Annotated in this window: 104 protein-coding genes (2 of these 104 only partly in view); 49 read left to right on the top strand and 55 right to left on the bottom strand. The window is 65.4% G+C overall.

Annotated elements, in window-relative coordinates; all coding sequences use genetic code 11:
* From L593_RS02435 to L593_RS02425, 3 genes are all read left to right on the top strand, one after another.
* Positions 1 to 1,435, top strand: the 3' portion of a protein-coding gene (locus L593_RS02435) for an aldehyde dehydrogenase (protein ID WP_020445331.1). It extends 17 nt beyond the left edge of the window; 1,435 of the gene's 1,452 nt are visible here — the last part of the coding sequence; its start codon lies beyond the left edge, outside the window; the stop codon is at positions 1,433 to 1,435.
* Positions 1,436 to 1,627: 192 nt separating this feature from the next.
* Positions 1,628 to 2,017, top strand: a complete 390-nt coding sequence (locus L593_RS02430; protein ID WP_020445330.1) for a helix-turn-helix domain-containing protein — start codon at positions 1,628 to 1,630, stop codon at positions 2,015 to 2,017.
* The gene (locus tag L593_RS02425; protein ID WP_020445329.1) at positions 2,014 to 2,733 is read left to right on the top strand and encodes a DICT sensory domain-containing protein; all 720 of its coding nucleotides are present in this window, start codon (positions 2,014 to 2,016) and stop codon (positions 2,731 to 2,733) included. The genes L593_RS02430 and L593_RS02425 overlap by 4 nt, the downstream gene beginning before the upstream one ends.
* A 171-nt stretch (positions 2,734 to 2,904) precedes the next feature.
* Here L593_RS02425 and paaE read toward each other — a convergent pair whose 3' ends face one another.
* The 5 genes from paaE to paaA all read right to left on the bottom strand — a co-directional run bounded on the left by paaE (position 2,905) and on the right by paaA (position 5,788).
* Entirely contained in the window at positions 2,905 to 3,072 is a 168-nt protein-coding gene (gene paaE, locus L593_RS15830; RefSeq protein WP_187292633.1) for a 1,2-phenylacetyl-CoA epoxidase subunit PaaE, read from the bottom strand.
* A gap of 66 nt (positions 3,073 to 3,138) precedes the next feature.
* Positions 3,139 to 3,648: a 1,2-phenylacetyl-CoA epoxidase subunit PaaD gene (gene paaD, locus L593_RS02420; RefSeq protein ID WP_020445327.1), complete on the bottom strand. Its 510-nt coding sequence runs from the start codon at positions 3,646 to 3,648 to the stop codon at positions 3,139 to 3,141.
* On the bottom strand, positions 3,638 to 4,471 hold the full coding sequence (gene paaC, locus L593_RS02415) for a 1,2-phenylacetyl-CoA epoxidase subunit PaaC (protein ID WP_020445326.1): 834 nt from the start codon (positions 4,469 to 4,471) through the stop codon (positions 3,638 to 3,640). The genes paaD and paaC overlap by 11 nt, the downstream gene beginning before the upstream one ends.
* Entirely contained in the window at positions 4,471 to 4,785 is a 315-nt protein-coding gene (paaB, locus tag L593_RS02410; protein WP_020445325.1) for a 1,2-phenylacetyl-CoA epoxidase subunit PaaB, read from the bottom strand. The genes paaC and paaB overlap by 1 nt, the downstream gene beginning before the upstream one ends.
* Positions 4,786 to 4,843: 58 nt before the next feature.
* The gene (paaA, locus tag L593_RS02405; RefSeq protein WP_020445324.1) at positions 4,844 to 5,788 is read right to left on the bottom strand and encodes a 1,2-phenylacetyl-CoA epoxidase subunit PaaA; all 945 of its coding nucleotides are present in this window, start codon (positions 5,786 to 5,788) and stop codon (positions 4,844 to 4,846) included.
* A gap of 84 nt (positions 5,789 to 5,872) precedes the next feature.
* On the opposite strand from paaA, the gene L593_RS02400 reads away from it, so the two are divergent.
* Together L593_RS02400 and L593_RS02395 are read left to right on the top strand one after the other, a co-directional pair.
* Complete coding sequence (locus L593_RS02400; protein WP_020445323.1) at positions 5,873 to 6,538, top strand: helix-turn-helix domain-containing protein; 666 nt, start codon at positions 5,873 to 5,875, stop codon at positions 6,536 to 6,538.
* A 97-nt stretch (positions 6,539 to 6,635) separates the two neighbouring features.
* Entirely contained in the window at positions 6,636 to 7,397 is a 762-nt protein-coding gene (locus L593_RS02395; protein ID WP_020445322.1) for an enoyl-CoA hydratase/isomerase family protein, read from the top strand.
* An 82-nt stretch (positions 7,398 to 7,479) separates the two neighbouring features.
* Here L593_RS02395 and L593_RS02390 read toward each other — a convergent pair whose 3' ends face one another.
* From L593_RS02390 to L593_RS02370, 5 genes are all read right to left on the bottom strand, one after another.
* Positions 7,480 to 8,358, bottom strand: coding sequence for an amidohydrolase family protein (locus L593_RS02390; RefSeq protein ID WP_020445321.1), 879 nt, complete (start codon positions 8,356 to 8,358; stop codon positions 7,480 to 7,482).
* A 64-nt stretch (positions 8,359 to 8,422) separates the two neighbouring features.
* Positions 8,423 to 11,599 carry a PKD domain-containing protein gene (locus L593_RS02385; RefSeq protein WP_020445320.1) on the bottom strand — a complete coding sequence of 1,059 codons (3,177 nt, stop codon included), beginning with the start codon at positions 11,597 to 11,599 and terminating at the stop codon, positions 8,423 to 8,425.
* Between the two features lie 319 nt (positions 11,600 to 11,918).
* Positions 11,919 to 13,202 carry a Glu-tRNA(Gln) amidotransferase subunit GatD gene (gatD, locus tag L593_RS02380; RefSeq protein WP_020445319.1) on the bottom strand — a complete coding sequence of 428 codons (1,284 nt, stop codon included), beginning with the start codon at positions 13,200 to 13,202 and terminating at the stop codon, positions 11,919 to 11,921.
* 82 nt (positions 13,203 to 13,284) lie between these two features.
* Positions 13,285 to 13,950: a metalloregulator ArsR/SmtB family transcription factor gene (locus L593_RS02375; RefSeq protein ID WP_020445318.1), complete on the bottom strand. Its 666-nt coding sequence runs from the start codon at positions 13,948 to 13,950 to the stop codon at positions 13,285 to 13,287.
* A gap of 209 nt (positions 13,951 to 14,159) precedes the next feature.
* Entirely contained in the window at positions 14,160 to 14,945 is a 786-nt protein-coding gene (locus L593_RS02370) for a hypothetical protein (protein WP_049893792.1), read from the bottom strand.
* Between the two features lie 393 nt (positions 14,946 to 15,338).
* Here L593_RS02370 and L593_RS02365 point away from each other — a divergent pair, with 393 nt between their 5' ends.
* A complete protein-coding gene (locus tag L593_RS02365) occupies positions 15,339 to 15,698 on the top strand; it encodes a DUF5802 family protein (protein ID WP_020445316.1) in 360 nt (119 codons plus the stop codon).
* A gap of 113 nt (positions 15,699 to 15,811) precedes the next feature.
* Positions 15,812 to 16,696 (top strand): CheF family chemotaxis protein, encoded by an 885-nt coding sequence (locus tag L593_RS02360; RefSeq protein WP_020445315.1) that lies wholly within the window; start codon positions 15,812 to 15,814, stop codon positions 16,694 to 16,696.
* A gap of 230 nt (positions 16,697 to 16,926) precedes the next feature.
* On the opposite strand, the gene L593_RS02355 is transcribed toward L593_RS02360, so the two are convergent.
* On the bottom strand, positions 16,927 to 17,817 hold the full coding sequence (locus tag L593_RS02355; RefSeq protein ID WP_020445314.1) for a CheF family chemotaxis protein: 891 nt from the start codon (positions 17,815 to 17,817) through the stop codon (positions 16,927 to 16,929).
* 374 nt (positions 17,818 to 18,191) lie between these two features.
* Between L593_RS02355 and L593_RS02350 the strand changes: the two genes are divergently transcribed.
* From L593_RS02350 to L593_RS02325, 6 genes are all read left to right on the top strand, one after another.
* Positions 18,192 to 19,751 (top strand): FlaD/FlaE family flagellar protein, encoded by a 1,560-nt coding sequence (locus L593_RS02350; RefSeq protein ID WP_020445313.1) that lies wholly within the window; start codon positions 18,192 to 18,194, stop codon positions 19,749 to 19,751.
* Between the two features lie 211 nt (positions 19,752 to 19,962).
* Positions 19,963 to 20,325 (top strand): chemotaxis protein CheY, encoded by a 363-nt coding sequence (gene cheY / locus L593_RS02345; RefSeq protein ID WP_020445312.1) that lies wholly within the window; start codon positions 19,963 to 19,965, stop codon positions 20,323 to 20,325.
* A 2-nt stretch (positions 20,326 to 20,327) separates the two neighbouring features.
* Positions 20,328 to 21,611 (top strand): chemotaxis protein CheC, encoded by a 1,284-nt coding sequence (locus L593_RS02340; RefSeq protein ID WP_020445311.1) that lies wholly within the window; start codon positions 20,328 to 20,330, stop codon positions 21,609 to 21,611.
* A 205-nt stretch (positions 21,612 to 21,816) separates the two neighbouring features.
* A complete protein-coding gene (locus L593_RS02335) occupies positions 21,817 to 22,155 on the top strand; it encodes a cupin domain-containing protein (RefSeq protein WP_020445310.1) in 339 nt (112 codons plus the stop codon).
* A 166-nt stretch (positions 22,156 to 22,321) separates the two neighbouring features.
* The gene (gene pdhA, locus L593_RS02330; protein WP_020445309.1) at positions 22,322 to 23,458 is read left to right on the top strand and encodes a pyruvate dehydrogenase (acetyl-transferring) E1 component subunit alpha; all 1,137 of its coding nucleotides are present in this window, start codon (positions 22,322 to 22,324) and stop codon (positions 23,456 to 23,458) included.
* 103 nt (positions 23,459 to 23,561) lie between these two features.
* Positions 23,562 to 24,089 carry an acyltransferase gene (locus tag L593_RS02325; protein WP_020445308.1) on the top strand — a complete coding sequence of 176 codons (528 nt, stop codon included), beginning with the start codon at positions 23,562 to 23,564 and terminating at the stop codon, positions 24,087 to 24,089.
* Between the two features lie 81 nt (positions 24,090 to 24,170).
* Here L593_RS02325 and L593_RS02320 read toward each other — a convergent pair whose 3' ends face one another.
* The 5 genes from L593_RS02320 to L593_RS02300 form a co-directional block, all read right to left on the bottom strand.
* Positions 24,171 to 24,968, bottom strand: coding sequence for a mechanosensitive ion channel domain-containing protein (locus tag L593_RS02320; RefSeq protein ID WP_020445307.1), 798 nt, complete (start codon positions 24,966 to 24,968; stop codon positions 24,171 to 24,173).
* Entirely contained in the window at positions 24,969 to 25,778 is an 810-nt protein-coding gene (gene dacZ, locus L593_RS02315) for a diadenylate cyclase DacZ (RefSeq protein WP_020445306.1), read from the bottom strand.
* Between the two features lie 233 nt (positions 25,779 to 26,011).
* Positions 26,012 to 26,938: a DUF106 domain-containing protein gene (locus tag L593_RS02310; protein ID WP_020445305.1), complete on the bottom strand. Its 927-nt coding sequence runs from the start codon at positions 26,936 to 26,938 to the stop codon at positions 26,012 to 26,014.
* Positions 26,939 to 27,102: 164 nt separating this feature from the next.
* The gene (locus L593_RS02305) at positions 27,103 to 27,735 is read right to left on the bottom strand and encodes an adenylate kinase (RefSeq protein ID WP_020445304.1); all 633 of its coding nucleotides are present in this window, start codon (positions 27,733 to 27,735) and stop codon (positions 27,103 to 27,105) included.
* 106 nt (positions 27,736 to 27,841) lie between these two features.
* On the bottom strand, positions 27,842 to 28,732 hold the full coding sequence (locus L593_RS02300) for a hypothetical protein (protein WP_020445303.1): 891 nt from the start codon (positions 28,730 to 28,732) through the stop codon (positions 27,842 to 27,844).
* A gap of 158 nt (positions 28,733 to 28,890) precedes the next feature.
* On the opposite strand from L593_RS02300, the gene L593_RS02295 reads away from it, so the two are divergent.
* Positions 28,891 to 29,421: a hypothetical protein gene (locus tag L593_RS02295; protein WP_020445302.1), complete on the top strand. Its 531-nt coding sequence runs from the start codon at positions 28,891 to 28,893 to the stop codon at positions 29,419 to 29,421.
* A gap of 164 nt (positions 29,422 to 29,585) precedes the next feature.
* Here L593_RS02295 and trpB read toward each other — a convergent pair whose 3' ends face one another.
* The 4 genes from trpB to gyrB form a co-directional block, all read right to left on the bottom strand.
* Entirely contained in the window at positions 29,586 to 30,746 is a 1,161-nt protein-coding gene (trpB, locus tag L593_RS02290; RefSeq protein WP_020445301.1) for a tryptophan synthase subunit beta, read from the bottom strand.
* A gap of 113 nt (positions 30,747 to 30,859) precedes the next feature.
* Positions 30,860 to 32,269 (bottom strand): GTPase HflX, encoded by a 1,410-nt coding sequence (locus L593_RS02285; RefSeq protein ID WP_020445300.1) that lies wholly within the window; start codon positions 32,267 to 32,269, stop codon positions 30,860 to 30,862.
* A 367-nt stretch (positions 32,270 to 32,636) separates the two neighbouring features.
* On the bottom strand, positions 32,637 to 35,228 hold the full coding sequence (gene gyrA, locus L593_RS02280; protein ID WP_020445299.1) for a DNA gyrase subunit A: 2,592 nt from the start codon (positions 35,226 to 35,228) through the stop codon (positions 32,637 to 32,639).
* A gap of 92 nt (positions 35,229 to 35,320) precedes the next feature.
* Positions 35,321 to 37,297, bottom strand: coding sequence for a DNA topoisomerase (ATP-hydrolyzing) subunit B (gene gyrB / locus L593_RS02275; protein ID WP_020445298.1), 1,977 nt, complete (start codon positions 37,295 to 37,297; stop codon positions 35,321 to 35,323).
* A 288-nt stretch (positions 37,298 to 37,585) separates the two neighbouring features.
* On the opposite strand from gyrB, the gene L593_RS02270 reads away from it, so the two are divergent.
* The 9 genes from L593_RS02270 to rad50 all read left to right on the top strand — a co-directional run bounded on the left by L593_RS02270 (position 37,586) and on the right by rad50 (position 52,676).
* The gene (locus L593_RS02270; protein WP_020445297.1) at positions 37,586 to 40,051 is read left to right on the top strand and encodes a DNA topoisomerase VI subunit B; all 2,466 of its coding nucleotides are present in this window, start codon (positions 37,586 to 37,588) and stop codon (positions 40,049 to 40,051) included.
* Positions 40,052 to 40,083: 32 nt separating this feature from the next.
* Positions 40,084 to 41,184 carry a DNA topoisomerase IV subunit A gene (locus L593_RS02265; RefSeq protein WP_020445296.1) on the top strand — a complete coding sequence of 367 codons (1,101 nt, stop codon included), beginning with the start codon at positions 40,084 to 40,086 and terminating at the stop codon, positions 41,182 to 41,184.
* Between the two features lie 237 nt (positions 41,185 to 41,421).
* Positions 41,422 to 41,850, top strand: a complete 429-nt coding sequence (locus L593_RS02260) for a type IV pilin (RefSeq protein ID WP_020445295.1) — start codon at positions 41,422 to 41,424, stop codon at positions 41,848 to 41,850.
* A gap of 111 nt (positions 41,851 to 41,961) precedes the next feature.
* Positions 41,962 to 42,270 (top strand): hypothetical protein, encoded by a 309-nt coding sequence (locus L593_RS02255; protein WP_020445294.1) that lies wholly within the window; start codon positions 41,962 to 41,964, stop codon positions 42,268 to 42,270.
* Positions 42,271 to 42,299: 29 nt separating this feature from the next.
* A complete protein-coding gene (smc, locus tag L593_RS02250; RefSeq protein ID WP_020445293.1) occupies positions 42,300 to 45,872 on the top strand; it encodes a chromosome segregation protein SMC in 3,573 nt (1,190 codons plus the stop codon).
* On the top strand, positions 45,865 to 46,959 hold the full coding sequence (locus L593_RS02245; protein ID WP_020445292.1) for a ScpA family protein: 1,095 nt from the start codon (positions 45,865 to 45,867) through the stop codon (positions 46,957 to 46,959). Before smc ends, L593_RS02245 begins: the two co-directional genes overlap by 8 nt.
* 88 nt (positions 46,960 to 47,047) lie before the next feature.
* Complete coding sequence (locus L593_RS02240) at positions 47,048 to 48,421, top strand: phosphomannomutase (protein WP_020445291.1); 1,374 nt, start codon at positions 47,048 to 47,050, stop codon at positions 48,419 to 48,421.
* A 93-nt stretch (positions 48,422 to 48,514) separates the two neighbouring features.
* On the top strand, positions 48,515 to 49,990 hold the full coding sequence (gene mre11, locus L593_RS02235) for a DNA double-strand break repair protein Mre11 (RefSeq protein ID WP_020445290.1): 1,476 nt from the start codon (positions 48,515 to 48,517) through the stop codon (positions 49,988 to 49,990).
* Between the two features lie 16 nt (positions 49,991 to 50,006).
* On the top strand, positions 50,007 to 52,676 hold the full coding sequence (gene rad50 / locus L593_RS02230; RefSeq protein ID WP_020445289.1) for a DNA double-strand break repair ATPase Rad50: 2,670 nt from the start codon (positions 50,007 to 50,009) through the stop codon (positions 52,674 to 52,676).
* A gap of 81 nt (positions 52,677 to 52,757) precedes the next feature.
* On the opposite strand, the gene L593_RS02225 is transcribed toward rad50, so the two are convergent.
* The 4 genes from L593_RS02225 to L593_RS02210 all read right to left on the bottom strand — a co-directional run bounded on the left by L593_RS02225 (position 52,758) and on the right by L593_RS02210 (position 55,090).
* Positions 52,758 to 53,186 carry a hypothetical protein gene (locus L593_RS02225; RefSeq protein WP_020445288.1) on the bottom strand — a complete coding sequence of 143 codons (429 nt, stop codon included), beginning with the start codon at positions 53,184 to 53,186 and terminating at the stop codon, positions 52,758 to 52,760.
* A gap of 49 nt (positions 53,187 to 53,235) precedes the next feature.
* Positions 53,236 to 53,583, bottom strand: coding sequence for a hypothetical protein (locus L593_RS02220; protein WP_020445287.1), 348 nt, complete (start codon positions 53,581 to 53,583; stop codon positions 53,236 to 53,238).
* 118 nt (positions 53,584 to 53,701) lie between these two features.
* Positions 53,702 to 53,881, bottom strand: a complete 180-nt coding sequence (locus L593_RS02215) for a hypothetical protein (protein WP_201764643.1) — start codon at positions 53,879 to 53,881, stop codon at positions 53,702 to 53,704.
* Between the two features lie 246 nt (positions 53,882 to 54,127).
* Complete coding sequence (locus L593_RS02210) at positions 54,128 to 55,090, bottom strand: NADPH:quinone reductase (protein ID WP_020445285.1); 963 nt, start codon at positions 55,088 to 55,090, stop codon at positions 54,128 to 54,130.
* Between the two features lie 161 nt (positions 55,091 to 55,251).
* Here L593_RS02210 and L593_RS02205 point away from each other — a divergent pair, with 161 nt between their 5' ends.
* From L593_RS02205 to sufD, 9 genes are all read left to right on the top strand, one after another.
* Positions 55,252 to 58,035, top strand: a complete 2,784-nt coding sequence (locus L593_RS02205) for a DNA-directed DNA polymerase (protein WP_020445284.1) — start codon at positions 55,252 to 55,254, stop codon at positions 58,033 to 58,035.
* Positions 58,036 to 58,214: 179 nt separating this feature from the next.
* Entirely contained in the window at positions 58,215 to 59,672 is a 1,458-nt protein-coding gene (locus tag L593_RS15210) for a DNA methyltransferase (protein WP_187292632.1), read from the top strand.
* 93 nt (positions 59,673 to 59,765) lie between these two features.
* Positions 59,766 to 61,901: a helicase HerA domain-containing protein gene (locus L593_RS02195; RefSeq protein WP_049893784.1), complete on the top strand. Its 2,136-nt coding sequence runs from the start codon at positions 59,766 to 59,768 to the stop codon at positions 61,899 to 61,901.
* 2 nt (positions 61,902 to 61,903) lie between these two features.
* A complete protein-coding gene (locus L593_RS15205) occupies positions 61,904 to 63,271 on the top strand; it encodes a hypothetical protein (RefSeq protein WP_081638625.1) in 1,368 nt (455 codons plus the stop codon).
* Positions 63,272 to 63,368: 97 nt separating this feature from the next.
* Positions 63,369 to 64,520: a hypothetical protein gene (locus tag L593_RS15480; RefSeq protein WP_144060683.1), complete on the top strand. Its 1,152-nt coding sequence runs from the start codon at positions 63,369 to 63,371 to the stop codon at positions 64,518 to 64,520.
* On the top strand, positions 64,513 to 65,262 hold the full coding sequence (locus tag L593_RS15475) for a hypothetical protein (RefSeq protein WP_144060682.1): 750 nt from the start codon (positions 64,513 to 64,515) through the stop codon (positions 65,260 to 65,262). Before L593_RS15480 ends, L593_RS15475 begins: the two co-directional genes overlap by 8 nt.
* A gap of 268 nt (positions 65,263 to 65,530) precedes the next feature.
* Entirely contained in the window at positions 65,531 to 66,454 is a 924-nt protein-coding gene (locus tag L593_RS02185) for an ABC transporter ATP-binding protein (RefSeq protein WP_020445280.1), read from the top strand.
* 68 nt (positions 66,455 to 66,522) lie between these two features.
* A complete protein-coding gene (gene sufB, locus L593_RS02180) occupies positions 66,523 to 67,953 on the top strand; it encodes a Fe-S cluster assembly protein SufB (protein WP_020445279.1) in 1,431 nt (476 codons plus the stop codon).
* A 10-nt stretch (positions 67,954 to 67,963) separates the two neighbouring features.
* Positions 67,964 to 69,178, top strand: coding sequence for a Fe-S cluster assembly protein SufD (gene sufD / locus L593_RS02175; protein ID WP_020445278.1), 1,215 nt, complete (start codon positions 67,964 to 67,966; stop codon positions 69,176 to 69,178).
* Positions 69,179 to 69,274: 96 nt separating this feature from the next.
* Here sufD and L593_RS02170 read toward each other — a convergent pair whose 3' ends face one another.
* From L593_RS02170 to gap, 3 genes are all read right to left on the bottom strand, one after another.
* On the bottom strand, positions 69,275 to 71,272 hold the full coding sequence (locus tag L593_RS02170) for a S9 family peptidase (protein WP_020445277.1): 1,998 nt from the start codon (positions 71,270 to 71,272) through the stop codon (positions 69,275 to 69,277).
* 17 nt (positions 71,273 to 71,289) lie between these two features.
* Positions 71,290 to 72,579, bottom strand: coding sequence for a phosphoglycerate kinase (locus L593_RS02165; protein ID WP_020445276.1), 1,290 nt, complete (start codon positions 72,577 to 72,579; stop codon positions 71,290 to 71,292).
* A 97-nt stretch (positions 72,580 to 72,676) separates the two neighbouring features.
* A complete protein-coding gene (gene gap, locus L593_RS02160) occupies positions 72,677 to 73,711 on the bottom strand; it encodes a type I glyceraldehyde-3-phosphate dehydrogenase (RefSeq protein WP_020445275.1) in 1,035 nt (344 codons plus the stop codon).
* A gap of 213 nt (positions 73,712 to 73,924) precedes the next feature.
* Here gap and L593_RS02155 point away from each other — a divergent pair, with 213 nt between their 5' ends.
* The 3 genes from L593_RS02155 (at position 73,925) to L593_RS02145 (ending at position 76,511) form a co-directional block, all read left to right on the top strand.
* On the top strand, positions 73,925 to 74,998 hold the full coding sequence (locus tag L593_RS02155; protein WP_020445274.1) for a type II glyceraldehyde-3-phosphate dehydrogenase: 1,074 nt from the start codon (positions 73,925 to 73,927) through the stop codon (positions 74,996 to 74,998).
* A gap of 205 nt (positions 74,999 to 75,203) precedes the next feature.
* A complete protein-coding gene (locus L593_RS02150; protein WP_020445273.1) occupies positions 75,204 to 76,043 on the top strand; it encodes a HalX domain-containing protein in 840 nt (279 codons plus the stop codon).
* A gap of 90 nt (positions 76,044 to 76,133) precedes the next feature.
* Positions 76,134 to 76,511, top strand: a complete 378-nt coding sequence (locus L593_RS02145; protein ID WP_020445272.1) for an Hsp20/alpha crystallin family protein — start codon at positions 76,134 to 76,136, stop codon at positions 76,509 to 76,511.
* 220 nt (positions 76,512 to 76,731) lie between these two features.
* Here L593_RS02145 and L593_RS02140 read toward each other — a convergent pair whose 3' ends face one another.
* Positions 76,732 to 77,601, bottom strand: coding sequence for a RimK family alpha-L-glutamate ligase (locus tag L593_RS02140; protein ID WP_020445271.1), 870 nt, complete (start codon positions 77,599 to 77,601; stop codon positions 76,732 to 76,734).
* Positions 77,602 to 77,932: 331 nt separating this feature from the next.
* Here L593_RS02140 and L593_RS02135 point away from each other — a divergent pair, with 331 nt between their 5' ends.
* Positions 77,933 to 78,430, top strand: coding sequence for a halocyanin domain-containing protein (locus L593_RS02135; protein ID WP_049893780.1), 498 nt, complete (start codon positions 77,933 to 77,935; stop codon positions 78,428 to 78,430).
* A 102-nt stretch (positions 78,431 to 78,532) separates the two neighbouring features.
* Entirely contained in the window at positions 78,533 to 79,465 is a 933-nt protein-coding gene (locus L593_RS02130; protein ID WP_020445269.1) for a thiamine-phosphate synthase family protein, read from the top strand.
* A gap of 27 nt (positions 79,466 to 79,492) precedes the next feature.
* Here L593_RS02130 and L593_RS16365 read toward each other — a convergent pair whose 3' ends face one another.
* The 4 genes from L593_RS16365 to L593_RS02110 form a co-directional block, all read right to left on the bottom strand.
* A complete protein-coding gene (locus L593_RS16365) occupies positions 79,493 to 79,624 on the bottom strand; it encodes a hypothetical protein (RefSeq protein WP_255347057.1) in 132 nt (43 codons plus the stop codon).
* Between the two features lie 307 nt (positions 79,625 to 79,931).
* Positions 79,932 to 80,594, bottom strand: a complete 663-nt coding sequence (locus L593_RS02120) for a hypothetical protein (protein ID WP_049893779.1) — start codon at positions 80,592 to 80,594, stop codon at positions 79,932 to 79,934.
* Positions 80,587 to 81,234: a hypothetical protein gene (locus tag L593_RS02115; RefSeq protein WP_020445266.1), complete on the bottom strand. Its 648-nt coding sequence runs from the start codon at positions 81,232 to 81,234 to the stop codon at positions 80,587 to 80,589. The genes L593_RS02120 and L593_RS02115 overlap by 8 nt, the downstream gene beginning before the upstream one ends.
* 114 nt (positions 81,235 to 81,348) lie before the next feature.
* A complete protein-coding gene (locus L593_RS02110; protein ID WP_020445265.1) occupies positions 81,349 to 82,392 on the bottom strand; it encodes a metal-dependent hydrolase in 1,044 nt (347 codons plus the stop codon).
* A 494-nt stretch (positions 82,393 to 82,886) separates the two neighbouring features.
* On the opposite strand from L593_RS02110, the gene L593_RS02105 reads away from it, so the two are divergent.
* Complete coding sequence (locus tag L593_RS02105; protein WP_020445264.1) at positions 82,887 to 83,735, top strand: fructosamine kinase family protein; 849 nt, start codon at positions 82,887 to 82,889, stop codon at positions 83,733 to 83,735.
* A gap of 229 nt (positions 83,736 to 83,964) precedes the next feature.
* On the opposite strand, the gene L593_RS02100 is transcribed toward L593_RS02105, so the two are convergent.
* Positions 83,965 to 84,801, bottom strand: coding sequence for a bacteriorhodopsin (locus tag L593_RS02100; RefSeq protein WP_020445263.1), 837 nt, complete (start codon positions 84,799 to 84,801; stop codon positions 83,965 to 83,967).
* Positions 84,802 to 85,213: 412 nt separating this feature from the next.
* Here L593_RS02100 and L593_RS02095 point away from each other — a divergent pair, with 412 nt between their 5' ends.
* Together L593_RS02095 and L593_RS02090 are read left to right on the top strand one after the other, a co-directional pair.
* On the top strand, positions 85,214 to 86,749 hold the full coding sequence (locus L593_RS02095) for a cryptochrome/photolyase family protein (RefSeq protein ID WP_020445262.1): 1,536 nt from the start codon (positions 85,214 to 85,216) through the stop codon (positions 86,747 to 86,749).
* Positions 86,750 to 87,100: 351 nt separating this feature from the next.
* Positions 87,101 to 87,586, top strand: coding sequence for a DUF456 domain-containing protein (locus L593_RS02090; RefSeq protein ID WP_020445260.1), 486 nt, complete (start codon positions 87,101 to 87,103; stop codon positions 87,584 to 87,586).
* A gap of 78 nt (positions 87,587 to 87,664) precedes the next feature.
* Here the strand turns inward: L593_RS02090 and L593_RS02085 are convergent, their stop codons facing one another.
* The 5 genes from L593_RS02085 to L593_RS02065 form a co-directional block, all read right to left on the bottom strand.
* Positions 87,665 to 88,888: an FAD-dependent oxidoreductase gene (locus L593_RS02085; protein ID WP_020445259.1), complete on the bottom strand. Its 1,224-nt coding sequence runs from the start codon at positions 88,886 to 88,888 to the stop codon at positions 87,665 to 87,667.
* A gap of 109 nt (positions 88,889 to 88,997) precedes the next feature.
* Complete coding sequence (locus L593_RS02080) at positions 88,998 to 89,375, bottom strand: hypothetical protein (RefSeq protein WP_020445258.1); 378 nt, start codon at positions 89,373 to 89,375, stop codon at positions 88,998 to 89,000.
* A complete protein-coding gene (locus L593_RS02075; RefSeq protein ID WP_020445257.1) occupies positions 89,368 to 89,589 on the bottom strand; it encodes a hypothetical protein in 222 nt (73 codons plus the stop codon). Before L593_RS02075 ends, L593_RS02080 begins: the two co-directional genes overlap by 8 nt.
* Before the next feature lie 210 nt (positions 89,590 to 89,799).
* The gene (gene heR / locus L593_RS02070; RefSeq protein WP_187292631.1) at positions 89,800 to 90,642 is read right to left on the bottom strand and encodes a heliorhodopsin HeR; all 843 of its coding nucleotides are present in this window, start codon (positions 90,640 to 90,642) and stop codon (positions 89,800 to 89,802) included.
* 113 nt (positions 90,643 to 90,755) lie between these two features.
* Positions 90,756 to 91,943 (bottom strand): redox-regulated ATPase YchF, encoded by a 1,188-nt coding sequence (locus tag L593_RS02065; RefSeq protein WP_020445255.1) that lies wholly within the window; start codon positions 91,941 to 91,943, stop codon positions 90,756 to 90,758.
* A 165-nt stretch (positions 91,944 to 92,108) separates the two neighbouring features.
* On the opposite strand from L593_RS02065, the gene L593_RS02060 reads away from it, so the two are divergent.
* Entirely contained in the window at positions 92,109 to 93,215 is a 1,107-nt protein-coding gene (locus L593_RS02060) for a hypothetical protein (RefSeq protein WP_049893774.1), read from the top strand.
* A gap of 148 nt (positions 93,216 to 93,363) precedes the next feature.
* Here L593_RS02060 and L593_RS02055 read toward each other — a convergent pair whose 3' ends face one another.
* Together L593_RS02055 and L593_RS02050 are read right to left on the bottom strand one after the other, a co-directional pair.
* Positions 93,364 to 94,134, bottom strand: a complete 771-nt coding sequence (locus L593_RS02055) for an SDR family NAD(P)-dependent oxidoreductase (protein WP_020445253.1) — start codon at positions 94,132 to 94,134, stop codon at positions 93,364 to 93,366.
* Positions 94,135 to 94,252: 118 nt separating this feature from the next.
* Positions 94,253 to 95,008: an aldo/keto reductase gene (locus L593_RS02050; protein WP_020445252.1), complete on the bottom strand. Its 756-nt coding sequence runs from the start codon at positions 95,006 to 95,008 to the stop codon at positions 94,253 to 94,255.
* A 119-nt stretch (positions 95,009 to 95,127) separates the two neighbouring features.
* Between L593_RS02050 and L593_RS02045 the strand changes: the two genes are divergently transcribed.
* Positions 95,128 to 96,075, top strand: a complete 948-nt coding sequence (locus L593_RS02045) for a hypothetical protein (RefSeq protein WP_020445251.1) — start codon at positions 95,128 to 95,130, stop codon at positions 96,073 to 96,075.
* Positions 96,076 to 96,374: 299 nt separating this feature from the next.
* Here the strand turns inward: L593_RS02045 and L593_RS02040 are convergent, their stop codons facing one another.
* On the bottom strand, positions 96,375 to 97,040 hold the full coding sequence (locus L593_RS02040) for a helix-turn-helix domain-containing protein (protein WP_020445250.1): 666 nt from the start codon (positions 97,038 to 97,040) through the stop codon (positions 96,375 to 96,377).
* A gap of 57 nt (positions 97,041 to 97,097) precedes the next feature.
* Entirely contained in the window at positions 97,098 to 97,544 is a 447-nt protein-coding gene (locus tag L593_RS02035) for a DUF4112 domain-containing protein (RefSeq protein WP_020445249.1), read from the bottom strand.
* 320 nt (positions 97,545 to 97,864) lie between these two features.
* On the opposite strand from L593_RS02035, the gene L593_RS02030 reads away from it, so the two are divergent.
* On the top strand, positions 97,865 to 98,059 hold the full coding sequence (locus L593_RS02030) for a cold-shock protein (protein ID WP_020445248.1): 195 nt from the start codon (positions 97,865 to 97,867) through the stop codon (positions 98,057 to 98,059).
* 456 nt (positions 98,060 to 98,515) lie between these two features.
* A complete protein-coding gene (locus L593_RS02025) occupies positions 98,516 to 99,244 on the top strand; it encodes a flavodoxin domain-containing protein (RefSeq protein WP_020445247.1) in 729 nt (242 codons plus the stop codon).
* 68 nt (positions 99,245 to 99,312) lie between these two features.
* Here the strand turns inward: L593_RS02025 and L593_RS02020 are convergent, their stop codons facing one another.
* From L593_RS02020 to L593_RS01990, 7 genes are all read right to left on the bottom strand, one after another.
* Positions 99,313 to 99,975: a class I SAM-dependent methyltransferase gene (locus L593_RS02020; RefSeq protein WP_020445246.1), complete on the bottom strand. Its 663-nt coding sequence runs from the start codon at positions 99,973 to 99,975 to the stop codon at positions 99,313 to 99,315.
* A 129-nt stretch (positions 99,976 to 100,104) separates the two neighbouring features.
* A complete protein-coding gene (locus L593_RS02015; protein ID WP_020445245.1) occupies positions 100,105 to 101,181 on the bottom strand; it encodes an SDR family oxidoreductase in 1,077 nt (358 codons plus the stop codon).
* A 51-nt stretch (positions 101,182 to 101,232) separates the two neighbouring features.
* Positions 101,233 to 102,813, bottom strand: coding sequence for a succinic semialdehyde dehydrogenase (locus L593_RS02010; protein WP_020445244.1), 1,581 nt, complete (start codon positions 102,811 to 102,813; stop codon positions 101,233 to 101,235).
* A gap of 48 nt (positions 102,814 to 102,861) precedes the next feature.
* Entirely contained in the window at positions 102,862 to 103,272 is a 411-nt protein-coding gene (locus L593_RS02005; protein WP_020445243.1) for a hypothetical protein, read from the bottom strand.
* Between the two features lie 322 nt (positions 103,273 to 103,594).
* Positions 103,595 to 104,491 carry an ABC transporter permease gene (locus L593_RS02000; protein ID WP_020445242.1) on the bottom strand — a complete coding sequence of 299 codons (897 nt, stop codon included), beginning with the start codon at positions 104,489 to 104,491 and terminating at the stop codon, positions 103,595 to 103,597.
* Positions 104,488 to 105,558, bottom strand: coding sequence for a daunorubicin resistance protein DrrA family ABC transporter ATP-binding protein (locus L593_RS01995; protein ID WP_020445241.1), 1,071 nt, complete (start codon positions 105,556 to 105,558; stop codon positions 104,488 to 104,490). Before L593_RS01995 ends, L593_RS02000 begins: the two co-directional genes overlap by 4 nt.
* A 180-nt stretch (positions 105,559 to 105,738) precedes the next feature.
* On the bottom strand, positions 105,739 to 106,590 hold the full coding sequence (locus L593_RS01990) for a ZIP family metal transporter (protein WP_020445240.1): 852 nt from the start codon (positions 106,588 to 106,590) through the stop codon (positions 105,739 to 105,741).
* A gap of 201 nt (positions 106,591 to 106,791) precedes the next feature.
* On the opposite strand from L593_RS01990, the gene L593_RS01985 reads away from it, so the two are divergent.
* Positions 106,792 to 108,168 carry a family 16 glycosylhydrolase gene (locus tag L593_RS01985; RefSeq protein WP_020445239.1) on the top strand — a complete coding sequence of 459 codons (1,377 nt, stop codon included), beginning with the start codon at positions 106,792 to 106,794 and terminating at the stop codon, positions 108,166 to 108,168.
* Between the two features lie 75 nt (positions 108,169 to 108,243).
* On the opposite strand, the gene eif1A is transcribed toward L593_RS01985, so the two are convergent.
* The 3 genes from eif1A to L593_RS15200 all read right to left on the bottom strand — a co-directional run bounded on the left by eif1A (position 108,244) and on the right by L593_RS15200 (position 109,979).
* Positions 108,244 to 108,528, bottom strand: a complete 285-nt coding sequence (eif1A, locus tag L593_RS01980; RefSeq protein ID WP_020445238.1) for a translation initiation factor eIF-1A — start codon at positions 108,526 to 108,528, stop codon at positions 108,244 to 108,246.
* Between the two features lie 118 nt (positions 108,529 to 108,646).
* Positions 108,647 to 109,201, bottom strand: a complete 555-nt coding sequence (locus L593_RS01975) for a hypothetical protein (protein WP_020445237.1) — start codon at positions 109,199 to 109,201, stop codon at positions 108,647 to 108,649.
* Between the two features lie 508 nt (positions 109,202 to 109,709).
* Positions 109,710 to 109,979 carry a hypothetical protein gene (locus L593_RS15200; protein WP_081638624.1) on the bottom strand — a complete coding sequence of 90 codons (270 nt, stop codon included), beginning with the start codon at positions 109,977 to 109,979 and terminating at the stop codon, positions 109,710 to 109,712.
* Between the two features lie 135 nt (positions 109,980 to 110,114).
* On the opposite strand from L593_RS15200, the gene L593_RS01965 reads away from it, so the two are divergent.
* Positions 110,115 to 110,948, top strand: coding sequence for an MBL fold metallo-hydrolase (locus L593_RS01965; RefSeq protein ID WP_020445235.1), 834 nt, complete (start codon positions 110,115 to 110,117; stop codon positions 110,946 to 110,948).
* Here L593_RS01965 and L593_RS01960 read toward each other — a convergent pair.
* A complete protein-coding gene (locus tag L593_RS01960) occupies positions 110,851 to 111,717 on the bottom strand; it encodes a division plane positioning ATPase MipZ (RefSeq protein ID WP_020445234.1) in 867 nt (288 codons plus the stop codon). The genes L593_RS01965 and L593_RS01960 overlap by 98 nt on opposite strands.
* 306 nt (positions 111,718 to 112,023) lie before the next feature.
* On the opposite strand from L593_RS01960, the gene pyrB reads away from it, so the two are divergent.
* From pyrB to tpiA, 3 genes are all read left to right on the top strand, one after another.
* Entirely contained in the window at positions 112,024 to 112,965 is a 942-nt protein-coding gene (gene pyrB / locus L593_RS01955) for an aspartate carbamoyltransferase (protein ID WP_020445233.1), read from the top strand.
* Positions 112,962 to 113,420, top strand: a complete 459-nt coding sequence (gene pyrI / locus L593_RS01950) for an aspartate carbamoyltransferase regulatory subunit (protein ID WP_020445232.1) — start codon at positions 112,962 to 112,964, stop codon at positions 113,418 to 113,420. Before pyrB ends, pyrI begins: the two co-directional genes overlap by 4 nt.
* 81 nt (positions 113,421 to 113,501) lie before the next feature.
* Positions 113,502 to 114,146 carry a triose-phosphate isomerase gene (tpiA, locus tag L593_RS01945; RefSeq protein WP_020445231.1) on the top strand — a complete coding sequence of 215 codons (645 nt, stop codon included), beginning with the start codon at positions 113,502 to 113,504 and terminating at the stop codon, positions 114,144 to 114,146.
* A gap of 25 nt (positions 114,147 to 114,171) precedes the next feature.
* Here the strand turns inward: tpiA and L593_RS01940 are convergent, their stop codons facing one another.
* Positions 114,172 to 114,561, bottom strand: coding sequence for a 5-deoxy-glucuronate isomerase (locus L593_RS01940; protein ID WP_020445230.1), 390 nt, complete (start codon positions 114,559 to 114,561; stop codon positions 114,172 to 114,174).
* A 58-nt stretch (positions 114,562 to 114,619) separates the two neighbouring features.
* Positions 114,620 to 115,343, bottom strand: the 3' portion of a protein-coding gene (gene idsA3 / locus L593_RS01935) for a geranylfarnesyl diphosphate synthase (RefSeq protein ID WP_020445229.1). It continues 332 nt past the right edge of the window; 724 of the gene's 1,056 nt are visible here — the last part of the coding sequence; its start codon lies beyond the right edge, outside the window; it ends in the stop codon at positions 114,620 to 114,622.

The raw sequence follows: 115,343 nt of genomic DNA, 5'->3' as shown, positions 1-115,343 counted from the left end.
GACCGAGTGTTACGTCGGCGGCGAGTGGACGACGTCGAGCGACGGCGAGACGATCGAGACGGAGGATCCGGCGACCGAGGAGCCGTACGCGACGGTACAGCGAGCGGGTCCCGACGACGTGGACGCGGCGGTCGAGGCAGCGCGGTCCGCCGTCGAGCGGGGCTCGGCCTGGCGGACGATGGCGCCCGAGGAACGCCGCGAGCGACTCCACGCGATGGCGGACGCCATCGAGGACTTCGAGGACGAACTCACGATGGTCGAGTCCCACGACAACGGCAAGACGCCGTTCGAGGCCGGGATGGAGATCGGGATGGTCGTGGACACCTTCCGGTACTACGCCGGCTGGACGGACAAGCTTGAGGGCAGCGAGATTCCCGTCGAGGCCGGCCGGCTGAACTACACCCGTCGGGAGCCAGTCGGCGTCACGGCGCACGTCTCGCCCTGGAACTATCCGTTCCAGCTCGCCGGCCGCTCGATCGCGCCGGCGCTCGCCTGCGGGAACAGCGTGGTACTCAAGCCCTCGGAACTGACGCCGCTGTCTGCCCTGTACTACGCAAAGGCGGCCGAGGCAGCGGACCTCCCCGACGGCGTCCTGAACGTGATTCCCGGCTACGGCCACGACGCCGGCAGCGCGCTCACAAGCCACGAGGACGTCGACCACGTCACCTTCACCGGCGGCACCGACACCGGCCGGTCGATCCAGCGCGACGCCGCCGAGCACGTCACCGACGTCACCCTCGAACTCGGCGGCAAGGGCCCCGCGCTCGTCTTCCCCGACGCCGATCTCGACGCGGCGACGACCGGCATCCAGTACGGCATCTTCATGAACGCCGGCCAGATGTGCTGGGCGAACTCCCGCGTGCTCGCCCACGAGGACGTCTACGAGGAAGTCGTCGAGCGGATGGTCGGCATCGCCGAGAGCATCCCCATCGGCGGCGGCATCGACGACGACGGGCGGATGGGTCCGCTCGTCAGCGAGCAGCGCCAGTCCGCGGTCCTCGAGTACGTCGAGGAGGCGCAAGCGGAGGGCGCGACGGTCGCCGCGGGCGGTGGCGTCCCCGAGTCCAAGGACGCGGGCCACTACGTCGAACCGACGGTCCTCACGGACGTGACCAACGACATGACCGTCGCTCGCGAGGAGGTGTTCGGCCCCGTCCTCTCCGTCATCGAGGTGGCCGACGAGGACGAGGCCCTCGCGGTTGCGAACGACTCGCCGTACGGTCTGACCGCCTGCCTCTGGACGAACGACCTGACCAGGGCCCACACGCTCGCCGATAGGCTCGACTACGGCATGGTCATGGTCAACGAGACGCCGAACACGTGGCCCCAGACGCCCTTCGGCGGCACCAAGCAGAGCGGCCACGGCCGCCAGCAAGGTCGGGAGGCGATCGACGCCTACACCGAGGTGAAGAACGTCCACGTCAAACTGGAGTAGCCCGATCCGGCGTGAGCGGTTTGCTGGGAGTTCTGCGGTGTAAGCGTCGCGCAGTCAGCACCGTCCGACATCGTTCGATCGGCCTCCGTCCCGGGCCCCGACAATTCCGCCGCTTCTGTCTCGCTACGACGTACGTCCCAGATGGGGCTGGCCAACGGAACGTTTATTGAGCCGTGTTGTTAATTATAGATCATGCGGGACGACGAACGAGCGTCAGCACTCGGCGACCTGGAGATGGGGTCGTCCAGTTCGTCGCGAATCTCGGACGACCGCATCTTTCGCGCCCTCGCTTCGAAGCAACGACGCCGCCTTCTTTCGTATCTCCTCGACGGGGAAGTCCGGACTGTCGAGGAACTCGCTACTGCACTTACTGGGTGGCAAGCGTCCGAAAGTGGCTCGATGCAAACGGCGGCGGACCGTGAGCAGGTCCGCATCGAACTTTTCCACTCCCACCTGCCCCTCCTCGACGAGGTCGGATTGATCGCCTACGACAGGGATCGTGACGTCGTTCGCATCGAATCCCTCGATCCGGTGGTCGAGGAGTTACTAGCCGGGAGATTCAGCACTGAATCGCCACAGTGACGACACTCGATTCGTTGCTGGAGCGGGTTCGAGACCGACACCACCACTTCACCGTGTATCGCGGGGACGAAGAGACAGACCTCCCGGACCGGTTCGCCACCCACGCAGTCAACGTCGACGTCGAACGACTCCCCTCGGGTGGTCCGGGTCCGTTCGTCGTCATCGAGGCCGACGGTGAGTTCGTCGGGGCGATCGGGGAGCGAGAACTGGACTGGTTGCTCGAGCCACCGATCGCGCGACCCGGTGAGTCACCTGGCGTATCGGAGGGGTATCGCGTGCTGTTCGACGTCCTCGACGAGACCGTCTTTCGGGCGCTATCGCGGCGACAGTTGCTCGCCGTCAGTCGGGAGATCGAAGACCGTGCGTATCGCGTCGGGATCGGCACGCTCGCTGTGGGGTTTCAAACGCTCTCGAACTTCGAATCACAGGCCGACCTGTACCGCGAACTCGCGACCGCGACGGCCCTCGACGTCCACGTCTTCGGTGCTCCTGACTGGGCGCCTCCCGACATCCCGGGGATAACGTACCATCGGAACAGCGGGCAAGCCCAGGAGCGCCACTGGGTGCTCGGGTTCGAAGGCGGCCTCGACCAGCTACAAGCCTGTGGACTCGTCGCTCAAGAACAGACGGACTACTACGAAGGGTTCTGGACCGACGACGAGGGGCTGGTCGACGAGATCCTGACCGCCCTCGGCGTTCACGGAACGCCGACGTGACGGTCTGTCAGGATCTCGGCAGGTGGACCCTCGTCCTTCGCTCGAGATTCACTGTTGCTTCGTCTGTCCTTTGCTCGAGTTCACTATTCCGCCGCGCACTTCGCTCGGCTTCCTGCTATGTGTCGCTCGCCGTTCGACCCAATCCGATCGGACGTCGAGTGAGAACGATCGTTACGAAAACCGCTCGAACGGCTGCTCACAGTCGTGACAGAAGTGCATCGAGCGACACAGCGAGGGGCCCTTCGGGTGCTCGCGTTCGGTGTCCCTGGAGCCACAGTAGGGACACGTCGCGGCTTCCTCGTCCTCGGTCGTGTCCACGCTGGGGTCTAGATCGCGCACCGTCAGCGCACCTCGGTTCCAGGCAGGTTATTCGGCATGGTCAGTTGTTCGATCTCCCCGGCACGATCAGATGCTCAATCCGAACTCCCGGAGGGCGTCCTTCCCCTGCTCGGTCACCAGTTCGACCTCCCACGGTGGCGACCAGACGAGTTCCACGGTTGCGTCCTCGATGCCGTCGACGGATGCGACGGCCCGTTCGACGTCGTCGAGGAGCATGTCCCGCGCCGGGCAGCCGGTGTAGGTGAGCGTCATTCGAGCCGCCGCCGTTCCTGCTTCCTCGTCGACCTCGAGGTCGTACACGAGCCCGAGGTCGACGATGCTGATCGGCATCTCGGGATCTTCGACGCCGTAGAGGGCGTCCCAGACCCGTCGTTCGAGCCCATCAGCGCCGTGGCCGGTGGCCGGCACCTCGCCGTCGACGGACTCTCTGTGGACGCGCTCGCCGTCCGCCGCGTCGGGACGGGCACGGTCGCCAGCGGTGTCGTAGTCGGTGTGGTGGCAGGCGGTCGCGTCGGCGTCCGCTTCCGGGCGGTCGAACCCCGGATCGTCGTCCCCGCGCTCGGTGTCACTGTGCATCGTCGGGCTCCATGATCGTGGTCGCCGAGTCGCGTCCGAGGTCGTGGTAGGTCTCGACCATCTCCGCGTGGAGGGGTTCCCAGTGCTCGGTGTGCTCGCCGTCCCGACCAGCCGGATCGGCTGGCTCGGCCGCGGGAACCTCGATGCCGAGGCCCTCCAGCGTCCCGCCGACGCGGGTGAGCCACTCCTCGCGCATCTCGTCGAGCGAGCGATCCCGGATGCCGAGTTCGTCGATCGCCGTCTCGACGTCGCCGACCGGCTCGAAGAGCGTCAACGCGTGCGGAAAGAGGCGATCGACGGCCGCCTGCAGCCGCCCGTGGCCGTCCTCGACGCCTGCAAGCCGTTCGAGCCAGCTGTGGGCGTGGTCGAGGTGGTAGTCCTCTTCCTGGAGGACCTTCTCGACGCGGTCGCGGATCGCCGGGACCGACGACTCCTGGATCGCGTGGAGTCGCACGTCCTCCGCGACGTCGTACAGGAAGCTCCGGACGATCGCGTCCGCCCAGTCGCCCTCGGGGAAGGGTAGCTCCGCGAGCGTGCTGTGCCGGAAGTCGCCGGCGTCGCGCTCGTAGATCAGGTCTGGCTCGTCGTACTCGAAACGCTGGAGGAGCTGGTACCAGAGCCGTGCGTGCCCCAGTTCGTCCTGTGCGATGTTCGCCAGCGCGATGTCGGATTCGAGCGTGGGCGAGCGGACCTGCCACTCGGTGTAGCGCTCGGCGAGCACGAGTTCGTCGTCGGCGAGCCGGAAGAGGAGTGCCTCGACCGCCTCGCGCTCGCGATCGGCGAGGTCGTCGAGGTGCAGTTGTGGGGATGCGGCTTCGGCCATCAGAGCCCACCCCGCTGTCGTTCGGCCTCGGTCTGTTCGCGCTCGGAGTCCGCGACCTCCTCGGCCGCCGGTTCGACGTTGTAGCTCTGGGCGAACCGGTAGGCCTTGTCGGTGGATCCGCCGAACACGGCGTCGTCGGTGTCGACCTCGGCGATCTCTGGCTTCGGCACGACCCAGAGGCTGTTCGTCGGCTTGCGACGGCCGTGCTGGATCTCGGCGAACAACAGTGCCATCTCGCGATCCGGCGCGTGGACGTTGCCGCAGTGGGTGTGGTAGTCGCCGGCGGCCTGCTGGCGGAAGACCTCCCAGATCATCGGTGGTCACCCTCGATTCGGTTCGCCGCGGACCGTGCTGTAGTTGCTCGGATCATGATCAGTCGGCCGCTGCGGGCGCCCCGTCGGCCATCGCTGCTCGTTCGGTCTCCTCGAGGGCACCACGGACCCACTCGACGGCTTCCTGGGTGTCGTGGCGCTTCCCGATCTGTACCTCGCTCCCGCCGTACTGGTTCTTCGAGACCTCGAAGAACTCGTCCCAGTCGAGGTCGTCCTCCGTGACCTCGAACGTCCCGTCGTCGCGCTCGCGGATCCGCGGCTCGTCGGGAATCTCGAGGCCGTACTTGCGGGCCTTCGGGAGGTAGGCGTTCAGGAAGGCGTTGCGGAGGTCGTCGTTGGACTGGAACTTGAGGCCGACCTCCGAGGCGAAGTCGTGGTGGGTCGACTTCTCGTCCGTCGGCCCGAAGAACTGCAGGATGCGCGGCCACCACTCCTCGAAGGCCTCCTGCGTGCGCCGTTGCTCCGCGCGCGAACCGTTCATCAGTTCGGCGAGGATCGACTCGCCGTGCTTGACGTGGAACCCCTCCTCGAAGCAGACCTTGTCCATGGCGTGGGCGTAGGGCTCCCAGCTAGATCGCTTGAGTGTCGCCTGCCGGCGCATCGCGGCGCCGTCGACGAAGAAGGCGATCATCGGCGTCTCGACCCAGTCGGTCATCGGGTAGTGGAAGCAGTTGAGGAACTTGCCCTCGCCGTTGGCGAGTTCCTCGAGCATCTCCTCGCGGGTCTTGACGCCGAGGGATTCGGCGGCGCGGTAGAGCAACTGGCCGTGGCCGATCTCGTCTTGGACCTTCGCGCTGAAGGCCATCTTGCGCTCGAGACTCGGCGCCTTGCGGATGAACGGCCGCTCGAGGTAGGCGCCCATGATCTCGCTGTTCGCGTGGAACTGGAGCATCCGGGTGGCCGCCTTCCGGTACTCCTCGGGCATGTCGTCGGATGGCCCGAACGCTCGGGGGCCTGCCCGCTCTTTCACGGTCTCGATATCCATACGGATTATTAGTGCACAATCGGCCTTACTGGTTCGCCAGTCTATAGGCTGCATTTAAATACTCTGGGAACCATCGTTCGTTCCATGATCGACGAGTGTCTCGGCGTGGAAGTCCGCATCGAGGGCGACGGCTGCCCGCTCGCCGACGCGACCCGCGCGACGGGCGCGTCCGTCGATGCTCGCCCGCCACTGCTCAGGGCGGACGGGAACGCGCTCTTGCGGTTCAGCGGGCCCGCCCGCGACGACCTCGCGGACGCCCTCGACGCCGACGATCGCATTCGCTACCTCTACCGCTCCAGAACCGACGACCGCCACACCTTCCGCTGTCTCTCGACGCGACCCTGCGTCGTCCACGACCTGATCAGCGCTGGCTTCCTCGTCGACTCCCTCGCGTACGGCCCCGAGCGCACGGCCGTCACTGGCGCCGTCGTCGGCCAGGACGTCCTCCAGGGCGTCATGGAGACCGCCGGGGAGACCGTCGGCGTCGAACTCGAACGCGTCTACCCACTGGGCCCCGAGGACGACGCTCCCGTCGCGCGCCGGTGGGATCTCACGCCCGCACAGGCGGAGAGTCTCCGCACCGCGACGGCGATGGGCTACTTCACCGTCCCTCGGCGAACGACGGCGAGCGAGGTCGCCGACGCGATGGGGATCAGCAAGACCGCCTTCCTGGAGCGACTTCACCGGGCCCAGCACGCGCTCTGCTCGCAGGCGTTCGACGTCGACGCACCACCAGCATCTGGCGACTGACCAGTGGACCGCGTCTCGTTCCGGACTCCCATCGCTCGTCGACGGCGGATCCGAGTCCCGGCGTGGAACTAAGAGGCCACGGGTTCCCCAGTCGCACATGCAAATCGAGGACGGTGCGGTCCGACGACTGACGTTCGATCGACCAGACGTCCGCAACGCGATGACGCCCGAAGTGGCGACGGACCTCGCGGACGCGCTCGAAGACGTCGACCCGAGCGAGCACGACGCGGTCGTCCTCACCGGCGAGGGCGAGGCGTTCTGTGCCGGCGGCGACATCCAGGCGATGGCCGAGCGCGAGGAGTCCGCGGGCGAGGCGTTCGAGGTCATCCAGGAGACGTTCGGCCGCGCCGCGGAGGCGATTCTCGACGCGCCCGTCCCGGTGATCGCGAAGGTCAACGGCGACGCCGTCGGCGCTGGCACCACGCTCGCCGCGCTCGCGGACTTCGCGTACGCCGCCGAGTCCGCCAGATTCGGCGCGAGCTTCGTCAACGTCGGGCTCGTCCCCGACACGGGCGCGACCGTCGTCCTGCCGCGGATCGTGGGGCTTCGAACGGCGAAGGAACTCGCGTTCACCGGCAAACTGCTCCCCGCCGAGGAGGCAGCCGACCTCGACCTCGTCTCCCAAGCCGTGCCGGACGAGGACCTCGACGACGAGGTGGCGGGGCTCGTCTCGACGCTGCAGGACCAGCCCACGGAGACGATAGCGCTCACGAAGCGGGCGATTCACGACAACCTCGGGCGCTCCTGGGAAGACGGCCTCGACCGCGAGGCCCACTTGCAGGTGCTCGCGTACGACTCGGACGCGCACGCCGAGGGCGTCGCGGCGTTCCTGGAGGGCCGGAACCCGAACTTCGACTGATTCGATCGAACTCGACTTCGACTGACTCGACCGAATCCGACGATCGAGTAGTGCAGAGAGGGGTCGATCGGTCCGCAGCCCCTCAGTTGAGTCCCAGGAACTCCTCGGCGTTCTCGAAGAGGAGCTTTCGCTGGGTTTCCTCGTCGTACTCGGTGTCCTCGGCGAACGATTCCAGCCAGTCCTCGGGACGGAGCATCGGGTAGTCGGTGCCGAACATCACCTTTTCGGAGAGGAGCGAGCCGGCGTACTGCAGCACCTGCTCGTCGACGTAGCGCGGGAGCCACCCCGAGAGGTCCATGTAGACGTTCCCCTTCTGCTGGCAGATCGCGAGTTGCTCTTTCTCCCACGGGAACGCCGGATGGGCGATCAGGATCTGGAGGTCGGGGTGCTCGGCGGCGACCTCGTCGATCAGCATCGGGTTCGCGTGCCGGATCTTCAGCCCGCGACCGCCGGGGCTGCCCGCGCCCAGCGTGGAGTTACCGCCGTGGAAGACGACCGGCACGCCGAGGTCCTCGATCGTACTCCAGAGTTCGTCGTGCGCGTCGTCGCTGGGGTCGAACCCCTGGGCGATCTGCTGGAACTTGAAGCCCGAGAGGTCGAGGTCATCGACGCAGCGGATCGCCTCCTCGACGCAGTCGTCCTTCAGCGGATCGACGCTCCCGAAGCCGACGAAGAAGTCAGGGTACTCGTCTCTGACCTCCGCGACGTAGTCGTTGGGAACCGGCGGGTTGCCGGTATTGGTCTCGGCGTCCCAGCCGAGGAGGACGGCCCGACCGATGCCGGCCTCGCGGTACTCCTCGCGCATCGTCTCGTAGTCCCACGTCTCGAGGTTCGTGCCGAACTTCGACGCCGCGTCTTCCATCATCTGGCCGCCCGCGTCGTGGAGAAACTCGCTGGTGGGCTGGTGGGCGTGCGTGTCGATCAGTCGCTCCTCGTCGACGCCGGGGAGATCCTGCGGCATGCCTCGACGTGCACTGCGCGACGGCAAAAAGATGGGTCCGCAGACACCCTCGGTGGCGTGGATGTCAGTTCCCGTACCGATTCCGGGCGTCGATCGCGTCGACGAGTTCGGTGTTCGTATCGATGCTAGACATCTCCTCGCGGAACTCGACGTGGCAGGTATCGAGCATCACGTCGACCAGGTCCTGGAGCGGCCAGTCGTACTGACCGGGCCCGGTGACGTTGTGATACGTCATTGCGAATTTCTGATTCGGATACAGCGTCCGGTACTGATAGGGGTTGTCGTGGTGTGCAACCCTGATACCGTACGCCGAGAGCGGTGCATCGGTGCCCTCGAAGGGCCCGGGTTTCTTCGCGTTCGGCAGCGACACCTCGATGACGTCACGCTGGGGGTGCCCGACGGAGTAGTTCTTGCGCTCCCTGTTGTCGTAGGAGAACTGATCGAGCCCCGCCGCGCCCTTCTCCGGTCCGACCCACCACATGATCGCGCCGTCGATCAGCACCGGCACGTCCGTGGTGTTTTTGAAGATCATCGACATGTCGAAGATCCAGCCGTCGTCGTGGAGTTCGGCGGTGGCCTCTAGCGGCGCGTTCGAGGTGAAGCCCGAACCCAGCGTCTCGCCCGTGACGGGATGGACCTTGTCCTTCACCGCGTCGATGATCGGGTTGTCGGTGTTGGTGTACTGGCTGTCGCTGACGCTACTACTCCAGTCGACTCGCTGGGGCTGGAGGTAGACGTCGTCGAACTGCTCGCCACGTGGCCAGGTGTCCTGTACGAGCACCGACGGATCGTTCGTTGCCGACACTGGTCCGGCGTCGGCGGTCAGGCCGCCGTCTCGACCCTCGCCGTCGTTGAACGGGACCGGTTCCGTCTGCGTGGGTAGCCCCGTCAGCCACGCCATGAGCCGACCGGTCGTTTCGCGTGGGACTCCATCGGCGTCGAAGCGCTTGACCAACTCGAGTCCCCGGTCGCCCAGCGAGCCGAGTTCCATCGAACCGTCGCCGGCGTTGTTCGAGATCGCATCGACGTCGGCACCGAACTCACTCGCATCGGGATTCAACTCGTTTTTCAGCAGTCCGGAAACGCCGCCCTCGGTGTACTCGTGGTTGAAGTCCTCGTCGTACGCAGAGTAGAACTCCGAGAGCGTCGTGCTGGCCGACACGTCCCCGCCGATCCCGAGGGTCGACGTCGTCGAGTCCGTGGCTCCGGCGTCGTCCGTGACCGTCAGCGTCACCTCGTAGGAGCCGCCATCGGCGTAGGTGTGCGTTGCCGTCTCGCCGGTGGCCGTCGTGCCGTCACCGAAGTCCCACTCGTAGCTGCTGATTGTTCCGTCTGAGTCCGAGGACCCGGAGGCGTCGAACGAGACCGACTGCCCTGGGTCGGGCGAGGACGGGCTCGTCGTGAACGACGCAGTCGGGCCCTGGTTGGGGTCGCCGACGGTGATCGTCGAACTCGCGATCGCAGCTGCACCGCCGTCGTCCGTGACGGTCACCTGAACCGTGTATTCGCCCGCGTCACTGTAGGTGTGTGAAGCGCTCTGGCCGGTGCCAGTGGCACCGTCGCCGAACGTCCACTCGTAGCTGCTGATCGTGCCGTCGGAGTCCGTGGAGCCCGACGCGTCGAACGAGACCGACTGACCGGGGCTCGGGTTCGTCGGATCGACCGACAGGGTTGCGGTGGGTGGCTGGTTCCCGTCGATCGCGAGATCCCCGACCATCGCTTGCGGGTGGATCGAACAGATGTACTCGACCATCTCCTCGGTCGGCGTGAACTCCAGCGTTCGACTCTGCCCTGCTTCGCCGACGGTCTCCGTCTGCAGCAAGGCGTCTCCTGCTGCGTTCCGGATCGTGAGGTTGTGGGGCACGCCGTCGACGTTGTTCCACGTGAACGCGTAGGGTTCCCCGGAGACGAGATCGATCGCCGGATTCGTCTGGCCGTCGATCTCCGAGGGCGTGACACCGACCCAGCCGTCGACGCTGCTGTCGATGGTGATCTGGGTGGCCTGCTCGCTGACAGAGACGATCGTCGACGCACTGTCGGTCGCACCTGCATCGTCGGTGACGGTCAGGGTGACCGTGTAATCGCCCGACGACGAGTAGCTATGGGTGGCCGTCTGCCCGGTTGCAGACGAGCCGTCGCCGAAGTCCCAGCTGTACGAGGCGATCGAGCCGTCGGAGTCGCTCGATCCCGACGCGTCGAAGCCGACTTGCTGGCCGGGCTCGGGCGTGCTCACGTCGGTCGTGAACGACGCCGTCGGCGTCTCGTTGCCGCCACTGCAATCGCCCTCGAGCGTCCAGACGTTCTCGCTCTCGGCCGGTTCGGTCCCCTGCGTCCACCACTCGGCCGTCCAGAGGGCTCCGTCGTGGGTGACCTGGTCACCGCCGGTGTAGGTCGCGGCCGAGTCCCAGGCTGGAACCCCCTCGCACTGGCCACCGCTGCCACTATCGGAGACGGTCACTGTTGTGGTGTTCGAATCGGTCGCACCGTCGTCGTCGGTGACCGTCAGCGAAATCGAGTAGTCGCCAGTCGACGAGTAGCTGTGACTGGCGGTCTGTCCACTCGCCGTCGTGCCGTCACCGAAGTCCCACTCGTAGCTCGCGATGGTCCCGTCCGAGTCCGAGGAGTCTGCCGCGTCGACGGTTACGGTTTCGCCCGTTCCGGGATCTGCCGGAGTGACGGTAAAGGACGCGTTGGGCGACTGGTTCGTGGAGCCATCAGTGACGGAGACGGTCTTCGTGGACGTGTCGGAAGCGCCGTCGTCGTCGGTGACGGTGAGGATGACGTCGTAATCACCGGTCGACGAGTAGCTGTGGGTGGCCGTCTGTCCCGTTGCCGACGAACCGTCGCCGAAGTCCCAGCTGTACGAGGCGATCGAGCCGTCGGAGTCGCCCGATCCCGACGCGTCGAAGGAGACGTCCTGGCCGGGCTCGGGCGTGCTCACGTCGGTCGTGAACGAGGCGGTCGGCGCGGTGTTGGTGTCGCCGCTACAGTCGCCGACGTAGTTCCAGTAGGAACTCGATCGGGACGGTTCGGCGTTCCGGGAGTCCAGTTCGGCTTTCCAGAGCACGTCGATCCCGTCGCCGTCGGGGTGCTGGACCTGGTCGCCGGACGAGTAGAGGACCGTCTCGTCCCACGCGGGGGCCGAGCTACAGTCCGCTGCCGATGCTGTTGCACTCGCGCCGACCGCCAGCGCGGAGAGTACTGATACTGATCGTAGGATTCCGCGTCGAGTTCGTTCCATGCGTAGGGTTCGGAGCACGGAACGATCACACCGAAGATTCCACAACGCCTACAGTTGATTCTGTTCCGTTGCTCCGTATTCGAATGGCTGTAACCACACATTTATTCATTGCCATCACAAAATATCAGTACAGGCGGTGTAAATTGCTACCACACTGCGATGATTCTGGCAGAAACCGCCGTCAGGGACGGCATTCGACGAGTCTGGGCCACCCCCGCCCTCCGTGCATAGATATCACTCTGTAGTACTTATCGAGTGACAGCTGGTAGCGGGGTGCCGACTGTTCGTCCAACTGAACACCGGCAGCCGTTGTGTGCCGCTACAGCCAGGGCGTCGATCGTTCCTGGATTTCGCCAGCGATCGGCGTTCGCATCGTCTCCGCGACGCTGTCCGGTCGATTCGCGAGCGTCCACATCAGTTTCACCGTCGCGGTGCCCGGGAGCATGTCTTCGCCCTCGACCACGCCTGCGTCCAGCAGGTCACGTCCGGTGTCGTAGACGCGATCGCAGACCCGGCCCTCGATGCACTGGCTCGTCATCACGACCGGCGTGCCCGCGTCGATCGCGTTCTCGAGGATCGGGACCAGATCCGTGTTGACGTGGCCGAGGCCGGTTCCCTCGATCACGAGGCCGGCGGCGTCCTCGGCAGCGATCTCGACGATCCGCTCGTTCATGCCGGGCGCGAACTTCACGAGGTCGACGTTCGGTTCGAGGGCGTCGTGGAGGGCGAGGTCGACCTCGCCACGCTCGGCGTACTCGCGCCGGAAACTGACGCCCGCCGCGGTCTTCGGATCGTCAGTTTCGCTCGCCGCGTCGTAGTCGACTTCTCCGAGTGGCTTCGCGCCGATCGTCTCGAACGCGTCCCGGCGGGAGGTGTGATTCTTCCGGACGCGGGTGCCGCGGTGGAGCGCGCAGACGTCGTCGGATTCGGCGGCGTGCATACAGACGAGGACCTCAGAACTGTCAGACTTCGCGGCCTCGACGGCACAGACCGCGTTCATCACGTTGTCCGAGGAGGGGCGATCCGCCGATCGCTGGCTGCCGGTGAATACGATCGGCACCGGCGAATCGAGCATGAACGACATCGCCGCGGCGGAGTACTGCATCGTGTCCGTGCCGTGCATGACGACGACCCCGTCCGCGCCGTCTTCGACTTCCTCGTGAATCGCCTGTGCGAGGTCCGTCCACACGTCGGGCGTCATGTTCTCCGAGAGGATGTTCGCGACGACGCGCCCGCGGTAGTTCGCCCGCCCCGCGAGGTCCGGCACCGCCCGGAGCACGTCCTCGGCGTCGAAGCGGGCCGTCACGGCGCCCGTTCGGTAATCGACGGTCGAGGCAATGGTGCCGCCGGTCGAGATGAGCGCGATCGTCGGAAGATCGGCGTCGAAGGAGACCTCCGTCCGCCCGTCGGCGTCGGTCTGCGCGTCTTCGATCTGGTGGACGTCCGTCTCGAGCACCTCGACGTCGGCGTCCTCGCGGTCGATGCCGACGTTGTAGCCACCGTCGAGTTTCACCACCAGGTGCTCGCGCGTCGAGGAAGGCAGCACCACACCCTCGTACGTCTGGTCCGCGCGGTCGACGCGAACCCGGTCGCCTGCGTTCATGGACGCTGGTTCCGTCCGGCGGCTCTTGAACCCTCCCGTTCGAGCGGACGCGTACCGACGACGAATCCCGCTCCAGTCTCCCCTACTCCTCGCGCAGATACCAGCCGTCCTCGTCGCGGTCCACGATCCCCTGCTCGGCGAGCGCGACGAGGCTCTCCTCGACGACCGTCGGCGGTGCATCCACTGCCTCCGACAGTTCCGTGGTGTCCTGCTTGCCGTCGGCGAGTGTGACGAGCACGTCGGCGTGCAGTCGTCCGTCGCCGTCGGCGTCGCCGTCGACGGCGTCGGTGAGGTCCTCGACGGTCTCGGTGATCCGGCCCTGGACCCAGCGCTGTGCCATCGAGAGTTCGTTCTCGAGGTCGTGGAGCTCTTTGAGTTCGCTGGCCAGCTCGCCCGGATCGTGGCCGTTCTCCTCCAGCGAGACGTCGACGGTGAGGTGCCGCCAGGCCGTGATGTCGAAGCTCCGGCTCGCCGGATAGGCGCTCTTGGCGCCGAACTCGTAGGGCGACACGTTGACCTCGAGCCGGAGGTTTCGCGAGATGTGGAAGTACTTGCGACGCCGCTCGTCCATGTGGCTCTCGACGAGTCCCGCGTCCTCGAGCTTCCGAAGGTGGTCGATCACCGCCTTCGGACTCACGCCGAGGTACTCGCTGATCTCCGTCACGTAGCAGGGTTTGCGGGCGAGTAACCGGAGGATCCGGCGCCGGTTCTCGTTGCCCAGCAGGTCCAGTAGCGCGGCGGAGTCCATCTGGCGTGTTGATTTCGTCCCTGGCGGCAAAAGGGTGTCTGCACGGAGCCGTCGGGTGGTCGATCGGGTCCCTGTTCGTAGACCGCGCTTACCCTGTGGGCAATCCCCCGTGGTGTCGATAGCGAGGCTGGAGGAAGCAGGCCACCGGACAGGATCCCGCCTGCAACCGTTCCTTTTCGTTCAGTCCCGCTGTTCTGGTTCCCCGTGCTCTAGTTTCCAGTGCCCTGGTCGCTTCCAGTGCCCTGGTCGCTTCCAGTACCCTGGTCGCTCCCGGTCCCTCGATCGCTTCCCGTACCGGTCCCCTGACCGGAACCGGCGTCAGTCCCGTTTCCCTGTCCACCGGTTCCGGCGCCAGGGCCGTCAGGCTGACCGGTTTCGTTTCCCGACGCACCGGGCGTGCCGTTCGGTGCTCCCGGATCGTCGACCTGGCCCGGATCGTGCGAGCGACCCTGTCCAGGGGCGTCCGGGGTAACGCCAGCGAGACTCCGTGCGATCGCTGCGACCTCCTGGCCGGCGAGTTCGCTCGCACGAGTCCGGAGGGTTTCCAGACGCGTCGCGTTCACGCCGGCCGCGGCAGCGTCCTCACCGGTCGCGTTCGCGCTGGACTCGAGCCCACGGAGCTGGGCGGCTGCGGCGCTCATCCGGGCGCGGTAGGCGGTGGGATTCAGGTCGTCGCGCTGTGCCTGGAGTCGCTCGATCCGGTCCTCGACGTTCGAGAAGCGCGTTTCGAGGCTGTCCGATCGTTCCTCGACGAGTGCGGCCCGTTCGCTCGCGTTGGCCATCTCGTACTCTGCCTCGTAGACCCCCTGGTCGACGTCGCTCTCGGCACTCGCCTCCGTCGACTGCATGAAGCCGGAGATCGACTGGCCGACGGTGACGTTGTCCACGCTGTCGTTCGTGGTGCTCGCGCTGCCGTCCTGTGCAACGGCAGGAATGGAGACCGCGACGACGCCGACGAGCAGGAGCCCGAGGACGAGGGCGAGGCGCGTTCGCATGTAACTGTCGCCAAGCATCCCGTCAGCAAAAAAGGGCACATTCGTTCTGACCGTTCACGCGGTGGCGAAACGTTCGTTTGCTCGGTCGAGAGCGTTTATCGCCGGTGGAGCGCCGACCATTTCGATACTGCTGACCGACGGTTTCGTGAGTAGCACCGAGCTACTACAGCCGGTGAACGGACTCCGATCCGGCGGGAGAGAATCTGTCACGTTCCCGGGGCGGCCCACGTGTGCGACATCGTCCAAAGCAACTAATCCGGCGTCGATGAAACACGGTCGTGACCTCGAGGGCGCCACCAATACCGGTGCCGGCCTATCCGTCGGTTTGAGATACGATATAAATCTTGGCAAACACGTTCATGTCTGTGTGGCTCATTCACACGTTTGGGCCACATGTTCGAGGAGTTCTCGAGCGGCTACTACCTCGGCCGGCTGTACGTGCAGCCGACCGACGGCGACGCAGCGGTGATCGATCGCGACCAGCACGAGCACGTCAATCGTGAACTCTACGCCACTGGCGAGGGGCTCGAACGGCTCGACGCCCCGCTCGTGATGAAGGTCCACGAGCGCCACGTGCCCGTACACGGGGAGGACGGGGTACCACGGGACACGCTGTTCCTTCCAGAGTCCGTGGTGGACGCGACGAGGATTCAGAATCCGCCGACGCTGACCGAAGTGTTGCTCGCGAAGGCGGACCGCGCGAAGCAGCTGCTGCGGATCACCGGGCGGGGCCAGGACCGCCCCACGACGTGAGGAGCTCAACTTACTTCGAAGTCGCCGGTAGCCGACGACCGGCGATCGAATCGACGCCGACTGCCGCAAGCGCTATTATCGCAGTGTGACAACCCTCCGAGCGAGCGGCCTGCATGAGTCGAACTGAGCGGATCCTCCTGGACGGCGCGGGTCGATTCCTCCAGGTCGTCAAAGACGGACGAACCCTCGACGACGTCGGGTGGATCGAGGGCAGGGTGCTACTCTCCAGCGAGCGGCTCGTGCTCGCGGGCAACGAAGGGACGCGGACGATCCCGCTGGAGTCCGTCGACGAGTTCGGCGGTCGCTACGACGTGAACCAGTCGATCGCGCGGGTGTCACACTACACCAGCGTTCGGGTCGGCGAACAGGTCCTCCTCGTCACGACCGCCGCGAACCCCGAGGAACTCGAAGAGAACCTCTACAGCGCCCTGCTCGACCACGAGCGCGTCTTCGCTCGACACCCCGCCGTCGAGGGCGGCGTGCTTCAGGGGACCGAGTGGCACCCCGCCCAGCTCAAGACCGAGCCGGATCTGCTCAACGTGGCACTCACGAACGGCACGCTCGCCGAGATCGAACTCGACGACATCTCCGAACTGACCACCGGCGAGCAAACGCTCTCGGTCGGCGACCTCGACGCGGAAGAGCGACGCGTCTTGAAGGTCGAGCACTCCAAACCCAGCGGCACCAGCGTCCAGACCTACCTCTCTGGCGACGAACGGCAGATCCGCTTCCTCGAGTCCCTGCTCAAGGAGGGCGAGGCTCGGTCCGCGATCGGCGTCGATCTCAACGTCGACGAGAAGCAGGTGCTGATGGCGCTACACTCCGGCGTCTCCCCCTTCGAGATTCCCGACTTCGTCGGCATGGAAGTCGACCGCGTCGAGGAGATCTACGAACGACTCGTCGAACTCGACGCGCTCAACGAGGTTCGCATGCGCCGCGAAGTCGAACTGACGGCGCGCGGCCGGAAGATCGCCGGCGGTGCGATGGACGACGAGTAGCGCGCCGATCTGGTTGCCGATCACGGGACGATGGGTACGACTCGACCAGACTCGGCGCCACGCCTCTCCTCTCAACGCGCCGCAAGCATTTCTTCCACCGCGCCGCCACGCATTTCTTCCACCGCGCCGCCACGCATTTCCACACAACGTGACTCCACACTTCCTTCAAACGCGTTGGCCCAATCCCTCTCGACAGGACGACGGCGGACACAGCCAGGCCGGCAAACGCGTCAGTCCTCGACCTCGTCGATCCGGTGGATCGCCACGAGCGCGCCGTCGTGCGTGAGGGTCCCGTCGTCGGTCACCAGTTCCCGATCGACGAGTCCGGCGAGCACCGACTCGGGGTCGACGGGTTGCCGTGACGACTCGCCAAGGCCGCCCGACCGTCCGTCGTCACCGTCATCGGTGTCCAGCACGGCTCCGAGTGCGTCGGGGGCCACGCCAGCGTAGAGAGCGACGAGCGCTCGCTGCTCTACCCGTTCGAGGTCCAGTTCCTGGAGCACCTCGTCTGCTCTGTAGTACTCGGATCGGAGGTGTCGAGTCAGGACGTTCAGGCGATTCGCGTCGTCCTGGACGATCTCGGAGGTCACGACGTCGTCGCCGTCGCGGTGCCGGACCACGAGCGTCGGACGGTCGCCGCCGTTCCCCTGCCTGTAGTCGATCTCGACGACATCGTCGAGTGCCACGTTGAGGTCCGTCTCCTGGCTCCGGAATCGCACGGCGTCCTCGCCGGGAAGCACTGCCACCGTCTGCGGAGCGGGATCGCGGACGCGACCGCCTTCGCGGATCGGATGCCGAAGTTCGGCCGGTTCGGACCGGAGGATCGCCTTGTGGAGGAACAGCGAGAATCGGTCGATCCGTTCGTGATCGCCGCGGATGACCGCAGTCCGTCGCTCGCCGTCCGCGGCGTAGGCGACCAGCACGGACTGGTCGAGGAAGCTGCCGAGGTCGTCGGGAATCTTGCTGACGACGACGTCGAACACGTCGTCGAGGTCGATGCTGGTCCGGCCGCCGTCGCCGGCGAGTACCAGTTGGTCCTCCGAGAGGAGCACTCTGGCCTGGGTCGGCTCGTCGCCCTCGACGCCAGCGTAGATGGCTTCGGCGACGAAATCCGCGACCACGGATCCGGACATCGACGTTCGTGGCCGATTCGACACGGCGTCACATATCAGTTCCGGCACCTTCTCCACCGCCCTCGCTTGCTTCGACCAGGCGACCGGGAACGGGCTGGCAATTCCCTCGATCGAGCTGGAACGATGAACCTGAAATTATCGTGTGAGATAACCACGGCACCTTCGGTCCGACGGTCGCCCCTCGAAATGATTGGATTTGGCCTTGCCGTTATCGGCCAGAAATAGCGGGGAAAAGGTGTCTATACGGCGATCTCCGAGATCTTGCACGATAGCAAATTTCCGGAACAGACGGTTAGTAATGTACGGTATGTCGGTCAAACAGCCGAAATCTTGAAGTGATAATCGGCCCGCGTTACAGTACAATGGTGGCGCTCGATCCCGCCCCGCTCGCCGACGCTGCCGTCGCCGTCGCGAGCCCGGCCGCCGTCGCCGGCTCCCTGGCGGCACTCGGCGTGCTCGGCGTCACGGACTGGATACTCGGTGACGACGATCCGCCCGAGGGCGCCGACGAATCCGGCGGCGACGCTGGAAGCGGGATGTTCGACGAGCCCGAGACCGCTGGCGACGGTGGCATCGCCGGTATGGGCGACGACGACGGCGGCGACGAGTTCGCGTTCGACGATGACGAGGGTGGTGGCGACGCCTTCGACGAGTTCGACGTCGGCGGGATGGACGATGCTGGTGGCGGCGGGTCCGCGCAGGTTCGCGAACTCGAGGGGCGCGTCGACGAGATCGAGGACGAACTCTCGAGCATCTCGTCGACTGTATCGACCGTCCGAACGGAGAACGAGCAGATCTCGGAGTCCGTCGACGACATCGAGGAGAACGTCAGGAAACTCCTGGACATCTACAAGATGGTCACCAAGGGGGTCAACCCCTTCGTGGACGAGGACGGAGCCAACGGGTTCGCCGGGGGCGAGGGTGCGTCGCTGGGTCTGTTCGACCAGGGACAAGACGACGAGGAGCAGCCCGGCCAACTCGACGAGGACGTGACGGATGCGAATGCGGAGGAGTTCTTTGACGACGACTTCGAAGAGGACGAGGTGCCGGAAGAGGACGAGGCGCCGGAGGTGGAAGAGGAGGAGGAGGAGGACGCCGACGACACAGAGGAATCCATGGCACAGAGTGACGACGCCCCGACGGACGAGGAGGGTGGTGCAAAGAGCTTCGACGAACTCCGTGAGGAGTACGAGGACGGCGCGGATTGGAGCGAGGAGGATGCAGCGGCCGACGAGGAGCCGGAGGCCGAGGTCGGACAGGAGACCGAGGTGGAATCGGAGACCGAGGAGGAAGTCGAACCCAACCCTGTCGAAGAACCGGCCAAAATCGAAGACGAGCAAGATACGCACGCAACCGAGGGAGGCGTGGACGACGAGGGCGCCGCCGACGAGCGCGTCGATGCACTATTCGAGGAGGACGACGAACTCCAGGCCGAGGAACCGGAACCGGAACCGGAACCGGAGCCCGCCCACGAGACGGGCGCACACCAGCCTCCCGCTCAGCCGGCGTCACAGCCTGCACCACAGCCGCCGCGTACCGGAGCCCGTCAGCCGGCGATGGGCGGCGCTGGCGGAGAGAAGCCGTATCTCCGCGAACTCCCCTCGGGCTACGTATCGGACCTGCTCGTGATGGAGTGGATCGAGTTCCTCGTTACCGAGAGCAGCCCGTCAGGTGCCCATCGGGCGATCACGTACTACGAGAACGTGGGCTGGATCGGCCACCGGGCCGCCGACCAGCTCCGCGAGTTCGTCGACGGGCACCCGGAAGCGTCCGTCGACGAGGACGAGCCGGCCGGGACCGGCGCGTTGACCATGGATCACCACACCACGAGTCTCCGTTACGTCGCTCGCATCACCGGCGACGTCCAGGAGAACGTGCTCGACTCCTGGGACGAGGGCGACAACCGCTGGCTCCACCGCTGATCGCCAGTCTCGGCAGGACGGATTTTAGCAGCGCTCGTTGCGGACGAACTCTATCGACGTTCGCAGGGTCGCTCGCTTCAGCTATCGATACGAGGTGTGAGCAGCCGTAACGACGTGTGAAGCATACCCCGAATCTGTCCAGCTAATTTTCCCACGTGATAACAGGGGGAACACCCTTTTGGTACGGTCTGTGGAACGACTGGTAGCTCGTATGCCAGAGAACGTGATGATCGTCGACGACTCGGACTTTATGCGAAATCTCCTCCGGGAGATCCTCGACGAGGAACACCACATCGTGGGCGAGGCGGAAAACGGGGTCGAGGCGGTGGAGCTCTACCGGGAGGCGGAGCCCAACGTCGTGATGATGGATATCGCGATGCCGATCCGTGACGGCATCGAGGCGACCGCAGCGATCAAGGACGAATCGCCGGGCGCCAGCGTCATCATGTGTACCTCCGTCGAACAGGAAGAGATGATGAAGGAGGCGATCAAGGCGGGCGCTGACGGGTACATCACGAAGCCGTTCCAGAAGCCGAACGTCCTCGAAGCAATCGACGACGCAGTCGCCCACTGACCATGCGCGTCGACGTGAAAACGCTGGGCACGTTCAACGAACTCGCGAACCGTGGCGCGAGCAGCGCGGCCAGTTCGCTCGCACAGCTCAGCGACACCGAGACGTCCGTCGAGGTCACGAGCGCCGACCTCGTTCCGGCCGGCGACATCGCTGACCGGTTCGACGACGACGCGACGTTCGTCGGCGTCGAGATCGGCTTCGAGGGCGGCATGGAGGGCTCGATCGTGCTCGTCTTCGACCGCGAGAGCGCCGGCCGACTCCTCGAACGCATCGTCCCGGAGCACTGGGACGACGTCGACGCGACCCTCGACCGCAGCACCGTCAGCGAGGTTGCCAACATCATGACCGGCGGGTTCGTCGACGCCTGGGCCAACCACTTCGACACCCGGCTCCAGCTCGGGCCGCCGACGTACATCTCTGGCGCGGCTGGCGACGTGATTCCCGGGAGCGTCCCGACGTGGGACGATCGACGCACGGCGCTCACCTTCACGAGCCAGCTCCAGGCGCCCCGAGACGCGTCCGGAGACGATCCAGCGTCACCCGACGCCGGTATCGACTTCCACATATACATGTTCCCCGAGCGGAGCTCGTTCGCAGCGGTCGTCGGCGAGGCCGTCCCCGAGCAGGAGTTCCCGATCTCCATCGAGAAGCTCTCCGCGTTCACGGAGATGACCAAGCGCGGTGCGGGCCGGGCCGCCGACAAGCTCAGTGGTATGACGGGAATCCAGATCGACGTCGAAGTCGGCCGGACGACGTTCGTTCCGATCCCGGAGGTCTCCCGCCACGCGCCGTCGGCCCAGCGGATCGGCTCCGTCGCGGAGCTTCAGGCCGCGCCCGGTGGCTTCATCGTCATCCTCTTCGACGAGCACTCTGCGATCAACGTCGGCGACGCCCTGCTCCCGATCGAGACGTCGGAGCCGGGCCTGACCGACCAGCACCGCTCGGCGATCGAGGAGATCGGCAACATCATGACCAGCGGCTTCATCGACGGCTGGGCCAACACGCTCGACCGGAAGATCCAGCACAATCCCCCGGAGATCGTCGAGGACACCGCCTCGGCCACGCTCGGCTCGCTGGTCGATCGACTCGGCCCGAGCCAGGAGTACGCATTCCTCCTCGATGCGACCGTCCGCGCCGCGGGCCGGGAGATCAACTGCGACCTCTACGCGATCCCGGAGGAGCACTCGTTCCGCCAGGTGCTCGGCGAGATGTCGATGCCGGAAGCGAGGACAGCGGCCTCGGACCCGGACGCGCTCGAACCCGCCGCGTACGACGATCTGAAGTGACGGCGCTGGCGTTCGATAATCGCCGACGCTATCGACGCTTCCGTTCGGTGTTCGCCCACACTACCGACGCTCCGTTCCGTCTTCTTCGACTCTACACACGCTTCCGGTCGATCGTCATCGACTGTATCCGCGCTGGTGGTCGGTCTTCGTCGACTCGCTTGCCCCGCCACCTACGTTTATTCTGGCGGGCCACGTTGCCCGGACCATGGAAGTCGAACACTTCGACGAAGACGACGCGACCGAGGCCGTCGACGGCGTCCACCTCTCGCTGCTCGCCGGCGAAGAGCGGATGAACGTCCAGGGGTTCGCGATCGAACCCGGCGCCGTCGTCCCGGAACACAGCCACGACAACGAGCAGACCGGCGTCGTCTACGAGGGCGAATTGACTTTCCTCCTCGACGACGAGGAGCTCGTCGTCGGTCCCGGCGACACCTACGCGATTCCCGCCGACGAGCCCCACGGCGCGGAGAACCGTGGCGAGACGACCGTTCGTGGCATCGACGTGTTCAGTCCGCCACGGACGAATCCGAGTTGGCAGGAGTAGCACTGTCGGGGGAGCGGCGCCCGGCCGCGACCGACCTCGTCACTCGATGCCAACCTCCGACACGTATCGGATCGATAACCACCGACACGTATCGGATCGATAACCACCGACACGTATCGGAGCACCAACCCCGACACATATTGTGCCCCGCGCCTTCGAGCCACGCATGGACGCCGCGGACCTCCTGGATCGCCCGCACGACGATCCGCTCACGCTGCTCTCCGCCGACGGCGAACTCGCCGCGGGGTACGAGCCAGACCTCACGGACGACGAACTCGTCGCGCTCTACGCCGACATGCGCCTCTACCGGCGCTTCGACGAGCGGTGCGTGAGCCTCCAGCGCCAGGGTCGGATGGGGACCTACGCACCGCTGGCTGGCCAGGAAGCCGCCCAGGTCGGAACGACCTACGCCTTCGCGCCCGAGGACTGGATGGTCTACCAGTACCGCGAACACGGAATTCCACTCTCCCGGGGCGTCGTCGGTGGCTACCTCCAGTACTGGATGGGTCACGAGGCGGGCAACGCCACGCTCGCGGACGCCACCGTGTTGCCGCTCAACATCTCGATCGGTTCGCAGGTCCCCCACGCCGCTGGCCTCGGGATGGCGATCGACTACGAGGACGACGACGCCGTCGTCTGCTGTCAGTTCGGCGACGGCGCGACGAGCGAGGGCGACGTTCACGAGGGGCTGAACTTCGCGAGCGTCTTCGACGCGCCGGTGGTCTTCGTCTGTAACAACAACCAGTGGGCCATCTCGGTCCCGAGGGAGGACCAGACCGCGAGCGCGACGATCGCCCAGAAAGCCCAGGCGTACGGCTTCCGCGGTATCCAGGTCGACGGGATGGATCCCCTCGCCGTCTACGAGACGACGAGGGCCGCGGCCGAGCAAGCCCGTGATCCGGACCCCGCTCTCGTGGACGAGGCGGTCGGCCGCGCGAGCAAACCGATCCTGATCGAGACGCTAACCTACCGCTACGGTGCGCACACCACGGCCGACGACCCGAGCGCGTACCGGGACGAGGCCGAGGTCGAGCGCTGGAAGGAACTGGACCCGATCGACCGGATGGAGACGTTCCTCCGGCGGACGGGGCGTCTCGACGGGGATCGCATCGATGGGATCGAGTCGCGTATCGAGGAGACGGTGGCCGAGGCGATCGACGCGGCGGAGGCGGTCGAGGCCGACCCGCTCTCGATGTTCGAGCACGTCTACGAGGAGCAGCCTGCACGGCTCGGCGAACAGCACCGGGAGTTGGCTACACTCCGCGAGCGACACGGCGACGACGCACTCACCAGAGACGAGTGATCCGTTTCCAGGCGCCTGCTCCCCGACGCTCGACGGCCTGCGACGACCCGGAATCGCCATCCACAGGGAAACCCACTATACCCTCCCCCGCAAACGGGCTGGCGTGAGCGACGACGAGGCCGAGCGCCGCCACCACGGACTCTCGCGCCATCCGACGACGGGGCCGCGCAACTCCCTGTACCACTGGCCGGACGCGAAGCATCCGTTGCGGGTGATGCTCAACTACGCCGTGATCGTCCTGTGTCGGATCTCACCGAGCCTCAGGCTCAAGAACTGGCTGCTCCGCCGGATCGGCGTCGGCGTCGGCGAGGGCGTCGCCTGGGGGCTCGAGTCCACGCCGGACGTGTTCTGGCCGGAACTGATCACCGTCGAGAAGCACGCGATCGTCGGGTACGATGCGACGATCCTCTGTCACGAGTTCCTCCAGGAGGAGTACCGGACCGGGGAGGTCGTCGTCGGCGAACGCGCGATGATCGGAGCGGGGGCGATCGTGCTCCCTGGCGTCGAAATCGGGCCAGGTGCCCAGGTGGCAGCGAATTCGCTCGTGGCGGAGGACGTTCCAGCGGACGCGACGGTTGCAGGCGTCCCCGCCGAACCGATCGCTACCGACGAAGCGCAGGACCTGGACTGAGCACGTTTGTTCCTGTACGGTGCTACTGCCACAGACGACTCGCTGCCCAGTCCGGGGGCCATCAGCAGGGCAACGCCTCGGTCAGTTCCGCAGGCGACGGACGCCGTGCTCGAAGACCTTGTCGTTGGGAACGACGTACTCGGCATCCTCGTCTTCCAGGTGCGTGACGAGCACGCCGACTTCCTGCACCACGCCCTCGCGTTCCCCGATGGTGACGCGATCGCCGATGCCGTAGGGCTCTCGCAAGAGGAGATAGATCCCCGCCGCGCCGGCGGAGAGGATGTCCTTCGTCGCGACGGCACCGAGGAGGACGACGCCGAGGACGTAGATCCCGAGCAGCACGAGCAGGGCCCCCGTCGCCACGCCGATCTGGCCCAGTGCGACGAGGAAAGCGACGTAGAGGACGCTGTACTTGACGATCTTGGGCAGCACGGAGACCTCGGGAAGCTTGACGCCGCGGAGGCGCTCGCTGACCAGCAACTCGGCCTTGTCGGCGACGACGAACCCGAGCACGACGACCAGCAACGCGATGAACACCTGGGGGATGAACGCGACGATCCGCTGCCAGAGCCAGTTCGTATCGGTCGGCTGGAACGCGAAGATGGCGGCGAGGAGCGTCACGCCGTAGACGAACCAGGAGAGCAGCCGCGAGACGATCGACACCGTCGACGTGCCGAGGCTCTGTGCCGTCCGTTCGAACGCCGTCCCTTCGACGGACTCCGGGATACCAGCGGCCTCGAGGACGCTTCGACTCACCCGGCCCAGCAGGAACCCGGCGAGCACGCCGACGAGCACGATCAGCGACACCAGCACGATCGGCCAGTCCAGTAGCCACTCGGGGATCTGCTCCGTCTCCGGAAGCTGGACCGTGGGTGCCATCTAGTACTCCTCCGGATCCAGTTCGAGGACGAGCGAACCACCTTTGAACGCCCTCACCATCCCGTCGCTCTCGGAGAGGACGATCGCCGTCGCGTTGGTGTCCCGGGTGATCGCTCCCGCTGCCATATGCCGGGTCCCCAGCCCCTTCGGGATGTCCACGCCCTCCGCGGAGGGCTCGAGGTAGCGATACGCCGAGACGATCTTCCCGGCGTCCGAGATGACGAACGCGCCGTCCAGCCGCGAGAACTCCTTGAGCATCACCTTCACGATCGGGTCGCCGACGTGGACGTGGCTCTTCTCGAAGGGGTTGTAGGACAGCGGCCGGGACTTGTTCATCACCTTGCCTGCGTCCCCGACGACGAACAGCGCCCCGACGGGCTGGCCCTTCTGTCCCTTCTTGCCGAGTTCGATGACCAGTTCGAGGACCGACCGAAGCACGTCCGGCTCCGCCCGGGTGTTCGCGAAGAGGTCGTAGACCCCCGACGTCGAGTCCGCGTCGACCCGGACCCGCGAGACGGTGTCGAGTTCCTCGTCGAAGACGGAGGAGACGCAGGCGACGACGTCGCCGTCCGCGAGCAGGTCCTGTTCGAGCGCGCCCTCGATCCCGAAGCGAACCCGATCGTAGACGTCCTTGAAGGCGACGGGGAGTTCGACGAACTCGTCGGCGTCGATGTCGTTCTCGCTCGCGACCACGACGACGTCGATCTCCGCGTCGACGAACCGCTCGTAGTAGGACGCCGTCGGCGCGAACAACAGTACGCCGTCGACCTCCCGGACGACCTCCTCGAGCAGCTCGTTCGGTTCGACCATTGGACGCACGGTCACAGGGAGAGGGAAAAAGTGTTGTGACCACGAGGCGCGCCGGCGGACGGTCGCAAGGCGATTTTGACCGAACTACTCGGCCTCCTGTCACCGTCCCGGTCGGCACCTGGGTCCCGTGGAAGTCGCGACGGGACGAGTGCGGAATCGATCGCTATCGCTCGTCGACGTCGTGCAGTTAGAACGAACCGGGGACCGAAGGGTTCGGAGGTCAGTACGCCCGATCAGCTCGGGGAGGACCGGATGTTCAGCGTCTTTCGGAGGATCTGCCCGAACCCGAACGAGCAGCCGATGTACCAGACGATCCACGCGCGCATCGGGCCGATGATCCCCTCGTTCCAGTTCACGCCGCCGGCGAGTGGCATGATCATGTCTGGCTTGCCCTCGGTGCCGACGTTGCCCTGCCCGATGGTCCACCAGAGCCAGAGGAAGACGGGGATGGTCAGCAGCATGACCCAGACCATCGGACGGAACTGCGACTTCATCATCCCGAGCTGATCGCCCATCATCTCCATCTGCTTCTCCTGGATCTGCTCGACCGCCTCGTCGTCGCCGCGCTCCTTGGCCTCCTTGCGCTTGTCCTGGATGGCGCTCATCCGGTCCTGGTAGACCGACATCGTCTCCTGGTCCATCAGGTTCGCCATCAGGAGCGAGGAGTAGAGACCGGTGAGCAGTGCAACGGCGAAGATCACCAGGTAGAACGGGAGCACGTCGAGCAGCGGTCCAAGCGCGAGGTCGATGACACCGCCGACAGCGTTCTGGACGGGGTCGAAGTAGTACCCGACCATCATCATGACGGCGCCGACCGCCGCGATCTTGTCCCACTGCGACCAGGAGGCTGCCTCCTCTGCCTCCTCGTCGATCTCGGGAATGTCGGAGAAGTCGAGGTCCACGACCTCCGCGTCGGCGTCGCCGTCGAGCGCAGCGGAGACGCCGTCGGGATCAGTGAGTTCGAACCCGTCGTCAGCGCTCTTGAGGAGCCCCGTTTCGATGATGCGACCCCACTGGCCACTCGTGAGGTCGCCGTCGACGTCCTCCCAGGTCACGCTGCCACCGTTGGCGGTCGCGACCGAGTGGACCGTCCGGAGGGCGTCCTCCATGTCTTCGCCCTCCGCGACGAGTTCCTGTACCTTCCGCGCGGTCCGTGCCATTGCCGAAGTTAATGAAGGGGCCGTAATCAACCTTTCACATCGGTCCCCTCGCGGATTCCAACGTCATCGACGCGCAGCGGCTTTCCAGAACGATGACTGGAGTCCCTCGCTGAACGAACTTGCCCGGGAGCGAACACTGTGTTGATAGGGAATCGCGAAACGAGCTACAGCGCGTCCTCGATCGCGGCCTCGAGGTCCGCCCAGACCTCGTCGGGGGCCTGCTCGCCGTCGATGCGTGCGAGGTCGCCCTCCTCGTCGTAGAACTCGACGACTGGCAGGGTGTTCTCCTCGAAGACGCGGAGTCGCTCGCGGGCGGTCTCCTCGGTATCGTCGTCCCGCTGGATGAGGTCGCCGCCGCACTCGTCGCAGACGCCCTCCTCCTCGGGCGGCGCGTACTTGACGTGGAAGTTCGCACCGCAGTCCTCACAGACGCGGCGGCCGGTCAACCGGTCGATGAGTTCCTCGTCAGCGACCTCGAAGTAGGCCGCGACGTCGAGATCCGTGATCTCGGCGAGGTACTCCGCCTGGTCGAGGTTCCGGGGGTAGCCGTCGAGGACGAAGCCGTCCGCGTCGTCGAGGGCTGCCTGCACGATCTCGTTGACGACCGGGTCGGGCACGAGTTCGCCCGCCTCCATGAACGAGCGAGGCGTTCCGTGCTCGGTCTCCATGTCCTTGTTCGCGCGGAGTGCGTCGCCAGTCGTGACGTGCTCGACGCCGTACTCCTCGACGAGATTCGAACTCTGCGTCCCCTTGCCGGCGCCCGGTGCACCAAGCAGCAGGATCTTCGGCTGGCTCATACTCAAGCGAAGTCCGGGGGCGCGTAAAACGTTGCAGGATTCGGTTCGTCCGGCCGCTTCACGCACTGGACGAGCGTCCTCTCTCCCGTCGTGTGCTTCGCCCGTCTCACGCGGCTCGTTCGGCCCCGTCTCCAGTGGTCTGCTCGGCACCGGTTCGCCGCTTGGCGGCGTCCGCGGCGTCGACCGCCTCCGCCACGGTGACCATCGCATCGATTCGCGCTTCGAGTCGGTCGGTGACGAGCGGGAGCCCCCGCCGCTCGTCACTCACCGTCGCCGGGTCGGCACTGATCTCCTCCCGGAGCCGCTCCTCGATGGCATTGCCGAAGAACCCCCCCATGGTGCTTAGATCCTCGGGGAGCGCGTCGAGGATGGTCTCGGCGGGATCGCCGACGGTCACCCCGTCGGGGCTGCCTGGAACCTGGAGCGCCAGGTCGACCTCCTGGGTCAGTATCTCTCGGGCGATCGGTTCGTTCGCTGCACCGATCACGGCGTAGCCGTCGCCGACCGGGACCACCTCGGCTTCGTCCGGTACGTCGTCCATGGCATCTGCATCGGAGCCGGACCCCTCTTCGATCAGGATGAACCCCTCGGACATCGGGCGATCGAGTTCGGCCAGCACCCGCGTGTGTGTCGTAGTCGAGGTTCCCCCTTCTCCCCCGCTCGAGTGCCGTTCTTTCCAGGTCTCGACGCGCACGGGCCGGCCGCGCTTCTCGCCGACGAAGTTCGGCGGACCGCCGAACAGGCCGCCGCCTTCCTTCGAGAGCCCGAGTGACTTCCCCGTCCGGACGAACGATCGGTTCACGAGGATCCCGCTGAAGATCGCCGTCGCGAACACCGACCCGATCAGCCCAATGAAGCCGTATCCCGCGTGGACTGGCATTTGGGAGGCTTCGACGTATGGCTCGGCGTTTCCAGAGTAGATGAGCGCCGCGGGCACGCCGAGTATCAGGAACACGAATATCGGCAACGCACTGTACAGGTTGTATTTCCATCCCATACTTCGAATCCATCGGACGAACCGGCAGCCAGTCCCTTGTAGCCACTCGCCAAGTACTTGGAGGGGCCGCTGGACGGGCGATCATTCGTCGCTTCTGCGGTATTGTCTTGAGGTTCGCGGTTCGGTGGCTTTTCCACCGTTGCTGCGCAGCTACCACCATGACCAGATTCGACGCGAGCACCCCCGACGATCGTCGTGCGCTCGTCGCCGACGCGATCCGCGCCCACCGCGAACGCGGGAGCGTCTTCTGCACCCTCGAGGCTGGCTCCCCACCGCCGGATCACGCGACGACGGACGACGCCGCTATCGATGGCGACGACGCCGTCCAGGATGCAGACAGCGTCGTCTCTGATGCCGAACGCCCCGCCCCCGACGTCCCCGAGGCCGACTCTGGTGACGGAACCCTTGACGGCGAGCCCGACGCTCCTGCCTGGATCCAGTTCAGCGATCCCGAGTCCCAGCTCAACCTCGATTGCACGGACGAGGAGTACGACCGGATCACCGACGTCCTCTCCACTGCCGGTGCGTTCACGATCGACGAACAGGCGTCCCCGGAGGAGGCGGAGGGGCGGAACCTCCGCGTCACGGCCTACGCTGACCCGGATCGCATCGGGCAGGTCGTCGATCGCATCTTCGTCGAGGGGTTCGGGTACGACGAGGACTACCGGCTCTGGGCCACCGAGATCTGAGTGCCGGCTGCCCACTGTGATCGAGGTCGTCTGCACAAATCACGGGTGTCGTGAGATTCGGTCGTCGAACGGCTTCGCTCGACTCCCGAGCCGTTTCCGGGTAGGTGTGAAGGAGGCTTCCAGAGCGTCGTTGGCTGCTTTGCCCGTCGGATCGGTGCAGGCGTTCAGCTGAGGTCGAACAGCTCCGCGGCCTGCTCCATGTCCTTGTCGCCACGGCCGCTGCAGTTGACGACGATGACGTCGTGCTCGTCGGCGAGATCTTCGGCGAGCGCGATGGCGTGACTGGTCTCGAGTGCCGGAATGATCCCTTCCTCCTCGGAGAGCGTCCGGAAGGCGTCCATCGCTTCGTCGTCGGTGACGGCGTGGTACTCCGCGCGACCCATCTCCCGGAACATCGCGTGCTCGGGGCCGACGCCGGGGTAGTCGAGGCCAGCAGACACCGAGTGCACCTCGACGTCCTCGTCGATCACGCGGGTCTGCATCCCGTGGATGACGTCGTCGGTACCGGTATCGAGCGGTGCCGCGTGGCGCTTCGAATCCGCGCCTTCACCGCCGCCCTCGGCCCCGTAGAAGTCGACCTCCTCGTCGTCGCGGAAGGCGTGGAAGAGTCCGATCGCGTTCGACCCGCCACCGACGCAGGCCACGCAGGCGTCGGGGAGCCGCCCCTCGCGCTCCTGAATCTGTTCGCGGGCCTCCCGACCGATGACGGACTGGAACTCGCGGACCATCCGCGGGAACGGATCCGGTCCGACCACGGAGCCGACGAGGTAGTGCGTGTCCTCGACGTTCTGGGCGAAATCCTCGAGAGCGGCGTCGACGGCGTCGGCGAGCCCCTCGCCGCCGCGAGTGACCTCGTTGACCTCGGCGCCCATCAGCCGCATCCTGAAGACGTTCATCTTCTGGCGCTCGACGTCCTTCTTGCCCATGTAGATCTCCGTGTCGAGGTCGAGCATCGCGCCGACCATCGCCGTCGCGGTGCCGTGCTGGCCCGCGCCAGTCTCGGCGATGAGCCGTTCTTTCCCCGCGGCCCTCGCGAGGAGGCCCTGCCCGACGGTGTTGTTGATCTTGTGCGCGCCGCCGTGGAGCAGGTCCTCGCGCTTGAGGTAGATCTCCGCGCCGAAGCGATCCGAGAGCCCCTTCGCGTGGTAGAGCGGCGTGGGCCGACCCGCGTACTCTTCCAGCGTCGCGTGCAAGTTCGCTTTGAACTCGTCGTCGCCCAGGACGACGTTCTCGAATGCCTCTGTGAGGTGGTCGAGTGGCTCCTCCATCACTGGCGGAACGTGGCGTCCCCCGTAGCTGCCGAACGAACCGTCGTCTGCTGGCATACCGACCGAATGGCGTCGCCGCTCGCACTAATACGTACCGACAGTTTCGTACATCGATGGTGATGGACCGGCGAAGCACGTCACACTGTCACGCGGGAAACCAGGTGTGGCGCTCACTGGGCCGGCGATTCCGGTAGCTCCTCGGCCTGCCCTCGAAGCCGCTCCACCGCGGCTGGGTGACCGTTCGCGAGGAGTTCGACCGTGTCACCCTCGTAGCTGACGTCCGCGACCGACAGTTCGTCGTAGGCTTTCGATACCAGCCCCATGGTCGCCGAGCAGTTCGGCAGCGTCAACTCGACTCGCTCGGCCGGCAAGGCGTCATCGAGCCGCCGCCCGAGCGTATCGATGCCGGATCCCGCCAGTGCGCTGATCGCGATCGGTTCCGTCTCGGGCAGCCGCTCCCGAACCTGCTCCCGTCGCTCCGCGACCGTCCCCTCGTCCGTTGCGTCGACCTTGTTCAACACCGGTAGCACCGGTGCGTCGGTCCGCCCGGTCAGCGTCTCGATCGCCGTCGCCAGTCGCGTCTCGAAGCGATCGACCGGGGCGCTCGCGTCGAGCACCAGCAACACGGCGTCCGCGGTCCCCACCGCCCGGAGCGTCGATCGGAACGATCGGACGAGCCAGTGTGGCAGGTCGCTGACGACGCCGACCGTGTCGGTGAGCAGCACCCGGCGGCCTTCGATCGTCGCTCGGCGGGTCGTCGTCTCCAGGGTCTCGAAGAGCCGGTCCTCGACGGTGACGCGCTCGGCGAGGTCGTCGTGCTTCGAATTGGCGTCGTTCGCCGCAGTCGGATCGTCGTTCGCTGCACTCTGATCTTCGCTCGCAACAATCGGGTCTCCTGACGGCGCGCTCGGATCGTCGTTCGCACCACGTGATCCGTGAGTCATCGCCTCGTCATCGGCCAGTCGGCGCAACAGCGTCGACTTCCCGGCGTTGGTGTAGCCCGCGACGGCGACGTGATCGAATCCCTGCTCGCTCCGCCGTTCGCGACGCTGTTCGACGACTACCTGCGTCGATTCGAGCGCCGATTCGAGCGCCTCGATTCGCTCGTCGACGTGTTTGATCTCGCCCTGTTCGCTCGCCTCGAACTCGCCCAGCGTTCGGCGCTCGTTCGCGGCGTCCTCTTCGAGTTTGAGCGCAGCCCGCACCCGCTTGCGTTCGTACCGTAGTTCGGCGAGTTCGACCTGTAACTGGGCGGCCCGGTCGGTCGCCCGGTCCGCGAATATCTCGAGGACCAGCCGATACCGGCCGAGCACTCGCGTTTCGGGCGGACACAGCTCCTCGAGGTGATAGGCTTGCTGTGGAGTCACCCGGTCGTCGACCAGGATTGCGTCGGCGGCCGTTTCTGCTGCCAGGTCGGCCAGCTCCTCGGCCTTCCCGCGGCCCACGTGGTAGGTCGAATCCTCCGCGCGCCGCTGACCGACTGTCTCGATCACCTCGTAGCCTGCCGTCTCGGCGAGGCCGCGTAACTCGGTCGCGTCGATCGGTTCGTCTCGTCGTCTTCGTACCGCGATTGCTTGCATGGATGTCGATAGCTGTCGCTCTCGATTCGATCCGTCGCGGCCTCGATAGAGTGCGACCCCCGGCATCTGTGCCGGTAACCCTCCTCGGTCGCACCCGGTCCGGTCCCGACGGACGCGTCGCTCGAACGTGTCGTACGTCGAGAGCGCGTCGCGGCAGTCCCTGCAACCGTCTCGTAGCCGTCGATCCAGAACTGCGAAGCACGTTGCTCCGACGGTGTCGGAGCGACGAGCAACTGCCGGGACGGCACGAGAGCGTGGTGCTCACGTGCCAGCGACGAACGCTCCCGGTCAGCAGGAAATGGTCATCGGATACTCCTTTCTTCCGCCGAGATCGTGAAAAACGTTGCGCTGCCGTCTGCGGAGCGTGCTACTCTTCGTCGGCGGCCTGGCTCCCGTCGGCGGCTTCGCCGGCGGACTCCTCCTGCTCCGCCCCGCTTTCCTCGGATTCGGGTGCCGAGTCGGCGACCTGGTCGGCGTCATCGTCCGCGCCTTCCTCGTCCGAATCGTCGGCTTCGCTCACGTCCAGCACGGCGACGTCCGCGACGGCGTCACCCTCCTCGATGCCCATCACGATGACGCCCATCGTGTTCCGGCCGACGACGGAGACGTCGGCGGCGCGGGTCCGCATGATCTGCCCGTCCTCGGAGTAGAGCACGAGGTGGTCGTCGGCGTCGACGGCCTCGACGGCGACGGTCGGCCCGTTACGGTCGACGGTCTCGATGTCGACGAGCCCCTTGCCGTTGCGGGACTGCGGCCGGTATTCGGTGAGCTTCGTGCGCTTGCCGTAGCCGTTCCGGGTCACCGTCAACAACTCGCCGCTGGGATCGTCGATCGCGGTGACGCCGGCGACTTCGTCGTCGCCGACGAGTTCGATTCCGCCCACCCCGCGGGCGCTCCGGCCCATCGCGCGGGCATCGGTTTCGGGGAAGCGGATGGCCATCCCCTGCTCGCTGGCGATCAGGAGGTCGTCGTCGCCGGAGGTCATCGCGACGTCGACGATCGCGTCGTCGGGATCGACGTCAGCGGCGATGATCCCCGTCGAGAGGACGTTCTCGAAGGCTGTCGCAACCGTCCGCTTGACGTACCCGTTCTTCGTCGCCGTAACGACGTAGCCGTCGGTGTCGATCTCGTCGTAGGCCAGGACGGTGGCGATCGTCTCCCCGTCCTCGAGGTCGAGGAAGTTGATGGCAGCCGTGCCGCGGGCCGTCCGCCCCATCTCGGGGATCTCGAAGCCGCGGGTTTCGTAGACCTCACCGGACTCGGTGAACCAGAGGAGGTGGTCGTGGGTGTTCGCGGTGAACACCCTGGAGACGCGGTCGCCCTCCTTGACGTCGGCGCCGATCACCCCTTTGCCACCGCGGCGCTGGTCGTCGAACCGCGCGGCGGGCATGCGCTTCACGTAGTCCTGCTCGGTCAGGACGAAGACGGACTCTTCCTCGGGGATGAGGTCCTCGTGGGTAACCGTGCCGTCGTCCTCGACGATCCGGGTCCGCCGGTCGTCGTCGTACTCGTCTTTGACCTCGCGGAGCTCCTGCTTGATGACGGCCATCAGCTCCTCCTCGTCGCCGAGGATCGTCTCGAGGCGCTCGATCTCGGCCTGTACGTCCTCGTACTCCTCGCGGATCTCCTGGGCCTCCATCGAGGTCAGGCTGCCGAGTTGCATCCGCACGACGTGCATGGCCTGCTCCTCGGTGAACTCGAACTCCTCCTGGAGCCCCTCGACCGCGGTGGCGCGGTCCTCGGAGTTCCGGATCAGTTCGACGACGTCGTCGATGTTGTCGAGTGCGTGCAGCCGACCTTCGAGGATGTGGGCGCGGTGTTCGGCCTCCTCGAGGTCGTACTCGCTACGTCGGCGAACGACCTCGCGACGGTGGTCGACGTACTCTTGCAGGGCCTGTTTGAGCGTGAGGACCTGGGGCTGGCCGTCGACGAGCGCGAGCAGGATGACGCTGAACGTGCGCTCGAGGTGGTGTTCGAGCAGCTGGTTCTCGACGAGTTCGACGTTCGCGCCGCGCTTGCACTCGACGACGACGCGGACGCCCTCGCGGTCGGACTCGTCGCGGAGGTCGGAGATCCCCTCGATCGTCCCGTCGTTGACGTCCTCGGCGATCCGCTCGACCATCCGCGCTTTGTTCTGCTGGTAGGGCAACTCGGTGACGACGATCCGGTCCTTGCCGTTCTCGTCCCGCTGGACCTCGTACTCCGCGCGGAGCCGTAGCCGGCCGCGGCCGCCGGAGTAGGCCTTGTAGATGGCGTCCCGGCCGACGATGTTCGCGCCCGTCGGGAAGTCGGGGCCGGGGACGTGCTCCATCAGGTCCCGGACCGTCGCGTCTGGGTTGTCGATGAGGTGGACGACCGCGTCGATCACCTCGCCGAGGTTGTGCGGTGGGACGTTGGTCGACATCCCGACCGCGATTCCCGACGCACCGTTGACCAGCAGGTTCGGGAACGCGGCGGGGAGGACCTCCGGCTCCTGGAGGCGGTCGTCGTAGTTGGACTGGAAGTCGACGGTGTCCTTCTCGATGTCGGCGAGCAGTTCCTCGGAGATCTCCGACATCCGGGCCTCCGTGTACCGCATCGCCGCGGGCGGATCGCCGTCCATCGACCCGAAGTTCCCCTGGCCGTCGACCAGCGGGTACCGCATCGAGAAGTCCTGGGCCATCCGCACGAGGGCGTCGTAGATCGGGCTGTCGCCGTGTGGGTGGTAGTCACCCATCGTCTCCCCGACGATCGAGGAGCACTTCCGGTGGCCAGAGTTGCTCGTGACGCCCATCTCGTGCATCGCGAAGAGAATGCGCCGGTGGACGGGCTTGAGACCGTCACGGACGTCTGGGAGTGCCCGGCCCGCGATGACCGACATCGCGTAGTCGATGTAGCTCTGCTCCATCTCGTCCTCGACGCGGACCGCTTCCACGTCGGCGGCCTCGATGGTGTTCTCCTGTGGCAGGTCGGAGCTCATCGCTCACCTCGTCGAGTCGTCCGCTGCGTCAGGGGTCGTGAAGATCGTGTCATGTGTGGCTGGATAGTAGTGGGAAATTCGGCCCTGATCGGTCAGATGTCGACCCACTCTGCCTCGGGGGCGTGCTCTTCGATGAACTGCTTCCGCGGTTCGACGGCGTCGCCCATGAGCACCGAGAACATGCGATCCGCCGCGGCGGCGTCCTCGACCGTGATGCGCTTGAGCCGTCGGTTCTCCGGATTCATCGTCGTCGCCCAGAGCTGCTGGGGGTTCATCTCGCCGAGGCCCTTGAACCGCTGGACCTGGGTGGGGTTACCGTCGCACTTCTCCTCGACGATGCGATCCCGCTCGGCGTCGGTCATCGCGTCGTAGGTGTCGCCACGGTAGCGGATCCGGTAGAGCGGTGGTTTGGCGGCGTAGACGTAGCCGGCCTCGAGCAGGGGCTGCATGTGGCGGTAGAACAGCGTGAGGAGGAGCGTCCGAATGTGGGCGCCGTCGACGTCGGCGTCCGTCATGATGATGATCTTCTTGTAGCGGGCCTCCTCCATGTCGAACTCGTCGCCGATCCCGGTACCGATCGCCGTGATGAGCGACCGGATCTCGTTGTTCTCGAGGATCCGATCGAGGCGGTGTTTCTCAACGTTGAGGATCTTCCCCTTGATCGGGAGGACGGCCTGATTCTCGGGGTTCCGGGCCTGCTTCGCGGAGCCACCCGCTGAATCGCCCTCCACGACGAACAGCTCCGCTTCGTTGGGGTCCTGCACCTGGCAATCGGAGAGCTTTCCGGGAAGTGCGGTGTTCTCGAGCGCCGACTTCCGCCGGGTCAGTTCTTCGGCCTTCTTCGCTGCCATCCGTGCCTTCGCGGCCTCGACGGCCTTGGAAATCACCGCACGAGCGGTGTCGGGGTGCTCCTCGAAGTACGTGCCGAGGTGCTCGTGGACGGCGCTCTCGACGACGCCGCGGACTTCGGAGTTCCCGAGCTTCGTCTTCGTCTGGCCCTCGAACTGCGGGTCGGGGTGCTTGATCGAGATCACGGCGGTGAGCCCCTCGCGGATGTCGTCTCCTTTGAGGGTGCCGTCGATGTCCGACAGCATCCCCTCGTCGGTGGCGTAGTCGTTGATCGTCCGCGTGAGCGCGGTCTTGAAGCCCGTCATGTGCGTGCCGCCCTCACGGGTGTTGATGTTGTTCGCGAAGGCGTGCAGTGACCCCTGGAGTTCCTCGGTGGCCTGCATCGCGACTTCGACGTGAACCTCGCCTTCCGCGCCGGCAGCGATCTCCGAATCCTCGAAGTAGATCACGTCCTCGTGGAGGACGGACTTCGTCTCGTTGAGGTACTGGACGAACTCGCGGATGCCACCCTCGTACTCGAAGACGGAGCGGGTCGGTTCACCTGTTGCATCGTCCTCGGCCTCCGCATCCTCATCGACGTCTCGCTCGTCGGTCAGGACGATCTGGACGCCGGAGTTGAGGAAGGCAAGTTCGCGGAGCCGGTTCTCCAGCGTGGAGAAGGAGAAGTCGGTGGTCTCGAAGATGTCGTCGTCCGGCCAGAAGCGGATCTCGGTGCCCGTGTCCTCCTCGTCCTCGAGGTCGCGGACGCGTTCGAGGTCGCCCGCGGGCTCGCCGCCGCGGAACGACTGGCGCCAGAGCGCGCCGTCGCGCTTGACCTCGACGTCGAGCTGCTGGGAGAGGGCGTTCACCACGGAGACGCCGACGCCGTGGAGCCCGCCGGAAACCTGGTAGGACTTGTTGTCGAACTTCCCGCCGGCGTGGAGAACCGTCATGATGACCTCGACGGCCGGCCGGTCGTACTCGGCGTGGGTGTCCACCGGGATCCCGCGACCGTCGTCGGAGACGGTGACGGAGTCGTCGTCGTGGATCGTCACGCCGATCGAGTCGCAGTAGCCCGCCAGCGCCTCGTCGATCGCGTTGTCGACGACCTCGTAGACCAGGTGGTGGAGCCCCCGACCGTCCGTTGACCCGATGTACATCGCGGGTCGTTTCCGGACGGCCTCGAGGCCTTCCAGCACCTGAATTTCCTCGGCGCCGTAGGCCGGATCCTCGCCGTTCATAAAACCTGATTCCGCCTTGACGGGGAGGGGTCATAAATCCCCGCATGCGCGCTCGCGCGCGAGCGAGCAGGAACGACTATTCTTCGGGGCGAACGCGACCGAAGGATACCGCGTTCAAGAAGGGGCGCGACCGCTTTCGCGCAGGTGCTACGACCGGAATACGATCCTGTCGAGTGGGTAGCGATCCCACGTCCGCTATCTCGACCGCACCGCCGTCGATCGCTTCCGGCTCCACTTTCACCCTGGTTGCGCACGACTTATACCACGCCGGCCGCTACCCGGACCGTAATGACGTCCTTCCAGCAGACCCTCGGCGCCGAGGAGGGGGTCGCCGAGGAGCTCGCCGAGACGCAGCGAGCCATCTCCATCGCGGAGTTCTTCGAGAAGAACAAGCACATGCTCGGGTTCGACAGCGGGGCCCGAGGACTCGTCACAGCCGTCAAAGAGGCGGTCGACAACGCGCTCGACGCGACGGAGGAAGCGGGTATTCTGCCGGACATCTACGTGGAGATCGAGGAAGTGGGCGACTACTACCGGCTCACGGTCGAGGACAACGGGCCGGGGATCACGAAAGAACAGTTGCCCAAGATCTTCGGAAAGTTGCTGTACGGCTCGCGATTCCACGTTCGCGAGCAGAACCGCGGGCAGCAGGGGATCGGGATCTCCGCGGCCGTGCTCTACTCCCAACTCACCAGCGGGAAACCCGCGAAGATCACGAGTCGGCCGAAGGGTGCCGAGCGTGCCCAGTACTTCGAACTGATCATCGACACCGACGAGAACGAGCCCGAGATCCGCGCCGAGGAGGAGACGACCTGGGACCGACCCCACGGGACCCGGATCGAACTCGAGATGGAGGCGAACATGCGGGCCCGCCAACAGCTTCGGAACTACATTCGGGCGACCGCCGTCGTCAACCCCCACGCCCGCCTCGAACTTCGCGAACCCGGGCTCGACGAGCCGCTCAAGTTCGAACGAGCGACCGACGAACTTCCCGCAGAGACCGACGAGATTCGTCCTCACCCACACGGCGTCGAACTGGGCACGCTCCTCAAGATGCTCCAGTCGACGGATTCACACTCCGTTTCGGGCTTCCTCCAGGGCGAGTTCACCCGCGTGGGCAAAAAGACCGCCGACGGCATCATCGACTCGTTCCGCGACGAGCACTACGGCCGCGAGCTGTCGTGGTCGACGCCGGGGGCCCACGAGGACGCGGACGTCCGTCGTGCCGTCCAGCAGGCCGTCTCCAACAAGGGAAAGGAGGCGACCGCAGACTTCGCGGACAGAATCGCGAACGTTCTCGAGGAACGGGAGCGAGTGAGCTACCACGCGCTCGAGACGATCGTCGACAACGCAGGCGACGCCGTGGAGGAGGAGTATCCGAAGGCGTTCGGCAGCACCGTCCGACAGAACGCCGTCGAAGCCGTCTGGGGGCAGGTAACGGGCGATGCTGCTGCAGCCGACGCGGAGGCTGCCGATGTCGATCCCGACGCCGAAACCCGACGCCGTGCCGACGTCTACGCGCTGGTCAACGACGCGACGAGCGACCGGAAGGACGACGCGACGGTCGAGGGACTGGCCCGTCGGATCGCCGAGAAGCTCACGAACGAGACCGGCGAGCGCGACCGGCTGACCCGAGACGACCTCGAGGACTACGTCGCCAGGTCGGCGGACATGACCGAGAAGCAGGACGACGACGCCTCGATCGGCGACACCGCCCGGGAGAACATCGTCGAGGCGATCTGGGAGATCACCCGGACGGTTCCAGACGACCCGCCGAAAGTCCGATCGCTCTCGGACGATCGCGACGCCGCGAGCGCGCTGCTGGAGGGGATGCGTGCCGTCGACGTGATGGCGCCGCCGACCTCCTGTCTCGCGCCGATCACTGACGAGCTGATCGAGGCCGGTCTCAAGAAGGAATACGACGCCGACTTCTACGCCGCGTCGACGCGGGACGCCGACGTCCACGGCGGCGATCCGTTCATCGTCGAGGCCGGCATCGCGTACGGCGGCGAGATCGACGAGGAGGGCTCCGTCGACGTGATGCGCTTCGCGAACCGCGTCCCGCTGGTCTATCAGCGCGGTGCGTGTGCCACGACGGACGTGGTGAAGTCGATCGGGTGGCGGAACTACAACCTCGAACAGCCCGGCGGTTCGGGCATCCCGAACGGCCCGGCCGTCGTCATGATCCACGTCGCGTCGACGAACGTCCCCTTCACCAGCGAGTCCAAGGACGCCGTGGCGAACGTGCCCGCGATCGAGGACGAGATCGAACTGGCGATCCGGGAGGCCGCTCGGGAGCTCAAATCCTTCCTCAACAAGCGCCAGTCGATGCAACAGCGCAAGCGCAAACAGAACAAGCTCGCGGAGATCCTGCCCCAGATGGCCACGAAAGTCGCGGAAGTCACCGAGCAGGACGAGCCGATGTTCGACGACGCGCTAGCCCGCATCATGAACAACGTCCTTATCGAGCGCGAGGTCGAGGAGAACGGCGACGGCACGGCGGTCTCGGTCACCGTCGAGAACAATAGCGATCGCTCGGAGTCGCCCAAACTCACTGAAATCGTCACTGCCGAACCGCGGGACGTCTCCGGGGACGCCAGCGTCACCGAAATGGACGGGGAGTACTTCCTCACCTGGGAGCCCTCCGTCGGCGGGGGTGAGTCGGCCACCCTCGCGTACGAGACCGACGCCGACGCCGAGTACGACCTCCAGGTCGACGGCGTCGAGGACGCGAAGCTAACCGTGAGCGAGTGACCAGCCAGTTCGATCACCTTACCACTACACCAATGACAGCCGACACCCGACTCAACGAGGAAGAGGCCCGCGAGCAGCTGATCGACCTCGCCGCGGACATCTACGACCAGATGAACGCCGGCGAGATTCCGAACATGACGATCCCGACCCGGACGAAATCCAACATCGAGTACTCCGAGGAGGAGGACGTCTGGGTCTACGGTGACCGGACGTCGACCAGATCCGCAAACAGCGTCCGCGGGGCGCGGAAGCTCCTCAAGGCCGTCTACACCGTCGACTTCCTCGCCGACCAGCTCGACCAGGACCGCTCCTCGACGCTCCGGGAGCTGTACTACCTCTCCGAATCCTGGGACAACGACGAGGCGCAGTTCAACGATCAGGACGAGTCGAACCAGCTCGTCGAGGACCTGGAGATCGTCACCGAGGTCACCCGCGAGGACTTCCACATGCGGCCCGAGGAGTCCGGCGCGAAGGTGATGGGACCGCTGCACCTCCGCGAACAGACGAACCGCGGCGACCGCGAGATCCACTGCCAGCTCGACGTCGGTCAGGGCGGCTACCAGATCCCGAACAACCCTGACACGATCGAGTTCCTGGATCACGACGCCGAGTTCGTCATGTGCGTCGAGACCGGCGGCATGCGGGACCGCCTCGTCGAGAACGGTTTCGACGAGGAGTACAACGCGATCGTCGTCCACCTCGGCGGCCAGCCGGCGCGAGCGACCCGCCGACTCACGAAGCGCCTCCACGACGAACTCGATCTGCCGGTCGTCGTGTTCACTGACGGTGACCCCTGGTCCTACCGGATCTACGGCTCGGTCGCGTACGGATCGATCAAGTCCGCCCACCTCTCGGAGTACCTCGCGACGCCGGAGGCGGAGTTCATCGGCATCCAGCCCGAGGATATCGTGGAGTACGACCTGCCGACGGACCCGCTCTCGGATTCGGACGTCAACGCCCTCGAGAGCGAACTCGAGGACCCGCGCTTCCAGACCGACTACTGGCGCGAACAGATCGAGCTCCAGCTCGACATCGAGAAGAAGTCCGAACAGCAGGCGTTGGCTTCCCACGGGCTCGACTTCGTGACCGAGACCTACCTCCCCGAGCGCCTCGAGGAGATGGGCCATCTCTGACCGTCGCTGCTGATTGCAGGTAGTTCCACGTCGGGGGCTTCGAGCGAGCTATTTGGCTTTTCTCGGCACGTGGTTACGATGTCATCGCCCGTGGTCCGAGGGAGTCGGCCGGGGAAACCACCAGTGCCTACAGGCGGCCTGCTAAGCTGACGGTCACGATCGAACGCCCCCGGGAGTCGCCCTTCGGCCGTGGGGGCGAGACGAGGCGCTTACCACGCTGCCCTCCTAACCCCGTCCATGGCAGACTCCGAAGGGCTCTCCCGGGAGCAGTTCCGGTTGCTGCTCTTGGTCGCGATCGGCATCGGTGCAGTCCTCCTGCTCGCGATCATCGGCGTCACTGCGGCCTCTGTCGTCTGGGGAACTGGCGGCGGTGGCGGGGCGCCGACCGCGGCGTTCGAGGTCCAGACGATCGACCGATCCGACGGCGTCGCCGCCAACGTCTCACACGCCGGGGGCGACGCGGTGAATCCCGAATCGATCGTCGTCGAGGTCAACGGGGAGCCCCGCGGAACGTGGACGGAACTCGGCGGCCAGGGGCCGGACATCGTCGCTCGGGGGCACCAACTGGTGCTGGACGACGTGGCTCCCGGCGACTCCATTGCCGTCGTCTGGACCGGCGACGACGAACGGGTGGAACTCGGTCGGGGGACGATCCGTCCTGGGTAGAGCGGCGTCACTGATGGGATCCGGTCAGCGTCCGCGAAGCAGCTGGAACGTATCGGGTATCGGAGTGATGTCTGACGAATACTTATGCCGCTGGCGCGGGGGCGTTACTGTATGTCGAACCGGGTAGAGGAGCTCGAGACGACGGTTTCGGCGCTCGAGTCGACGATCGAGGGACTGACAGAGGAGCTCGTGGAGACCAAAGAGCGGCTCCGCGTGATCGAATCGAAGCTAGACGTCGACGCAGCCGACGTCGTGCAGGAAACGCCGATCCGAGAGGCGCCAGCAGAGGACGGACCGACCACGGAGGCGGCGCCCGACGAGGTCGAACAGGCAGTCGAAGCGGATAAGGAGGCGGAGAGTGAGGAACCAGCAGAGACCGAGGGGACCGGTGAGCTGGGCGACGACATCATCGTCGCCTGAGCGCCGGCCCCTCAACGGGCCCAGAAGGCATGCACATCCAGGAAATCGTCCTCGAGAACTTCAAGAGCTTCGGACGGAAGACCCGTATCCCGCTCTACGAGGACTTCACGACCATCTCCGGGCCCAACGGATCTGGCAAATCCAACATTATCGACGCCGTTCTCTTCTCGCTCGGCCTCGCACGGACCAGAGGTATCCGTGCCCGGAAACTGACGGATCTCATCTATAATCCGGGCCACGAGGCAGGTGCTGACTCCCCCGGCCCGAAGGAGGCCACCGTCGAGGTCGTTCTCGACAACGGCGACGGCAAGCTCTCCAGGGCGCAGGTCGTCAACGCCGCCGGGACGGAGAAAGTCGGCGACGTCGAGCAGATCCGTATTCGCCGACGCGTCAAGGAAACCGAGGACAACTACTACTCGTACTACTACCTCAACGACCGTTCGGTCAACCTCTCGGACATCCAGGACCTGCTCGCCCAGGCCGGCGTCACCCCGGAGGGGTACAACGTCGTGATGCAGGGCGACGTTACGGGGATCATCAACATGACGTCGGGCGAGCGCCGGGAGATCATCGACGAGATTGCCGGCGTCGCGGAGTTCGACGCGAAGAAGGCCGACGCCCTGGAGGAACTCGAGGTCGTCCAGGAGCGCATCGACGAAGCCGAACTCCGGATCGAGGAGAAGCAAGAACGCCTCGACCAGCTAGCCGACGAGCGTGAGACCGCCCTCGAGTATCGCGACCTCCGTGAGGAGAAGAAAGAGTACGAGGGCTACCTCAAGGCCGCCGAACTCGAGGAGAAGCGCGAGGAACGCGAGGAACTGGCGGACGAGATCGAGGCCGGCGAGGCCGACCTCGAGGAGCTGAAATCCGATCTCGACGAGCGCCAGGGGCGCGTCACGCGGCTGCAGGAGGATCTCGAGGATCTGAACGCCGAGATCGAGCGCAAGGGCGAGGACGAGCAGATGGAGCTCAAACGCGAGGTCGACGCGATCCAGAACTCCATCGCACGCCTCGAGGACAAGATCGAACTCGCGGAAGAACGGATCGAGGAGGCCGAGGCCCGCCGGAAGGACGCGTTCGTCAAACTCGACCGGAAGAACGAGGAGATCGACGAACTCGAACGCCAGATCCGCGAGACGAAGGTCGAGCAGTCCTCGGTCAAGTCGGAACTGGAGGAGCGCCAGGAGGCCCTCGAGGACGTCGAGGCGAAGATCGACGCCGTCGACACCGAGTTCGAGGCGCTGAAGGACGAGCTCCAGACCCACAAGCAGGACCGGGAGGAGCTCCGCAGCGAGAAGAACGAGCTCCAGCGCGAACAGGATCGACTCCTCGACCAGGCCCGTCGTCGCTCCAGCGAGATCGACGAGGCGAAGGCAGAGCGCGAATCCCTCGAGGAGCAGTTGCCCGAACTCGAAGCCGAGCGCGACGACCTCGAATCGGAGCTGCGCAAGGCCGAGGCCAACCGCGAGAACATCGCCGAGGTCGTCGACGACCTGCAGGCGGAGAAACGCGAGCAACAGGAGGAACTCGACGCTCTCGACGACGAGATCCAGGCGAAACAACAGGAGTACGCGCAGCTCGAGGCCCAGGCCGGTGACAACGGCGATTCCTCCTACGGCCGCGCAGTCTCCACGATCCTGAACGCCGACAAGCCGGGCGTCCACGGCACGGTCGCCCAGCTCGGTAGTGTCGAGGATCGGTACGCGACGGCCTGTGAGACCGCTGCAGGTGGCCGTCTCGCGAACGTCGTGGTCAACGACGACGGCGTCGGCGAGGAGTGCATCGAGTACCTGAAGGCCCAGAACGCGGGGCGCGCCACCTTCCTGCCGCTGACGGAGATGGACAAGCGTGGGCTGCCGAGCGCGCCCGACGACCCCGGCGTCGTCGACTTCGCGTACAACCTCGTCGACTTCGGCGGGGAGTACGAGGGGATCTTCTCCTACGTGCTCGGGGACACGCTCGTCGTCGAGGACATGGAGACGGCTCGCCACTACATGGGCCGGTTCCGGATGGTCACGCTCGACGGCGACCTCGTCGAGAAGTCCGGCGCGATGACCGGCGGTTCGACGAGTGGCTCCCGCTACTCCTTCACCAAGACCGGGAAGGGCAAACTCGAGCGAGTCGCCGAGGAGATCAACGACCTCCAGGAGCGCCGGAGCGAACTGAAATCCGAGATCCGCGACCTCGAGGAGCGCATCGACAGCGCCCGGGATCGCCGCTCCGACGCCACGGAGGAGGTCCAGTCGCTCCAGGCCGACGTCGACCGCGTCGAGGACGAGATGGCCGACGTTCGCGAGGAGATCGAGGCCCAGGAGGAGCGCGTCGCGGAGCTAGAGGACCAGCGCGAGGCCGTCGACCAGGAGATGAACGAACTGGAGGAGTCGATCGACGAGGTCGACGGCCAGATCGCCGACCTCGACGAAGAGATCGAGGAGATCGAGAGCGAACTGGCGGACTCGGAGGTCCCGGAACTGACCGCCGAAGCCGAGGAGATCGAGGGCGAGATCGCCGACCTCGAGGACCGCATGGACGCCCTCGACGCCCGCCGCAACGAGTACGAACTCGAGAAGGGCTACGCCGAGGACGCCATCGACGACCTCAACGACGAAATCGAGCAGGCCCAGGCGACGAAGGCCGACCAGCAGGACGAGATCGCCGAGTTCGAAGACCAGATCGAGGAGCACGAGGCCGAACTCGAGGAGACCCGCAAGGAGATCCTCGCGCTCGAAGAGGAGCTTTCCGACCTCAAGGAGGATCGTACGGAGCTTCGCGACACGCTCCAGGAGGCCGTCGACGCTCGCGACGAACTGAAATCCGAACTCCAGGCCGCGCGCACGGAACTCGACGAACAACGCGAGCGTGCGAGCACCCTCGACGCGGAGATCGAGGAACTGGAGGCCGAGGTCGACGCGTACGACCCCGAAGACGTCCCAGACCACGACGAAGTCCGGCGTCGGATCGGCGAACTCGAATCCGAGATGGCGAGCCTCGAACCGGTGAACATGAAGGCGATCGAGGACTACGACGCCGTCGAGGCCGACCTCGAGGACCTCCAGGAGCGCAAAGACACGCTCGTCGAGGAACGCGAAGGCATCACCGACCGCATCGAGTCCTACGAGAGCCAGAAGAAGGACGCGTTCATGGAAGCATTCGAGGCCATCGACGGGCACTTCCAGCGCATCTTCGAGCGCCTCTCGAACGGGACTGGGGAACTCGTCCTCGAAGACGAGGAGGACCCCTTCGAGGGCGGCATGACGATGAAGGCCGAGCCCGCGGACAAGCCGGTCGCGCGCCTCGAGGCGATGAGCGGCGGCGAGAAGTCCCTCACCGCGCTCTCCTTCATCTTCGCGATCCAGCGGTTCGACCCCGCGCCGTTCTACGCACTCGACGAGATCGACGCCTTCCTCGACGCCGCCAACGCCGAGCGCGTCGGCGAGATGGTCGACGAACTCGCCGGCGACGCGCAGTTCGTCGTCGTCTCCCACCGCTCCGCGATGCTCGAGCGCTCCGAGCGCGCTATCGGGGTGACGATGCAGGACGACAACGTGAGCGCAGTGACGGGCATCGACCTCGCGAACGAGGGGGTGCCCGCCGATGACTGACGGGACTCCCGGGGAGGCGGCGCAGTCGGCCGAGGACGAGTCCGACGACGTTCCGCTGGACATCGCCGGTCACGAGGAGCGGACGCCGCCCGGAGCGGACGAAGACGAACCCGACGCGATCGACGAGGAGGACGTTGCGGCCAACGGCGGTGCTGCGACGCTGGAGACCGGCACGCCGAACGCATCGGCTGGGCCCGTCGAGGCAGAGGACCTCATCGCCGACGACCTGGCTGAGGAGGCGGGTATCGGCGATACCGGAGACGGCGAGGACGACGCCGACAGCGTCGACGCGGACGACGATGACGAGGAAGTCGAGCCGATCGAACTCCTCGTCCAGCTGGCGAAGGACGGGGAGATCGATCCGTGGGACGTCGACGTCGTCGACGTGACCGAGGAGTTCCTCGCCGCGCTCGAGGAGGGCAGTCTCCGCGAGTCCGGCCGGGCCTTGTTCTACGCCTCCGTGCTGGTGCGGATGAAGAGCGACGTCCTGCTCGAACCCGACGCGGCCGAGGAGCAGGCCGAGGACCCCTGGGACGCTCCGATGGAATCGCCAGAGGACGCACCGCCGGCGTTCGACCCGATCGACTCGCTCGAAGCGGAGATGGACCGTCGGCTCCAGCGCAAGCACGTCCGTGGCACCCCGGAGACGCTCGACGAACTCGTCAGAGAACTCCGGGAGGCCGAGCGCGGGTCCTGGTGGAAGGAGGGCCGCGAGTACGACACCAGTGGCTCGCCGGCGGGCTTCGACCGCGGCACCCAGACGGTCGACTACCACATGAACGACGACCGCCGCATGGAAGGCGAGCCGACTGCGGCGGAGGTGACGGAGCGGACGCACGGCGAAGACATCGAGGAGATTATCGACACCGTCCGGGCCGAACTCACCGAGCACTACGACGCCGGGCGGCCGGAGGTGCTCTTCCGGGAAGTCGAGGATTCGGGGGGATCGCGCGTCCACACCTTCCTCGCCATCCTCTTCCTCGCGAATCGAAGCGAGGTCAGACTTCAGCAAGACGAACTGTTCGGCGACCTCTGGATTCAGGATCCCACGGCGGACCTCGGCGTCGAAGGTGCGGTGGCGGACTGACCGGCGAACTCGATCGACAGCGTTGCGTATGGACCGCCGGAAGCTGGTCTGACGAAGCTTTTTGCCGCGGGCCATCGACCTGTCGGGTATGGACGAAATCTCGTTCGGGACCGACGGGTGGCGTGCCCATTCCGACCTCGTGACGCCCGAGCGACTCCACGCCATCGCCCAGTCGGTGGTGGACCTGCTGGCCGAGGACGGACTCGACGGCGAGCAGATCGTGATCGGGTACGACGCCCGGGACGGTGCTCGCGAGCGAGCCGAGGAGATCGCTCGCGTGCTCGCGGCCGGTGGGCACGACGTGTTGCTCGCGGACCGGGACTGCCCAACGCCAGCGGTCGCGCTCGCCATCGTCCAGCGCGACGCTGCCGGCGGGTTCGTCGTGACGGCCTCGCACAACCCGCCGGAGTACAGCGGCGTGAAGTTCATCCCGCACGACGGCGCTCCGGCGCTGCCGGCCGTCACCGAGCGGATCGAAGCCGGGCTTCGCGAGCCCGAACCTTCGAACGAGGGCGCACAGGGCGAGATCCGCGAGGTGGACCTGATCGAGTCCCAGATCGGCGCGGTGCTCGACCTCCTCGCGCCCGACCTCGACGGTCTGACGGTCGCCTACGACGCGATTCACGGGAGCGGTCGCGGCGTGACCGACGACGCGCTCGAACGCGCCGGGGCGGACGTCTTCCGCCTGCGCTGTACCCGGGATCCGACCTTCGGTGGCGGGGAGCCCAATCCCGAACCGGAGATGCTCGAGGAACTGGCCGAGATGGTCGAAGCCGGGGAGGTCGACCTCGGAATTGCCAACGACGGCGACGCCGACCGCGTCGCGATCGTGACCGAGGCCGGCTTCCTCGACGCCAACGAGTTGCTCGCGGCGCTCTACGAGTTCCTCCTGCAGTCCGATACGGGACCGGCGGTCCGGACGGTCTCGACGTCGAGCCTGATCGATCGGATCGCCGAGGACCACGACGAGGCGATCGCCGAGACGCCGGTCGGATTCAAGTGGGTCGCGCAGGCGATGGCAGAGGACGATGCGCTGATCGGCGGCGAGGAGAGCGGCGGGCTCTCGATTCGTGGGCACGTCCGGGAGAAGGACGGCACGCTCGCGGCAGTGCTCGCGGCGGCGGCACACGCCGAGGAGCCGCTGCAGGATCGGATCGAGCGGCTTCGATCTGCCTACGGCAACCTCCGGCAGGACCGCGTGAGCGTCGTCTGCCCCGACGACCGGAAGGAGCCGGTGATGGCGGCGCTCGAAGACGAACTGCCCGACGCCGTCGCTGGCGCTGCAGTCGAGTCGGTCAATCCTGCCGACGGCGTGAAGTGCATGCTCGCCGACGGCACCTGGGTGCTCGTCCGGCCGAGCGGGACGGAACCGAAGCTCCGGATCTACGCGGAAGCGGAGTCCGACGACCGCATCGACGGGTTGCTCGCGGCGGGCCGCGAAATCGTCGAACCGCTGGTTTGAGTGGCTCGCCGAGGGCTGGAGCCCCGGCAGAGCGAGGTTCACTTTCGCCGCGCTCGCGGAACTGCTAAGGGAGCGGGCTGGCAGTACTCGGGTGTGACCAGAGTCCTCCACACCGGGGACACCCACGTCGGCTACCAGCAGTACCACGATCCCCGCCGCCGTCGGGACTTCCTCCGGGGCTTCGAGTCGGTCGTCGAGGACGCCATCGCCGACGACGTCGACGCCGTCGTCCACGCGGGCGACCTCTTCCACGACCGGCGGCCCGACCTCCAGGACCTCCAGGGCGTCGTCGCCGCACTCCGCGAACTGCGCGCCGCCGGGATTCCGTTTCTCGCGATCGTCGGCAACCACGAGGCAAAGCGCTCGGGACAGTGGCTCGACCTCTTCGCTGATCTCGATCTCGCCGAGCGCCTCGACGACGAGCCCCGCGTCGTCGGCGAGGAGGGCGACGACCTCGCGCTCTACGGCCTCGATCACGTGCCCGAGAGCGAACGCGACGAGCTGGGGTACGAGTTCGACGGCCACGACGCGGCACGATCGGCACTCGTCGCTCACGGCCTTTTCGGCCCGTTCGACCCCGCGGAGTGGGACACCGAGCACGTCCTCGACGCGGCGACGGTCGACTTCGACGCCATGCTGCTCGGGGACAACCACATTCCCGGAAAGCAGCAGGTCGGCGACACCTGGGTGACCTATCCCGGGTCGACGGAGCGGGCGAGCGCGAGCGAGCGGGCAGATCGGGGCTACAACGTCGTCACGGTCGACGACGGCGGCCTCCGGATCACTCGCCGAACGCTCGAGACGCGGGAGTTCGTCTTCGTCGACGTGGAACTCGCCGACGGCGAGGGTGCCGAGGTCGTCCGCGAGCGCGTTCGCGAGCACGACCACGAGGACGCCGTGACGATCGTCACCGTCGAGGGCGAGGGCGAACCGATCGCACCTGGCCCGATCGAGGAACTCGCCAGCGAGCAGGGCGCGATCGTCGCCCGAGTGAACGATCGCAGGGACGTCGAGACCGCCGAGGACGACGACCTCGAGGTCTCCTTCGCGGATCCCGACGAGGCCGTCCGCCAGCGTGTCCGCGAGATGGGGTTGAGTTCCGCGGCGCGCGATCTGGATCGAGTCGTTCGCGACGGCTCCATCGCAGACTCGAACGTCCGCGGGTCCGCACGACGACGCGTTGCCGAGCACCGCGAGGCGGGGCTGGAAGCGTTCGAACCAGTGCCAGAGGAGGATCGGCCCACATCGCCCGTCGCCGAGGACGGTGACGAATCCGGGTCGGAATCAGTCGACGACGGGGCTGCTTCCGAGTCGGATACGGCCCCATCGGCTGCCGATACCGCGACGCAGGACGTCGATTCCGGTCGATCGAGTGCGGATCCCGGGACGTCCACGGCTGATCCCGATATGCTCGCGGACGATCCCGACACCACGGACGGGCCCAGCACGTCGTCGGACGATGCCGGCACAACAGACGATCCCGGCGCCTCGCCTGACGGAACCAGCGAATCGAGCGACGACGCCCCCGCGGAGAAGGAGAGTCAGGCATCTATGGAGGAGTACCTGTGAGCGCGGAGGTGTCTGCATGAGGATCCAGCGCGTCCGCCTCGAGAACGTCCGGTGCTACGGCGAGGCCGACGTCGACCTCGAGTCCGGCGTCACCGTCGTCCACGGGCCGAACGGAAGCGGCAAGACGACGCTGCTAGAGGGCGCGTTCTTCGCGCTCTACGGCGCCCGAGCGCTCGACGAGACGCTCGAGGACTTCGTCTCGACCGGCGCCGACGACGCCGAGGTCGAGGTCTGGTTTGCCCACGACGGCGCCGAGTACCGGATCGAACGCCGCGTCCGAGCGACAGGCGAGCGTGCGACCACAGCGAAGTGTGTACTGGAGACGCCCGAGCACACGATCGAGGGTGCTCGCGACGTCCGGGCGTCGATCGCCGACCTGCTCAGGATGGACGCCGAGGCGTTCGTCAACTGCGCCTACGTCCGGCAGGGCGAGGTCAACAAACTCATCCACGCGACGCCGAGCGAGCGCCAGGACACCATCGACGAACTGCTCCAACTCGGAGCACTCGAAGAGTACCGCGATCGGGCTGGCGACGCCAGGCTCGCCGTGGAGGACGCTCTGGGTGAGGTTCGCGGCGAGGTCTCGGGGATCGAGGAGCAGATCGAGGAGAAAGAGGACGCCGACCTCCACGCCCAGTTGAACGAACTGGAGACCGACCTCGGCGAGGTCGAAGACGAGATCGACCACGTCGAAGCCCAGATCGAGCAGGCCGAGGAGACGAAGGCCGACGCGGCATCGGTGCTCGAGGAGTTCGCGGAGAAGCGCGAGGAGCTCGCGGAGCTGCGCGAGGGAATCGAGGAGAAGGAAGAGCAGATCGCTGGGACTGAAGAGACACGCGACGAACTTCAGGAACGGCTCTCGGAGTGCCGGAATCGACGCGAGGAACTCTCTGAGCGCCGGGACGAACTGCTCGCCGAGAGCGAGGTCGACGAGGCGGAGGCCGAGGCTGTGGAAGGGGCGCTGACGGCGGTCGAAGCCCGCGACGACGAACTGCGTGACGAACTCGAGGGACAGCGCCTCGCGATCCAGGAGCTCTCCAGCGACGCCGAGGACGCCGAAGCGGACGCCGATGAGTGCGAAGCCGAGGCCGAGGCCAAACGCGAGCAGGCCGCGGAACTCGAGGCAGAGATCGAGGACGACGAGGCGACCCTGGCCGAGCGCCGGGAGAGCGTCGAGGACCTCGAGGAGCAACTCGGCGATTTGCGTGCGCGCTTCGAGGACGCACCGGTCGAGCAAGCGGGGGCCGAGGAACACGCTGCCGAGATCGAGGGCGCCATCGGCGACGTCGAGGACCAACTCGCTGACCGCCGCGCCGATCGCGAGGCGGTCGTCGACCGCATCGAACGCGGCGAGGAACTCCTCGAGGAAGGCAAGTGTCCCGAGTGCGGCCAACCCGTCGAGGATTCCCCGCACGTCGACGCACTCGGCGAGGATCGCGAGCGGCGCGAAGCGATCGAGGAGGAGATCGAGGAACTGGACGAGCGTCGCGAGACGCTCGCCGAGCGGCTCGAACGGGCGGAGGAACTCGTCGACGCCGCCGAGGAGATCGATCGCCTCGAGGAGCGCCGCGATTCGGTGACCGAACTCCTCTCCGAACGCGAGACGACGATCGAGGACAAGCGAGCGCGCGTGGAGACGCTGCGGGAGGACGCGGAGCAACTGGAGGCGGACGCCCAAGCGGCCCGGGAGACTGCCGAGGCCAAACGCGAGGCCGTCGACGACGAGCGGCAGGCGATCGCCGAACTCAACCAGGAACGGCAGTCACTTCGGGACCGCGAGGAACGACTCGACGCCCTCCTCGAGGCCATCGAGGAACTCGCCGACCTCGCCGACGAGATGGACTCGCTCCGCGAACGCCGGGAACTCCTCGCCGAACAGAACGAGGAACGTCGTGAGACGCTCCGCGAGCGTCGCGAGCGCGTCGCCGAGATCGAGGACGCCTACGACGAGGACAGAATCGAGGAGGCCCGCGAGGACAAGCAACGCGCCGAGTCCTACCTCGAGGACGCGACCGAGGAACTCGAGGCGAAGCTGGAGCGCCGCGACGAGCTACAGAACCAGATCGGCCGCGTGAAGGCCGAGATCGACGAACTCGAGTCCCTCCGCGAGCGCCACGAGTCCCTCGCGGAGGAACGCGACGCCCTCGAATCGCTCAAGGCCGAGGCCGAGGAGCTGGAGGCGACTTACGGCGACCTCCGTGCCGAACTTCGTCAGCGCAACGTCGCCCACCTCGAACGGCTGCTCAACGAGACGTTCGAGCTCGTCTATCGCAACGACGCCTACGACCGCATCGAACTCTCCGGCGACTACGAACTCACCGTCTACCAGCGCGACGGCGAACCGCTCGCGCCGACGCAGCTCTCCGGGGGCGAGCGAGCGCTGTTCAACCTCAGCCTCCGGTGTGCGATCTATCGGCTGCTCGCGGAGGGGATCGAGGGCTCGGCACCGATGCCGCCGCTGATCCTCGACGAACCGACGGTGTTCCTCGACTCGGGCCACGTCGGCAAGCTCGTGGAGCTGATCAACGCGATGACCGATCTCGGCGTGGAGCAGATCCTGGTCGTCAGCCACGACGACGAACTCCTCGACGCGGCGGACGCTCACGTCCGGGTCCGGAAGGATCCGAGCACGAACCGCGCGACGGTCGATCGTGGCCCGCTCGACCTCGCGGCGCTGGACGACTGAGCCGTCCGCGGATCGGCTACCCCCGATCGGCGCAACCGCTGCGATCGACGGTCTCGATCGGCGCCACTCCCCCGATCGGGGCTACTCTTCCGATCGAAGCTGTTCGACTGCACTCGCCGCCAGTTCCGTCGCCTCGTAGCCTCGCTCGCCGGCGACGGTCGTCTCGGCGAGCAGGCCAGCGGCGACGAGTTCGGCGATCGCGCCGTGGAGGTCCGATTCACAGAGCGTAGTGGTATCGAGCAATTCGCGGACAGCGACTGCGTCGCGATCGACGATCGTGACGACGAGACCGAGGATTCGTTCGCTGTGGACGGCGGTGAGCAACCGGCGGACGGCTGGATCGATGCCTTCACTCGCCGTCTCGAGTGCCGAGGCGTCCTCGACTATCGTTAGCTCGGCGGCGTCGCGATAGGACTCCGCTCCCGTCGAGGGATCGCGAACGAGCCAGGAATCTGCGGACCGCTTGACCAGGAGGAAGCGTCGTCCGGACTCGTCCTCGACCGTGTTCATACCTGTTCGTGGCGTGGGTGCCGGGAAGCAGTTTCGGCTGGGGGACCCGCTACTCGGTGTACGATCGGACCTTCAGCACGGTTCGCGTCCCGGCCAGGAGGCCGAGCACCGCGAGTCCGGCGGCCAGCAAAAGTTGGCCACGGAAGTACGCCAACAGGGCCGCGAGCGTGAGCGAGACGAGTGCCACCTTGAGGAGCAACACGGAGGACCAGAAGACCTTCCGGACGTCGGCGGGGACCTCGGCGCCGGAGGGGAGGTCGTCGACGAGGTCCTCACCGGTACGAACGTCGAATTCCGGCTCTGCTTCGATCGCACCCGGATCCTCGGGCTCCTCGTCGTCGCGAAATGGCTCGTCCGGAACGGCCTCTCGCTCTGCTTCGGGCTCCTCTCCGAACACAGTGGACGTAGGACAGCACGCGAAATAAGCCACACGTTGTGGCAGTACGGGTCAGAGGGTGACCAAGGCCTGGGGTCACCATGGCAGGAAGGCGACGGCGATCGCCGGCACCGAGGGCTTACAGTGTCTCGTCCAGGGGCACAACCTGATCGGACTCGAGCCACGCGAGCGGATTGTCGACGTCGTAGAACACGATCCCGTCGTCGGTCTCGTACGTTTCGACGAAGTCGACGGTCTCCTCCGGCGGCCGCTCCTCGGGCTCGACCTCGGTGCCGTCGGACGGCGGGGTTTCTGGCATCGTCGTCACCTACCACCGAAGAAGAGGGAACCGAATAAAGCCCTTATCGCCACGCCCTCGGGCGGTTCTTAACCCTTCGGGCCGTTCGACCACTCCGGCCATATATGGGTTGTGGCCCGACGCCCGCTTGCGATTCGATTATCACGCGTGAGACGCGTCGGTGAGCCGACCGATAATCTCGCTCTCCAGAACGAGAACTATCGGTGCAGAGCGGCCAGGGTGGCCGTCTCGCCCTGGATCGGCCGATCAGGGCGTGATCGCGAGTTTCCCCAGGAACGAGTCGGTCATCACCGAGGTCTGGGCAGCCGCGGCATTCTCGAGTGAGTACGTCTGTTCGACCTCGACCGAGAGCGCACCGTCGTCGAGCAGGGTGGCGACGCGTTCCAGTGGCTCCGCCAGCCGTGGCGTGTTGAACATGCTCATGAACTGGAAGCGGAGGTCCTTGCCCCGGGCCGGACTGTCGTTCTCGAAGCCGACGACCGGGTCGTTCTCTCCGATGCCGACGACGCGTCCCTCGTGCGCGGCGACGTCGGCGTCGAACTGCAGGTAGTCGTCCAGCCGGTGGTCGAGCGTGACGTCGACGCCGCCGTCGCTCGCATCGCGTACGGCGTCCGCGAGGTCCGTTCGATCGTAGTCGAGGACGACGTCGGAGCCCAGGGACTCGAGCCGAGCGTGGTACCGGGGCGCCGCGGTCGTGACGACCGTCGCGCCGGCCGCCTTGGCGATCTGCACGGCGGCGTGTCCGACGCCACCACTCCCGCCGTGGATCAGGCAGTGCTCGGTCGGCTGGAGTCCGGCGTGGTCGATGAGGGCGCGCCAGGCGGTGACGGCGGCGACGCCCGCTGCTCCGGCCTCGACCAGGTCGACGCCGTCGGAGAGGTGCGCGACGCGATCGGTCGGCACGGCGACCCGTTCAGCGTAGCCACCGAGGTGGGCGCTTCCGAGCCCCGTCGCGATCGCGCGATCGCCGACGTCGAAGCCATCGACGTCGTCGCCAACCGACTCGACGACGCCGGCAGCGTCGACGCCCGGGATCATCGGCAGCGTGAACGGTTCGTAGGACCCCTCCCGGAAGTACGTGTCAACCGGGTTCACGCCGGCTGCGGCCACCGACAGGACCACCTCGTCGGCGTCGGGACTCGGATCCGAAACCTCGTCGACCTGTAACACCGACGCGTCGCCGTGCTCGTGGTAGCGGACTGCCTGCATAGCCGGTCGATTCGTCCAGGAACGGTATAAAGATCCGCGACGGAACCAACGAACGACCGGGGGGAGAACGGGCCACAGGGCGGTGGCACCGTCGGCTCGTCGCGACCCACCTCCGCGTCGGAACCCCGAGGTTTTTGTCGGGGCTCACCTACGCACTGACCATGACTGACGCGGGCCAGCAGGACCTCTCGTCCTGGGCCGATTCGGGCGAGGACGCACGGCCCGAGGCCGAGGCGGAGTACGTCGCCGGTGCGGACGACGGTGCGAGCGGAGACGTCGTGGACCCGATGGTCGAGACGCTCCCCGACGCCCAGGGGACGGTCGACCTCCGGGTGATGCAGGTCGACTACACCATCGAGGGCAGCGGGAGCGACGAGACGCCGATCGTCCACGTCTTCGGGCGAACCGCCGATGGCGAGCGCGAGCACGTCCGGGTCCGCGGCTTTCAGCCGTACTTCTACGTCCCGGTGGACTCGGTCGACCCCAACGAGCTCGCGACCTACGACGGGATCGTCGACTACGAGGAGGGAGGATTCGAATCCATTCGCGGTGACGACCTCCTGAAGATCTACGGTCGGACGCCACGGGACGTGGGGCAGGTCCGCGACGAGTTCGACCACTACGAGGCCGACGTGCTGTTCCCCAACCGATTCCTCATCGACCACGGGGTCGAGAGCGGCATTCGCGTCCCCGCTCGCAGGGAGGACGGTGGTGCGAGCACAACGGGAGGCGGCGCTGGCGCGAGCGACGGCGGCAATTCAGACGGCGTGAACGCGCCGATCACGATCCACCACGAGGAGGTGGAGCCAGTCGACGTCCTCGCCGAGCCCCGGGTCCACACGCTGGACATCGAGGTCGACGATCGGAGCGGGTTCCCGGAGGACGGCGAGGAGCCGATCGTCTGTCTCACGACCCACGACTCCGTTCGCGACGAGTACGTCGGCTGGGTCTTCCCCGGCGAGGACGCCGAGTGGGGCGGCGACGTCGGCGACCTCGACTACGACCCCATCACCGACGACGCAGCGGTCGAAGTCCGCACCTTCGAGAGCGAAGCAGCGATGCTCGACGCGTACCTCACGTACGTCGAGGAGACCGACCCGGACGTGATGACCGGGTGGAACTTCGACGACTTCGACATGCCCTACGTCCTCGACCGGCTGGAGGAGGTCGGTAGCTGGCCCGACGTCGACGAGGACCTCTCGATCGAGCGACTCTCCCGCGTCGACGAGGTCTGGCGTTCGAACTGGGGCGCGCCGGACGTCAAGGGCCGCGTCGTCTTCGACCTGCTCTACGCCTACCAGCGCACGCAGTTCTCGGAACTGGATTCCTATCGACTGGACGCGGTCGCGGAGGAGGAGCTGGGCGTCGGCAAGGAGCGCTACACCGGCGACCTCGGCGACCTCTGGGAACAGGACCCCGAGCGGCTGCTCGAGTACAACGTCCGCGACGTGGAGCTGTGCGTCGAACTCGACCGCAAGCAGGACGTGATCGCGTTCTGGGACGAGGTCCGCACGTTCGTCGGCTGCAAACTCGAGGACGCGACGACGCCCGGTGACGCCGTCGACATGTACGTCCTCCACAAGGTCAACGGCGAGTTCGTGCTGCCCTCGAAGGGCCAGCAGGAGAGCGAGGACTACGAGGGCGGCGCGGTCTTCGATCCGATCACGGGCGTCCGCGAGATGGTGAGCGTCCTCGACCTGAAGAGCCTCTACCCGATGTGCATGGTGACGACGAACGCGTCGCCGGAGACGAAGGTCGATCCGGCGAACTACGACGGCGAGACGTTCGTCGCGCCCAACGGGACCCACTTCCAGAAGGAGCCGGACGGCATCATCCGCGAGATGGTCGACGAGCTGCTGAGCGAGCGGGAGTCGAAGAAGGCGGCCCGGAACGAGCACGATCCCGACTCGGCGGACTACGACCGGTTCGACCGCCAGCAGGCCGCCGTGAAGGTCATCATGAACTCGCTGTACGGCGTGCTGGGCTGGGAGCGCTTCCGCCTCTACGACAAGGAGATGGGCGCTGCCGTCACAGCGACCGGCCGCGAGGTCATCGAGTTCACTGAGGAGGCGGCCAACGACATCGGCCACCAGGTCGTCTACGGGGACACCGACTCGGTGATGCTGGAACTGGGCGGTGACGTCTCCACGGAGGAGGCCATCGAGCAGTCCTTCGAGATCGAGGAGCACATCAACGGCGCCTACGACGAGTTCGCGCTCGAAGAGCTGAACGCCGAGGAGCACCGCTTCCAGATCGAGTTCGAGAAGCTCTACCGACGATTCTTCCAGGCGGGGAAGAAGAAGCGCTACGCCGGCCACATCGTCTGGAAGGAGGGTAAGGAAGTCGACGACGTGGACATCACGGGCTTCGAGTACCAGCGCTCGGACATCGCGCCGATCACGAAGGAGGTCCAGCTGGAAGTGATCGACATGATCGTGCGCGGGGAGCCGATCGATACGGTGACCGATTACGTCCACGAGACGATCGATCGATTCAAGAACGGCGACGTGGACCCCGTCGAGGTCGGCATCCCCGGCGGCATCGGCAAGCGCCTCGACAACTACGACACGGACACCGCGCAGGTCCGCGGCGCGAAGTACGCGAATCTCATGCTCGGCACGAACTTCGATCGGGGGAGCAAACCCAAGCGGCTCTACCTCGAGGACGTCCACCCCGAGTTCTTCCGCCGACTGGAGAACCAGCGCGGGTTCAACCCGCAGGAGGACGACATGTACCTCCAGTTCAAGCGGGACGTGGAGGCCGGGGACGGCGTCATCTGCATCGAGTACGCCGACCAACTCCCCGAGGAGTTCGAAATCGACTGGGAGAAGATGCTCGACAAGACGCTCAAGGGCCCGATCGAGCGGATCCTGGAGGCCCTGGACGTGTCGTGGGAAGAAGTCGAGAGCGGGCAGGAGCAGACTGGGCTGTCGGGGTTCATGTAGGGGTCTGTCGCCCCGCGGATTTGTCCCAGTGAACCGGCCGCATCGGAAGGGCAGGTGTTTCAAAGTCAATTCTACGAATTAGCAACCGGCCACGAGATCTCACTAGTTACTTCTAAGGCCAATGTTTTTCAATGGTGTCGAGGAAATCCTGGCATGAAGAAGTACGCTCTCGTACGATTATGAGTATTGAACGAACCTCGCCAAGTGAGCGGAATGGCCGGGAATACGAGAATGAAGCATTTATGCAGGCTCTCAAGGCTGAAGAAGGATCTTTGACTACTGGAGAGGTGGCCACAAAAGTCGGCTGTGCCCAATCGACTGCCTGGCGGAGATTAAGCCAACTTGCGGATATCGGTGCAGTTGACCGTCACGGTGAGGAGCTGCCCCTAACCTGGGAAGCTCGACTATATGTCCCCTGGACTAACGTCTCAGATCTGCCAGTCTCCTGGCGAAATGCACCCCGGGGGTGGGGTAATCCACTTCATACGATTGCGCCATATATTGGTGGTTTTCCGCCTGCACTGGCCCACTATTTTATTAAGAGGTTCTCGGATCCAAGCGATGTAGTGTGTGATCCTTTCGCCGGGGGCGGTACTGTTCCATTGGAAGCAATTCTTAACGACCGTGACGGGTGGGGAAGTGATGCATTTGAGTATGCAAGTACACTCACGCAGGCGAAGTGCAATCCTATGTCGACTCCGGAATTCGAGGATTATATCGATCATGTATTAAAAAAGGCTGAGACAATTGACTCACCACTTGAACTTCTTAATGATGATCGGCCACCAGTGTTCTTCTCCGATTATACCCTAAAGCAGCTACTTGCCGTGAGAGAGGTACTTCGTGACGAAGAAACCGGCGAGGCAAATTATTTGAATGCCATAATCTCGGGCGTACTGCACGGTCCTTCTGAGATGTTCCTTTCCCTCTCCACCCGGGACACATTCTCTGGTTCGGTCGATTATGTTCGAGATTACGCTGAGAAACACGATCTCGAACGGCCAAATCGAGAGATACGTACATCGGCGATGACAAAGCAAGAACTGGTATCAGAGGAACTGGATGCCCTCCCTGACGATGTATCCACTTGGATAGAAAAATCTGATTGCAGGGATTTGCCTTTCCCGGATGGCAGTGTTGACCTCTTGCTGACTTCACCACCGTACATGCGTGTATTGGATTATTCCTGGAATAATTGGCTCCGACTCTGGTGGCTTGATGCCGACCGAGAATCTGAGCGAGAGGAATTGACAATCACAGAGAGCGAACGTAAGTACAAGGAGTTTGTCCGAGGCACTCTTATGGAGATCGAACGGGTATTAACAGACGACGGTTATGCGGTCATTGTTGTCGGGGATGTCCGTAAGGTATTGGCAAATCGCACAGAGTATTTTAACACAGCGCAGTTATTCGCCGAAGAGGCGGTTGAACATACAGACTTAATCCCGCGGCGTGTTCTCAACGACGAGTACGACCTTGACACACGGAACTATGCCATGACAAATCAGCTACGATACGAGTACAGCAAGGACGCGAAGGAGGAAAAGGCAATGAGCAAACTCGACCGCTGTCTAATCCTGTCGGCACATCAACAACCATTGCCAGCGTCAGATAGTATCAACGTTCCTTGGGTCTGAAGGAAGTCGACAGCTGTCTATCGATTTATTGGCTTAGCTGATTGGAGACTTGAACGGGAAGAAATTAGTGGGTAGGTTCCTTTTCCAAAAGCAATGAGTTCCGGCAGTGGTTTTAGCCTTCCTTCACGCACTGAGATGTCTATTGATCAGCTGCTTCAAGATGCAGACCACGTCGGTGGTGTATTTTCTACAGGGTACGAAAAATGCAATATTCTAACGAACGACAAGTGGACACAGGATGCCGGTGGTCTCCCCAAACATACGCTGCTCATCGCACGTCCTCTTCTTGAGGGAGATGAGATTGTAGCAGAAGAAGACGTTCAAAACGCCCATCGTCTTCCAGAGGAGCCAACGCAATTTGAGCGCCCCGACCCATCAGATACGGGATCAACTCATGCTCTTCTACTACGAGTCACAGAGCCAGCCGATATCCCTCAAGAAGGACGACTTCGCACAAATCGTTTTGATGCGATGCGGGAGGCAATCACTGGTGATGGAGGTGGAACGCCGTCCCCTGAGGACTTCGTTGACGTACTCACTCGACGTGAGATGCAATACTCGGGTGTTCAAACGAAGATTCTCGGTACCTTTCATCAAACAACGAATAAAGATGGTGAAGAGGAACTGACTCTGACAAGTGATGTTCAGACCTTCTTCTCAGCCGGTCACTATGTTGTCTATAAACCCAAAGATGACGCACTCCAGTGGATAGCGAGCTATCCGACAACCGCCGACAACAATCCTGTAAAACTAGGGAATGTCCGCTATACAACGACGGATATCTGGGGGGATCATGATGATGTTGGCATGTATTTTGATGTTGATGAATTTATTGGTGCCAAAACTGCTGTGTTCGGAATGACTCGGAAGGGGAAATCAAATACGATGAAAATTATCGCAGGGGCCATAGAAAACCATGATTCTGGGATAGGTCAACTCATTTTTGATCCCAGTGGCGAATACGCTTATACAAACGACCAGGATAGAGAATGTGCTCTTGGGGAACTATATGATGAATCGGGGAAGATTTCGACGGTATACAAATTTGCAGCTGAAGAGGAATCCGATCGGTTCCGTCCGCTTCGGACAAATCTCCTATCTCGGTCCAATCTGGATGTTGTGAAAGAGTATGTGCGGCGAGAACTGCTCGGAGAAAATGCGGACTATATAGGTCGTTTTCTATCAACAGAAATCAAGAGTCCTTCCGAAATCGAAGAATTGGAGGGTGGTGACCGGAATCGGCATGAATGGCGGTTAAGTGCATATATAGCTGTCATTTCCAAGGCAATAGGAGAGGAGGCTTATCCGGAGGGGAGTGACGCCACTGAGTACATCTCTGTAAACGATGACGTTCTTGATGAAATTAACAGTCACGCGAGGGAAAATCATGAGAAGAATGAATATCATGGCGTTCCGCTCGGGTATTATCAAGGAACCAATACATTAGTCGATTTTTGGGAGGCAGTTGCTCACAACACAGATGAAATTAATGATGCACATTCGGGTGATGGAGATTGGATTGATGATGAACTGGATAATGTCCTTGAGATGTTGCGGGTTTCTGGAAGTCAGAGTGGTTACCAGAAGCTAACAGATCTCCGGAAATACCACAACCCCGATCGGGATGAGGACGTGGCACAAGAGATCTACGACCTGCTCGCAGATGGTGAGATGGTTATCGTCGACATTTCCAATGGTTTGGAGAAGGTAGTCACGTCTGAGAAGGAACGTATCGTAGGAAAACTTCTTGATGAATCAATGGAGCGGTTTCGAGATGCTGAACCTGATGAGGAGTTACCGAAGATTCAGGTATACCTGGAAGAAGCCCATCAGCATTTTGAGGAGTACAGGGAGAACGAAAGTATGAATCCGTTTGTTACGCTCGCCAAAGAGGGAGCAAAATTTGAGATTGGAATGGCCTATTCTACGCAGGAGGTAACCAGTGTTGATGCACGAGTTCGTGCGAATACAGCAAACTGGATTGTAACTCATATCAATAGCAAACGCGAAACAAACGAGTTGAGTAAGTACTACAACTTTGAGGATTTCGCTGAATCAATTCGTAATGTGGAGACTGTTGGCTATGCTCGCGCTAAGACATATTCCGGCGAACATATTGTTCCGATCAAGGTCTCGATGTTCGACACTGAGTGGGTGAGGAATAACACCCAGTTCGGAGTGAAGAAGGATGGTGAGTTTATCGTTTCCCGGCCCGCGGATAGAGACTGATCATGCCTTACCCAACACAGGTTCCCAACAGCATCGGTCATGTGGAGAGTATCAAGGATGAAACACTCATTGAGGATATCGGGGAATTCAAATATAATCCACCATCGCCTAAGGAGGCGAACGCCTTCGACTCGGTACCGGTTCGTGATTTGCCCGGTGCTGAAGATCTCGGACCTCCTTTCGTTAGTGTATACGGACTAGACGGTTCTCGAGTCGAGGTTCCCGTCGGCGATCCTCGGTTCGACAAGCGAATCGGCGTCATTGATATCGCCCTTGTCGAACTCGATTTGACCACTATTGATGAGCAGGCGCGACAAGCTTACGTGACCCCGTCGAAGGTCCGAAATCTCGGAGAGGAACATCATGTCCGGATGGCGCTACCGAGCACGAACACCAGATACAACGCGCCAACAGTGCACGAAAGCTGGAGATTGATGACGTTTCAGAATTTTCAGCAAAAGGAGGTATTCGGGCAATCGTTGTTCGATATTTACTATGACCTTCTGGACCGTGCCAATCGACTTGTCACCCACGGTCGCATTCGGCTAGAACAATGTCCTGCACAGGACTGTACCTACGGGCAGCAGTTTATTAACTCAACAAAACCCGATACCTGTCCCAAATGCGGGGCCAACATCTACCCAACAGATCCACTCAGGGTCCATGAGCGGGTGGCGGGGTCACAGTCTAATGAGGCCGCTTTGAACGTGTTGATGGGACTCATTGAACATATGGTACTTCTTGGAGCAGCTGATAGCATCTGGAACAAGAATCCTGAGCAGCTGGAAACAACGGCTTTCATCAAGGATGGCCCATTGGCCCAATTCGACACCGCAGCGTGGATTCACCAGCCCCTCCATAATAAACTATCTCAGTTTCAGAGATTTCTTCGGGACACTAATCGTGAACCTCTCGTATATATGGGCATACACAAAACAGGCGACTTCGCAGCGTATGCCCAGGAGGTTCGAGATTACCTAACTGGACCGACGGTATTGCCTTTCTCGAACGATGATATCTATGAGCACGTTATCGCTGGCGATCGGACGAAGGATTACGCCAAAAAGACGTACTACGGGAAGAACTTCCTTTACAAATCGGGGAAGGGCAATGGAACTGGACATTGTCTTCCGTTTCTTATTCCACGCCGATATCAAGGGGGCCGACTGGGTGAGAAGAAGGGTGAGATTGTGCAAAATGTGGATGCTTACACGGAGTTAGCTCGCGCAGTCAGCCTACTAGAGAGGCTTCGGACGGTTCAGCACAAAGATGGACTGATTCCACTCGTCTTGGCACATGAAGCTGCTTCAATCCCCGAAGAACTCGGCCGTAGGGTTTTCGGTCGAGTCGCTGAGGAGGTTGCACGATGAACAGGATTGTAGAACAACAAGAAGTATACCACTTTGCGATGAATATAAGGATAGCCAAGAGGGCTAATCGCGGATTCGCCCGTCGAGGTGAAATCCAATGAGTAACGAACTTACCGAGGAGGATATCATTGAGCGGATTCGCGATGGCCTGCGTGATGCAGTTGAGGGACAAAACCTTAGCTGGGAACATGGGACGCAGGTGAAGAAGCAGAAGTATGTCGACATAGCTCTCAACCACTCTGTCGGCTCTATCATGTCTAAAGAGGGTCAGCAGTCGCCAGTGACCAGAAGCTGGTACAAATATGGCTGTGTACAGACAGCCAGCACTTCCCGCGCGGCTTTCTCTCCCGATCAGACTCCCAACAATAGTATCGACGATGAGGAAATGTCTCTGGGACCTTTTGAACCTCCGGTTGAGTTGCTAGTCCCTGAGGAGGGAACAGGAGTTCCCCCGTCAAAGCATGATATTGCATCAAAGAGCACAATCGATTTCATGCAGTTTTTCACTCAGTCAGAATTGACACCACCGTTGGACGCGGAACATTGGGCAAAAATGTCGAATATTGAGTTTCTGCGACCGTATTATACTGAAACTGCACCGTCGGAATTTCGTGACTTGTATCTAGCCAATCTATCCCTTAGGGAGGTCCTCGGGCGCGCATTCGAAACGGCACGATTGGCAGAGCGTAACCGGGCCGACCTACTCACCGGCTCGACGGAGCTTGAACTTGACTGGACACCAGATACATACCTCCAGACGGCTGGGCAGGCAGCTGTTGAACTTCGACTGGCTATTCGCTCGAGTCCAATCGTACCCGACGGTCTCATTGATCCCGTCACCACATTTACCGATCTGATCGAAGATGTTCTATTATCGTTGACCGACCTAGAGTTAACCGAAATTAGGCCAATGCATTACCGGACCTTGAAGCAGATTGATGAATTTCTTGATGCAACTATCTGGGAATGGATTGCCAGATATATCTCATATGCGACTGTGGTAGGTCCACAGGCAACCTCCTGGCGAGAAGGTTCTCGCGAGCGCTTTGCGACGTTTGCATCAACTTGCCCAGGCCAAATTGATGAGCTACGGGAAAACATCAATCAAAGAGGGCTGCTGCCCGCAATAGATGGCTATGCTGGCGCATCTATTGAGAACAATTCCGCTGAACAGTTCATGAATGTTATTGACGAAGCTGCCATTCGGGAATTGGAGTTGGAACCAACATCTGGTGACAATTATGAGTGAAGGAACATATCCTTCGATAAAGACTGGGGAGGTTTTCCTTGACACTTCTGTCATGTATGATTACACGAAGGATGCGGTTCCAGAGGCGCAAAAGCTGTTTGAAGAATATACCTCTATTGTGAAAGCGACATGTCAATGCGCCGAGGAAGAATACCGCAATGTCGCTAAACGACGAGCGGAAGCCATTGATAAGTGCGAAGAGTTTGCTGCAGATAATCCTCTTGAAGACTATTCTTTCAGCAGCCTTGAATTCTTGACCGATAATGACCGAGGGGCTCTCCGCAACTATCGGGATTCTCTGTTACGTAGGCATTCAGAGCTAGAGGCCCTCCGCCGGCTAAATGAGCGAAAGCGAACCTACGAACGGGGGGTCGAATTGCTGTTTGATGAGGAAGATGCGTTAGTCACCGTACGTGATACAGATTTCCACCAATCTCTTGAGGATCGATTTAAGATTGATATTAAAAACGGAAATGACCGAGTGATTCTCTGTCACGCAGCTGATTGGCACGTCGATGAGTACGGAAATGCGTTTACGACTTCCGACGCCGACGACTTTGGTGAGGATGGGGAACTCGGGAGATACCTTGCGACGGATGGCGGCGAGCTCCCGGATTCACTCGATGAATTTGACCAGCCACCACTCATTGAGCGTATCAATGATTCTATTCAGTCTGAATACAATTCCAGCAACTGGCTACATATTCTCAGTCTCTCCCGCTTCCTTGATGCAGCCGAGTAATACTATATCGGGGAACTCGGTGTTCTAAGTGGCAACACGCCTAACTCCGTAAGAATCACGGGAGTCTTGTGTCTGTATGCTGCGAAACTACGCTGAACCGCAATTGAGCTGGCATCGGAACTCCTTCCGACACAGACAAGCCCCGTTCTGTCCGCCTGCCTTTTCAGTGCCACGCGTATCGAGAAAATATTTTGGCGATTCTGAAAGCGCTTTGCGGTCGATTACGAAAGCATTATGGGCGCCTCGGGCCCTCTAGTTGACCGACAAGATGGCACGACTCGAACTCAGCCAACTAGAGGCCCGAGTGGCCGAAGAGGACGGCGAAGTGATTCTCGAAGGCGTCGACCTCGAGGTCGAGGCCGGCGAGATTCACGCCCTGATGGGGCCGAACGGGAGCGGGAAGTCGACGACCGCGAAGGTCATCGCGGGTCACCCCGCGTACGAGGTCACCGGCGGTGAGGTCCTCCTGCACCTCGAGGAGGGCGACTTCGGCGGCGACGTCGAGATCCCCGAGGACAAGCAGACCTGGAACCTGCTCGAGCTCGAACCGAACGAGCGCGCCGCACTCGGCGTGTTCCTGGGCTTCCAGTACCCCGCGGAGATCGAGGGCGTCACGATGGCGAACTTCCTCCGCACCGCGCTGAACGCCAAGCTCGAGGAGCGCGAGGAGCTCTTCGAGGACGAAGACGAGGAAGCGGAGGCAGACGACGAGGGCGAGGATGACGAGGGCTACGAGACCTCCCCGATGGAAGGCCCCGCCGACGAGGGCGACGTCGGCGTCGCGGAGTTCCAGCAGATCCTCCAGGAGAAGATGGAGCTGCTCGACATGGACGAGTCCTTCGCACAGCGGTACCTCAACGCCGGCTTCTCCGGCGGGGAGAAGAAGCAAAACGAGGTGCTCCAGGCCGCGATCCTCGAGCCGGAGATCGCCGTGCTCGACGAGATCGACTCCGGGCTGGACATCGACCGCCTGCAGGACGTCTCCGACGGCATCAACGCCCTCCGCGACGAGCAGGGCACCGGCGTCCTCCAGATCACCCACTACCAGCGCATCCTCGACTACGTCGAGCCCGACCGCGTCCACGTCATGCTCGACGGCAAGATCGCCATGAGCGGCGGTCCCGAGCTCGCGGAGAAGCTCGAGGACAAGGGGTACGACTGGGTGCGCGAGGAAGTCTACGAGGCCGCGTAACCAATGACGGTTACGCGAAGCACGCACCGTGAACAGGACTATACCCGCGGAGCGACCATGATCGATCAATGAGCTCAGACGAGAACGAACTTCAGCAGACGAACACCGAGGAACGGTTCGACTTCCGCAAGGAGCAGTCCGCCGCGGTGACGTCGGGGAAGGGCCTCGACGAGGAGACGATCCGACTCATCTCCGAGGACAAAGACGAGCCCGAGTGGATGCTCGAGCGACGCCTCCGTGCGCTCCAGCAGTACCACGAGCTGCCGATGCCCGTCGACTGGCCGGGTGCGCCCGACCTCTCGGGCCTCGACATCGAGCAGATCGTCCCGTACATCCGACCGGACGTGGAGGCGCGCGACGCCACCGACGACTGGAACGACCTGCCCGAAGAGATCCAGGACACCTTCGACAAGCTGGGCATTCCCGAGGCCGAGAAGAAGGCACTCTCCGGCGTCGGCGCCCAGTACGAATCGGAGGTCGTCTACCAGAACATGCAGGAGCAGTGGGAGGAGAAGGGCGTCATCTTCTGCAACATGGACGAGGCCGTCCAGGAGCATCCCGACCTCGTCAAGGAGTACTTCATGACGAAGTGCGTGCCGCCGAGCGACAACAAGTTCGCGGCGCTCCACGGCGCCGTCTGGTCCGGCGGCTCCTTCGTCTACGTGCCCGAGGACGTCACCGTCCAGATGCCCGTCCAGGCCTACTTCCGGATGAACTCCGAGGGGATGGGCCAGTTCGAGCACACGCTGATCATCGCCGAGCCCGGTTCCGAGGTCCACTACATCGAGGGCTGCTCGGCACCGAAGTACGCCGCGCACAACCTCCACTCCGGCGGCGTCGAGGTGTTCGTCAAGGAGGACGCCCACGTCCAGTACTCGACCGTGCAGAACTGGTCGAAGAACACCTACAACCTCAACACCAAGCGCGCCATCGCCGAGAAGGGCGGGCGCATGGAGTGGGTCTCCGGCTCGATGGGATCGAAGGCGACGATGCTGTACCCCTCGACCATCCTCAAGGGCCGCGGCGCGAGCGACAACCACATCACCATCGCGTTCGCCGGCGAGGGCCAGGACATCGACACCGGCGCGAAGGTCTACCACAACGCCCCGGACACGCGCTCGACCGTCGAGTCCAAGTCCATCTCGAAGGACGGCGGCCGCACGAACTACCGCGGTCTCGTCCACATCGCCGACGGCGCCGAGGACTCCTCGACCGCCGTCGAGTGTGACGCGCTGATGTTCGACAACGAGTCGACCAGCGACACGATGCCGTACATGGAGATCGAGGAGTCGAAGGTCGACGTCGCCCACGAGGCCACCGTCGGGAAGATCGGCGACGAGGACGTGTTCTACCTCCAGAGCCGCGGGCTGGACGACGACGACGCAAAACAGATGATCGTCTCGGGCTTCATCGAGCCGATCACGGAGGAACTGCCGATCGAGTACGCCGTCGAGCTCAACCGCCTCATCGAGCTCGAGATGGAGGGAAGCCTCGGGTAAGATGTCCGCCATGAGCACGCAGGTACACACCGCGGTCGACGAGAGCACAGTCCGCCAGATCTCCGAGGAGCTTGGGGAGCCCGAGTGGCTCCTCGAGACTCGCCTCGAGGCCCTCGACGCGCTCGAGGACCTGGACATGCCCGACGTGATTCGCACGCCGGGCCGGACCTGGACGAACCTCTACGATCTGGACTACGAGTCCTTCGTCGACCCGCTGAACGCGGCGGAGGAGAAGGACCAGGAGGGCCCCGACGACGTGGAGGTCCTCTCGATCGCGGAAGCGGTCGAGCAGCTCCCCGACGTCCTCGAGGAGCACTTCGGCTCCGTCGTCGATCCCCAGGAGAACTACCTCACGGCGCTCTCGACGGCGCTGTTCTCGACTGGCACCGTGATCTACGTCCCCGAGGAGGTCGACGCCGAGGACGTCGCGATCCGGACGCGAATGAACAGCCAGTCGCTGTTCAACTACACGCTCGTCGTCACGGAGAAATCGTCGTCCGTCACGATTCTGGAGCGACAGTCCACCGGTGACACCGAGGTCGAGGGCGAGCGCTTCTACAGCGGGGTCGTCGAGGTCGCCGCAGGGGAGAACTCCCACGTCCAGTACGGCGCGCTCCAGAACCTGGACGAAGAGACCTACAACTACACCCTCAAGCGCGCCGACGCCGGGACCTACTCCACGGTCTCGTTCGTCGACGGCAACCTCGGCTCCCGGCTGACGAAGACCGAGGTCTCCACCGAACTCAACGGAGACGGGGCCGAGACGAAGATCGTCGGGGCGTTCTTCGGTCACGACGACCAGCACTTCGACCTCGACTCGAAAGTCTGGCACCGCGCCGAGCACACGACGGCGGACCTCGTCATGCGTGGCGTCGTCGACGACGTCGCCCGCTCGGTCTACGAGGGCGTCCAGGACGTCGGCTCGATGGCCTGGGACACCAACTCCTACCAGCGCGAGAACACCCTGATGCTCAGCGACGAGTCCGAGGCCGACGCCTCGCCGAAGCTGATCATCAACAACCACGACACCGAGGCCTCCCACTCCGCGACCGTCGGCCAGGTCGACCAGGAGGACCTCTTCTACATGACTTCCCGCGGCGTGGACCAGAAGGCCGCCCGCGACATGCTCGTCGAGGGCTTCTTCGTGCCCGTCCTCGAGGAGATCGAGGTCGAGGAGCTCCGGGACGACATCCAGGAGCTCGTCTCACAGCGGCTGGCCGAGTAGATCGCGCTTCAGCCCACCGTTTTTGCGATTCGTTCCGTCCGATAGGTGCCCGGTAGAAGGATCCCCGATCGGCTCCGACTCGCCGAGGGGCGCCGCCTATCGGTCGACCAGGACGCCACGGTCGTCGAGCGCCGAGAGGACCGCCGGGACGTCCGCCTCGCCGAGTACGTCGTCGACGAGCAGTCGCGGGTCGTAGGGGTACTCCCCGGTCGCTCGCTCGTAGAAACTTGGTCCGAGGTCCCGGAACTCGACGGACCCGACGGCGTCGGTCGTGCCGGCTGCGTAGAGCGCGTGATACGCGGCGACGCCCTCGCCGAGGAGGTGGACGTCGTCCGCGGCAGTTTCTGACCGGAGGAATGCTACCGCCCTGGTGACGTCGAACACCCGATCTCCGAACAGCGATCCTCCGAGTTCCAGCGCTCGGTGGCCGAGCGTGTACTCGGTGCCGTAGATCTGGTCGTGGTCGTTCGGCCCGAACGCGTACCACGTCGGGATCTCGCGGTGCCGGACTGCGCCGACGCCGCGTGGATCGAAGACAAGGGCAGCGCCGTGCTCTCTGGCGATCGAGATCACCTCGTCGCTCCGGGCGGGGAGCGCACCAGTCCCCTCGTCGAAACAGAGCACCGCCGGACGATCGATGGCGGTGTTTGGATCCGCAACGAGCACGCCGGTTACGACGATCGGTGGATCGCGCTCGCTCATGAAGAAGATGCGCTGCACGTCGAGATCGCCGACCTCCTGTCGAGCCGTGACTCTGGGGTTTCGCTCGCAGCGATCGCGAGCGAGGTCCAGTCGTTCCCGAAGCGCGCCCTCGATTCGTTCGGGGTCGTATCCGTCGTCGATCGAGGCTGCCGCGTTCCGTCGCTCGTCGACGAATGCTGCAACCACGTCGCCGAGTGAGCGTTCGTCCTCGAACGCGGCCCGGACGCTCCCCGTCGCGGTGCACCGAAGCGCGTCTTCGTCAGCGAGATCGTGCCCTTCGATCGGCGTGTATGGCTCGTCACCGAGGTGCGCACAGAACCACGCGAATAGCTCCGCTCCGATCTCGTACACGGACGCGTGTCCGGCGTCGGCCACGATCACCTCGAGGCGCTCGGTGGCGTCGTACAGCTCGTAGATTCGCTCGGCGCGGTCAGCCACCTCCTCGACGCCCTCGATCGGGAAGAAATCGGAGGCGGCGGCACCGATGCAGACCGGCTTCGGAGCCATCCCGGTGAGGACGTCGTCGGCGTTGACGCCGTTGGGAATCGCACCCGTCAGGATCTGTTCGGGGTCCCCCGTCTTCCCCGTCGCGAGCCACTCGGAACGTTCACAGACCGCGCAACACGGCGCCGCGACAGCGACGCGGTCGTCCAGCAATCCGAGATACGTGGTGAGGATCCCCCCGCCGGACGTACCGGTCGCCCCGAGTCGACCCTCGTCGACGTCTGCTCGTTCCGCGAGGTAGTCGAGTCCCGCCTGGGCGTCGGCGATCATGAACCGGGCGACGTTGCCGCCAGCGAAGTAGCACTGCTGGCCGGCGTAGGAGTGGCCGTACACGCCGGAGTGGACGTGTGGATCGCTCGCGTCGGGCGCGTCGTACTGGCGACGCTCGCCGAGACAGATCGGGTCGTAGATGAGGACGACAAACCCCTGTCGGACGAGTTCGATGCACGCTTGCTGGTTTAGCTCGTCAGTTTTCGCCGGTCCGAGGTGACCACACGAGAAGAGCACGGCCGGGTGCGGCCCGTCGGCGTCGGGCACGTAGCAGTTCGCGGTTACGTGGAAGTCTTGCAGGCTCTCGAAGGTGATCCGATCGACGTGATAGCCCGCCCGCTCGATGGTCCCGTGGCGCTCGACGCCGAGGTCGTCGGGTCGGTCGGGCAAGCCGCCAAGGCTCGCCAGCACCGTCGATCGAACGTCCGCACGCCGCGCCTCGAAGGCTGCCTTCGAGTCGATCGATCGTTTGGTCGTCCGTTCGTTGGTGAAGAACCGGTTCGCCGTCTCGGTGAGGTAGCGCGACAGCTGGTCGCCGACGTCGTAGTACCCGTCGACGCCGGGGCCGAACCCCTCGATCCGGACTGGGCCACTGTCGTCCGATTCGTCGGTTCCCATCGGGCTCCCCGTGTCCGTCAGCCGTCCATCCGCTCGGCGGCCCGTTCTAGCGCGTCGACGCCCACGAGTCCCTCGCCGGTCAGCGCCTGGAGGTACGCGCCGCCGGCGATCGAGAGGTGGTCGAAGCCGGCCGGATCGAGATCGTACATCGGCACGGTCCGGGCGGTGTCGCCGCCTCCGACGACGCAGAACGCGTCGGACTCGCCAGCAGCACGGAGCACTTCCACCGTCCCGTAGCTGAAGCGCTCGTCCTCGAAGACGCCGAGGGCGCCCTTGACGAGCACCGCGGCGGAGTCCTCGACGATCGGTCGGTAGGCCTCCACCGTCTCGTGACCGATATCCATGTACGAGACCGTCTTCTCCTCGACGTCCACGACGGCGTGCTCGGCGCGCTCGCCGTTCTCGTCCTCGTACGCGAGGTCGACCGGCGTCTCGATGCGGTCGCCGAACCGATCGAGGACGTCGGCGATGAGGTCCTCGTTCTTCTCGTAGTTCTCGTCGTAGAGGTCGGGACCGTCCTCGAGGTCGTGGCCGACCGGATGGCCGCGGGCGCGGAGGAACAGTTCGCCGACGACGCCGCCGAGCAGGAAGGTGTCGACGGTGTCCTCGAGGTGGTCCATCGCGGCGATGACGTCCTCGGCCTTGGTGCCGCCGAGGACCATCGTCACGTCACCGTCGAACTCGCGGCGCTCGACCGAGGTGTTGTACTCGTACTCGTCGGCCATCACGGGGCCGGCGTAGGAATCCATCACCTCGGGGAAGCCGACGATCGAGGCGTGGGAACGGTGGGCGACGGAGTAGCCGTCGTTGACGTAGCCGTCGAAGGCCTTCGCGAGCGTGCGGACGAACTCCGTCTGGGCCTTGACCTCCGGGGGCTCCTCGGGTAGTTCGCCGTCGGTCATCCGGACGTTCTCGAGGAGAATCGCCTCGCCGGTGGTGTCGGCATCGCCGGCGGCATCCTCCGCGCCCGCACTCGCGGCGTCGGGATTCGGTTCCAGGTCGGCGATCGCTTCGACGGCTTCCTCGCCGAAGGTAGAGGGCACGTACTCGATTTCCTCGCCGACGAGGTCGGAGAGGATGAACGCGTGCTGTTCCAGGCCGGTGAACGTGTCTCGACCGGGGCGGCCCTGATGGGCCATGATCGCGAGGGCGTGCCCCGCGTCGAGCAACTCGCGGATCGACTCTGCGTGGCGCTCGAACCGGCGGGTCGACTGGACCTCGCCGTCCTCGATCGGCGCGTTGACGTCGATCCGGACGAGGAGGCGCTGTCCGGGATCGAGTTCGTCGGTGGTGTGGAACGCGGCCATACTCGTTGCTGCGCGGGAGCGAGGCAAAAAAGCGCCGGAACGTTCGGTCGCAGAAGGGGGTCGTTTCGTCGCTGGGGCGCGCTGGCCCCGGTTCGCCTCAGGCCTCGGCCGCCTCGGTCTCGGACTCGGCGACGACGTACTCGGCGAGGTCGAGCATCCGGTTGGCGAACCCGAACTCGTTGTCGTACCAGGCTAGCACCTTCACCTGGTTGCCCATGACCATCGTCGACTCGGCGTCGACGATCGACGAGTAGGGCTCGCCGACGATGTCAGACGAGACGACCTCGTCCTCGGTGTAGCCGAGCACGCCCTCCAGTTCGCCGCCTGCGGCGCGTTCGAGCGCGGCGTTGACCTCCGACTCGGTGACGTCGGCTTCCAGCGACACGACGAAGTCCGTAATCGAGCCGTCGGGCACGGGCACGCGCATCGCCATGCCGTCGAGTTTCCCCTCGAGCTGTGGGAGGACCTCGGTCGTCGCCTGCGCAGCACCGGTGGAGGTCGGGACGATGTTCTCGGCGGCGGCGCGGCCGCGGCGACGCTTGGCCTTCGGGCCGTCGATGAGGTTCTGGGAGCCCGTGTAGGCGTGGGTCGTCGTGAGGACGCCCGACTCGATGCCGAACTCCTCGTCGAGGACCTTCGCGACGGGGGAGATGGAGTTCGTGGTACAGGAGGCGTTCGAGACGACGTCCTGGCCGTCGTACTCGTCGTGGTTGACGCCGTAGACGACCGTCAGGACCTCCTTCTCGCCCTTGGGCGGTGCGGAGATGATCGTCTTGTCGGCGCCCGCCTCGACGTGCTTGATCGCGTCCTCGTGGGTCCGGAAGAGGCCAGTCGCCTCGAAGGCGACGTCGACGTCGAGTTCGTCCCAGGGGAGCTGTGCGGGGTCCTTCTCGGAGAAGGTCGGGAAGGCAGTGCCGTCGACGACGATATCCTCGCCGTCGAGTTCGACGCCTTCGGTCGTGCCGTGGACGGTGTCGTACTCGAGGAGGTACGCCATGTCGTCGACGTCCATGACGTCGTTGATGCCGACGATGTCGACGGTGTCGCTGTCCAGGGCAGCGCGGAAGACGTTGCGCCCGATGCGTCCGAAGCCGTTGAGACCGACGCGAACGGTATCACTCGACGTGCTCATAGTAGAATTGTGGCGAGTCGTGGGTAAAGTATTTGTCTAATGGACTGGCGAGTACACTTTCCTTACCTGGCGGCTCACCCCTTCGGAGCCGCCGGCACGTCCACCGATCGTCAGCGACCGATCGCCACGCAGTCCTTCGGGTACTCTATTCCGAGTTCGAATCTATAATGATTTATAGGAATGTTTATCACGTCCGATGCCGCAGGGTCTGTCATGGTAGGTGTCGGCGTCAACGGCTACGGAACGATCGGCAAACGCGTCGCGGACGCGATCGCGGCCCAGCCCGACATGACCGTCGCCGGCGTCGCGAAGCGGTCGCCGGACGCCGGCGCGCGGAGCGCGTTGGCGAAAGGGTTCTCCCTCCACGCCCCGGCCGACCGAATGGATCGGTTTCGGGACGCCGGCGTTCCGACCGACGGCACCGTCGAAGACCTGATCGCCGCGAGTGACGTCGTAATCGACGCCACGCCGGGCGGCGTGGGCGAGCAGAACGCCCCGCTGTACGACGCTCACGACACGCCCGCGATCTTCCAGGGTGCGGAGGATCCCTCCGTCGCGGAGACGAGTTTCACTGCTCGCGCGAACTACGCCGACGCGGTTGGTGCCGACCGCGTCCGCGTCGTCTCCTGCAACACCACCGGCCTCTCGCGACTCCTCACGCCGATCGACGAGACCTGGGGAATCGAGCGAGTGCGGGTGACACTCGTTCGACGCGGCGGCGACCCCGCCCAGCCCGATCGCGGACCGATCGACGACATCCTCCCCGACCCGATCGAAGTGCCGTCCCACCACGGTCCCGACGTGCAGACCGTGCTTCCGGAACTCGACATCGACACGATGGGCGTGACGGTACCCGCCACGCGGATGCACCTCCACGCCGTGTCGATCACGCTGGAGGACGACCTCGACGGCGACCTCGCACCGGAAGCGATCCGCGACCGACTCGCTGGCCAGTCCCGCCTCTTTCTCGTGCCCGGCGACCTCGGCGTCGAGAGCTGTGGCGGACTCAAGGAGGTGGCGAAGGACGCCGGTCGTCCGCGCGGCGACGTCTGGGAGAACTGCATCTGGACGGACTCGATCGCCGTGTCTGACGGCGAACTCTACTGTTTCCAGGCGATTCACCAGGAAGCCGACGTGGTCCCCGAGAACGTCGACGCCGTCCGTGCGGTTGCGGGGCTGGCCGACGGGCCGCGGAGCCGCCGGCTGACCAACGACGCGCTCGGCCTCGAGGACAGCCCGGCCGCCGTCGACCACCCGGTTCGTGACGTCGGCACCGCGGACGATTGAACACCACGCTCCGGCGTGAAATCTTGGGCCGTTCGACGCTCGCGACCTGGCAGTGGATTTCGGTGAATGCCAGTCGAACTCGGCCCGCGTGAGCCGTTCGAGCACCAGGCACCGAGAGGAACGTCGCTGTCGAACGCCCGTCGGGATTCTGGCACGTGAGAATCGCCGCCGAACCCTTTTGGGGTGCCCGGAACAGTTTCTTCGCATGAGTTCTTCCCGTGGAGATGGAGGCTCGACTATCTCCGAAGAGTCCACGGGAACCGGGCAATCGGTCTCCGTTTCCCCGCCGACCGTCCTGATCGCCGACGGCCCCAATCGGGCGAAGCGATACGAGCAGTGGATTCAGGATCCGTTCCCGGTCCGACGAGCACGGTCCCCGGACGAAGCCCGTGACGAGATAACCAAGGACATCGGCGTCGCGATCGCCGGTGCCGGCGTCTCCGACGAGACGACACAGGAGCTTCTGGAACTCGTCACCGTCCGGAGCCCCTTCGCACGGGCGATCGTCGTGCAGGGAGACGACCAGCCGCCGATGCTCGAAGGGGCCGGCTACGACGTCTGTCTGTTCACCCCGGTGGAGAAAGGCGACCTGCGTCAGGCCGTCCACCAGCTCGCGCGTATCTCGACCTACGAGCGGGCCGTCTCGGCCTTTTTCGAGTACACGACGCACGCCGCGAGCATCCAGGTCGGGAAGAGCGAGGAGGAACTCGCCGATCACGAGACCTACCAGAAGATCCAGGCCAGGATCGAGCAGATCAAAGCCACCCTCGAGCGCATCCGTTCGTCGATGGACGAGGCCGACCGGCGCGTGCTGATGGAGTCGATCGAGTCCGACCCGGCCGCGGGGTTCAGCGAGCATCCCTCCTCTTCCGGCGGTCGGCATCCGGATCGTTGCAGCGAGTGCCACCTCGATTGGGGCACCAGGCACGGAGACGGCCTCGGCAAGGGCTACGATCAACTCGGCGCCTTCGTCTGGAAGTGCACGCGCTGTGGCGCTGTCCAACAGAGTGCGAGTGCGAGCCACCAGTGGGTCGCGCGCCGGTAGCGAATTCTGCGGCCCGCCGACAGTGGCGACGCGTGTGAAACCATTGCACTGTACAGAAGGCTTTTGCCGGGTGCGTGCTACCCCTCGCTCATGCGCCGCGACGACCGCGACGATCCCTTCGACGACATCTTCCGGGAGATCGAGCGGCTGATGGACGACGTCATGCACGGCGACGCCCCGACGATCGACGAGACTGGCTTCGGTGGCGACGCGCACGTAGACGTCCACGAGACCGACGAACTGGTTCGGGTCGTCGCGGATCTTCCAGGGGTCGAACGCGACGACCTCGCACTCCGCTGTGACGGCGAAGTGCTCACCCTCGACGTCGAGAGTGAGCACCGCCACCTCCAGGAGCGGATCACGCTCCCCGCGACCGTCGACGAGCACTCCGCGGACGCCTCCTTCAACAACGGGGTCCTCGAGGTCACGTTCGACCGGACCGACGATTCCGCGTCGATCAATCTCTAACGCCGGTTTCGGCCGCGTCGACGGCGCCACGTCGGTCAATTTCTCCCGATCGACTCCGCTCTCCCGACCGAGTCGACGCTGCTCGTCGATTCGCCACCGATCGAATCTCGTCTCTGCTCCCCGATACGACTCTGTTCGCCGATTCGCCACACGTCGAATATCGTCACTCGCCGTCGATTCGCTCGACAGGTTTCCGTTCGATCACATTCCGCTGCGAACGCTACTGCTCGTCAGCGGTGCGCTCGATCGCCGACGACAGTCGATCGTAGAAGTCGGGTTCGTACTTGCTCGCGTCGTCGATCGTCGGTCGGGCGTTGGTCTCGGAGACGAACGCGTCGTCTTCGGTGACCAGCAGGTCCACGCCGAGCAGGTCGATGCCGAGCAGCTGGGCGACGGCCTCCGCGAGCGAGCGTAGCTCCGGATCGAGGTCGATCCCGGTCGCCTCGGCGCCCCGATGGACGTTGTGTCGCCAGCCACCGGCTCGCTCGCGCTCGACGGCGCCGACGTACTCGCCCTCGATCGTCATCGCTCGGACGTCGCGGGCGTCGGGCACGAACGACTGGACGAGAAAGGACTTGTCGCCGGTCGCCGCGAAGTCGTGCACGAGGTCGAGGTAGTCAGCGACGCCGAGCGCGGAGTCGGCGTCGCCGACCTTCGCGACGCCGACGCCCCGCGTCGTCGAGGTCGGCTTGATCACGACGGGCGGTCCGACCTGCTCGACGGCCTCGCGGATCCGGTTCTCGTCGATCGGATTCGAGACGAGCACGGTCACGGGCACCGGCAGGCCGGCCGCGGCACATCGAGCGAGGACCTCGGCCTTGTTCCGGGAGGTCTGCACGTCGGCGTGGTCGACGAGCCACGGAATCTCGAGCATCGCGTCGGCGACCGCGCCCTCGACGTCCCGGGGTGGAAATACGTAGCCGACGTCGTGGTCGGCGGCCGCGAACGCGTTCTCTCTCGCGTCTGGTTCCGTCAGCCCGATCGTCCGCTCTTTCGTCTGGAGGTGGACGACCTCGATGCCTCGCGCTGCGAGTGGCTCCTCGAGCCGTTCGAACGTTTCGGCGTCCGTCGCGACGGCGAGGCGCAACACGTCACGATTGCTGGGGACGGGCGGCCAAATGGATTCCGCCCTCGGGTGGCGACGACGCGCGTGGTCCACGGGGGATCAGGTTCTGCCGGCGCCCCACGCGCCGTTTCCCTTCGCGGGGTTCGCGCTGGCGCTCGCTCACTGTTCGGTCCGCGGGTCTACCGTGGCTCGTGTCGTTCGTTCCCGTGGCGGTGCGGTGGCGGTTGCTCCCGTTCGCGCCGTGAGTCGCGGCGCCTGCTGGCGACCACGTCCGTCGCTCGTTCCCGGACCCCGGGAACGGACGAGACGGCTTTTACGTCGACGACAGTAAGCGGATTTCAGAGGAGACACCGACATGGACGCCGATCTACCTTCCACCCGGGCCGCGTCGTTCGACCGACGAACAGTGCTCGCAGCGACCGGGAGCGCCGTCGCCGCAGCACTCGCCGGCTGTCTCGGTGGGGGCGGTCCGAGCGCGACGAGTGACGACTGGGAGTACCTCGAGGACGGCCCCGACTACGGCGGCTGGTTCGACGACACGGGCAACTTCGAGGGAACCGTCGACTGGACTGGACGCGATTCGGTGACGATCGACGTCGGCGCCGGCGACGACGGCCGGCTGTTCGCGCCGCCGGCGGTGCGAGTCGACGCTGGAACGACGATCACCTGGGAGTGGTCCGGCGCCGGCGGTCCCCACAACGTCGTCGCCGAAGACGGCAGCTTCGACTCGGGAAGTTCCACCGCGAGCGGCGACGCGACCTACGAGTACACGCCCGAGTCGACGGGTACCTACCGGTACGTCTGCGTCCCACACGAGTCGATGGGGATGGTCGGCGCGGTCGACGTGGTCTGAGCCACGCTCGGTCACCTTTTCAGATTCTGTTCCCGTCGCAGTTCCAAGTCAGGCCAGTCCAGGACCCCCGCGCTTAGTAGGCGGGTCCCCGTAGCCGGCCCCATGTCGCTTCGGCTCCCCGAGGAGATCGTCGCCGAGCAGTTCGTCCCCACCGCACGGACGATGCTCGCCCGCGAACTCGACGAACGGGGACTCACCCAGCAGGCGATCGCCGACCGACTCGGGATCACGCAAGCTGCGGTGTCCAACCACCTCAACGGACAGGTCGACGTGGCCGCGCCGATCGCCGACGATCCGCGGATGGCTGCAACCGTCGAGGAGATCGCGGACGGGTTCGCAGAGGGGAGCATGGACGAGGTCGACGCGCTCGGGGAACTGGTCGCGCTCGTCCAGGCGTTCGAGGATCGCGGCCCGATCTGTGAACTGCACGAGCAGGCGATGCCCGCCCTGGAGGGGCTGGGCTGTGACCTCTGCGTCCGCGGCCGGGACGAGGCCGTCCAGGCCGAGCGAGACGCCCTGGCTGCCGTCCGGGAGGCGTCGCGACGCCTCGGCGCGAGCCAGGAGATGGTGACGATGGTGCCGAACGTCGGCACGAACGTCGCGACGGCGATTCCCGGCGCGACGGAGCCGACCGACGTCGCCGCAGTGCCCGGGCGCCTCATCCGGATGCGGGGACGGATCGAGGTCCCCGCCAATCCCGAGTTCGGCGCGTCCCGAAACGTCGCCACCGCGATCCTCGCCGCCACGACCGTCGATCCCGAGATGCGAGGCGCGATCAACCTCGCGCTCGACGAGGACCTCCTCGCGGCGGCCCGGGAACGTGGGATCGATCCGATCGAGTTCGACCCGGAGTACGAGAACCGTCGCGAGCGTCTCGTCTCGCTGTTCGAGGAGCGCGGCTCCGTCCCGAGACTCTGCTACCATCGCGGCGCCTTCGGCGTCGAACCCGTCTGCTACGTCTTCGGCGAGACGGCGGTCGAGGCGGTCGACCTCGCGATAGAACTCCGGAACGCCGTCGCTGGCCAGACTGGTTGAGTTCCCCCGACCGGGCCGATCGGGGGTTCACTCCGCGCCGTGGGAGCGACCGACGACGAGCGTGACGACGTGAGCGAACACGAGGAGACCGAACGCGCCGGCACGCCGTCGGGTATCGAGCCCGAACAGGAGGAGCGGAACGTACACGAAGGGGAGCATTGCAGCACACCAGAAAGCGATCGCGCGGAGCGGACCGCCGAAGGTTTCACTCGCACGGCGGGCAGAGAGAAGCAGCCGACTGCCTGGTGGAGGCGCCAGTTCGTCCTGGGAGTGATCGGGCGGACCGTTCGACATGGAGGGCGGGGGTCGAAGTACGATAGCCACGGGCAAATAGGTTAGTACTCCTCTGCGTGCTGAGGTGATTCAATTTGGTAGGTTCGAATACAAAGGACACCACCGGCATTCAGGTTGCATCCCTCGAATTGGCCGACTGGTTATCAGGTGGCAGTGCCGCGCCGCTCTCGGATCAGGTACCGTCGCGTCGCGCGAACTTCTCGCTCATCGCACTCGAGAGGTCGGTGAGGTAGATCCCACCCCAGATCGCGACGAGGATCCCTCCCATGGTGTTGAACGTCAGGTCCTTGAGGGTGTCCTCGACCCCGAACTGGGTGAGTACCGTCGCGGTCCCGATTTCGTCTGCGGCGACGGCGATCGCGAACTCGAGAAGCTCCCAGAGCACGCCGAACGCCAGCACGAAGATCAGGATGACGACGCTCGCGAAGCGCGGTGGCACGTAGACCTCCTCGGAGTGGATGTCGATTGCCCGGACGGTCGTGTATCCGGCGGCGGCCACGACCGACGCCGAGAGGGAGTGCGTCAGGTGATCCCACCACCAGAGCCCCTTGTAGAACGTCCAGCCCATGCCGGGGATCCCGACCGTGCCGACGGCGTGAAGGAAGGCTGCCGCGGAGATCCAGAGCGTCAGCCGTGGGTCCATCGGGAGCCCGTAATCCCGTTCGAGCACGGCGGGGAGTCGGAAAACCGCGAGCGCGACGGCTGTGTTCACGATGATTCCAGGACTGCCCCGTTCGACTCCCACGAAGAGGAGGCCGATCAGCGATATCTCCATGGCCCGCGTCGCCTGCTGCTGTCGTCGCTCCGACGGGAGCACGCGGGAGAGCCTAGACATCGTCGACCTCCCCGTCCGTCGTCGGGATCAGTTCGTCGCGGAGTTCCTCACGCAGCGATTCGGGAACTCGGTCGGTGGCGACGACGCGCCGCCGGAAGTAGGTCCGGAAGAGGAGCCCAGCACCGAGGCCGGCCAGTGATGCGTAGGTAAACTCGATCATCAGTTCGTCGTTGGTCATGTCGTAGGTCCGATCGAGGAAGATCGCGGCGTACCACTGGAGGAGTGCCCACGCGGCCGCGGCCGCCATCGTCGCCGCGACGACGAGCACGATCGCGAAACCCGGCGACATCCGGATGGACGTGAACGAGTCGAGTTCGACGACGATCACCAGCGCGACGGCGGCGATCGCGAAGTAGGTGAAGAGCGGTCCCGATAGCCGCTGTGCCCCGACTGCGATCCCGAGCAGCGGGAGCGAGGCCATCGCCAGCACTTCCCAGGGAAGCATGACGTACCGGGAGCGGAAGACGATCGGTGGTAGCACGGAGAGGACCACGATCACGAGGGCGAACACTGACCAGAGGACCCCAACGGTGACGACGACGCCGATCCAGGTCGCTGCAGCGATCGCCACGAGGAACCAGGATGCGGCAGCGTTCCGCCGCCCCTCGTCGAGGAGATCCTCGAGCCCGACGTTCGACATGGAGTCCGGTAAGCGCGTAGCCCATATTAACGCTGTGTGACTACGTCGAAGCCCAGCGGTCCGTCGAGTGGCGACGGAAAGCCAGCCAAGGCTATCGCGCCTGGTATCCGCCGCTCAGAGTGCGAGATAGACCACGGCGTAGCTGACCAGCGCGACGGCAATCCCCGCCAGCGCCGTGAACGTCGTCCGGAGTGCGGCCTCGGGGTCACCGACGAAGCGGTGGTAGAGGTTCCGGAGCGAGTAGGGGCTCCGCGGAGAGCGTCGGAGTCCGCCGAGGACGACGCCGACGGTCAGGATCGAGAACACGAAGTGATAGGAGAGATTGATCGTCGGCGGCACCATCACGACTGCGCCGGCGCCGTAGAGCACGCCCGCTGCCGCGCGGCGATCGACGAGCCGGATCGGATCGAGATCGGCGGCTCTCGCCAGGACGATCGCGGCGATCGTCACGGCGGCGAGTTCGATCGCGAACGCGCCGAGCAGGTGGAGCGTCGGGTCGCCACTCAGCAGGACTCGCTCGGAGATGAGCTGGACGTCGAAGGGGTAGAGGAGCGCCGGCGGCTCGCCGGTCACCAGGTCGCCCCACGGGTGCGAGGCGATCCCCGCGACGGCGGCGATTCCGATCTCGACCGGTGAGAGTCCGAGGTAGATCCGGGAGGCGGTCGCGATCGCGAGACCAGCGAGCACGAACGCGGTCATCACGAAGCCGCCGACGAAGCCGCTCGCGAGCACCGCCGCCGTGACGAGCACGCTCAATCCTGCGAGCGCGAGGGCAACGCTCACGAGGGTGTGCCGGTCGAATCCGTCGGTCCCGGACGCGTCGTCGGTGCTCCAGCCCAGCGGGTCGGCACCGCGGGATCGTCGCAGGGTCCAGAGACCGAACGCCGGGCCGGCGACCGCCGCCGCGACCAACGAGTGCGTCATCGAGCGGTGGATGCCGTGTGCGGAGCCCCAGAACTCGCCCGGCTGGATCCGCGTCCCGACGACGAGTTCGCTGGGCTCTATGGCGACGACTGTCCAGAGCATATCGACGTCGGGCGCGGCGGCGAAGAGCCCGGTCGCGATCCCGATCGCGAACGCGCGGTGGGTCGGCCAGCCTCGCCACTCGGCGACCAGCACCGCGAGGGCGAACGCCAGGAGTGCGTGGCCGATGAACAATGTAACGTCACTTTAGCCGTCGACGCGCATAAGCATCGCGGGCGATGCTGTACCGTGGTACCACTGCACGGGGGAGTCTGCAATCTGTCCGGTGAGCGAGGTAGGAACGCGTTACTGCGGTGAAGTCGTGGCACGGATCGGTCGGGGCAGTTCGGGCAAGGTTCGGGTTTCACAACTGGGATCGTTTTCATTGGACAGCGTGCGGACCAGCGACCGGCTGTGGGCAGTGCCGGAGTGAGGGCCTCGGATCGGCTGACGGTGCGTTCTTGAGGTGTGGTTCCCAACTCACGCGTGGCCGATGACGACGGCACCGATTCCGAGCCGGTCTCGGCAACCGGCGATGAGGAGCCCTATGAGTGCCGAGGCCGACCATTTCTCGCGGCAGATGGCCGAGTGCTGCGACGTCGACTCCGACTCGGGCCACGAACAGATGCTTCCGACCGGCACACGGCTCTGCAGCCCGAGTGGTTATGTGTGCGGCCTGACAGCGTGAGATGGTGAACGACACGACCGCTGGGGAGGTCGCCGGTTGGGCCGATTCCCGGATAACGGCCGTAATCGAACTCGACGGCGGAGAAGTCGGGAGCGTCCATCGCGTCGACCTCGCCGACGACAGACGCGTCGTGGTCAAGACCGCTGATACCGACCTGCGGACGGAAGCGAAGATGCTCGCTCACCTGCGCTCGGAGGGTGGCCTTCGCGTCCCCGACGTCTACCACGTAACCCCGGACCTGCTGGTGATGGAGTTCGTTGCGGGAGAATCGACGGTAACGCCAGCCGTCGAACGCGACCTGGCCGACCGACTTGCCGCCCTGCACGCCACTGAAGCCGACCAGTTCGGTTTCCCCTTCGACACGCTGACCGGTGCGTACCGCCAGCCCAACCCTTGGACGGACGGCTGGGCGACGTTCTTCGGCGACGAACGGCTCGGGTACGCGGCGAGTCGCGCCCGCGAGGACGGTGAGCTGCCGCCCGACCTCGCCGAGCGAATCGACGACCTCGCCGCAGACCTTCCCGCACTTCTGGACCACGACCCTACGCCATCGCTCGTCCACGGCGACGTCTGGTCCGCGAATGTGCTGACCGGCGGCGAATCAGTTCAGGTGTTCCTCGACCCGGCGTGTTACTACGCCGACCCCGAGGTCGAACTGGCGTATGCCGAGTGGACAGAGGTGGCTGGCGACGCCTTTTTCGAGCGGTACCGCGAGCGCGCGGGCGCCGATTCGGGCTACGACGACCGAAAACACGTCTACCAACTCTACCCGTTGGTTACGCACGTTCGGCACTTCGGTGAAGCGTATCTGGAGCCCTTGGAAGCGACGCTCGACACGCTGGGGTACTGAGTAGCCGGGTACCGCATCGGCGTCGGCACGGGTCGGCCTGTCGACGCTGGTCGCGAGAGCCGAAGGGATCGGGAGACCGACGATCTGGAGCCGGTCCGGAGTGCGTACGTCCACGGCGTCCGGGAGTCCCCGATCAGTTTCCGTCCGGACCTGAACACGGACTGGAGGCGTGCTAGGGCCCTCGAAACGAAGGAATCTCGACGCTGCGCGCGGCATCGGAGCCCGACGGTCAGTCCTGTGTCGCCGAGACGTCACCGCGGGCCCCACTGAGCGGGCCGCCCGCCACCGTCTCCTCGTTGCTGGCCACCCAGCTGAGGAGCAGGTACGCGAAGCCGTACTTCGCTCCGATGTCGAGCAGCGAGTAGCCCCATGAGGTGAGCGCCGTCGAGTCGACGAGCGCGAGTCCCTCGACACCAAGCGCCCAGACGACCGGGTAGCCGATCCACAGCACCACAGTCACGGTACGCAGCGTGTCGAATATCTCGTCCGTACCGGCACCCTCCGCCGAGTCGGGCCACCGGGCAAGGAGCGCGTATAGCACCACGAGGAAGAACGCAGCACTGACGCCAAAGAAGGCCCACCTGAAGCCGTACGAAGAGACAGTCAGGGCTGCGGCGAGGCCGGTCACGCACATCGCAATGTCGGCTGCAATCACGGCAGCCAGGTCCACCGTGTCGGCATCTGCCAGCAGTCCCAGTGCGAGCAGGATGAGCGGCGTCGAGAGCGTCCAGGTGAGGTAGCGGCCCCACTGGACGAGCACCTGTTCGCCGGCGAGTGTGTGCCCGGCCGGCATCTGGAGGAAACCGGCCGTTAGCCCTGATATCAGGCCGAGATAGCTCGACAGCGACACCAGCGGGATGAAGATCGTCGCCGCGAAGATGAGACGGGTACGCCGGCTTTGCACGTCGCGGGCCATGTAGAGGAACAGCAATACCGAGAGCCCGGCCAGTGCAACGTTGATCCACAGCGATGCGCTCAACAGGAGGTTGTCCCGGATGTGATCCAGCACTTCACGCTGGCCGAGTTGCAGCGGGAGCAGCGTCGCCTTCGATAGCGACGAGATCATACCGACCGAAGTGGCCGGACGGGGGAAGTAAGTGACATTCTACCGACGGTCCAAGCGCGGTGGACGAGCGGGTCACCGACGACCGGCCCGCTGTGGGTGGTGATAGGTGTCTGGAGACGGTCCCGAGTCGTTTCGTCGAGTGTGGCCGAGGTTCGTTCCATACACTACAGGGATGTGACGAACAGTAACAACGGGCCGGGAGCAACGTGAACACCCGTCGATTACCAAACTTCGACCGTGACGAACTGAGCGATTCCCGTGGAGCCGAAAAACGCATTCACTGTGGATAGATTGTGAGTCGTGAGTTCCGAGGACACCGATTACCGACGCACGCGCCTCGGGAGTCACCTCACGAATCCGGCCGCCGACGCAGTCCAATCTATAACAGCGCTCGGCGTCTAGTTGCGGACGGATGACCGTCCTCGTTCTCGGCGATCAGTTGACCCGGGCGGTCGGGCCGCTCGCCGATCGAACGCCTGGAGATCGGGTGCTGCTGATCGAATCCCGGGCGCTCGGCCGGCGACTGCCCTACCATCCCCACAAGCTCGTGCTCCTCTACAGCGCGATGCGGCACTTCCGCGACGAACTCGGTGATGCCGGCTTCGACGTCGAGTATCGAAAGGTCGACACGTTCGAGGATGGGTTGGACGAGCACTTCGACGAGCATCCCGGCGACGATCTGGTCATGATGGCACCGGCCAACCACGGTGCGGCGGCCCACCTCGACGACCTGGTGACGAGTCGCGGTGGAACGCTCGAGGTCGTGGCAAACGAACTGTTCCTGTGCTTTGCAGAGGAGTTCGACGACTGGGCCGACCCAGACCAGACGCGATTTCGCCACGAGTCGTTCTACCGGTTCGTGCGGCGAGAGACCGGGTACCTTATGGACGGCGATGATCCGATCGGCGGCGAGTGGAACTACGACGCGGACAACCGCGAGACGCCGCCAGCGGGGTACCGACCGCCCGAACCACCCGTGTTCGAGCCGGATACGCTCACCCGCGAGGTCGTCGACTGGGTCGACGAGACCTTCACCGGTGGGTACGACGAGCGACCGTTCGGGACGGACTGGGCCGATCCGGAGCCGTTCCGGTGGCCGGTGACCAGAGACGCGAGTCTGCGAGCCCTCGAATCATTCGTCGACGAGCGGCTCCCGCAGTTCGGGCCCTACCAGGACGCGATGGTCGCCGACGAGTTCGCGATGCACCACTCGTTGCTGTCGGCGTCGTTGAACCTCGGGCTGCTCCATCCTCGCGAGGTCGTCGAGCGCGCGATTCGTGCCTACGAAGCGGACGAGGCACCGCTCCAGAGCGTCGAAGGCTTCGTTCGGCAAGTCATCGGCTGGCGGGAGTTCGTGTGCCACGTGTACCGCCGCCGGATGCCGGCGCTGGCGACCGCGAATCAACTCGGGGCCGATCGGGACCTCCCCGACCTGTACTGGACCGGCGAGACCGAGATGGCCTGCCTGTCCGACGTCGTCGACGGCGTCCGGACTCGCGGGTACTCCCACCACATCGAGCGGCTGATGCTTCTCTCGAACTTCGCACTGCTCTACGGCGTCGAGCCGGCCCAGCTCGACCGGTGGTTCCGCGCAGCGTACGTCGACGCGTACGACTGGGTCACGACGCCCAACGTGGTCGGGATGGGCGTCTTCGGAACCGATGCCCTCTCGACGAAACCGTACGCCGCGTCGGCGAACTACGTCGATCGGATGAGCGACTACTGCGCGAACTGTCCGTACGACGAGTCGAAAACGACCGGTGCGAACGCCTGCCCGTTCAACGCGCTGTACTGGGCGTTTCTGGACCGCAACGAGAAACGGCTCCGGGACAACCATCGGATGGGGCTCGTCTACAGCCACCTGGACGGGAAGTCCGACGAGGAGCTGTCTCGGATCCGCGATCGGGCCCGAACCATCCGCCGCCGTGCCCGGGACGGGTCGCTCTGATCGAGAGTAGCGTACCGACCGCTGCGTTCGAAGAGTATCAGTCGGCGACGAACCCACGACCGAGTCTGTACAGGGCTCGAACCGCAAGCGACTCGTATCGAGCCGGCCGCCGATCGGCCCAGTCGCCCGATCGGGCGAACGATCCCGACACCGATCCGGCGTTGCAAAGGAACGTCGTCGTGCGGCGTGACGACGTCGGCACGCTGCACTCCTCGACCGAGTCGATCGGGACGCCGAGTGAGGCCGTTCGCGACGCACTCGACGCTGGTACGAACTCGACTCTCACCAGCTAGAGTGAGTTGGCCGGTCGAGAGAGCCACATTCACAAGTCACAGCCGCTACCGTAGACACGTGACGACGACACTCTGGCTCGCGCTCGCCGTCCTCCTGTTGCTCGTCGGCGTCGTCGGGTCTGTCACGCCGATGCTCCCGGGTCCACTGCTGTCCGTTGGTGGCGTGCTCCTGTACTGGTGGAGCACCGGTTACGGCGAGCCGGGCCTCGTCTTCGTGGTCGCAAGCGTCGTCCTCGGGGTCGGAACCGTGCTCCTCGACTGGCTCGCGAGCGCGGTCGCCTCGAAAGCCGGCGGTGCCTCGACCGCCAGTGCGGTCGTCGCAGCGATCGTCGGCACCCTCGCCTTCTTCGTCGCGGGACCGGTGGGCACCGTCCTCGGCATCGCCGTGGCCGTGTTCGCCACCGAGATCTACCTGCACGGTGACTTGCGGCAGGGATCGAAAGCGTCGCTCTACGCCACGATCGGGGTGCTCGGATCGGCAGTCGTACAGCTGTTCGTGACGGTCGCAATCTTGCTCGGGTTTCTCCTGGTGCTCCTCGTATAGCTGGACATCGTTGGGACACCTCGACCGGGGTGGATCATCTCGAACCGTGGTCGATCCGTTCAGGATCCGGTGATTCGTTCAGAATCCGCCGTGGACCACGTCCTCGTCGGTCGGCCCCTGGCCGTCGAACTCGGCGACGAACGCGTCGAGTCGGTCGGGGTCGTCCGCGCCAGGCAGCCGACGGTCCGCCGTCGTGCACTCGGCGTCGACGCCCAGGCGCTCACAGACGAGGTCGGTGGTGGCTTCCGCCATCTGGCGATAGGTCGTCAACTTACCGCCGACGACGCTGACGAGATTCTCGACGCCGTCCTCCGCGTGGTCGAGCCGGAAGAATCCACGAGAGATCCCACGGCCGCCCCGCTCGTCCTCGTCGGGCGCGTAGAGCGGGCGAACGCCCCACCAGGTGCGGACTTCGGGTGCGTCCACCACCGGCGGAAGCATCGCTGCACACTCTTCGTAGGTGCGTGCTACTTCCCACTCCTCGGTCGCGTAGTCGTCCGGATCCGTCACTGCGACGCTCGTCGTTCCGAGAACGACTTCCGAGTCGTGTGGCACGACGATGTCGCCGTCGTCGGGCTCGCGACAGCGGTTCAGCACGGGTCCGAGGTCGTCGTACTCGACCGACACCATCACTCCGCGCGTCGGGCGCATCTCGACCTCGAGATTCGCCATCGCGGCGATCCGGCCGGCCCACGCACCCGCGGCGTTCACGACGTACTCCGGGCCGATCCGTTCGTCGACGGAGCCGCCAAGTCGGACGGCCTCGATCCGTCCGTCCTCGACGGTCATGCCGTCGACCGGTGCGTCGAGTAGCATCGTCGCGCCGTGCTCGCGTGCGTCGGCTGCATTTGCGGCAACCAGCCGCGAGGGATACATCACGCCGTCGGGGACTTCCAGCGCGCGCACGACGTCGTCGGCGAGGTCGGGGACGCTCGCTCTGGCCTCGTCGGCGTCGAGGACCGTCCTTGGAATGCCGACCGACTCGCAGGCTTCGCGTTTGGCGTCGAAGTACGCCGGGTCGTCGTCGGCGAGTTGGACGAAGAGGCCGCCGGTGTCGCGGACGCACTCGCCGGCGACGTCCCGGAGAATGCGATTCTCCACGATGCACTCCTCGGCGCCGACCCGATCGGCCTCGGCGTAGCGTGCACCGCTGTGGAGCAGTCCGTGCGAACGGCCGGAGGTGCCGCTGCCGAGTCCGTCGCGGTCGACGAGCGTGACGTCGACACCCCGGAGTGCGAGGTCGCGCGCGATCCCGGCGCCGGTCGCACCGCCACCGACGACGAGTACTGTCGGCTGATCCATACGCGTATTCCTGTAGCGGAGCCATCTCCGTCGCGCTTGACTCGGTACCTATCGGCGCTGTCTCGGGCGTGATCGGGTCGCAGCGGCCACCGTTCGCTCTCGTGGACTGCTACCGAAGCAGGTCGGCGACGGCGTTCAGCGTCGCCCAGCCAGCGGACAGGATCCCGCCGAGCCTGATAGCTGCTGGAGCGACGCCGAGTTGCCTCGATAGGGGGCCGGCTCTCGTGCCAGCGCCCAGCGTGGCGATCGTCCGGTCCCTCGCTCGGATCTCCAGCGCGAGATCGGCCGCCGTCAACACGTCGTGGAACTCGCCACGCTGAGTCGTCGGGAAGCCGCGCGTCGCCCCGAGCGCCGAGGAGATCGAGGGGAACTCGAGGAAGAGCCGATCGCCAGTCGACCGCACTGGCACCTCGTTGTCCCCGAACGTCAACGTGAGGTCGCTCTCGACGTAGAGCGGCGCTCTGGCGACGAACGCTTCGTCAGTCACGCTCGCGGGTCGTGATCTTGAGGGTCCCGTCGAGCTCCCAGTGGGCGTGTTCGGCGTCCGCGCCCGTCTTGCTCGGCACCTCGACGGCCATGTCGTCGAACTCGTAGACGATCTCTGCGCCGCGGCCGGTGAGTCGGTCGTAGAGCCCGATCGCGAGTTCTGGCCACGATTCGGTCTCCTCGATTCGCTCGTCGCTGACTGACGATTCTGCCATGTGCTCACGTTCGACGGGGAGGGGAAAAACGGTAGTTACCGGCTGCCCCTCGTTGGTCCGGGTATCGCGACATCTTGCTTCGAATCGCTGGCGACGACCAGGCACGATTGTCGGCCGATGGATAGCGGCTACCCACCGGACTCGTCCGCTGACGCACCGACACTCGACGACGCTCGCTCGCGCGGGTCCCGCCGCCCGATCGATTCCGGGTCAGATGGGCGAATTGATCGTCCCGAAGTACACCTGCCACGCGAGGAGGGACTTCGCGACCAGACTGAGCAGGACGTACATCCGCTCACCGAAGAGGTACTCCTTCCAGCGCCACGTCTCGCGGTACTGGAGGACCATGTTCACCGCGAAGAGATTGAAGAAGACGAAGATCGAGACGTAGATGTAGATCACGAACTCCGGGAAGTCGCCGCCCGCAGCCAGCACCGTGCCGCCGAAGGTGATCGCGATCACGATCCAGGGCACGATCCCCGCGAGCACGCCGACCCAGTACGGCGTCCAGTCGATCCGCTCGCGATCCTCGTTGCGCTGTTCCATCAGCAGGCCACAGAGGTTCATCACCGCGGTGAGTCCGAAGAGCGCGAGCAACGCGCCGAGGTCCCAGATCCCCGAGAGCATGCCGATGACGACGATCATCACCGACGCGCTCACCGAGTACTCGTACCAGCGATAGGGGTTCATCCCTCGCTCGAGGTAGTGGACGTACTGCTCGTACCGGACGGTGGCGATCGTGGCGTGAGCGAGGGCGGAGAGGAAGAGGAAGCCGGCGACGAGCAGCGGGAGGGGTACCTCCGCCCAGTCCGCTGCGATCGGTGCGAGCGTCTCGGTCGCCTCGTCGAACTCGTAGCGCGTGTAGGTGACCGGCCAGTCGACGTAGTCGGCCAGCGCGAGCATCGCTGCACCCTGCACGAAGTGCAAGACGGCCATCACGGCGTTCCAGCGCCGCAAGCGTCGGTAGCGAGGTGCAGCGGTGAGCGGTCCGTCCCGTTCGGCCGACGATTGGCTCTCGCCCGGCGTCGTCGCTGTTGTCTCTCTGGAGGCCATGGACGTACTGCTACGGCGTCCAGGGTGGATTGGTAGGCTGGCTATATCGATCCAGATCCGCCGGAACTGCTGCGGCGATACCGCTCAGAAGTGTGCGATGCGGTGGAGGTCGGTCACTGATTCGTCGAGACGACTTCCACCACGTCGCGGTGGTCGAGCACGGCGTCGGCACTCACCTGCCGACTGTCCCGGCAGTCGATCGCGTGGAGGAAGCCGTCGCCGATGTCGGAGTGGAGGTGGTAGGCGAACTCTTCGGCGGTCGCGTCTGCGGGGAGGAGGAAGCAATCGCGGAAGGGTCCCTTCGTCCAGTTCCCGGAGTCCGTGCCCGGGAAGACGGCCTTGAGGTCGAGGACGTCGAACGCGGCGGTCTCGAGTGCCTGCTGGACGCCGGTGCCGTCGAAGGACTCGACGAACTCGCGGATCTGTTCGAGTCCGGCTTCCTGGTCCGCCGGCAGGTCTGCGGTGATCTCGAAGTGGTCCTCGCCGGGCGTGTAGTCGACGGCGCCCTGCTCCTTGGCGGACTTGAGTGCCTTCTCGGCGTGTGCGGAGACGGGCACGAACTCCAGGTGGTCGTAGTCGGGATCGGTGGTGATCGCTTCCCAGTTCTCCTGTGCGGCCGCCGTGTCCATCTTGTTCGCCGCGACGACCATCGGCTTCGTTCGCTTGCGGATCTCCCGGGCGAGTTCCTCCTTCTCCTCGTCGTCCCACGAAAGCGGCGCGACCTCGAGCCCCAGCGCGAGGATCACCTGCTTGACCTCGGCCGCGACGATGCCGAAGGCCGAGAGCTGTTCGGCGAGGACCGCTTCGGGGTCGGGATCGGCCATGTGCTTGCTCTCGTACCGCTCGATGCCCTTCTCGAGGATGTCGAGGTACCAGGCGTCGAGTTCCGCCTCGAGGAAGTCCACGTCGTCGCGGGGGTCGTGGCCCTCCGTTGGCTCGCCTTCGAGGTCCGTCGTCCCCGAAAAGTCGACGACGTGGACGAGCACGTCGGTCTCGTTGAGGTCCGTGAGGAACTGGTTCCCGAGGCCCTTGCCCTCGTGCGCGCCGGGGACGAGTCCGGCGACGTCGACGAGTTTCACGGGGACGAAGCGGGTGCCGTCCTCACAGGCGCCGACGGAGGGCTGGCAGGATTCCTCGAATTCGGGGGCGGCGCAGGGCGTCCTGACGTAGGCTTCGCCGATGCTGGGGTCGATGGTCGTGAACGGGTACGCGCCCTCGGGCACGTCGTTCATCGTCGCGGCGTTGAACAGCGTCGACTTGCCCACCGAGGGCTTGCCGACGAGTCCGATCCGGTAGCTCATTGGCGAATGGACTCGACGGTGGCAAAAACGGGTTGCTATCGACCACGCCTCTGTGACGTGGTCCCAGGCCGCACTGGTGGCCCCGACACCGGCTGCGAAATCCCGATTCTCGTCCGGATGCTGGTCGGATCAAACGATTTGCCGCTGGCTCCCGAAGCCCTGGGCATGGTCCCCGAGCAGAACGACTATCGCGGCACCGAGCGGGCGGCCGGCCTGACTACCGGCATCGAGACCGCCAGCCTCAACGACGCCGTCGAGATGGTCCATCACCCCGTCATCCACGCGGAGGGACGATCGACCCACATCATGGCGGTCCAGTTCGACCCGCTCGAGTCCGAGTCCCTCGGCATCATGCGCTGCATCGAGAGCCGCGAGGGAAGCGTGAACGTGCCAGGCTACGTCGACAGGAGCGTCCTCCGGCTGGTCGAGCCGACCTCGCCGTTCACCGCCGAGACCGGTGACACCATCGAGATCCTCGGCAGCGAGGAGGTCGTCTGGGGATTACCCGAGTACCGCACGCACGACTTCCTCGGGTTCGAGGACCCGGTCTGCTGTCGCATTCCCGCAGACGGTCCGTTGCACCTCTACTGTACGATTCCCTTCTACGACGCAGCTCGCGGTACCGTCATGTACCTCGGCCACGCAATCGGTGAGGACCTCAGATCCCTCGAGATGACCGACCCCGTCCTCGGCCCCGTCGAGGACGTCCACGCCGGCGCGAAGGAGCCTGCGATCGCCCCGGAGTCCAGCGCGGGGCATCGGAAGAACCTCGTCGAGTCGGTCGACGTCGAGGACGGTACCAACTACTCGGTCGTCCGCATCGCGATCGCCGAGGAGCCGGGCAGCCCGTGGGAGTACGGCCCCATCGCCTTCCATCCCGCCGACGACGGCGACGACTGGTGCGGTGGTCACGCCTCGCCCGGGCCACTCCTCCCGCCATCCTTCGTCGACGCCGGCGACCGGAAGCGGGTCGGCATCCTCAACGGCCGCGAGGAGAACGTGATGGACGACGAGCGGACGCGCTACGGCACGTTCTCGATCGGGCTCATGATCTACGACTACGAGGACGGGACCGTCGAGTGGACCTCGCCCGAACCGCTCATCCGCGACCCCACCGCCCGGACGATCACCTTCGCGAGCGCCTTCCGTCAGATCGATCCCACCACGGGCATCGTGTACGCTCACGTCGACGACTCCTTCATCCGGGCCTACATCGTCGACGCAGAGTCCCTGACGTCGTACCTGCCTTCCTCGGTTGCGGCCTCCGTTTGAACTGACCCTGGACGGGGACCGCCGTCGACCGCTGGGTTCGCAGAGAGGGGCGGTAGACGGCGGATCTCGCGGTTTCGAGAGTGCCGCCCGACGTCGCGGCGTCCGAACGGGCGATCCAGGCCTGGCTGGACCCGCGCGTCGCGCGTCCTCAGCGGACGGTGTAGCCGCCGTCGATGACCACCGATTCGCCGGTCACGTAGCCCGACGCGTCGCTCGCGAGGTAGACCACGAGCGGTGCGATGTCGTCGGGTTCGGCGAACTCCTCGACGAGCATCTCGTCGCGCCAGGTCTCGACGACGTCCCCGTCGTGGACGATGTTGTCGGTGAAGACGTAGCCGGGATTGACGTTGTTCACGCGGACGCCGTCCTCGGCCCACTCCGAGGCGAGCTGGTTCTTGAACGCCTCCAGGCCGCCCTTCGAGGCCTGGTAGTCGACCTGGTGCTGGGGGTAGTTCGCGATGAACGCGGACATCGAGGAGACGTTGACGATCACGCCGCCGTCCTCGTTCTCGCGCATGACCTCGCCGACGTGCTTCGCGCAGCGGTACGCACCGGTGAGGTTCACGTCGATGGTGTGCTCCCACTCCTCGACCGACTTCTCCTCGACGGGATTGTGGTGGACGATGCCGGCGTTGTTGATCAGGACGTCGACGCCGCCGAAGCGCTCGACGGTCGCCTCGACCATGGCCTCGACGGCTGCCTCCTCGGTGACGTTCGTCTCCACGGCGAGGGTCTCTGCGTCGTAGTCGTCGGCGATTTCTGCGGCCGCTTCATCACCCGCTTCGCCGTCGCGGTTCGCGACGACGACGTTCGCGCCGACGTCGGCGAGCCCCTCCGCGATCGCTCTGCCGATGCCGCGGTTACCGCCGGTCACGATCGCCGTCTTGCCGTCGAGTCGAAACTGCTCGAGAATGGACATGGGCGATCGGACGTACGGCGGTCCTTTACCGCTGGTGGTACCCCACCTCGATGGCAGGGAGTTCGGCGTCGGATCGACGCAGCCCGCTCTGGCGTAAGCGGGGTCGGAGCGGGCGGTCTTATTCGGGGTAGAGTTCGTGCTCGCGTTCGACGGCGTCGATGGCGGCAACGTCCTCGTCGGTCAGTTCCACGTCGAGCGCGGCCCGGTTCGCTTCGAGGTGCTCGCGGCTCGACGCTTTCGGGATCGGGTGGATTCCCTTCGCGAGGAGCCACGCCAGACTCGCCTGTTCGGGCGTGATCCCGTGGCGATCCGCGACCTCGACGATCGGTTCGACGGTGTCGACCTCGCCACCGGACAGCGGCGAGTAGGCCACCAGAGGGTAGTCGTGCTCGCGAGCGTGCTCGAGTCGGTCTTCGGGCTGGAAGAGCGGGTGATACTCGACCTGGTTTGCTGCGGGCGGTTCGCCGAGCACGTCTGCAAATCGGTCGAGGTCCCCGATCTCGAAGTTGCTGACGGCGATTCCGTCGATCAGGCCGTCATCCCGGAGCTCCGCCATCGCCGAGAGCGTGGACTCGGGATCGTACGCGCCCTTCGGACGGTGGACGTACAGCAGGTCGACCGAATCGAGGCCTAGCCGATCGAGGCTCTCCACAGTGCTCTCCCGAACCCGATCGAGCTGGTCGATCCAGAGCTTCGTCGCGACGAGGAGGTCGTCGCGGTCGACGCCAGCCTGGTCGATTCCTTCGCCGACGACGGCTTCGTTGTCGTAGATCTGTGCGGTGTCGAGGTGTCGGTACCCGAGGTCGATCGCGGTCGTGACGGCGTCGGGATCGTCGATGCCCATCGTCCCGAGGCCGAGTCGTGGGAAGTCCATACCGACGCCTCCGCTGCCAGTCGGATGGCTGTTCCGCTCGCGGCGAGCCCCGCTCGTTCACCCGATCCGCCCGTTCGGCCCCAAAACGGTACCCGTCCAGCGACCGTGAATTCGCATCCATGCGTACCCTCCGGCTGAACCCCTACGCGGACGTCGACTGGGACGCCGTCGAGCGGCACAAGGCCCAGCTTCACGCCCACACCGCTCACCCGCCGACGAACGGCCACAGCGGCAGGGACCCGCCCGAGACCGTCATCGACGACTACGCCGACGCTGGCTACTCCGTGCTCGCGTTGACCGGCCACGAGTACGCCATCGACGAACCCACGTGGCCCTGGACCGACTGGGATCGGAGCCCCGAGGACCTCGGGATGGTCGCGATCCGAGGCGCGGAACTCGGCGGCAGCGAGGAGGGACTCGATCGCGACCTGCTGAGCTACTTCTCCGGGCTCGCGGACACCTCGGGCATGACCGTCGCGGACGCCCTGCAGGAGATCGGGGATCGAGAGGGGCTCGCGGTCTTTCCTCACCCGGGCCGGTATCCCGAAACGGCCGAGTGGTACGTCGAGCACTTCCTGGCCAATCCACACCTCCTCGGCGTCGAGGTCGTCAACGCCGCCGACCGGTATCCGACGGATCGCGACGTCTGGGACGCCCTCCAGGAGCTGCTCGGCAACGAGCGCCCCGTCTGGGGATTCGCGAACGACGACTACCACGGACGGGACGCCGGCTACACCTTCGACGGCTCCCGAAACGTGTGCTACCTCGAGGAGCTAACGGAGGCATCGGTCCGCGAGGCGCTGGTCGAGGGCCGGTTCGTCTACCAGCACGTCGAGGTCGACGCGCCGCCGATCCTCGATTCGGTCGAGCACGACCCCGATCGCGGCGTCCTGTCGGTCGCGGCCCGCGGCTGGGAAGAGATCCAGTGGGCCTCCGACGGCGCCGTCGTCGAACGCGGTCCAGCACTGCACTACCGGGACGTCGACGGCGTCGGGGAGTACGTCCGCGCTCGGCTGGTCGCGCCGGGTGGGAGCGAGACGGGGACGCAGCCGTTCCTGCTCGAGTGAATCCAGACGCGAGCCGAGGCTGCCTTCACCAGTCGTCAGTGCCGATGCCTGCCGTTCACGGTCGTTGGGCATCTTCTCCCTCCGACTCGTCGGCCTGCGCCCGCTTCGCCCGTTCCCTCGCCGCGCTCGGCCTCGCGAGGAAGCGGGCGCCCTCGATGACGTCACGCAGGTCAGCGAGGCGTTCGCCCGCCAGGCGATCGCGTCCGACTGGCGCCCCAGCGAGCCGTCGCTCCCCACCGCTATCGAACCAGGCGGCCGCTCCCCGAAGGACCGTCGCCGTCCCCTTCCGTTTCGCTCGCTCAGACTCCTTCCTGGTTAGTCATCCCGATGAGCAGCGTATCTTCGAGCAGCGCACAGGTACCGCGCCGGAGCTGCTCGGAGAGCGCCTGGTGGGAGACCCCGAGGTCGTCTGCGAGTTCCTCGAGCGTGACCTCGCGGGGTACCTCGTAGTAGCCAGCCTTCGCCGCGGCAGTGAGGGCCTCGTGCTGAGCGTCGGTGAGGCCGAACCGCCCGGCCGGCTCGCCGTCCATCTCGCGGATCGACTCGACGTCGAAGGTCATCCCGTGTTCGTCCGCGAACTCGTGGGTCGTCGAGAAGTGATCACGATTCGGATAGAGCACGCGGAGCTGCCAGCGGCCGTCCCGCCCGTAGGCGTCGAGAACCGTCGCACCGCCGTTCGTGAGCATGTGCAGGAGGAGCCGGACGTGGTCGATCCACTGCATCTCGTAGAGGTGTTCGTCGTCGAAGCTCGAGAGTCGGTTCACCGCTTCGACGGTGGGGTCTGCCGCGAGCGCGTCTTCGACTGCCTCGGCGTCGTCTGCTCGCACCCACAGCAGGGGCATGATCGAGTGCTCGCCGCTCCTGACGATCCGCTCGCACTCGAATTCGGCTGCCGGGACCGTCTCAAGCGTGTGAGAGAGGGCGAACTCCGTTGCAGGGACCGTGCCTCGGATGATCGTCGCCACAGTGCTACTACTCTCTCCCAACGTATGAATCACACTCCCCTGCCTGGTTGACGAGGCTCAGGAGGCGTCGATGTGCCGTTCGAGCGCACGCACGTTCCACGCGTTGGCCTTCCAGACCGCGTCGAACACCGTGCCGACGACCGGAATCGATCCGATCGCGAAGTCGGTGGCGACCAGCGCGAGCATCTTCGCGAGCGTTCGTTTCGGCGCGTCGAGGCGGAGGGCCTCCAGAATGGGGTACAGCGAGATCGCCGCCGAGACCGCGTCGCCGTAGCCCGAGATGACGCCGAGCAGTGGATCGAGGCCGACACAGTAGTCCGTGCCCGGCACGCGGACGGCCTCGTCGAGCAGGTTGCTCACCACGCGGGTGCGGCGGAGGGCGGCGGCCTCGTCCGGCGTCGCCGTGATCGTGCCGTCCGCCGCCTCGACGGCTATCTCCACCGCGGCCTCCTGGGCGGCCTGCTCGCCGTCGCTCGTGACGTCCGCTGCCGATTGGGGGACCATAGGCTGGCTTCGAGACCGCGGCCGATAGGCCGCCGCCCTGCGAGTGCCGGGTAAGAGGTCTCACGACGAGCGATCGCCTCCCCGTCGTACTCACTGGCCTGGAGTACGTCCGACGCACCGTCGCGCCGCCGTGGAACTGCCGAATCAGCCGTTCCGCCCCCGCTTCCCGACGAACCGGGCACGGTACGCGCCGAACGGTCGACACACGTGGTCATTTATCCACCAATCTGGGTTTGATTCGGATACACGTCTGTGAAACGCTGTCATTGGAAAACAGATACGGAACCCTTATCCCCCGAACGGGCTTCGGATAGGATGCAATGGCAAACGGTAAGGTTGACTTCTTCAACGACACTGGCGGCTACGGCTTCATCGAGACTGACGACGCGGACGACGACGTGTTCTTCCACATGGAGGACGTTGGCGGCGAGGATCTCACTGAAGGTACCGAGCTCGAGTTCGACATCGAACAGGCCCCCAAGGGCCCCCGCGCGACCAACGTCGTCCGACAGTAACACGACACGGTAGCGTCGTCTCTCGACGACGTCTGCGCGTTTTTCAACATCGAAGCACCCCAGACAGCCCTGGCGTTGCGGTGTGCTCGACCGGTCCCCGGACGAGCGATCGACACCAGGTCGACAGCGACCCGCTCGTCAGTCAGTTAGTCAGTCTCGCCGATTGCCGAGTTCCCGTGGTGACTGGAACGTCCCTGGGTACCTGGCCAGCGACGGCACCGTCGGGCGTTTCGCGCGTCCAGACCTCCCGCTGTGGGAACGGAATCTCGATCCCGGCCCTGCAGTCCCTTGTAGATCGCACGCAGTAGCTGGTGGCGTGCCCGTCCGACGAGCATCGGCGAGCGCGCCCAGTAGACGAGTTTAACGACCGGAAATCGTACTGGCAGCGCTCGAACGGCTTCGGTGCCGTCGCAGCTTTACACGGCTCGGCGTCGTAGTGCTCGACGTGGTCCCCACATGACAGCCGTTCTCATCGCGTACGCGACCGGCGAGGGACAGACGGCCAAGACGGCCGAAGCGATCGCCGAGACGCTCGGCGACGCGGACCTCGACGTCGCGATTCGAAACGTCGCGGTCGAACCGGAGGTCGATCTCCGGACGTACGACGCCGTGGTGGTCGGCTCGCCGGTGAACAACCGCGCGCACCTGCCGGCCGTCGTCGAGTGGATCGACGCGAATCGAGACGCGCTCGTGGATCGCCTGTCCGCGTTCTTCCAGCTCTCGATCGCCGGCGTCTCGGAATCCGACTGGGCAGTGGACTCGACGCGAGAGTGGGTGGACGATCTCGTCGAGCAGACCGGGTGGACGCCCGATCGTGTCGGCGATTTCGGCGGCGCGCTCGCGTACTCGCAGTACGGCCCCGTCGAGCGCCAGCTGTTCAGAGTCGCCGCAGCGTTCGCGACGGGCGACACCGACACGTCTCGAGACTACGAGTACACGGACTGGGACGAAGTGGCGGCCTTCGCCGAGGAGTTCGCCGCGCTCGTCGCCGCTCCAGCCGACGAGGACGTTCCTCGGGCGTTCGCGTACGAACCACCGTCGGCTGCAGCCTCCGGACCCTCGCAGAACCGTCTACGTCAAGTGGCAGTCGTAGCGATCGTGGCCCTCGTCGTCGCGGCCATCGTGGCGGCGCTCTATCGACGCTGCTCGGGAGCCGATCGGGAGGCCGCCGTTCCGACCGAATGAGTGCGCTCGGAGGCCAGTCGACGAGGACCGGTCGAGCAAGCTTCCGCGCGCTGACCACCGATGTCAGGCTACTCTTCGACGGTCGCCACGCTTCGGAACGCCCGCACGGTGTCGACGCCGTGGACGACGGACCGTTCGTCGTCGGTCACGGGCACGCTCTCGAGGCCGCGTTCGGTGAAGATCCGGTCCCAGTCGCGGTAGTACAGGGGGAACTCGTCGTTGACGTAGCTCACGCCCTCGACCGGATCGGCATCTCCGGGGGGCGATTCCTGGTCGTCGCCCTCGTTCTCGATCGTCACGAGATGGCCGCAGGTGATCCGCGCGAGTTCGTCGAACACCCACGTCGCGTCCGGATGGAGGTGCTGGAGGGTCTCGACGGAGTAGACGAGGTCGAAGCGATCGTCCGGCACCGCCTCGACGACAGCCTCGATCGAGTCGTGGTAGAACGTCCCGTCGGCCGCGAGGTCGGGGTAGGCGTCGGCCATCACGTCGAAGGCGTCGCCGTTCAGTTCGATGCCTGTGAGGTCGCGATAGCCGTGCTCGAGGAGGTGGGCGAGGTGTCGTCCGGAGCTACAGCCGAGTTCGAGGATCGCCGGGTCGGGTCCAGTCAGGCGATCTGCGATGCTGCGGACCGACTCGCTCGTCTCGTCGGGCCCGTAGTACGCGTAGTAGTCCGGCGAGTACTCGCCGGAGCGTTCCGCCCATTCGCGACGGACCTCGTGAGAATCCACACAGGCGAAAGCAGGCCGACACTGAAAGCCCCGTCGGAGGCAGGTCGGGCCGATGGCACCTCGGTCACAGCGGACGAGTCGGGTGCAACCGCCGCCGAATCGAGACAGCTTGCTATCGGGTGATCGCGTTCACTGCATCGCCGTCGTCCGAATCGACGGGTTCGCTCGCTTGAACGCCACGAGTTCGTCGACGTAGCTTTCTAGCGGCGGACACTCGATGGCCGTCTTCGACAGCGCGCGTCGCGTGTTCGGACAGACGTAGCTGGTCGGATGGCCGAGGTAGTCGAGCGAGGCCGGTTCGAGTCCGAGTCGGTCTGCGAGCCCGGGGACTGCGTCCAGCGCGCGACCTGCGAGGCGGGCGTGGACGGGCACCCCGAGTACGCGCTGACCGAGTGCGTCGCCGCAGATGCTCGTGAGCCTGCCGACCGTCGGCGGGCTCGGATCGCAGAGCTGGTAGACCTCGTCGACTGTGTCCTCGCGAGCGCTGAGGTGGGCGATCGCGTCGACCACGAAGTTCCGTGGGACGACGTTGAACTCGTAGCTGTCCGCCGGCGGGTGAACGGGCGCGGCAGCGATCGTGGGCTGCCGATCGATCAGGTCCAGCAGGTAGTAGAGGCCGTCGTACTTCGCCGTCTCGCCGGTGGTGCTGTCGCCGGTGACGATCGCCGGCCGGTAGATCGTCGTCGGGAGCCCCTCGTCCATCCGCCGCTGGACGGCGACTTCCGCCTCGAACTTCGTCGCCTCGTAGTGGTTGTTGAACGTCTGGCCGAGGTCGAGGTCCTCCGGGCCGAAGACGCCGTCGTGGCGGCCGCTGACGTAGCACGTGCTCACGTAGTGGAGCCGGTCGACGTCGGCGTCGATCGCGAAGTCGAGCACGGCCTCTGTCCCCGCGACGTTCACGCGCTCGGCCGGTTCGCGCTCGACGCCGAGGTCGTAGATCGCCGCGAGGTGGTACAGTTCGTCGGTCGCCTCCTGGTGATCGTCGGGATCGTCGAGACCGAGTTCCGGTTCGGTGACGTCGCCCGTGACGAGGGTGACCGCCGTCGACGGTGCGTCCGTTCGATCGACGATCGCGGCTGCTCGTTCCTCGGCCTCCGCGAGATACTCGGGCTGGACGAGGCAGACCACGGATTCGTCGCGCTCGAGCAGGCGCTCGGTGAGCGCCGCGCCGAGAAAGCCCGGGAATCCGGTGAGAAATTTCGTCATCCCGATCGGGTCCTCCCGTTCATCGTCACCATTGCGATCGAATCCTCCCGTTCATCGGATTCCCAGCCCCCGGACGACGCGCAGGTAGGCCGCGAGCGCCCACGCCGTGACGCGGTTCGGTACTGCGGAGATCGGCGTCAACGGGTGCCCGTGCTGGACCGTGACGCTCTGGGAGCGGGTGTACTTCTCGAACCCCTGGTCTCCGTGTCGCCGACCGAGCCCCGAATCCTTGCGTCCGCCCATCGGTGCCGACGTGGAGCCCCACATCGACATGTAGGCGTCGTTGACGCAGACCGTCCCACAGTCGAGTCGCCGGGCGACGCGGCGCCCTGCCGCCGTATCGTCGGTCCAGACGCTCCCGTGGAGCCCGTACGGCGTGTCGTTGGCCAACTCGATCGCCGTCTCGTCGTCGGGGACCGGCGTCACGGTAACGACGGGGCCGAAAGTCTCCTCGCAGGTCACGTCGGCTCCGGGGGGAACCTCGCCGAGCACCGTCGGTTCGTATACGAGCGGGCCGACGTCCGGACGGCGCCGACCACCTGTCAGCAGCGACGCGCCGTCCGCGACGGCGTCGTCGACGTGGGCTTCGACGCGCTCGAGCTGGTCAGCGGAGACCATCGATCCCACGTCCGGAGCGTAGGTGAACTCGGTCCCGAGGTCGAGGCCGCGGACCCGCTCGACGAGCCGATCGGTGAACTCGTCGGCGATCGACTCGTGGACGTAGATCCGCTCGACGGCGATGCAGAGCTGGCCGGCGCTGGCGAACGCGCCACGGAGGGCACCGGTCACGGTGCGCCCGAGCGGGGCGTCCTCGCGGACGATCATGGGCCCTTTCCCGCCCAGTTCGAGCGTCGCGGGGATCAGCGACTCGGCGGCCTGTGCGGCGACCTCGCGACCGACGGCGGTCGAGCCAGTGAAGTTCACCGCGTCGACGGCGTCGATCAGCGGCGGACCGAGCGTCTCGCCCCGACCGGGAACGACCTGGAAGACGGCTGATGGAACGCCGGCTTCCGCCAGCAACTCCTCCACGTAGAGCGCCGTGAAGGGCGTCTGTTCGGCCGGTTTGAGCACGACTGCGTTGCCGGCCAGCAGTGCCGGCAGCGCGTCCGAGATGGCGAGCGTGAGCGGGTAGTTCCACGGCGAGACGATCCCGACGACACCGTAGGGATCGTGGTGTTCGCGAACCCGCGTCAGCCCTGGAACGAGCCCAGGGTGGCGCTCTGGCTCGAGGTAAGCCTCCGTTCGCTCGGCGTAGTGCCCCGCAGTGAATTCGACGTCGCCGCACTCTTCGAGCGCGTCGTATCGGGTCTTGCCGCTCTCGAGTTGCACGAGATCCAGCAACTCGGCCCTGTGGTCGTGAATCAGGTCCTCGAAGCGTTCGATCGCGGCGACCCGTTCGGACGCGGGCCGACGCTTCCAGTCGGCCTGGGCTGTGCGGGCGCGATCGACCGCGCCCCGAATCGCGTCAGGAGAGCACGCCGGCACCGTGCCAACGACTGCGTCGGTGAAGGGCGCTCGAACGCGGAGTTCGGCGTCGGACGCAGCACTCTCGACGTCGGGTTCGACGGGCACACTCTCGGCCAGCCGCTCCAGCACTGGCCCGTCGTAGCCGTCTGGCGTCTCGAACGACACTGGCCCCTCTTCGTCGGCACGCGACTAACCTTTTGTCCCGATATCGGGTCAGGTATCGGTCTCGTTCCCGTCCATGGTGGTATTCTCGCCATCGGTCGCGTTCCCGTCGTCGCCGGTCACGTTTCCGTCCTCGTCCGTCATATTACCGTCCTCTGTCACGTTCCCCTCTCCATCGGTCTCGTTCCCAGCGCCGTCGGTCTCGTTCCCAGCGCCGTCGGTCACGTTGCCGTCGTCGTCCGTCTCGTTTTCGTCGTCGCCCGTCACTGGTTCTCCGTCAGTGTCCTCGTCGCCGGTGGTGTCTCCAGTCGTGTCGTCGCCTGTCGCCGTCTCGTCGTCGGTCACGCCGTCTTCTTCGGTCTCGTTGTCGTCACCGCCACCGCCACAGCCAGCGAGTCCGACCGTGATCGCACTCGCGATTACTGCCCCGAACCGCCTGCGCGATGTCGTGGTGCGTGACATGCGTGTCGAGGTGGCAGGCGTTCGGCCCTTTGTTATGAAGCGCAGTGGTCAGGTACGGCGATCGTAGAAACAGTTCAGTGGTCTCCGGTAGGCAGCCAGGTACCGTTCGCGGGTGTGACGAACGCTCTCCAGCGTTCGACGAGTTTCACCACTCTGTGCCGTGTGTAACCCGACCGTACGTCCATCGCTGCAGGGGCCGCCGTTCGGTAAGCACGGCGTCGCACTCCGATTACGTCAGGTAGTACCACGACGCAATACGCGTCGGCGTAGCCTCCAGCCGACCCGGTGCCGGACCGCCGAACTCGAAGGCGCGCTCGGTCGGTTAGCGGACCGCCGAACTCGACGCGCGGGACAGTAACACGACCGCGATGGCGCCGAGTGCGAGGTCGAGCCCAACCAGTACCAGCACGCCGGGGACGACCCCGTCGAGCGTGCCGTCGAACCACGACACCTGGATGACGGTCATCGTGTCCCGATCGAGCATCAGCGACCGTGCGGCGTCGACGCCGTAGGTGACGGGATTGAGCTTCGCGAACGTCTGAATCCACTCCGGCATGACGTCGAGGGGTAGGAAGGCCGTCGAGAGGAAGAGCAGCGGGAACTGTAGCAGGTTCGCACCGATGATCGTCGACTCCTGGTCCCGCGTGAGCAGGGCGAGCGAGTTCGAGACCGCGACGAACCACAGCGAGAACAGGATGCCGACGCCGATGATCCCGAGCGCACCGACGACGCCGGTCGCGATCTCTGCGCCCAGCAGGACGCCGAGGACGAGGATGATGCCGATCTGGACGGTGATCCGGAACACTTCGGCGGCGGTCTTGCCGAGGAAGACCGCCGTCCGGTTCATCGGCGAGACCAGCACCTTCTCGAACATCCCGTTCTCGATGTCGTTGACCAGCCCGATGCCCGACGTGACCGCCGCGGCGAGTGCGACCTGGATCGCGATCGCCGGTACGAGGAACGTCTCGTAGCTGATCCCCGGGATCCCACGGTTGACTGCCGAGCCGGCGACGTTGCCGAAGACCTCCGTGAACAGGACCAGGAAGATGATCGGCTGGACGAGCGAGACGACGAGGACGAACGGGTTCCTGACGGCCTTCAGGTTCCAGCGCTTGAAGTTCACCCAGACGTCGCCGAGGAAGGTGTTCGCGGTACGGTCGACGCCAGCGCCAGTCGCGATCTGTTCGTCGGCGCTCGCGGCGTCGTCGGTGTCGCTCATCGTCCGACCTCCTCCGTCGGTGCTTCCGGCCCCGTCCTCCCGCCTTCGAGGGTCTCTACGTCGACGGACTCGCCGGTGATCGCGAGAAACACGTCGTCGAGCGTGGGTGCGTGGAGGTTGAACCCGGTCACCGTCACCCCGGCGTCACGGAGTGCGACGAGGAGGTCGGTGCCGTGCTGGCGGGCCGTCTCTGCGGTGACGCTGATGCCGTCCGCGGACTCGGTGACCGTCGCTTGCTCGAAGGCCTCGAAGGAACGAGCGATCTCTGCGGCGCGCTCGATCGCCGCGCCGTCGCTCTCGAAGGCGTTGCCCGCGGACTCGATCTCGACGTCGAGCACCTCGCCGCCGACCTCCCGTTTGAGGTCCGCTGGACTCCCCTCCGCGACGATCGACCCGTCGAGGATCACGGCGAGTTCGTCACACAACTGGTCGGCCTCTTCGAGGTACTGCGTCGTCAGGAAGATCGTCGTCCCCTGCCCGTTGATCCGCCGGAAGTACTCCCAGAGTCGCTGGCGCGCCTTGGGATCGAGGCCCGTCGTCGGCTCGTCGAGGAAGACGAGCGGCGGGCGGTGGACGAGCGCGGTCGCGGCGTCGAGGCGCTTCTTCATCCCACCGGAGAACTCCTCTGCACGCTTGTCCGCATCGTCTGCGAGGTCAACGAGGTCGAGCAGATCCTCGACCCGATCGGCGCGGTCGACACGGGGGACGCCGTAGGACTCCGCCGCGAACCGGATGTTCTCCGCCGCGGTCAGTTCGGGATCGACGCTCACCTCCTGGGCCATGTAGCCGATCGACTCGCGGACCTTCCGCGGCTCTGCGGTCACGTCGAACCCGTTGACCTCGACGTGGCCGCCGGTCGGCGAGAGCAGGGTCGCCAGCACCTTGATCGTGGTCGTCTTGCCCGCGCCATTGGGGCCGAGAAAGCCGAAGAACTCGCCCTCAGGGACGATCATGTCGACGTCCCGGACGGCGCGGGTACCGTCGGCGTACGTGACGTCGAGCCCCTCGACGGCGATCGCCGGCGGGTTGCCACTCCTGTCGCCACCGCGGCTCGATGCGTTTGACACAGTTGTCGTTTCGGCGGCCAGGGGCTTATGCTTGGAAGCTACCGGTCGGGAGACCTTGCTCTTGGGAGGTATCGGTCGGCAGTCCTGGCCGCCGAACACACCGTCTCCGAGGCGAGACTGCCGACTACACCGCTAGCCATAAGAGACCGCGGTCGCACAGCCAACCGAGCGAAACCGTGGTTACACAGCCAGCCACGCGAGATAGACGAGGACGGCGCCGATCCCGGTGCTCAGGACGGCGTGAACGCGCAGCCGGTCGAGCAGGTCGTGATCGTCGTCGTGCTGGTGGACGACGTGCTCGTGGACCTCGCTGCCGGTCTCACAGCGCGGCAGGAAGTCCATCGCGACGTGGAGGAAGATCCCTGCGGCGAAGCCGAAGACGACGGCCTGTACGTCGGCTCCGGCGGGGCCGCCCACGAGGCTCACCGCGAGGGCGGCGACGCCCAGTCCCGCCGAGGGCAGGAGGATTGGGAGCACCGACCGGTTGGATCGGACGAGTCGCCGCGCAGCGGCGTACCCGGCCGGCCCCTTGTGGGAGACGATCGCGAGTCCGAGCAGTGGCCCGAGATCGGGCATCGCCGCGTAGATCACGCCGATGATGATCCCCGCGGAGACCGAGTGGGCGCTCAACTCGGCGACGGTCCGGTCCATCGGCAGGTCGAGGTGCGTGAGTCGGTGGCCGACGGTGTGGCCCGCGAAGCCGACGAGGAGCCCGATGGCGACGCCGAGACCACCGTGGCGCGGTGCCGCGGCGGTCGCCTGCGGGATCAAGAAGAGCGCGGCGCTGGTGACCATCGCACCCGCTGCGAGTCCGTAGCCCCAGACCATGCCGTGGGGGTGTTCGCTCCGGGTGCGGAGACCGAGCACCGCCCCGCCGGCCATCGCGCCGAAGGCGACCCAGCCGATGACGAGCAGTTTCGGCGCTGGCTCCACGGTCATTGCCGTTGCCGAGAGTACGATCAGCACGAGCACGGACGCGACGCCGAGGTATGCCTCGGGCGTCACGGCGTCTCGCGACGTTGCGACGTCCATTCTTGTTATTAACTTAGAACACGATTTTAATATACCTGTCGATGCCTGCTGTGCCGACTGCGTGTACGCCCTCGTCGCCGATTCACTTGCCCACCAGTACTAACTGGCCGTGGTGTGTCACTCAGTGCCGTACTGGTAGATGAGGGAGATCTGTGGGGATTCGGTGGAAAAACGGCCAGCATCTGTCGATGAAGTGGGAGTATGAACGACGAGTCCGACCCCGCCGAGTCACCCGCCGACCGATCCGCGGCGGACAGCGACTGGAAGCGACGGCGCCTCCTCGGCACAGCCGCGACTGCCGCCACCAGTCTCATCGCCAGTCCGACCGCGATCCTCGACGGTGAGTCGAAGCCCGCGATTCCCGGTCGTATCGAGGCAAAGAACTTCGACGCCGACGGTTCGGGCGTCGCCTTCACCGAGACCACGCCAGGCGACAGCGGCGGCACGTATCACGACGTGGACGTCGACGTCGAGATCGCAGGCGACGACTACGACGTCGGCTGGACCGACGCTTGCGAGTGGCGCACCTACTCCGCGACCGTCGACACCGCCGGGACCTACGAGGTGACCGCGAAGGTCGCGTCAGGGGCCGATGGCGGAACCTTCGTTCTCCAGCAGGGTCGGGTCCATCTGGCCACCTTCGAGGTGCCGGACACTGGCGGCTGGCAGTCCTGGACGACGATCACGAAACAGGTCCATCTCGACGCCGGCGATCACGTGATCGCCATCTCCCTCGATACGGCGGGTGTCAACCTCGACTGGCTCGACTTCTCGCTCGCAGGCAGCGAGGGTGCGATCACGGATCCGTACCCCGGACTCGACGACACGAGCTGGCGACTCACGTGGAACGACGAGTTCGACCAGGGTTCGATCGACACCTCGACGTGGACCTTCGAAGTCGGCGGGGGCTGCGGCGAACACCAGCGCCACGACACCGACTGCACCTGGGGCAACCGAGAGGAGCAGTACTACACCGACGGCGACAACGCCTGGCTCCAGAACGACCGGCTGGTCATCGAGGCCAGAGCGGAACTCGCACCGAACGGCGAGAACCCCTACACGTCGACTCGCCTGAACACCGCCGGCGGCTTCGAGACGCAGTACGGCCGCATCGACGTTCGCGCCAGACTACCCGAGACCCAGGGACTCTGGCCTGCGATCTGGATGCTCGGCCACGACATCGGCTCCGTCGGCTGGCCGGACTGTGGCGAAGTGGACGTCATGGAACTCCTCGGCCACGACGTCGACACCGTTCACGGCACGGTTCACGGCCCGGGCTACTCCGGCAGCGGCGGGATCAACGACTCCTACAGCGGTCCAGACTTCTCGAACGGGTTCCACGACTTCACGGTTACCTGGTACCCCGACGCTATCAAGTGGTTCGTCGACGGATCCCACTATCACACGGTCACGCAGCACGAGGTGGAAAACGCCGGTGATAGCTGGGTTTTCCGGGACGAGTTCTTCGTCGTCCTGAACGTCGCCGTCGGCGGACGCTTCCCCGGCTATCCGGACAGTGCGACGCAGCTCCCACAGCGGATGGAGGTCGAGTACGTCCGCGTCTGGGACTGGGTGTAGTCACCACGGAGGGTTCCGCAGACGGTCGACACGGCCGCTCTTCGGCGATACGTGCTGCAGAAAATCGCAGAACGGTTACTGGATGTGGCCTTCTTCGCGCAGCTGGTCGGCGTCCTGCTCGGAGTAGCGCCACTCGATGTTGGCCTTCTCGTCCTGCCAGTCCCAGGGCTCGACGAGGACGACGTCGCCCTCGCTGATCCACGTTCGGTACTTCATGCGGCCGGGAATCCGGCCCATTCGGTCCTCACCGTCCGCGCACTGGACGCGGACGTGGTTACCGCCGTTGTGCTCTGTGACTACCGCGAATACCTCGTCGTCCGACGGCATCCGGAGATTCCGCCGTTCTTGTTCCTCGCTCATGCCAATCGATAGGAGCCGGAGCCGTTTAAAGTGCCGCGGAAGTCGCGGTACCACGCCACACGGATTGCCGGCGGCAGCATCGCTCCGGGTGGTGGTGCAGTCGTCGACGGAGCAGTCCTCAATCCAGCGACGGCGTCTCCTCGGCTGTCGGGGCGGGCTCCTCCGGTGAGGGTCGGCGCTGGAGCGGGGCGGTGCCCAGTGCGGATCGGTCGCCCTCGTACCGTCCGTAGGTCTCGAGCAGCGACTTGAGGCCTGGACAGTGCTGGCCCAGCAGGCAGGTCTCGCCCCACTCTGGCCAGTAGTGGTCGACCGGTCGTCGAATGTCGATCGGATCCCAGGGCTCGGGGCGCAGTTCGTAGTGACTGAAGACCTCGATGCCCTCCGACCGCTCGAACAGGTGGACGTGCCACTGCTTCGAGCGGTCGGCCGGATCGAGGCGGCGGTACGACCCGTCGTCGGAAACGGGGTGGTCGGGGTGGAGCTTCTTCGCCGAAATCGGACTGTAGGAGTAGGATCGCGCCTCGAGGAGCGCCTTGACCTCGGAGAGGCTGACGTCGAGATAGCCGACGAACTCGTTCGGCTTCAACGTGAACACGCCGTAACACCGGCCGGGGAGGATGGCGTCCGCGACGCCACCTGCGGCGTGACGGAGGCGATGCTGCAGCCGGTACATGGTACAACGCTATTCGACCCTCCCCTTGAATCGTGGTGGTTTCCACTCGCGATGCAGATGCATGTAGTGAGGCATGTAAATAAATCCATACAGTGTCGTACTACCAACTCTTTACTATTGGATACTCGCCACCCGCGTCGAGTACTCCACGCAGGCTGCTGCTCCTGGCGTGTGCGCCGCCGACGACTCGCGACCCCAAAACGCGCTTCCCGCACGACGGAGACCCCGGCCCTATGGCCGACCTCTGGGGTCGCGACGAGCCGCGTCGGGGTGACGACGACCACGCGGAACTCCTCGCGGAACTCGATTCACACGACCTCCGACTCTCGCTCGACGTCGCCGTCCACGTGGCCGAGGACGCCGACTTCGAGACCGTCGTCTACGACGGTGCCGCCTCATTCGGCTTCGTCCCTCTTCATCGTCGGGCTCGTTCGGCTTCGTCGCTGTTCGGCTTCCTCTCCGTTTCGGTGCGTGGCGTGGCGTCGTCCGCGTTCGGTTTCGTCTCGATTCAGACGCCCTCGACGGTGCTCCGGAAGGCGATCACGTCGTCGTGGGCAGCGGAAACCGCCTCGGCGATCGCCTCGGGAGCGTCTTCTTCGAGGTGACCGAGCTTCGTCTCGACGCGGGCCAGCGTCCCGTGGTCGACCGAGTACTCGCGCTCGGCGAGATCGTGGAGTCGATCGGCCTGGTCCTGGAGCGCCGTTGCCAGGTCGTCGGTGGCGTCGTCGGCTGCCGCGCTGAGGCGGTCGCTCGCTGACTGAAGCTGCTCGCGTGTCATACATTCACATAGTGCCCGCCCGCATATATTTCTTCGCAACTGGATCGCTGCAACGATTGCCTCGATCGATGACGCGAGGGGTCGACGAGCGACGCGAACGGAACGCTTAGGCGGTCCCCGGCGCCACGCTCGGGTATGCCCACGAGCGACTGGGACGACTGGCTCGTCCGCGATATCGAGGTCGCCGATCCCGACGGCCTCGCAGCGTGGTACCTCGGCTGCAACGGCTTCGTCGTCAAGGCCGGCGACGGCACGACGATCTGGATCGACCCCTACGTCGGTCTCGGTGATCCGCCGCGAACCGTCCGGATGATTCCGGTGCCGTTCGATCCCGCCGACGTCGAGGCGGCCGACGCCGTGCTCGCGACCCACGAGCACACCGACCACGTGCACGGCCCGAGCCAGGCACCGATCCTCGAATCCACGGGCGCACCGTTCTACGCGCCCGACGACAGCCTCGCCGTCGCCCGGGACGAGGAGGACTGGCAGGCAGACCACGATATCGCCGACGACCAGTTCGTGGCGGTCGCCGAGGGCGACACGTTCGAGGTCGGCGAGGTGACCGTCCACGTCGAGTTCGCGCACGACCCCGACGCGACCCATCCGGTCTCCTACGTGATCGAGTACGGCGACGCGACCCTGTTCCACGGCGGCGACACCAAGCCCCACGACGACTTCGAGGAACTCGGCGAAGCCTACGACGTCGACCTCGGGATCCTCGCGTTCGGCACGATCGGCACCATCGACGACAAGGAGACCGGCGAGCCCGTGCGAACGAAGTGGTACAACACCGAGAATCAGATCGTCGAGGCAGCCAGCGACCTCCAGTTCGACCGGCTGCTCCCGAGCCACTGGGACATGTGGAAGGGTCTCACCGCCGACCCGAAAGTGCTCCACCACCACGCCAGGAGCTTCGCGTACCCCGAGCGGCTCGAGATCGTCGAGATCGGCGATCGCGTCGATCTGTAGCGCGTTCGTCGCTGCTCCGGGCCGGGCGGATCCCGCCACAGCAGGGACACGTCCTCGACTCGGAGCGGTCGCCGCGTATCGCTGGCTTTCGAACAGTCACGGTCGTATCACTACGCTCTGCCTCGGAGTACTTCTCTCGTCCCCGTCGTTGCAGCCACGTCTCGATCCAGCCTGCGACCGCGTCGTAGCACTCTCGAACCCGATCGTCGGTCAGCGGTTCCCCTCGGGTCGGGATCGCTACCGTCTGCTCCGCGGCCAGTTCCGAAGCGACCCCGCGACTCACTCGCTGGGTGCGGGTGACGACCGCTCCGAGCACCGGGACCCCGAGACTGCGCGCCATTCGCCCCGTCTTGGCGGCGTCCTCGACGCTCTCTTCCCTGCTCGTGGAGACCAGAATCACGGCCTCGGCCTCCCGGAGCGGCGCAGTCGCTGCGGGACCGGCTCCCGCAGGACAATCGAACAGCGCGACCCCGTCGCGAGGTTGCACCGCGTCGAGCGCCGACGAGAGGTCGAGCGCCGCGAGTGCCCGCGGTGCGGGGACGATTTCGACACCGTGCGAGTCGCGCTGGATTTCCGCGCCACCTTCCTCGTCCACGAGCGCCGCGAGCGGGGGCTCCCGATCGACGTCGGCCATGCGATGGAGGTTCGGCATCCCAGCGTCGAGGTCGATCGCCCGGCCGCCGATCCCGGATGCTTCGAGGGATCGCGCGATGCCTAGCGTGGTCGTCGTCTTGCCACAGCCGCCTTTCCCGCCGGCGATCGCGATCATGGATGGGCCTGGCCGCGGGTTCGTACTTGAAGCTGTGGCGGTCGAATTCGACTGGAATTGAAGAACCGACTGTGCTCTCCGCAGCTGTCTCGGAAGCCCCCGATCGCTCGCGCGGACTGACGAAGCAATGATCGCAGGCGAGCGGAAGTGAGCCGAGGATCGCAGCGAGTCGCGGACGGTCGAGCGGGAGTGGGCTTCCGGATGCGGTCGCCGTACCGTCACTTTCGGAATCCCCTCCATCAACTATACGACTTCATCGCAGCCGACCCTGTGCATTCAAGGGTCCGCGGCACTCCCGATCAGCTAATGCGTCACGACCACGTGCTCACCGCCAGACAACTCTCGCGGGAGGACGTCGAGGAGGTCCTCGACCGGGCGGCCGAGATCGCCGCCGACCCCGACGCCGTGTCGGACCGTCACGCCGGTGCGCTGCTCGCGACCTGCTTCTTCGAGCCGAGCACGCGCACGAAGATGAGTTTCGAGGCGGCGATCAAGCGCCTCGGCGGCGACGTCGTCGACATGGGCTCGGTGGAGTCCTCGAGCGTCAAGAAAGGGGAGAGCCTCGCGGACACCATGCGCGTCATCGAGGGGTACGCCGACGCGATCGTCCTGCGCCACCCCAAACAGGGCGCGGCGAAGATGGCCTCGGAGTTCGTCGACGTCCCGCTGCTCAACGCCGGCGACGGTGCGGGCCACCACCCGACACAGACGCTGCTCGACCTGTTCACGATCCGGGAGGCACAGGGCCTCGACGACCTCACGATCGGGATCATGGGTGACCTGAAGTACGGGCGGACGGTCCACTCGCTCGCCCACGCGCTGACGACCTTCGACGCGCGCCAGCACTTCATCAGCCCGGAGAGCCTCCAGCTCCCCCGCGGCGTGCGCTACGACCTGCACGAGGCCGGCGCGCAGGTCCGCGAGCACACCGAACTCGAGGAGGTGCTGCCGAGTCTCGACGTGCTCTACGTCACCCGCATCCAGCGCGAGCGCTTCCCGGACGAGAACGAGTACCGCAAGGTCGCCGGAGAGTACCGGATCGACTCCGAGACGCTCGAAGCGGCCGACGACGACCTCGCCGTGCTCCACCCGCTCCCGCGCGTCGACGAGATTGCGCCCGAGATCGACGACACCGAGCACGCGCAGTACTTCCAGCAGGCCCACAACGGCGTCCCGGTGCGGATGGCCCTTCTGGATCTGCTCCTCGACGGGGCAGCCGTCGGCGCCATCGGGGGTGATGCGCGATGAGCGAGCGCGAACTCCGGATCTCCAAGATCGAGAACGGGACCGTCATCGACCACGTGCCCGGCGGCGAGGCGCTGAACGTCCTCGCAGTCCTGGGCATCGACGGCACCGGCGGCGAGACGGTCTCGATCGGGATGAACGTCGAGTCCGATGCCCTCGGCCGCAAGGACGTGGTGAAGGTCGAAGACCGAGAACTCAGCCAGGACGAGGTCGACGTCCTCAGCCTGATCGCGCCCGAGGCGACGATCAACATCATCCGTGAGTTCGACGTCGTCGAGAAGAAACGCCTCGACCGTCCCGAATCCGTCAGCGGCGTCCTCGCGTGCCCGAACCACGATTGCATCACGTCCGGCGACGAGCCGGTGGAGACGAAGTTCGAAGTGCTCGATTCCGGCGTTCGCTGCGTCTACTGCGAGACGATCATCCGCGAGGACATCACCGACCACATCGTGCGATAGGCGGGTTCGAGTGGCTGGGCCCGCCGCTGGATCGCCGTCCGACCACGAACCTATTTGCCGCTCCCGACCGCGACTCTAGTCGTGTTCGTCCTCGTCAATCTGAAGGCCTACGACTGCGATCCGGTCGCGATCGGCCGGGCCGCGGCCGAGGTCGCCGACGACGCTGGCGCGCGAATCGCCGTCGCACCGCAGGCCGCCGACCTCCGGGCGGTCGCCGAGACCGGCGTCGAGACGTGGGCCCAGCACGTCAGCCCCGTCGAACACGGCTCGAACACCGGATCGACGCTCGCGGAGTCGGTCGCCGCCGCCGGCGCGGAGGGAACCCTGCTCAACCACTCCGAGCGCCGCCTGAAGCTCGCGGACATCGACGCCTCGATCGACGCCGCACGGCGCGCGAATCTGGATGTCGTCGCCTGCGCGAACAACCCCGAGCAGGTCGCCGCCGTCGCTGCGCTCGAACCGGACGCCGTCGCCGTCGAACCTCCGGAACTCATCGGGACCGGAACGCCGGTCAGTCAAGCCGATCCGGACATCGTCGAGGGTGCCGTGGCAGCGGCAGCGGACGTCGATCCCGCCGTCGAGGTCTACTGCGGAGCCGGCATCTCCACGGGCGACGACGTCGTCGCCGCCGGCGACCTCGGCGCGGAGGGCGTCTTGCTGGCCAGCGGCGTCGCGAAGGCGGACGATCCGGCTGCCGCGCTCAGAGACCTCGTCTCCGGGCTGTAGCGCCGTCGCGTCGCAGTCGTCGCCTTCAGTCCACGACGACGCCGTCGTCCGTCACGTTCGGCGCCCCCACCACGAGGATCCGCCCGTCCGTCACCGCCGTGAGCTGACGGGTCGTCTCGGGATCGACCACGAGGTAGTCACCGGTCTCGAGTTCGAGAAGCTCCTCGTCTCCCGTGCCATCCTCGCCTCCTTCGTTCCCAGCGATCGCCACCTCGAAGCGTCCAGCGAGCGGGACGTAGAGTTCCTCCTGCTCGCGCTGCCGGTGCCGATTGCTCGTCTCGCCGGCCTCGTACTCCCACACGCTCGGGCGCATCTTCGCGGGGCGAAGTTCGACGCCGATCGGGAGGATCGTCCGCTCGGGTTCCTCCAGCCGGTGCGCCTCGACCTCGTCGAGTGAGACCTTCGAGTAGCCCATTGGCTGGTCGTTGGGTGGCGGTTGGCAAAAATGCGCTGCGCCGGGGAACGCGGTTGGCTCAGTACCCGCGCTCGATCAGGTAGTCCGCCGTCTGTTCGAGCAGTTCCCGCGCCTCGTTGTCCGGGAGCACTTCGAGGTGGGCCTTCCCGGACTCGACGAGCCCTTCCGCTCGTTCGCGGGCGAACTCGATGCTCCCCGCCTCCTGTAGCGTCGCGACGGCGTCGTCGATCTCTGCCTCCGTAACGGCTTCGACGGAGTCCGTCTCGACGAGAGTGCCGATGTCGACGCCCTGCTCGCGCGCGTGGAGCGTGATGAGCGTCCGCTTGTTCTCGACGAGGTCGGAGCCGCGCTGCTTGCCGAGCTTCTCGGAGGGAACCGTCAGGTCGAGGACGTCGTCCTGAATCTGGAAGCCGCGGCCGACGTCCAGCCCGTACTGGTAGAGCGCGTCGACGGTCTCGTCGTCGGCGCCCATCAGCAATGCTGGCAGGCTCGCAGCCGCGCCGTAGAGCACGGCGGTCTTTTGCTCGATCATGTGGAGGTACTCCTCTACCGCGACGTCGCCGCGGTCCTCGAACTCGACGTCGAGCGCCTGCCCCTCACAGATCTCCGTGCAGGTCCGGGCGAGCACGTCGAGCGCGCGGACGCTTCGTTCGTCTGCCGCGCCCGTGCCGAGCATGATCTCGAACGCCTTCGAGTAGAGCGTGTCCCCCGCGAGGATCGCCGTCTCGAGGTCGAACTCGCGGTGGACCGCGGGGACGCCCCGCCGGAGGTCGTCGTCGTCC

It is taken from the genome of Salinarchaeum sp. Harcht-Bsk1, from assembly GCF_000403645.1.
Lineage (GTDB): Archaea > Halobacteriota > Halobacteria > Halobacteriales > Salinarchaeaceae > Salinarchaeum.
Note: the sequence above shows the minus strand (reverse complement) of the source record. Positions and strands in the feature narration are given on the sequence as shown.

Coding starts and splice junctions, on each gene's coding strand:
- L593_RS02430 (WP_020445330.1), top strand. CDS start 1,628: ATGCGGGACGACGAACGAGCGTCAGCACTCGGCGACCTGGAGATGGGG.
- gap (WP_020445275.1), bottom strand. CDS start 73,711: ATGAGCACGTCGAGTGATACCGTTCGCGTCGGTCTCAACGGCTTCGGA.
- L593_RS02260 (WP_020445295.1), top strand. CDS start 41,422: ATGGCAGACTCCGAAGGGCTCTCCCGGGAGCAGTTCCGGTTGCTGCTC.
- L593_RS01965 (WP_020445235.1), top strand. CDS start 110,115: ATGCCCACGAGCGACTGGGACGACTGGCTCGTCCGCGATATCGAGGTC.
- L593_RS02170 (WP_020445277.1), bottom strand. CDS start 71,272: ATGGGAACCGACGAATCGGACGACAGTGGCCCAGTCCGGATCGAGGGG.
- eif1A (WP_020445238.1), bottom strand. CDS start 108,528: ATGAGCGAGGAACAAGAACGGCGGAATCTCCGGATGCCGTCGGACGAC.
- L593_RS02255 (WP_020445294.1), top strand. CDS start 41,962: ATGTCGAACCGGGTAGAGGAGCTCGAGACGACGGTTTCGGCGCTCGAG.
- gyrB (WP_020445298.1), bottom strand. CDS start 37,297: ATGAACGGCGAGGATCCGGCCTACGGCGCCGAGGAAATTCAGGTGCTG.
- L593_RS02135 (WP_049893780.1), top strand. CDS start 77,933: ATGGACGCCGATCTACCTTCCACCCGGGCCGCGTCGTTCGACCGACGA.
- L593_RS02165 (WP_020445276.1), bottom strand. CDS start 72,579: ATGGCCGCGTTCCACACCACCGACGAACTCGATCCCGGACAGCGCCTC.
- rad50 (WP_020445289.1), top strand. CDS start 50,007: ATGAGGATCCAGCGCGTCCGCCTCGAGAACGTCCGGTGCTACGGCGAG.
- L593_RS02310 (WP_020445305.1), bottom strand. CDS start 26,938: ATGGCACGGACCGCGCGGAAGGTACAGGAACTCGTCGCGGAGGGCGAA.
- L593_RS02300 (WP_020445303.1), bottom strand. CDS start 28,732: ATGGGATGGAAATACAACCTGTACAGTGCGTTGCCGATATTCGTGTTC.
- L593_RS02145 (WP_020445272.1), top strand. CDS start 76,134: ATGCGCCGCGACGACCGCGACGATCCCTTCGACGACATCTTCCGGGAG.
- L593_RS02050 (WP_020445252.1), bottom strand. CDS start 95,008: ATGGACTTCCCACGACTCGGCCTCGGGACGATGGGCATCGACGATCCC.
- L593_RS02095 (WP_020445262.1), top strand. CDS start 85,214: ATGACCGTCCTCGTTCTCGGCGATCAGTTGACCCGGGCGGTCGGGCCG.
- smc (WP_020445293.1), top strand. CDS start 42,300: ATGCACATCCAGGAAATCGTCCTCGAGAACTTCAAGAGCTTCGGACGG.
- L593_RS15205 (WP_081638625.1), top strand. CDS start 61,904: ATGCCTTACCCAACACAGGTTCCCAACAGCATCGGTCATGTGGAGAGT.
- L593_RS02060 (WP_049893774.1), top strand. CDS start 92,109: ATGGTCCCCGAGCAGAACGACTATCGCGGCACCGAGCGGGCGGCCGGC.
- heR (WP_187292631.1), bottom strand. CDS start 90,642: ATGGCCTCCAGAGAGACAACAGCGACGACGCCGGGCGAGAGCCAATCG.
- L593_RS02015 (WP_020445245.1), bottom strand. CDS start 101,181: ATGACGAAATTTCTCACCGGATTCCCGGGCTTTCTCGGCGCGGCGCTC.
- L593_RS15200 (WP_081638624.1), bottom strand. CDS start 109,979: ATGACACGCGAGCAGCTTCAGTCAGCGAGCGACCGCCTCAGCGCGGCA.
- L593_RS01990 (WP_020445240.1), bottom strand. CDS start 106,590: ATGGACGTCGCAACGTCGCGAGACGCCGTGACGCCCGAGGCATACCTC.
- L593_RS02035 (WP_020445249.1), bottom strand. CDS start 97,544: ATGGTCCCCCAATCGGCAGCGGACGTCACGAGCGACGGCGAGCAGGCC.
- L593_RS02370 (WP_049893792.1), bottom strand. CDS start 14,945: ATGCGAACGCGCCTCGCCCTCGTCCTCGGGCTCCTGCTCGTCGGCGTC.
- L593_RS02215 (WP_201764643.1), bottom strand. CDS start 53,881: ATGCCAGAAACCCCGCCGTCCGACGGCACCGAGGTCGAGCCCGAGGAG.
- L593_RS02055 (WP_020445253.1), bottom strand. CDS start 94,134: ATGTCCATTCTCGAGCAGTTTCGACTCGACGGCAAGACGGCGATCGTG.
- paaD (WP_020445327.1), bottom strand. CDS start 3,648: ATGCACAGTGACACCGAGCGCGGGGACGACGATCCGGGGTTCGACCGC.
- L593_RS01940 (WP_020445230.1), bottom strand. CDS start 114,561: ATGGGCTACTCGAAGGTCTCACTCGACGAGGTCGAGGCGCACCGGCTG.
- L593_RS02000 (WP_020445242.1), bottom strand. CDS start 104,491: ATGAGCGACACCGACGACGCCGCGAGCGCCGACGAACAGATCGCGACT.
- trpB (WP_020445301.1), bottom strand. CDS start 30,746: ATGCCAGCAGACGACGGTTCGTTCGGCAGCTACGGGGGACGCCACGTT.
- L593_RS02375 (WP_020445318.1), bottom strand. CDS start 13,950: ATGGACTCCGCCGCGCTACTGGACCTGCTGGGCAACGAGAACCGGCGC.
- L593_RS02195 (WP_049893784.1), top strand. CDS start 59,766: ATGAGTTCCGGCAGTGGTTTTAGCCTTCCTTCACGCACTGAGATGTCT.
- L593_RS02030 (WP_020445248.1), top strand. CDS start 97,865: ATGGCAAACGGTAAGGTTGACTTCTTCAACGACACTGGCGGCTACGGC.
- L593_RS02270 (WP_020445297.1), top strand. CDS start 37,586: ATGACGTCCTTCCAGCAGACCCTCGGCGCCGAGGAGGGGGTCGCCGAG.
- L593_RS02210 (WP_020445285.1), bottom strand. CDS start 55,090: ATGCAGGCAGTCCGCTACCACGAGCACGGCGACGCGTCGGTGTTACAG.
- L593_RS02075 (WP_020445257.1), bottom strand. CDS start 89,589: ATGGCAGAATCGTCAGTCAGCGACGAGCGAATCGAGGAGACCGAATCG.
- L593_RS02205 (WP_020445284.1), top strand. CDS start 55,252: ATGACTGACGCGGGCCAGCAGGACCTCTCGTCCTGGGCCGATTCGGGC.
- L593_RS15475 (WP_144060682.1), top strand. CDS start 64,513: ATGAGTGAAGGAACATATCCTTCGATAAAGACTGGGGAGGTTTTCCTT.
- L593_RS02240 (WP_020445291.1), top strand. CDS start 47,048: ATGGACGAAATCTCGTTCGGGACCGACGGGTGGCGTGCCCATTCCGAC.
- L593_RS02245 (WP_020445292.1), top strand. CDS start 45,865: ATGACTGACGGGACTCCCGGGGAGGCGGCGCAGTCGGCCGAGGACGAG.
- dacZ (WP_020445306.1), bottom strand. CDS start 25,778: ATGGTCGAACCGAACGAGCTGCTCGAGGAGGTCGTCCGGGAGGTCGAC.
- L593_RS02395 (WP_020445322.1), top strand. CDS start 6,636: ATGCAAATCGAGGACGGTGCGGTCCGACGACTGACGTTCGATCGACCA.
- L593_RS01960 (WP_020445234.1), bottom strand. CDS start 111,717: ATGATCGCGATCGCCGGCGGGAAAGGCGGCTGTGGCAAGACGACGACC.
- L593_RS02320 (WP_020445307.1), bottom strand. CDS start 24,968: ATGGCACCCACGGTCCAGCTTCCGGAGACGGAGCAGATCCCCGAGTGG.
- sufD (WP_020445278.1), top strand. CDS start 67,964: ATGAGCACGCAGGTACACACCGCGGTCGACGAGAGCACAGTCCGCCAG.
- L593_RS02390 (WP_020445321.1), bottom strand. CDS start 8,358: ATGCCGCAGGATCTCCCCGGCGTCGACGAGGAGCGACTGATCGACACG.
- L593_RS02065 (WP_020445255.1), bottom strand. CDS start 91,943: ATGAGCTACCGGATCGGACTCGTCGGCAAGCCCTCGGTGGGCAAGTCG.
- L593_RS02385 (WP_020445320.1), bottom strand. CDS start 11,599: ATGGAACGAACTCGACGCGGAATCCTACGATCAGTATCAGTACTCTCC.
- L593_RS02350 (WP_020445313.1), top strand. CDS start 18,192: ATGGTGGCGCTCGATCCCGCCCCGCTCGCCGACGCTGCCGTCGCCGTC.
- L593_RS02130 (WP_020445269.1), top strand. CDS start 78,533: ATGTCGCTTCGGCTCCCCGAGGAGATCGTCGCCGAGCAGTTCGTCCCC.
- L593_RS02025 (WP_020445247.1), top strand. CDS start 98,516: ATGACAGCCGTTCTCATCGCGTACGCGACCGGCGAGGGACAGACGGCC.
- L593_RS02005 (WP_020445243.1), bottom strand. CDS start 103,272: ATGTCACGCACCACGACATCGCGCAGGCGGTTCGGGGCAGTAATCGCG.
- L593_RS15480 (WP_144060683.1), top strand. CDS start 63,369: ATGAGTAACGAACTTACCGAGGAGGATATCATTGAGCGGATTCGCGAT.
- pdhA (WP_020445309.1), top strand. CDS start 22,322: ATGGACGCCGCGGACCTCCTGGATCGCCCGCACGACGATCCGCTCACG.
- gyrA (WP_020445299.1), bottom strand. CDS start 35,228: ATGAGCTCCGACCTGCCACAGGAGAACACCATCGAGGCCGCCGACGTG.
- L593_RS02115 (WP_020445266.1), bottom strand. CDS start 81,234: ATGTCGAACGTCGGGCTCGAGGATCTCCTCGACGAGGGGCGGCGGAAC.
- L593_RS02225 (WP_020445288.1), bottom strand. CDS start 53,186: ATGAACACGGTCGAGGACGAGTCCGGACGACGCTTCCTCCTGGTCAAG.
- L593_RS02185 (WP_020445280.1), top strand. CDS start 65,531: ATGGCACGACTCGAACTCAGCCAACTAGAGGCCCGAGTGGCCGAAGAG.
- L593_RS02340 (WP_020445311.1), top strand. CDS start 20,328: ATGCGCGTCGACGTGAAAACGCTGGGCACGTTCAACGAACTCGCGAAC.
- pyrI (WP_020445232.1), top strand. CDS start 112,962: ATGAGCGAGCGCGAACTCCGGATCTCCAAGATCGAGAACGGGACCGTC.
- L593_RS02150 (WP_020445273.1), top strand. CDS start 75,204: ATGAGTTCTTCCCGTGGAGATGGAGGCTCGACTATCTCCGAAGAGTCC.
- L593_RS02265 (WP_020445296.1), top strand. CDS start 40,084: ATGACAGCCGACACCCGACTCAACGAGGAAGAGGCCCGCGAGCAGCTG.
- L593_RS02365 (WP_020445316.1), top strand. CDS start 15,339: ATGTTCGAGGAGTTCTCGAGCGGCTACTACCTCGGCCGGCTGTACGTG.
- L593_RS02155 (WP_020445274.1), top strand. CDS start 73,925: ATGGTAGGTGTCGGCGTCAACGGCTACGGAACGATCGGCAAACGCGTC.
- gatD (WP_020445319.1), bottom strand. CDS start 13,202: ATGAACGCAGGCGACCGGGTTCGCGTCGACCGCGCGGACCAGACGTAC.
- L593_RS02285 (WP_020445300.1), bottom strand. CDS start 32,269: ATGCAAGCAATCGCGGTACGAAGACGACGAGACGAACCGATCGACGCG.
- L593_RS02295 (WP_020445302.1), top strand. CDS start 28,891: ATGACCAGATTCGACGCGAGCACCCCCGACGATCGTCGTGCGCTCGTC.
- paaB (WP_020445325.1), bottom strand. CDS start 4,785: ATGATCTGGGAGGTCTTCCGCCAGCAGGCCGCCGGCGACTACCACACC.
- L593_RS02400 (WP_020445323.1), top strand. CDS start 5,873: ATGATCGACGAGTGTCTCGGCGTGGAAGTCCGCATCGAGGGCGACGGC.
- L593_RS16365 (WP_255347057.1), bottom strand. CDS start 79,624: ATGCTCCCCTTCGTGTACGTTCCGCTCCTCCTGTTCGGGCTCGATACC.
- L593_RS02305 (WP_020445304.1), bottom strand. CDS start 27,735: ATGAGCCAGCCGAAGATCCTGCTGCTTGGTGCACCGGGCGCCGGCAAG.
- L593_RS15210 (WP_187292632.1), top strand. CDS start 58,215: ATGAGTATTGAACGAACCTCGCCAAGTGAGCGGAATGGCCGGGAATAC.
- L593_RS02100 (WP_020445263.1), bottom strand. CDS start 84,801: ATGATCTCGTCGCTATCGAAGGCGACGCTGCTCCCGCTGCAACTCGGC.
- L593_RS02085 (WP_020445259.1), bottom strand. CDS start 88,888: ATGGATCAGCCGACAGTACTCGTCGTCGGTGGCGGTGCGACCGGCGCC.
- L593_RS02105 (WP_020445264.1), top strand. CDS start 82,887: ATGGTGAACGACACGACCGCTGGGGAGGTCGCCGGTTGGGCCGATTCC.
- L593_RS01985 (WP_020445239.1), top strand. CDS start 106,792: ATGAACGACGAGTCCGACCCCGCCGAGTCACCCGCCGACCGATCCGCG.
- L593_RS02360 (WP_020445315.1), top strand. CDS start 15,812: ATGAGTCGAACTGAGCGGATCCTCCTGGACGGCGCGGGTCGATTCCTC.
- L593_RS02045 (WP_020445251.1), top strand. CDS start 95,128: ATGCGTACCCTCCGGCTGAACCCCTACGCGGACGTCGACTGGGACGCC.
- pyrB (WP_020445233.1), top strand. CDS start 112,024: ATGCGTCACGACCACGTGCTCACCGCCAGACAACTCTCGCGGGAGGAC.
- L593_RS01975 (WP_020445237.1), bottom strand. CDS start 109,201: ATGTACCGGCTGCAGCATCGCCTCCGTCACGCCGCAGGTGGCGTCGCG.
- paaA (WP_020445324.1), bottom strand. CDS start 5,788: ATGGATATCGAGACCGTGAAAGAGCGGGCAGGCCCCCGAGCGTTCGGG.
- L593_RS02335 (WP_020445310.1), top strand. CDS start 21,817: ATGGAAGTCGAACACTTCGACGAAGACGACGCGACCGAGGCCGTCGAC.
- L593_RS02120 (WP_049893779.1), bottom strand. CDS start 80,594: ATGTCTAGGCTCTCCCGCGTGCTCCCGTCGGAGCGACGACAGCAGCAG.
- paaC (WP_020445326.1), bottom strand. CDS start 4,471: ATGGCCGAAGCCGCATCCCCACAACTGCACCTCGACGACCTCGCCGAT.
- cheY (WP_020445312.1), top strand. CDS start 19,963: ATGCCAGAGAACGTGATGATCGTCGACGACTCGGACTTTATGCGAAAT.
- sufB (WP_020445279.1), top strand. CDS start 66,523: ATGAGCTCAGACGAGAACGAACTTCAGCAGACGAACACCGAGGAACGG.